Below are 111426 nucleotides of genomic sequence, written 5' to 3' on the forward strand. Positions count from 1 at the left end.
GCCGCCGGTACACGCCCGGGGTCCCCCCGTCTTTGCCGTCGTGGGGACCTCGGTTCCGGGTGGGCGATACTGGGTTCGAACCAGTGACCTCTTCGGTGTGAACGAAGCGCTCTCCCACTGAGCTAATCGCCCGGGCGCAGGGCATACGTTACCCCATGTCAGGGGCGTCCCCCGACGCGTCACCGGTCATTGGTCGATCGTCCAGGGCAGGGCGAGGCCGAACTTCCACAGGTAGATCCCCGCGAGCACCGCGATGATCACCAGGCCCACGGACGTGAGAATGATGTTGCGGCGCCTGACCTTGGGGTCGAGGGCCTTCTTCGCCGCTTCCGTGACCTTGCGCCGGGTCCAGCGCAGCACGAGCTGGGCCCAGACGAACTCGGTCGCCCAGATCGCCATGCCGCCGAAGATCACCACCCATCCGGGACCGGGCAGCACCAGCATGGCGACGCCCGCGGCGACCACCGCGAGGCCGACCAGGAAGACGCCGACCTGCCAGCTCAGATGGAGGGTCCTGGACGATTTGACGAAGCGCGGCGCGCGGGAGCCCAGCGCCCGCTCCGGCGCGGTCGTGACGTCCGCAGGCCCGTCCCCCGTGCCGTCCGCCGGCCTGTCCCCCGTGGCGGTCGCCGTGGCCGTCGAGGCGACATCGCGATCCCGCTCGTGACTCTCCGCGTGCATGGAGCCAACTTACCGGAACAGGCCGCATCACCGGAATGGCGGTATGACTCGAAGTAGCACACCGCCGTACGAGCTACCCGAAGAATCACAAAACAGACAGAGGGGTTTACAACGGCACCGTAGGTGGCATGTCGATTTCGCCGACGTGCGAATCCCCGAGCGCACACTGAGCGAAAGGCCCTGGCGCTTATGAACACCACGGTCAGCTGCGAGCTGCACCTGCGCCTCGTTGTATCGAGCGAGTCCTCACTGCCTGTACCCGCGGGCCTGCGGTATGACACGGCCGATCCCTATGCCGTGCACGCCACCTTCCACACCGGAGCCGAAGAGACGGTCGAGTGGGTCTTCGCCCGCGACCTTCTCGCCGAGGGGCTGCACCGGCCCACCGGCACCGGCGACGTCCGGGTCTGGCCGTCCCGCAGCCACGGTCAGGGCGTCGTCTGCATCGCTCTGAGCTCCCCGGAGGGCGAAGCCCTGCTGGAGGCCCCGGCGCGGGCCCTGGAGTCGTTCCTGAAGAGGACCGACGCCGCGGTGCCGCCGGGCACCGAGCATCGTCACTTCGACCTCGACACGGAGCTCTCCCACATCCTGGCCGAGAGCTGAGCCAGGCAGAGGGCTGCACGGCGCCGTCCGACTCGGGGAGACGGCGCCGCGCGGACAACCGCATACGGAGGACACCGGAGCCGTCGCCGCGGAACCCACCGTGGCGACGGCTCCGGCGCGTCCGCCCCGGCACCGGGGCGGACGCCCGGCTCCACCCGGGTCCCAAACGGTCTAAAGTCGTCCAGGTTCGGCGGGCACCGGCCCGCGGCAGGCCAGGGAGCGGACCGTGCTGATTCCACACGACACCCGGATGGCCCTCGACACGGTCGTCGGTCTCGTGAACACCGCGCCGGAGGCCGACGCGGGAGAGGGTGCGGCGGACCGGCTCGCGGACATCGGGGCGCTCTACGACTTCGTACGGAGCCACAACGTCAGCGGCGTGGGAGACCTGGGCGAGCGGGACCTGCGGGCCGTGCGGGAGGTACGGGCCCGTTTCACGGAGGTGTTCGCGACACCGGACGCGCGGGCCGCGGCCGATCTGATCAATCAGCTGGTGGCCGCCGCGGGGACGACCCCGCAGCTCACGAACCACGACGGCTACGACTGGCACGTGCACTACTTCGCGCCGGGCGCCTCGGTCGCCGACCATCTCGCGGCCGACTGCGGCATGGCGCTGGCCTTCATGGTCGTGGCGGGCGAGCAGGACAGGCTGCGCCGCTGCGAGGCGCCGGACTGCGGGCACGCGTTCGTCGACCTGTCGCGCAACCGCTCCCGGCGCTACTGCGACAGCCGCACCTGCGGCAACCGGCTGCATGTGGCCGCGTACCGGGCGCGCCGCAAGGAAGCGGCCGGCTGAGCCTCACAAGAGGAACAGATCGTGCACCGCCGCCATCAGCAGCAGCGCTCCGATCACCGTCAGAAAGATCATCAACGGCGGCTGGGAGAGCGCGAACAGACAGCCGCGCGGCTCCTCGGTCTGGGCGGGGTTCTCACCCCGTGAGCTATCGAGCATTTCGAGGTGATCATGGCGCACCGCGAACCCGGCCGATGACCAACACGCATGATCGGCCCGGGAGTTCATCATATTCCGTGGAAAAAGGCCCGGAACCCCCACAGGATGCGCGCGCACCTGGGATGCTGCCGGGCACCTCCCCGGGGCACGCGGCACCACCGGGTGGTGTTCCCGGCGTCACCAGGTGGGTCAGATGCCGTGCTTCTTCAGGATCGCCTCGATGTCGCTGAAGTCGTCACCGGAGCGCGCGGGCTCGGGCTTCGCCGCCGGACGGTCGGCGGGCCGGGCCCCGGCCCCCGCGCCCAGCGAGGGCGCCGAGGCGGCGGGCTCCACCGCCGCGCCCCTGGCGGCCGCCTTCGCCGCCGCTCTGCGCTCCTTGCGCGTACCGCCGGTGCGCCGCTCCACCGCGCGGGTCGTCATGAAGAGCACCCACGCCAGCGCCAGCACCCCGAAGCCCGCCCAGGCGACCGGGCTGAAGGCGGTGCTCGCCAGCCACTGCACGACACCCGTCATCACCAGACCGACCGGCACCAGCGCGTACGCGGCGATGCGGGTCGCGGCGAGGAACCGCTTGCGGTACGCCGTGATCGCGGCGATGCCCAGGCCCGCTGCTGACACCGCGGAGCAAATGGTCTCGGCAATCATCGGGTCCTCCAGGCATCGCACGTCAACGGCCGAATCCGGTCTCCCCTCCATCCTGCACCCGGCACCGGGCCCGGGGCCACGGTGCGGACCCCTCCCCGGCGGATCTGGGGGAGATCTCGGGGACGGCGTCCTCCCCAGGTCCCGGTCACGGGCTCCCCGGGAACGAGATCCCCCGGGGCACGGGCGGGATCCCCTGGGGCACGGGCGGGCCCGGCCGGCTGGAAGACTGGGCCCATGACCGACTCCACCACCCCGCGCCCCGTCGTCCTCGACGTCTGGTGCGAACTCCAGTGCCCCGACTGCGACCGCGCCCTGACGGACGTCCGCGCGCTGCGCGCCCGCTACGGCGACCGGCTGGAGGTACGGCTGCGGCACTTCCCGCTGGAGAAGCACCGGCACGCGTACGCCGCCGCGCAGGCCGCCGAGGAGGCCGCGGAACAGGGCAGCGGCTGGCCGTACGTGGAGGCCGTACTGGCGGGGACACGGGAGCTGGCCCAGCGGGGCGAGCCGTTCCTGCTGGAGGTCGCCCGTGAACTGGGTCTGGACGCCGAGGAGTTCGACACCGCGCTGATCGACGGCCGTCATCTGCTGGCCGTCGACGCCGACCAGGCCGAGGGCAAGGCGATCGGGGTGACCGGTACGCCCACCTACGTCATCGACGGGGAGCGGCTCGACGGCGGGAAGAGCCAGGAGGGGCTGCGGGAGCGGATCGAGGCGATCGCCGACCGGCTGCTCGCGGACTGAGCCCCCGCGCCGCACGAGCGCCGGCGGCCCTCCCGCCGGCGCCGGTCAGGCCGTGCGGCCGGCCGCCCGCCGGGTGGCGTCCAGAGTGCCGAGCAGGGCCAGCGCGTGGGCGGCGGGGCTGCCCGGCTCCGCGTGGTAGATCACGAGCTGCTGGCCGGGGGCGCCCCGTACGTCGAAGGTCTGGTAGGCCAGCGACAGGGGCCCCACCTGAGGATGGACGAGTTCCTTGCGGTCGCGGCTCTTGCCCTGGACGGTGTGGGAGGACCAGAGCGCGGCGAACTCGTCGCTGGCCGCGGTGAGCCCGCGCACGAGGTCCCGCAGCCGCGGGTAGTGCGGGGCGAGACCGGACGCCTCGCGCAGCGCGGCCACCGCCGACTCGGCCGCGCGGTGCCACCGGGCGTGGAAGGGCCGGCCCGCCGGGTCGAGGAAGATCATCCGGGCGAGGTTGTCGACCCGCTCGAACGGAGAGAAGAGCGCCTCGGCCAGGGAGTTGGCCGTCAAGAAGTCCAGGGCCGGGTTGAGAACGAACGCCGGGGTGTGCGCGTAGCCGTCCAGGAGCCGCCGCAGATCGGCATCGGTGTGCTCCGCCGGCGCGGGCCTGCGGTCCGGCGCCGTCTCCGCCAGCCGGTACAGGTGTTCGCGCGCCCCGTCGTCCAGGCGCAGCGCGCCGCTGATCGCGTCAAGGATCTGGGGTGAGGGGCCGCGCTCGCGCCCCTGTTCCAGACGGGCGTAGTAGTCGGAGTTCATTCCGGCGAGTACGGCGACCTCCTCCCGGCGCAGCCCCGGCACGCGGCGCCGGCCGTACGAGGCCAGCCCCACGTCGTCGGGGTGCAGCCGGGCGCGGTGCGCCCGGAGGAATTCACCGAGGTCGTTGTTGGTCACCCGGCCAGGTTACGGGCGTCCCGGGCGCGGAGCCTGGGTGTCCGATGCCCAGGCTCGGCCTGTCCTGGCCGACCCCGACCCCGACCACGGCCGCCCGCCCCGTCCGGTTCGGAGGAGCCGCCCGGTTCAGAGGAGCGGCCGGAAGAAGTTGTGCTGCGTCGTCCGGTATCCGAGGGAGTCGTAGAGCCGGAGCGCCGGGGTGTTGCCCGAGAAGACGTGCAGCCCCAGCAAAGGCGGGCCCGCCTCCGCGGCGACCCGCTCGGCGAGCCGCATCAGGGCGCGGCCGTACCCCTTGCCGCGCTGCCCCTCGGCCACCTCCACGTCGTACACGTACGAACCGGGGCGGCCGGGGCGCACCTCGCGCGGGGCGACCCAGACATGGCCCACGGCGTCTCCCCCGTGGACGAGGACGGTGAACGAGGTGCCCGGGGTCGCCAGCCCCTCGGGCAGGTTGTCCCGGTGGCTCGCCTCCGACTTGGCGCGGGCCTGCTCGGGGGATACGCCGCGGTCGATCCAGCTCCGCGCGTAGTCGTCCATGGAACGCGCGCGCCACGCCTCGTACTCGGCCTCCGTCATGGGGCGGGCCGCGAGGCCCTCGGGGAGCGCGGGCGGCTCCGCGGTGAGTTCCTTGTCCATGTTGCGGCTGCGCTCGGTGTATCCGAGGCTCTCCACCAGGCGCACCGCGGCTTCAGCGCCTGCCGGTACGAGTGCCTGCGCCTGGTCGCAGCCCCAGCCGCGCAGCACCTCCTCGGCGGCGAGCACGGCGACGGTGGCCCGGCCCCGGCGGCGGTCGGGCTCGTCGATCCGGAGGGACCGGACGAGGCCGGCCCGGTGGGCGAAGCCGGGGTCCGTGGCGATCTCGACCGCTCCGACGGCGCGGCCGTTCACGCAGACCTCGTAGGAGCGTGATTTCGTGCCGTCGCCGGCCTGCTGAAGCGGTCCGGTGGGCCGCAGGGTGGTGGTCATCAGGGGAGTTCTACCCCCGGGGACGTGTACCCGTCACGCGATTAAGGGATCGGCTCACGGGTCGAGGTCGGCGCCCGACCGCTCCTCGAAGACGCGCATCGCCTTGGCGGTCACGGGCCCGGGGGCGTCGGCGGCGTCGAAGGACCGGCCGTCGACGCGGTGAACGGCCTGGACGTCGCGGAGCGTCGAGGTCAGGAAGATCTCCTCGGCGTGCTCCAGCGCGTCCAGCGGCAGCTCCGTCTCGCGGGCCCCGCACCACTCGGCGGTCAGCTCGCGGGTGATTCCGGCGAGGCAGCCGGAGGCGAGGGGCGGGGTGTGCAGCACACCGTCGAGGACGACGAACACGTTGGAGCCGGTGCCCTCGCAGAGCGCGCCGGTGGTGTTGGCGAAGAGCGCCTCGCTCGCGCCCCGCTCGCGCGCGTGGGCGAGCGCGACGACGTTCTCCCCGTACGAGGTGGTCTTGAGGCCGGTCAGCGCGCCGCGTTCGTTGCGGGTCCAGGGGACGGTGACGACGGCGGTGGTGTCGGGGCGGCGCCGGCTCTCGCCGAGGGCGACGACCAGGGTGGCGCCCGCGTCGCCGCGGTCCGAGCCGAGCGGGGAGACTCCCCCCGTGTACGTGACGCGCAGCCGGCCCAGCTCCACCGGGTTGGCGTCGAGGACGGCCGTACAGGCGCGGCGCACCTCGTCCAGGTCGGGTTCCGGCAGGCCGAGGCCGTGCGCGGAGCGGGCCAGCCGGCGCAGATGGCGGGTGAGGGCGAAGGGGCGGCCCCGGACGGCCTTGACCGTCTCGAAGACGCCGTCGCCGACGGTCAGTCCGTGGTCGAGCACGGACACCTGGGCGGCGTCGGCCGGCCGCAGTTCCCCGTTGACCCAGATCCTCATGACACGGTCCTTCCGTTGGTCACCTTGTCACCGCCGGGCGCACACCGGCCGGCGCGCCGTGGCCGTCGCCCTGGCGCCGGTACTGGCCGGTGACGGTCCCGGTCGTTCCGGAGCCGTCGGCTCCGGGTTCGTACGTTCCCGACGCTATCGCGAGCAGCCGGGACGCCTTCAGTTCCGTCTCGGCCCACTCCCCCTCCGGGTCGGAGCCCCAGGTGATCCCGGCGCCCGCGCCGAAGCACAGGACGGGGCGGGCGTGGGTGGCGCGGTCGATCCAGAACGTACGGATGCCGACGGCCAGCGCGGCCGTGCCCCGGTCGGCGTCGACCCAGCCGATCCCGCCGCAGTAGGGGCCGCGCGGGGCGGTCTCCAGCTCCTCGATGATCGCCAGGGCGCTCGACTTGGGGGCGCCGGTGACCGATCCGGGCGGAAACGTGGCGGCCAGCAGCTCCGGCCAGCCGGCCCGCTCGGTGAGTTCCCCCCGTACGGTCGAGACGAGATGGACCAGACCGGGGTGGGGTTCGAGGGCGCACAGGTCGGGAACGGTGACCGATCCGGTGGCGCAGACGCGGCCCAGGTCGTTGCGGACCAGGTCCACGATCATCACGTTCTCGGCGTAGTCCTTCTCCAGCAGGTCCGCGGCGGTCCGCCCGGTGCCCTTGATCGGTCCGGACTCGACGGTACGGCCGTCGCGGCGCAGATACAGCTCGGGCGAGGCGGTGGCGATCTCCACGCCGTGCGCGGGCAGCCGGACCGTCCCCGCGTACGGCGCCGGGTTGTCGCGGGCGAGCAGGGCGGTGAGCGCGTCGACGTCCGCCGAGGCCGGGTCGGCCGTGGCGGACCCGGGCAGCGGGGCGGAGAGGACGCGGCAGAGGTTGGCCTGGTACACATCGCCCGCCGCGATGTACTCGCGGATCCGGCGGACGCCCTTCGTGTACGCGGCGCGGTCGAGGGACGACGTCCAGTTACCGGCCGCGGGGCCCCGCCACCGCCCGGGGACCGGCGCGGGCACGGGCTCGTGCCGTACGTCGTCGAAACGGGCGCAGGTGAGACGGCCTTCGAAGTCCGCGGCGACGGCCCAGAACCCGGCGGAGTCCAGCGCGCCCGGGTCGTGGGTGACGTCCCGCAGACCGGAGGCGACGAGGCCGCCGAAGCGGGCCAGAGGAGCGAGGTCGTGCACGGTTGCGAGTCTAGAACAGGCTCCCCGGGACGGCTCCGGGCCGAACGCGCGGCGAACGTACCGCGTCACGCTGCGGAAACGCGTTTTTGTGCTGGCCCCGGAATCCGCTAGAGTTCAACACGTCGCCGGGCCGCACCGATGGGTCCCGGGAAACGGCACGCGGACGTAGCTCAGTTGGTAGAGCGCAACCTTGCCAAGGTTGAGGTCGCCAGTTCGAACCTGGTCGTCCGCTCGATGGTGTGGGGGTTTCCCGACCCCCGCGCTCCTGGTGGAGTGGCCGAGAGGCGAGGCAACGGCCTGCAAAGCCGTCTACACGGGTTCAAATCCCGTCTCCACCTCCAAGGACGATTAGCTCAGCGGGAGAGCGCTTCCCTGACACGGAAGAGGTCACTGGTTCAATCCCAGTATCGTCCACTGAATCCTTCTGGATTCCCGCGCGATTAGCTCAGCGGGAGAGCGCTTCCCTGACACGGAAGAGGTCACTGGTTCAATCCCAGTATCGCGCACGCAGTATGCAGCACGCAGTGTGAACGGGGCCTGGCAGGCAGTACGAACAGGTCCAGCAGGTTCAGCCCGCGCGATTAGCTCAGCGGGAGAGCGCTTCCCTGACACGGAAGAGGTCACTGGTTCAATCCCAGTATCGCGCACCGTCCGGAACCCCCGGTCGTCGTATCGACGACCGGGGGTTCTGTCGTTGGGCTCACTCCTGACGCGTCAGGAGGAGAAGAGCATCCGCCCGAAGCTCTTGTGGCGGTGGTGCCCGCCGTGATGGCCTCCGTAGTGGCCGCTGTGCTGCGGGGCGCCCCAGGCGGGGCCCGGGGGCGGCGGGTACGCCTGCGGCGGCGGGGCCTGCTGCACGGGCGGCGCCTGGGGCGCCCACTGCGCCTCCAGACGGGTCAGGGACTCCAGCTCCCCGTAGTCGAGGAAGATCCCCCGGCAACCGCTGCACTGTTCTATCTGGACGCCGTTGCGGTTGTACGTCTGCATCGCTGCACGGCACTTGGGACACTGCATGGTCGGTACGCTCCTCGTCGTTCGTCCGGCGCCGCCGGAACACACTCCCGGCGACCGCCCGTTCACCCTACGGGGACGCCCCTGGCTCCAACTCGGTTGCGAGTCCGGCGATCCGGGCGCACGCGTCGATCATCAGCACCTCCACCTCGTCCGGTTCCCGGTCCTCCGCGACGGACTTGGCGACGGCGAGCGCGGCGGTCTGCACGGTGAGGGCGCGGGCCGCGACGTCCAGCCGGGGCCACGGGTCGGCGGTGGGGTCCGCGGGCACGGCGGGGCCGTGCGCGCGGCGGTAGGCGCCGAGGAAGCGCCGCCACGGCTCCGCGGGCAGCAGTCCGGCCGCGTACCAGGCGGCGGGGCGCGCCAAGTCCCAGGCGGGGTCGCCGAGTCCGAGGTCGTCCACGTCGATGAGGAGCCAGGGGCCGTCGGGGGCCGGGTGGCGTACCAGCTGGCCGAGATGGAGATCGCCGTGGCAGAGGGCGTACGGACCGGGCGGCGGCGCGTCGCCGCGGGCCCACGCGGGAAGCCGCTCCCAGGCGCGCCGTACGGGTGCCGCCGCGGGGTGCGGGCCGGCGGCGCGCAACCGGGCGAGGGCGCGGGCCGCCTTGGCGGGGCCGCGCGCGGCGGGCAGGCCGCCGGTCACCGGCCGGGCTCCGCCCGTCACGTCGGCCAGGGCAGCCGTCAGGGTGTCCGTCAGGGCGTCGGGCGGTACGGCATGCAGCCGGGCGATCAGCGTCCCCGCCTGCTCCCAGGGCGCCGAGTCCGGGTCGGCGGGGTCGACCGGCGCCCCGTAGGGCCAGGCGGTGACCGGGCGGCCGGCCACGTCCCCGGCGTTCGTCGGGAGGGGCGGCAGCAGGATCCCGGCGAGCCGGGGGTGCGCGGCGACGGCGAGCCTGGTGCGGTGCGCGGTGAGGTCCGTGCCGTCGGCGTGCGCCTTGGCGACCACGTCTCCGTACCGTACGACGGTCGCGTCGGCCCGGTCCGCGAGCACGGTGACGTCCTGGTCGCGGGCGCGGGACGGGGCGGGAACGTGGGTGGAGCGGGTGGGGTGGGCCGCGTGCGCCGCGTGGGCCGCTTCGCGGGCGACGCGGCCGAGCGCGCGGACGACGGACGCGGTCATGGTGGCCCCCGGGTGCGATGTGTTCCGGCGCGGAGCCTACCCGCGGCTCTCCGGTCGTGGTGGGCAGCCGTCGTGGTGGGCAGGCACCACTGGCCCGGCGGAACGCGGTGGAACACGGGGAACGCGACGGAACGCGGTCGAACGCGGCGGGAAAACGCGATGGCCGGTCAGCTCCCCAGCTAACCGGCCCACCGCTGCCGTCCGCCGCACCCCCGTCCCCACGGGGTTGTTTGGCCGGATGTCCCCGACCCGGGCCGCTCTCCCGGGTCCGGGGCGCCGCTCAGCGCCCCAGCATCACGCCCACGGACGACGCTTGTGTGACCACTGCTTCCCAGCCGCCGAAGACGACGACGAGCAGGGCCGCCAGAGGAAGAACCATGGCCGTCGCCACCAAGGGGTGGCGCGTACCGGACTGGCGCCCGCCGAACGCGGCGTACGCCTTGCGTCCTTGCGTGCGGATCATTGTCCGCGCTGCCGTGTCCGCCATGGTCCCTCTCCTGTCCTGATTCGACAGCGGCGAGTGTTCCGACCTCGGGGGACGAGTTCCGCACCCGCCGCTTGATCTCAAGATTAGGGACGCCTGGACGTCAGGGCGTCATGCCCGCGTACCGATTGACGGGCCTCCCGGAGGATGAGCCGTGGACCGGTGACGTACTCCCCTGGGTGGAGAACGGGCCCACCGAGTTGGGGTCTTCCCGGAGGGGATGATCCGGAATGCCTTACGGAGGACCGGCCTCTCGCCCGGAAGGATGACGCACTCACCCGGGAGAACCACTGCTCGGGCCGCCGGTCCGGCGCCCGTCGGGCTCTCGCCGATCCGCTTCTGGTGACTTCTCTCACGCACACCTCCGCCCACAGGACCACCGCGCCCTCCGTACGTCCCGTTCCCCCCAATCCCCCTTCCCCGCACGACCTTTGGGATCATCACCTGCCGGGCCTCCGGACCCGTCCCGCCGCTGACCTGTCCTCAAGTTTCCCGCTCCGCACCGACAATCGGTCGGCGTGCGAGGGCGCGGCCTATGAGCACACCCGGGCACAGGTACGTAAGCTGTGCCACGGCACACGGACGACCGGGCAGCGGGGATGGACATGGCGATGATGCGGCTCCGGCGCGAGGACCCGCGTGTCGTCGGCTCGTTCAGGCTCCACCGACGGCTCGGGGCGGGCGGGATGGGCGTCGTCTATCTCGGTTCCGACCGGCGCGGTCAGCGGGTCGCGCTGAAGGTGATCCGGCCCGATCTGGCGGAGGACCAGGAGTTCCGGTCGCGGTTCGCCCGCGAGGTCTCCGCCGCGCGGCGTATCCGCGGCGGCTGCACGGCCCGGCTGGTCGCCGCCGACCTGGACGCGGACCGCCCCTGGTTCGCCACCCAGTACGTCCCGGGCCCCTCGCTCCACGACAAGGTCAACGAGGAGGGCCCGCTGCTCGCGGCCGAGGTCGCCTCGGTGGGCGCCGCGCTCTCCGAGGGCCTGGTCGCCGTCCACGAGGCCGGGGTCGTGCACCGCGACCTGAAGCCCTCGAACATCCTGCTCTCCCCCAAGGGCCCGCGCATCATCGACTTCGGCATCGCCTGGGCGACCGGGGCCAGCACGCTGACCCATGTCGGAACGGCGGTCGGGTCGCCCGGCTTCCTCGCACCCGAGCAGGTACGGGGAGCCGCCGTCACCCCCGCGACGGACGTCTTCTCGCTGGGCGCCACACTGGCGTACGCGGCCACCGCCGACTCCCCGTTCGGGCACGGCAGCTCCGAGGTGATGCTCTACCGGGTGGTCCACGAGGAGGCACACCTCCACGGCGTGCCGGACGCCCTCGCCCCGCTCGTACGGGCCTGTCTGGCGAAGGACCCGGAGGAACGTCCCAGCACGCTCCAGCTCTCGATGCGGCTCAAGGAGATCGCCGCGCGGGAGGCGCAGGGGCTCATCGACAGCCGGCCGCCGGTGCAGCGGGTGCGCGGCGGGCAGGAGCCGGTGCCGGGCGGGCTGACGGAGCGGTACACCGAACGGGAGGCCGCGCGCGGCCCGCAGAGCCGCATGGGGGCGTCCGCCGCTCCTGGGGCGCCGGACGGCTCCGGGCCGCGTCAGGGCGGTGGCTCCCGTACCGGCGGCGCGGGCCCTTCCCGTACCGGCGGGGCCTTCGGCCGTACGGGATCCTCCGGCGGGCGCAGCGGGTCCGGCCGGCCGCCGCGGCCCCGGGACACGGCCCGGGGATCGGCCCGGACGAACGGCCGCCCGGCGTCGGGCACCCGGGCGAAGTCGTCCAAGCTGCGGCCCGCGAACCCGCGGCTGCTGCGGCAGCGGCTGATCGTCTTCGTCGTGGTGACGCTCATCGTCGCGCTGGGGATCGCGGCGGCGCAGCAGCTCTGAGGGTTACGCCGCGGGGTCAGTGCTCGGGGCGGCCCGCCGTGACCGCGTAGAAGGCGACGGCCGCGGCGGCCCCCACGTTCAGCGAGTCCACGCCGTGCGCCATCGGGATACGGACCCAGGCGTCGGCGGAGTCCAGCGCCCGCCGTGACAGACCGTCGCCCTCGGCGCCGAGCATCAGCGCGACCCGCTCCATCCGGTGCGGAGCCGCGGCGTCCATCGGGACCGCCCGCTCGTCCGGGGTGAGCGCCAGCAGCCGGAAGCCCGCGTCCCGTACGGTGTCCAGCGCCCTCGGCCAGCCCTCCAGGCGGGCGTACGGCACGGAGAACACGGCCCCCATCGACACCTTCACCGAGCGCCGGTAGAGCGGGTCCGCGCAGTCCGGCGAGAGCAGCACGGCGTCCATGCCGAGCGCGGCGGCGCTGCGGAAGATCGCGCCGATGTTGGTGTGGTCGTTGACCGCTTCCATGACGGCGACGCGGCGGGCCGTACGGAGCACATCGTCGACCGCCGGCAGCGGCTTGCGCGCCAGGGAGGCGAGGGCGCCGCGGTGCACGTGGTAGCCGGTGACCCGCTCGGCGAGCTCCGGGCTGACCACGTACACCGGCGCCCGCGCCGCGTCGATGACGTCGCGCATGGCGTCGACCCACTTGGCGGAGAGCAGCATCGACCGCATCGCGTAACCGGCCTGGCCGGCCCGGCGGATGACCTTCTCGCCCTCCGCGATGAAGAGCCCTTCGGCCGGCTCGCGCCGGCGCCGCAGTTCGACGTCGGTCAGCCCGGTGTAGTCGCTCAGGCGCGGGTCGTCGGGGTCCTCGACGGTGATGAGTTCAGCCACGGGGTGCTACTGACCTGTCCTGTCCGGGGTGGGGGTGAGTGGGTGGGTGGAGTGGGGGTGGGTTGTGCGTCAGTGGCCGGTTCCCAGCGCCACTACGTCACCGATGACGATGACGGCGGGGGGCCTTACCTCTTCGGCCCGGACGACCTCTCCCACCGTCGCGAGTGTGGCGTCCACGCGCCGCTGGGCGGCGGTCGTGCCCTCCTGGACCAGCGCGACGGGGGTTTCGGGGGCTTTGCCGTGCTCGACCAGTGCCTGGGCGATGGAACCGATCTTGTCGACGGCCATCAGCAGGACGAGCGTGCCGCGGAGGCGGGCGAGCGCGGACCAGTCGACCAGCGACCGTTCGTCGTCCGGGGCGACATGGCCGCTGACGACGGTGAACTCATGGGCGACACCGCGGTGCGTGACGGGGATCCCGGCGGCGCCCGGCACGCTGATCGAGCTGGAGATGCCGGGCACGACCGTGCACGGAATGCCCTCGGCGGCGAGCGCGTGCGCCTCCTCCATTCCCCTGCCGAAGACGAACGGGTCCCCGCCCTTGAGCCGCACGACGGCCTTGCCCGCCTTGGCATGCTCGATGAGCGCGCTGTTGATGGCCTCCTGGGCCATGAAGCGGCCGTACGGGATCTTCGCGGCGTCGATCACCTCGACGTGCGGCGGCAGCTCGTCCAGCAGATCGCGCGGGCCCAGCCGGTCGGCGATGACGACGTCCGCCTCGGCGAGCAGCCTGCGGCCCCGCACGGTGATCAGGTCGGGGTCGCCGGGGCCGCCGCCGACGAGGGCGACACCGGGGGTACGGGTGCGGTGGTGCGGCGCGGCGAGGGTGCCCTCGCGCAGCCCCTCGACGATGGCGTCGCGTACGGCGGCGGAACGGCGCGGGTCGCGCCCGGTGAGCACGGCCACGGTGACGCCCTCGCTGCGGCCGGTCGCCGGGGTCCAGGCGGTCGCGGCCTCCGCGTCGTCGCTGCGTACGCACCAGACCCGGTCGCGCTCTGCCTCGGCGGAGGCGGTCCGGTTGGCCTCCGGGTCGCTCGACGCGATGAGGGCGTACCAGGCACCGGCGAGGTCGCCCTCCTCGTACCTCCGGCGCTCCCAGTGGATCTCGCCGGCCGCCGCCATGGCCTCCACGGACGCCTTCGCCGAGGGCGAGACGAGCACGATGTCGGCGCCCGCGGCGATGAGCGACGGCAGCCTGCGCTGCGCGACCTGGCCTCCGCCGACGACAACGACGCGCCGGCCGGAGAGGCGGAGACCGACGGGGTACGCGGGGTGGTCGGCGTGCTGGGCCATGTGGGCGGGGGCTCCTCGGGCGGCGGGGATATGACGAACGTGCTGGTGGGATGGGCTCCAGCTTACGCGGGGGCGGGGTTCTCGGCGGGGGCCGGTGGGTTGCCGTCCGGGGGCCGTCCGCTTGGCCGGGGTGCGAAGCCGTCCCCTGGCCGGGGTACGTGGCTGGGGGCGGGGGCCGGGGCCTCCGGAGGCACATGTCCGGACGGCATGATTTACGCCGCGCGCGGGGTGAGGAGCAGGGGCGCGGGCCGCTTGTGCGGCACACATCACGCTTTAGTGTCCGGACACGCACCTCCTCCGACCCCGCCCCCCCTCCCGCCGGTGGGCCGTCTCCGTGTGCGCCGCGCCTATTTCTCCGTTACTCCTGCCGAGTCGAACGTCGCGACCTCGTGCATCGCTCGCGCCGCGCTCTGGATCACCGGGAGGGCCAGCAGCGCGCCCGTGCCTTCGCCCAGGCGGAGGTCCAGGTCGACCAGGGGGCGCAGGCCGAGCTTGTTCAGGGCTGCCACATGGCCCGGTTCCGCACTGCGGTGGCCCGCGATGCAGGCCGCGAGGGCCTCCGGGGCGATCGCGCGGGCGACCAGCGCCGCCGCGCCCGCGCTGACGCCGTCCAGGATCACCGGCGTACGCATCGACGCGCCGCCGAGGAGGAAGCCGACCAGCGCCGCGTGTTCCAGGCCGCCGACGGCCGCGAGGACGCCGATCGGGTCGGCCGGGTCGGGCTGGTGGAGGTCGAGGCCGCGGCGGACCACGTCGACCTTCCGGGCGTGCATCTCGTCGTTGATGCCGGTGCCGCGGCCGGTGACCTCCGCCGGGTCCTGTCCGGTGTAGACGCAGATCAGCGCGGCGGACACCGTCGTGTTGGCGATGCCCATCTCGCCCGTGAGCAGCGCCTTGTTGCCCGCCGCCACCAGATCGCGAGCCGTTTCGATGCCCACCTCGATCGCCGCGAGAACCTCCTCGCGGCTCAGCGCCGGGCCGGTCGTGAAGTCGCCCGTACCGGCGCGGACCTTGCGGGGCAGCAGGCCGGAGCTGGTCGGGAGGTCGCTCGCGACGCCCACGTCCACGACGCAGACCTCCGCGCCGACCTGGGTCGCGAACGCGTTGCAGACCGCTCCCCCGGCCAGGAAGTTCGCGACCATCTGGCCGGTGACCTCCTGGGGCCAGGGAGTGACCCCCTGCGCGTGCACCCCGTGGTCGCCCGCGAAGATCGCGACGGCGGCCGGCTCGGGGATCGGCGGCGGGCAGAGCCGGGAAAGTCCGCTGAGCTGCGCGGAGATGATCTCCAGCATGCCGAGCGCGCCGGCCGGCTTCGTCATCCGCTTCTGGCGCTCCCACGCCTCCCCCAGCGCCTTGGCGTCCAGCGGGCGGATCGCGGTGATGGTCTCCTGGAGCAGGTCGTGCGGCTCCTCGCCGGGCAGGGCACGGCGGCCGTACGTCTCCTCGTGGACGACCCAGGACAGGGGGCGGCGCTTGGACCAGCCCGCCTGCATCAGTTCGGGCTCCTCGGGGAATTCGTCGACGTACCCGACGCACAGGTACGCCACGACCTCAAGGTGCTCCGGCAGGCCCAGCGCGCGGACCATCTCGCGCTCGTCGAAGAAGCTGACCCAGCCGACGCCCAGGCCCTCGGCGCGGGCGGCGAGCCAGAGGTTCTCCACGGCGAGCGCGGAGGAGTACGGGGCCATCTGCGGCTGGGTGTGGCGGCCCAGGGTGTGGCGGCCGCCGCGGGTCGGGTCCGCGGTGACGACGATGTTCACCGGGGTGTCGAGGATGGCCTCGATCTTCAGTTCCTTGAACTGCTTGGCCCGGCCCTTGGGCAGCGACTTGGCGTAGGCGTCGCGCTGACGCTGCGCCAGTTCGAGCATGGAACGCCGGGTCTCGGCGGAGCGGATGACGACGAAGTCCCAGGGCTGGGAGTGGCCCACGCTGGGCGCGGTGTGCGCGGCTTCCAGGACGCGGAGCAGCACCTCGTGCGGGATGGGATCGGAGCGGAAGCCGTTGCGGATGTCGCGGCGCTCGCGCATCACACGGAGCACGGCGTCGCGCTCGGCGTCGTCGTAGCCGGACGCGGCCGGCGTGCCCTCCTGCGGCTCGGGCTCGGGCTCGGGCTCCGGGGCGGGGAGCGGAGCCTGCTGCTCCTGGGCTGTCGGCTCTTCCTGGGCTGTCGGTTGTTCCTGGGTTGCTGTCGGGACCTCGGCTGCCGTTTGGTCCTGGGCCGTCGGCTTGTCCTCGGCGGGTGACTGGACTTCGGCCGCCGGCTGGTCCTCGGCTGCTGTCTCGTCTTCGGCGGGGAGCGGGGCCTGGTCCTGGGCCTCGTCCGGCGCCGGGCGCGGTGTCCGGTCCGCGGCGGGTGCCTGGTCCGGGGTCGGGGCGGGCTCCGGGGTGGAGGTTGCCGGTGCCGCCGCTGCCGGGACGGGCTGCGGGTCGGGCTCGGCGACGGGTGCGGGCTCGGGCGCGGGCGCCGCCGCCGTGGCGGGCTCCGGGGCGGGTTCCGGTTGCGGCGCGGGCTCCGGCGCGGGTTCGGGGGCCTCCGCCGCGACCGGCTCGGGCTCCGGGGCGGGTTCCGGCTCCGCCGCCGGGGCCGGGGTGGGCTCGGGGGTCTGCTCGGCCACCGGCTCGGGGGTCGGCTGCGGTTCGGGGTGGGGCTCCGGTGTTTCGGCCACCGGTTCGGGCGCGGCCTGCGGTTCGGGTTCCGGCTCCGGGGCCGGTGCCGGGGGCGCGGGGGCCTCGGCCGCTACCGGCTCGGGGGCCGGGGGTTCCGCTGCCGCTGCCGCTACCGGCTCCGGCTCGGGTGCGGGGATCTCCTGGGCCGGCGGGGTCTGCGCCGCCGCGACCGGCGCGGGCTCGGGCTGCGGCTCCGGCTGGGGCTCCTGGGGTGCGGGCTCGGGGGCGGGGGTCTCCGCGGCCGGCTCGGGGCGGGGTTCCTGGGGCGCCGGCTCAGGGGCGACCGCCTCGGCGGCGGGCGTCTGCGGTTCGGGAGGTTCGGGGGCCACGGGCGGCGTCTGGGGGCGGGGACGCACCCGGACGGCCTGGGTCGGGGCGCCGGCCGGGCCGCGGTCGGCGAGGGAGCGGACCACGCCGCCCGTCGGGTCGGGGACCGGCGGGCCCATGTGCAGCGGGCGGCGCGGCGGGGCCGAAGCGGTCGCCGGGGCCGCAGCGGGCGGCGGGACCCGTACGCCGTTCAGGTCGACCGAGCCGGAATCCCGGCCACCGGTCTCGTGGGCGCCCGGCTGCTGCTCGGCCGCGGGCTCCTCCGGCTGTGCCGCGGCGGGCTCGGGGGCCGGCTGCTCCGGCGGCGCGGCGGCCTCCGGCGCGGGTGCTTCCGCCACGGCCGGGGGCTCGGGCGCCGGTTCGGGGTGTCCGGGGGCGGGCTCGGGCGCCGCGGGGACGGCCTGCTCCGCGGGGACTTCGTACGCCTCAGGTGCCTGCGGCGGGACCTGGGCCTGTGACACCGGCTCCGTCATCGGCGCCGGCTGTTCTATGAGGGGCGCCTGCTGCGGGACGGGCGCCTGCGCCGCGGCCGCGTACTCCTGCTGGGCGGCGTACGGGTCGGGTGCGTACGCCTCGGGGGGCGGGTACGCCTCGGGCGCGGGGGCGGCGTACGCCTCGGGGGCCGGGTAGCCCTCGGGGACCCCGTACGCCTGCTGGGGCGCCGTCGCGTAGCTGTCGGCGGCGTACCCCTCGGGCACGGCGTAGGCGGCGTGCGGGTCCGCCGGGACGACCTGGGGGTCGCTCCAGCCGCCCTGTGAACTCGGCATCAGCAGAAGGTCTTCGTCCTCGGTGGCGGGCCCGGAGGGGGTCAGGTAGGTGTACGTGCCGGGAGCCGGTACGCCCGGCTGCTTCACCATGCCTGCGTTCTCCGGCAGTCCCTCGCCCGGGACCTGGCCGGTGTCAGTCATGCGTACCCCTCGCCCATTTGTTTCCGCTCCTTCGGCCCTTCCACCGGGGCGCCCGATCCGCGGCGTGTGTCCGGCGCCCGTCAGGAACAACGAGCGTGGGCGCCGCGCGGCACGAATCGACCCTCGGTCCGCCCGTATTCGCACGGCTTCCCGCGGGCTTGCCCAGCCGTGGCGGGGATACGCCACGGCCCGCTGTGGACTGCGCCACGTCGCGCGTCCCCCCGGTTCTCCGCTGTATCACATCAGGGCTCAAAACGGGCCCCTTTTCCGGACATTGACGAACGAAGCGACGAACGCCCGGCAGCGGTACAACGATCGGCCAGCCTACCTCGCGAAGGGTCGCGGCAGGGTCATGAGGGGAGTCCCCGACGCCGTCCCGAGACCAGGAAGACGACGGAGCGCTCGCGCTCGGTCCACCCTCCCGTGTCGAGTTCGACGGACTGGAGAAGGGCGCACTCCACCTCATATCCCCCTCCGGCCAAGGCCGTTCCGACCGCTTCGGCCTCGTCCCTGGTGGCGGCGTGGGTGACGATCCGCTCGGGTCGCCGGTCGGCGCAGGCGATGACGACATCGACGCCGCCGCCCCCGATCCGTACGACATCGGGTTCGGGGAGCCGTTCCAGCACATGGGGCGCGCGGCCCTGGACGACCTGGAGCTGGACGCCCGCGCGGCGGGCGGCGGCGGCCGTGCTGGCGCAGGCGCCGGGTTCGTCGTCGACGGCGATCACGGCCGCGCCGAAGCGGGCCGCCTCGGCGGCGAGGGCTCCGCTGCCGGAGCCGATGTCCCAGATCAGGTCGCCGGTGCGGGCGCCGATCCGGGCGAGCTGGGCGGCGCGCAGCCAGGTGGACTCGCCCTCGTCGAGGTTGATGCCGTACTCCGCGCCGGGCAGCGCCCAGCCGCGGCGCTCCGGCGGGTAGCCGGGGTCGCGACCGGCGATCCAGCCGCCGGACGGGGCGGGTGCGGTGCCGACGCCCCCGATGACGATCACGACGTTGGGGTCGCGCCAAACGTGGTCGGCGGCCTTGTCGGAGGTGAGGACGGTGACCTGTTCGCGGTCGGTGCCCAGTTCCTCGCAGATGACGAAGGTGCGGTGGATGCCGTCGAGGAGCAGGGCGAGTTCGGCGGGTCCCGCGCCCGGGGAGGTGAGGACGGCGACCTTGGTGTGGGCGCGGACGACGTTGACGGCGCGGCGCAGGGTGCGGCGGTGGGCGACGACGATCTGGGCGTCGTCCCAGGCCATGCCGGCCCGGGAGAAGGCGGCGGCGACCGAGGAGACCGCGGGGACGACCTCGACCTCCAGGCCGTGCGCGGGCGCGCGCAGGGTGCGTACGACGCCGAAGAAGCCGGGGTCGCCGTCGGCGAGGACGACGGCGGTGCCGCGGTGGCCGACGATCCTGCGGGCCGCCAGGTCGATGGAGCCGAGCCGGATGCGTTCGGCTCGGGCGGGCACCTCGGGGAGCGCGAGATGGTGGGCGGCCCCGGCCACCAGGGTGGCGGCCGAGAGCGCGGACCTGGCGGCGGCGGTGAGGGGCGAGCCGTCCCAGCCGATCACCGTGACGCGGTCGGCCATCGTCGTCAGTCTCCCGAAGGTTGTCGCGGGTGGGGGCCCCTGGGGCCGGGCACGGTGAGAGTACCTGGCCCGGTCGGACGGCGGGGGTGCGGGTCGGGGTGGGGCGGTGCGGGGTCAGCGCCAGTCGGGGAAGGAGGCGTAACCGCGCGCGTCGGCCAGTTGTTCGTCGATGCCTTCGAGGTCCTCGGGGAGCAGGCTCCAGACGATGAGGTCGGTGCGGATCCGGGTCCAGCCGCCGTCCTCGGTCTGCGAGCGCGCTATCCAGGCGTTGCGCAGGACGCCCTCGCTGATGCAGCCGATCTTCTGCGCGACCTGCTGGGCGGCGGTGTTGTCGGCGGCGGTGCGTACTTCGATGCGTTCGAACTTCTGGTCGCGGAAGAGCCACTGGGCGACCGCCTGCATCGCCTCGGTGGCGTAGCCCTCGCCGCGGGCCCAGGGGGCGGTCACGTACGACGCCTCGGTGGCGAGGGCGTGCCAGTTGGTGTTCCGCAGGCGTACGACGCCGACGAGCCGCTGGGTCAGGAACTCGTGGACGGCGAAGGCGATCCCGCGTCCGGTGCGGCGTTCGTTGGGGGCGATTCTTCGGACCCACACCTCGGCGTCCTTGTGGGTGTAGGGATGGGGCACGGAGGTCCAGGCCGTGACCATCTCGTCGTTCATCATGTCGATGTGCGCCGGGATGTCCGCGAGTTCGTAGGGGCGCAGCACCAACCGCTCCGTGCTGATGGAGACGTCCGGAAAGGTGGTAGTCATGCGAGCTCCATGCCTCAGTCCGTCGTAAATGCACAGCATGCAGCATCCGGACGGGATGCGCATGGCCGGGTCCGTACGGATGCGTGTGCCCCGCACACGATCGGTGTGTGCGGGGCGCGCGCGGGCGGGAACGTGACCGGTGTGCCTACTTGGCCGCGCCGAAGGAGGGGATGACCGAGCCGTCGTAGGTGTCGTCGATGTACTTCTTGACCTCGTCGGAGTTGAGGAGCTGCGCGAGCTTCACGACGCGCGGGTCCTTCTCGTTGCCGCGCTTGACGGCGAGGAAGTTGGCGTACGGGTTGCCGTCGGCCTTCTCCAGGGCGAGCGCGTCCTGGGCGGGCTTGAGCTTGGCCTCGATGGCGTAGTTGCCGTTGATGACGGCGGCGTCCACGTCGTTCAGGGCGCGGGGCAGTGTGGCGGCCTCCAGTTCCTTGAACGTGAGGCCCTTCGCGTCCTTGACGGAGGAGAGGTTGGCGTCGGTGCCGACGCCGTCTTTCAGTGTGATCACACCGTTGTCGGCGAGCAGCTTGAGCGCGCGGCCCTCGTTGGTGGTGTCGTTGGGGATGGCGACGGTCTGGCCGGCCTTGAGGTCGGTCAGTGCCTTGACCTTCTTGGAGTAGAGGCCCAGGGGCTCCAGCTCGACGTTGACGACGGGCACGATGTCGGTGCCCTTCTTCTTGTTGAAGTCGTCGAGGTAGGGCTTGTGCTGGAAGAAGTTGGCGCCGACCTCGCCGCTCTGGGTGGCGGTGTTCGGCAGGACGTAGTCCGTGAACTCCTTGACCTCCAGCTTGAGGCCGGCCTTCTCCGCCAGGTTCTTCTTGACGAAGTTCAGGATGTCGGCGTGCGGGGTCGGGGACGCGGCGACGACGAGGGGCTTGGAGGTGTCGGCGGAGGCGGTGGAGCCGGCGCCCGGGTCGGAGGAGGTGCCGCAGGCGCCGAGGCCGAGGGCAAGGGCCGTGGTGACGGCCGCGGCCGCGGTGATCTTGAGGGTGGTACGCACGAAGAGTGCCTCTTTCCGGTGGTGCGGGTGACGTGGCCCGGACAAGGAGTGCGGGCGGTTGGGGAGAAGGTCGGGAGGGTCAGGAGGCGGTACGGCCGCGGCGGGCCAGCAGCCGTACGGCGCCGTCGCCGAGGAGCTGGATCACGGTGACGAGCGCGATCAGCACCACGACCGTGGCGATCATGAAGCCGTTCTCGAAGCGCTGGAAGCCGTAGGTGACGGCCTTGGAGCCGAGCCCCTCACCGCCCACCGCGCCCGCCATCGCCGAGTAGCCGATGAGCACGATGAGGGTGGTGGTGACGGCGGAGACGAGGGAGGGCAGGGCCTGCGGGAGCAGGACCTTGCGGACGATGGTGGGGATCGATCCGCCCATCGCCTGGACGGCCTCGACCAGCCCGTGGTCGACCTCGCGGACCGCCGTCTCGACGAGGCGCGCGAAGAAGGGGATGGCGCCGATCGCCAGCGGCACGATCATCGCGGTGGGGCCGATGAAGGTGCCGACGACCAGGGTGGTGAAGGGGATCAGCGCGATCAGCAGGATCATGAACGGCAGCGAGCGGCCGATGTTCACGATCACCCCGACCACCTTGTTGACCAGGGTGTTCTGGAGCAGTCCGCCCTGGTCGGTGAGGACCAGCAGGATGCCGAGGGGCAGTCCGCCCGCGACGGTGACGAGCGCGGACCACAGCACCATGTAGAGGGTGTCGATGGTTCCCTGGGCCAGCAGGGGCTGCATTTCCGACCAGGTCACATGGCATCTTCCTTCACGGGCGCGAGGGCCTGGGCCGGGACGGTCACGGGCGCGGCGGTCTCGTCGGCCTCGACGACCTCCGCCTGGAGGCCCTGTTCGCGCAGGAAGCCGATCGGGACGACGTTCTCCTCGTACGCGCCGGGGAGTTCGATACGCATCCGGCCGATCTGGCGTCCGCCGACGGTGTCCATCGCGGCGCCCAGGATCGATATGTCGATGTTGTAGGTGCGGGCGAGCTGGGAGATCACCGGCTGGGTGGCCGCCTCGCCGTGGAACGTGACGTCAATGACCGTACGGCCGGGGCCCGAGGGCGTCCCGCCGACCGGGAAGAGTTCCTGGGCGAGCTGGGAGCCGGGGGTGGCGAGGAGTTCGCCGACGGTGCCGGACTCGACGATCCGGCCCCGGCTCATCAGCGCCGCCGAGTCGCAGATCGTCTTCACGACCTCCATCTCGTGGGTGATGAGCAGGACGGTCAGGCCGAGCTGCCGGTTGAGGTCGCGCAGCAGTTGGAGGATGGAGCGGGTGGTCTCCGGGTCGAGGGCGCTGGTCGCCTCGTCGGAGAGGAGCACCTTCGGGCGGCCGGCGAGCGCGCGGGCGATGCCGACGCGCTGCTTCTGGCCGCCGGAGAGCTGGGCGGGGTACGCCTTGGCCTTGTCGGCGAGTCCGACGAGGTCGAGCAGTTCCAGCGCGCGGCGGGAGCGCTCCTCGCCGGTGACGCCGAGGATCTCCAGCGGGAGTTCGATGTTGTCCTTGACGGTGCGGGAGGACAGCAGGTTGAAGTGCTGGAAGACCATGCCGATCGAGCTGCGCGCGCGGCGCAGCTCCTTCCCGGCCCGGCGGCCCCGGCCGGCGAGCGCGGTGAGGTCCTGGCCGTCGACGGTGACCGTCCCGGCGGTGGGGCGTTCGAGGAGGTTGACGCAGCGGATCAGCGAGGATTTACCGGCGCCGCTGCGGCCCACGACGCCGAAGACCTCGCCCTCGCGGACATGCAGGTCGACGCCGTCGAGCGCGGTGACCTCACGGCCGCGCGACTGCGCGGACCGGTAGACCTTGGTCAGGCCCGTAGTAGTGATCACAGGGGGTTTCCGTCACTGTCGAGTGCGCGGCGGGATGGGCCGGGCACGGGGCATTCGTCGTGGCCGCGCGCACGCCGGCGCGGTGGATGACCGGGGCGCGGCGCGCGCGGGACAGGCCCGACCGGGCGCGGGCGTGTGTATTGGGGGCAGGCTCGCTTCGGGGGCGCGAGGCTCAGGCGGGGGCCCTCAGAAGGAGCACATTCGACACAGACAACGAGCACCGGGCGTCGTGATCGCCTCGGTCGCGGGGGCGCGGTAGCTCGTCGTGGTCATACGGCAAGTAAAACAGACATCAGACCGCCCACCGGGCGAGTGTCCGAATAGCGGAACAAAACGTCGCGCCATACGGACGGTACGGGAGGTGCGGCGACCGTGGTCCGGCCGCCTCGGCGGGCCCGGGCCGCGGCCGCTGCCACGGCTGTGACCTGCGCGGATACGGAGCGGACCGTGGCGGTGGCCGGATCCCCGCGCCCTTCGGGGGCGGTCGCGGACCGGCGTTCGCTGTGGTCAAGGCCACGGTCACCCGCCGCTTGCCGCGCGCGGGCGGAACACGGCCGGAACCCGGCCCGAGCACGGGCGGGCGGAGGCGGCCGGGGGCGCCCGCCGGGGGCCTTTTGCGCCGTAATACTCTCAGCTCCATGCTTGTCGCCCTGACGGTCGCGGTCTCCGTGGCCGCGCTCGTCCTCGCCGCCTGGTGCGGTCACGCCGCCTACCGCGACCAGCCCACCAAGGACTGGCACTTCATCGGCATGGCCGTGGTGACCCTGCTGGCGCTGGTCCAGGTCGTGGTCGGGGTCGTCCAGCTCGCGCGCGGCGAGCAGGCCGACGAGGGCTCGGTCATCTTCGTCTCGTACCTGCTGGGCGCCCTGTTGGCCGTGCCCGCGGCGGGCTTCCTGTCGTTGGGTGAGCGGACCCGCTGGGGTTCGGTGACGGTCGCCGCGGGGGCGGTCGTCCTGGCCGTGCTGGAAGTACGGCTCCACGACATCTGGGGAGGCTGACCCGATGAGCACCGAGGTACCGGAGACGTCCGGGGCGCCGGGCGGCGCGCCCGCCCGGCCGGCCCCCCTGGTCAAGGGGCCCGGGCTGCTGTTGGTCTGGCTGTACGGGGTGATGTCCGTGGGCGCCGTCTCGCGCTCGGCCTATCAGATCGCCACCGAGTTCGACCACGCGCCGCTGGCCTACTCGCTCTCCGCCGTCGCGGCCGCCGTCTACGCGTTCATCACGTACACCCTGGTGCGCGGCGGCGAGGCGGCGCGCCGGGCGGCCCTGGTGTGCTGCGCCGTGGAACTGGCCGGGGTCCTGACGGTGGGGACATGGGCGCTGGCGGACCCGTCCGCCTTCCCGGACTCCACCGTCTGGTCGGACTACGGCAGGGGCTATCTCTTCATCCCGGTGCTGCTGCCGGTCACGGGCATCCTGTGGCTGCGGAAGCGGGCCGCGGCGCGCGCGTGAGCCCGGGGCGGCCCGGACGCGTTCGAGAAGCGGAATCCCCGGTCGGCCTTCGCCGGTGCGCGGCGGACGGGGAGGATTCCGCCCTCACGTCAGGCGCTGGCCATGTACACGCGGTCGGCGGGCGTCTTCTCCAGCGTGACGAGCCGCAGCCGGGGACCGACCTGCTCCGTCGCCACCGGCGCGTACCCACGGCTGCGGTAGAGCCGCAGATTGCCCTCGCTGCGGTGGCCGGTGAAGAGCTGGAAGCGCCGCGCGGCCGGCTCCGCCGTGAAGTGGACCTCGATGGCGTCGAGCAGCCGTCCGCCGAGACCGTGCCTGCGCAGCCGCGGGTGGACGATGAGTTTCGCGATCCGCGCGGTGCCCGTCTCGTCGACGCTGCCGCGCACGGAGGCCACCACCTCGTCGCCGAGGCGGGCCACCAGGCCGTGTCCGCTGTCGAGTTCGGCCCGCAGGTCGTCGAGCGTCTGGGTCAGCGGCTCGATGGTGTAGTCGCCGTACAGCTCGGCCTCGTTCTGGTAGCACAGGTACTGGAGTTTCAGGATCTGTTCCGCGTCCTGCGCACGTGCCGCTGAGATGGTCACGCTCATGCCCATGTGTGCATGCCTCCCGCTCACTTGGTCCGCCGGTGTCTACCGCTCCTTTCCCCCGCGTTCAGGAGCCGCAACCTCCGCCGCCAGCATTCTGCGCAGGCATCCCAGGCATCTCGACCGCAAGGGCCCCAAACTGCCCTGTGACATACCCAACTCACCGGCCATCTCCCGGTAGGTGAGGTCCTTGGCGGACAGCATCGCCGTCAGCACACTCGGGCAGCGGCCCGGCGTGCGGCCGACCGCCGCGCGCACCGCCCTGTTCCGGTCGGTGCGCAGCACGATCCGCTCGGGGTCCGATTCGAGGTCGGCGGGGGGTTCGTGGCGGTACGTGCGTTCCCTGGCGGCGGTGCGCCGGGCGCGGCGCGCCTCCGCCCGTACGACGTCGCGCACCCAGCGCGCCGGGTCGCCGGGCGCCCCCGCCCGGGCCGGCCGCTCCAGCAGCCGCACCCAGGCGCCCTGTTCGAGGTCCCCGGCCTCGACGCCGGCCGCCGGCGCCTCCGCGGCGGCCTCGGCCCGGACCAGGGGCAGCAGCGCGCGGACGAGGCTTCCCGGCGCGGGCGCGGGCGCGATCGCCGGGGAGCCCGGCGCGCGCCCGGGTTCCGGCGGGCGGTGCGCCTCGGGCTGGGGCGGGCGGGGGGCGCGGAGGGGCCGGGTGGCACGGGCGGGCGTCATGTCCGGCGGGACGTCCGGGCGGTGGCGGAAGGTTGCCCCCCGGCCGGGCAGTCACCCGACCGGGGGAAACCGGCTCAGCGGCTGACGAAGTCCGCCCGCGCGAGCAGACCGGTGTCCGGGTTGTCGGTGAAGATCCCGTCGATGCCCTGCTCGAAGTAGGCCCGCAGTGCGCCGAAGGCGTCGCCGTACGCGTTCGGGTCCGTGCCGCGCCGGAAGTCGGCGGGCAGGAAGGCGTTCTCGTTGCGGAGCGTGTACGGGTGCAGGACCAGCCCCTCGGCGTGGGCGTCCCGGACGAGCGTGGTGGGCTTCCCGAGCCTGCCCGCGGCGTCCTTCGGGATGACGAGGTCGAGCGTCGGGCCGATGCCCTGCGCGAAGGACGCGATCCACTTCAGCCCCTCGGGCTTCACCAGATCGGCGACCGTCCGCGGGTCGCCCGCCACCGTGAAGTCCCAGGGGCGGCTGCCCGCCGCGTCGAGCAGGACGACGCGCGGCGAGTCGACCAGCTTCGCCATCCGCCGCATGCTGCTCGGCTCGAAGGACTGCAGGAAGATCGCGGAGTCGGCGCGGTCGCGGCGGTACTTACGGAGCAGCTTCGCGAAGGGCTCCTCCAGGCCGAGGCCGATGGAGCGGAAGTAGGTGGGGTGCTTGGTCTCGGTGTAGAGCCAGACGGTGCGGCCGAGGCGGCGGCCCTGCTCGTCGGCCCAGCGGAGCACCTCCTCGAAGGTGGGGACCGTCCAGCGGCCGTCGTAGAGCGTGTTGTGCTGCCGCACACCCGGGATGCGCTCCTTGGCGCGCAGGGTCTTCAGCTCGGCGAGGGTGAAGTCCTCGGTGAACCAGCCGGTGAGGCTGACCCCGTCGATGGACTTGGTGGCCTTGCGGTCGGCGAACTCCGGGTGGTCCGCGACATCGGTGGTGGCCGTGATGTCGTTCTCGTGACGGCACACCAGATGCCCGTCCTTGGTGGGCACCAGGTCCTGCTCGATCACGTGCGCGCCGAGGTCGAGGGCGTGCTGGTACGAGCCGAGGGTGTGCTCCGGGCGGTAGCCGCTGGCCCCCCGGTGGCCGATGACCGTGGGCACGGGGAGGGCCGGCCCCGACGGCCCGTGGCCGCCCCGTCCCCGCTCGGCGGCGACCGCCGCGGTAGGCAGCGCCGCGGCCGCCGAGCCGAGCACCGCCGCGCCCAGTACGGTCCGCCGTCCGGGCGTGTTCCGCGCACCCTGTGTCATGAACGCTCCTTCGATGTGGGTCCCGTGCCGGAGAATCGAGGTGAGCGTAGGCGGACGTCCCCTCCGTACGGGAGACCATCGCGCGAACGTGGTGGGAACACAGATCAACAGTGCGTATCCACTCCGTGAACCCGATGTGCGCCGCCCCCGGGCCGCGAGTACCGTACTCACCTGCACGGATTTACTCGGCCGTCCAACAACCGCACCACGACACCGGAGGACCCGTTGTCCCGCTTCGCCCTCATCAAGGCAGTGCTCGGGCCGGTCATGCGCCTGATGTTCCGTACGAGGGTGGAGGGCGCCGAGAACATCCCGCGGAGCGGCCCCGTAATCCTCGCCGGGAACCACCTCACCTTCATCGACTCGATGGTCCTGCCGCTGGTCTGCGACCGTCAGGTCTTCTTCATCGGCAAGGACGAGTACGTCACGGGCAAGGGGCTCAAGGGCCGGCTGATGGCCTGGTTCTTCACCGGTGTCGGCATGATCCCGGTGGACCGGGACGGCGGCCGGGGCGGTGTCGCGGCGCTGATGACGGGCCGCCGGGTGCTGGAGCAGGGCCAGCTCTTCGGCATCTACCCGGAGGGCACCCGCTCCCCCGACGGCCGCCTGTACCGGGGGCGTACGGGCATCGCGCGGCTGACGCTGATGACGGGCGCGCCGGTGGTCCCGTTCGCGATGATCGGCACGGACAAGCTCCAGCCGAGCGGTTCCGGCATGCCGCGCTTCGGCAAGGTGACGGTGCGCTTCGGCGAGCCGATGGAGTTCTCCCGGTACGAGGGCATGGACCGGGACCGCTATGTGCTGCGCGCGGTGACGGACTCGGTGATGACCGAGGTCATGGAGCTGTCCGGCCAGGAGTACGTGGACATGTACGCCACGAAGGCCAAGGCCGCGTAGGCGCTCCCCCGGGACAGCGGCCGGCCCTCAGTGTTCGACGCCGTCGTCCAGCTTCTGGCCCTTCAGCAGGAACCAGGCGGCCGCCGCCGTCGCCAGCAGGACCGCCGCGCCGAGGCCCGACGCCACGCGCAGGCCGTCGACGAAGGCGTCCTGGGCGGAGGCGAGCAGTTCCGCGCCCCCGGGGCCCGGCAGGGTGGCCGCGGCGTCCACCGCACCGCCCAGCGACTGGTGGGCCTGCGCGGCCGTCGCCGCGGGGATGCCGGGCGGGGTGGCGAAGTCCCGGTAGACGCCGGTGACGACGGAGCCGAGCAGCGCGATGCCGAGCGCCGCGCCCAGTTCGTACGCCGTCTCGGAGACCGCGGAGGCCGAGCCCGCCTGTTCCTTGGGGACGCTGGAGAGGATCACGTCCGCGGTGACGGTGAACGAGAAGCCCGCGCCGGCCCCGACGAGCAGCAGCACCGCGCCCAGCACCGGGTAGCCGGTGGACGCGCTCAGCCCGGTCATCACGGCGAGCGGGACACCGATCGCCGCGAGCCCGCCGGCCACCACCGCCCGTACGGAGAACCGGCGCGCGGCACGGCCCGCGAGCAGCCCGGTCACCACCGCGCCGATCGCCGCGGGCAGTTCGGCGACACCGGCCTCCAGCGGGCCGCGCCCCTGGACCAGTTGCAGGAACTGTGAGAGGAAGAAGACCAGCCCGGACAGGCCGAGGATCGTCAGCAGATCGGCCAGTACGGCACCGGAGAACCCCCGGTGGTGGAAGAGGCGCACGTCCAGCAGCGGGGCGGGCAGGGTGAGCTGGCGGCGTACGAACCAGTGGAGCGCGGCCACGCCGGCCACCCCGACCACCGCGACCTCCCAGGCCGCCCCGTGCGCGGCGGCCTCCTTGATCGCGTACACCACACCGACGATGCCGACGAGCGAGAGCGCCACGCTGAGCAGGTCCCAGGGGCCCGGGGCCGGGTTCTTCGACTCGGGGAGCGTACGGATGCCGACGAGGACGAGCACCGCCATCACGGGCAGGTTGATCAGGAAGACCGAGCCCCACCAGAAGTGCTCCAGCAGGAAGCCGCCGACGACCGGGCCGACCGCCGCGCCCGCCGACGCCATCGCGCCCCAGATGCCGATGGCGAGACTGCGCTCGCGGGGATCGTGGAAGAGATTCCGGATCAGGGCGAGCGTGGCCGGCATCAGGGTCGCGCCCGCGACCCCGAGCAGCGCCCGCGCCACGATCATCATCTCCGGGGTGGACGCGTAGGCGTTCAGCACGGAGACACCGCCGAACGCGACCGCGCCCGTCAGCAGCAGCTTCTTGCGGCCGATGCGGTCGCCGAGGCTGCCCATCGAGACCAGCAGGCCCGCGATGACGAAGGAGTAGATGTCGCCGATCCACAGGAGCTGTGTGCCGGAGGGTTTGAGGTCCTCACTGAGGAAGGGGGTGGCGAGGCCGAGCACGGTGGCGTCGACGGCCACCAGCAGCACCGCGAGGACCAGGACGGTGAGCGCGATCCAGCGCCCGGGACGGGGCCGGAACTCGGCGTCCGTCACCGCCGGGTGGGTGCTGGTCATGTGTCCACGCTCCGTCGCGCTCCGCCGAGCAGCAACTCGACGATCATGTACTGGAAGTCCTTGGCGGCGACCCTGCCGTCGTGGATCGCCCAGGCGCCGGCGCCGATGAGTCCGTACAGCGCCTCGGTCAGCCAGGCGGGGCTGAGGTCGATCCGGAAGTGGCCCTGTTCCTGGCCGCGCCGGAAGAGCGCGGAGAAGCGGGCGTCGATCCGGTCCCAGCCCTCGTTGACCTCGCCCTCGAAGAGCTGGTTCTCGGTGACGAGGAAGGCGAGGAGCCCGGCGACGGGTTCGACCCGGGCGACGAGCCGGCGCAGCGCCTCGTCCGCGGGGCCCTCGTCAAGACCGGCCCCGTCCAGGGCCGCCTCCAGCTCCTGGAGGCCGCGCGCCTCCAGCGCCTTGATCAGCGCGTCCCGCCCGGCGAAATGCCGGTGGAGAGTGGCCCGGCCGATGCCGGCGGCGCGCGCGACCTCGTCCATGGTCGCGGTCGGTCTGCGGGTGAGCAGGGCCGCGGCGGTGCGCAGCACCTGGTCCCGGTCGGTCGTCATGAGGCAACCATAACCCGAATGAGACATCAACGTCTCATTCAATGCGATGATCTACCAGAGAGCCGGAGAGGTGGAGTGGATGAAGCCACTGCTGCTGATCGATGTCGACGGTCCGCTCAATCCGTACGCCGCCCTGTCGGAGCCGCGGCCGCCGCACGGCTACACCGCGCACGTGATGCGCCCCTCGGCCTGGCCGTACCCGCAGCCGCTGACCGTGCTGCTCAACCCTGAGCACGGCACGGAGCTGCTGGCGCTCGCCGGCCGTTACGAGCTGGTCTGGGCCACGACCTGGGAGGGCGACGCCAACGAGTGGATCGGTCCGCACCTCGGGCTGCCGGAGCTGCCGTACATCAGCTGGCCCGAAACGCACGGGAGGACCCCGCGCGGGACCTTCTGGAAGACGCGGTACGTCCTGGAGTACGCGGCCGGGCGGCCGTTCGCCTGGGTCGACGACGAGATCACGCCGTACGACCGGGAGTGGGTGGAGCGGGAACACCTCACCCCCGCCCTGCTGCTGCGCGTCGACCCCGGCATCGGGCTGACCCGGCCGGACTTCGAGGCGCTCGCGCGGTGGGCGGCGGAGGAGTGACCCCGCGCCGCCGCCCACCGGCGGACCGTCACTTCCTGGCGGTCGCCCAGGCGTGCTGGATCACCAGGTCCGCCTTGACCTCGGCGAGCTGGGCGGCCACGGCGGAGGGGGCCGTGCCGCCCCGGCCGTTACGGGAGGCCAGCGATCCGGCCACGTTGAGCACCGACCGGACGTCCGGGGTGAGGTGCGCGGAGATCTTCGCGAACTGCTCGTCCGTCAGCTCGTCCAGCTCGATACCGAGCGACTCGCACTCCTTGACGCACTCCCCCGCGACCTCGTGGGCCACCCGGAACGGCACGCCCTGGCGGACCAGCCACTCCGCGATGTCCGTGGCGAGCGAGAAACCGGCGGGGGCCAGCTCCTCCATCCTGGTCCGGTTGACGGTCAGCGTGGCCATCATGCCGGTGAAGGCGGGCAGCAGGACCTCCAGCTGGTCGCAGGAGTCGAAGACCGGCTCCTTGTCCTCCTGGAGATCGCGGTTGTACGCGAGCGGCAGCGCCTTGAGCGTGGCCAGCAGCCCGGTCAGATTGCCGATGAGCCGCCCCGACTTGCCGCGCGCCAGCTCCGCGATGTCCGGGTTCTTCTTCTGCGGCATGATCGAGGAGCCGGTGGAGAACGCGTCGTGCAGGGTGACGAAGGAGAACTCCTTCGTGTTCCAGAGGATGATCTCCTCCGCGATGCGCGACAGGTTGACGCCGATCATCGCGGTGATGAAGGCGAACTCGGCCACGAAGTCGCGCGAGGCCGTCCCGTCGATCGAGTTGCCCACCGAGCCGCGCTCGAAGCCCAGGTCGGCGGCGACCGCCTCGGGGTCGAGGCCGAGCGAGGAGCCGGCCAGCGCGCCGGAGCCGTACGGGGAGACCGCCGTGCGCTTGTCCCACTGCCGCAGCCGCTCCGCGTCCCGGGAGAGCGACTGCACGTGCGCCAGTACGTGGTGCGCGAAGAGGACGGGCTGGGCGTGCTGGAGGTGCGTACGCCCCGGCATCGCGACGTCCGGGTTGGCCTCGGCGAGACCGACCAGCGCGTCCTGGAGGTCGGCGATCAGCCCGCCGACGATCCGCGCGTGGTCGCGCAGGTACATCCGGAAGAGCGTGGCGACCTGGTCGTTGCGGGAACGGCCGGCGCGCAGCTTGCCGCCGAGGTCGGCGCCGAGGCGCTCCAGGAGCCCGCGCTCCAGGGCGGTGTGGACGTCCTCGTCGGCGACGGTGCCGGTGAACGAGCCGTCGGCGACGTCCGCCTCCAGCCGGTCGAGACCGGCGATCATGCGGGTCAGTTCGTCGGCGGTGAGCAGTCCCGCCTTGTGGAGCACCCGGGCGTGGGCGCGGGACCCGGCGATGTCGTACGGCGCGAGCCGCCAGTCGAAGTGGACCGACGCCGACAGGGCCGCCAGCGCCTCCGAGGGACCGTCGGCGAAGCGTCCGCCCCAGAGCCGGACGTCACCGTTGTTGCTGCTCACTGCGGAACTCCTTGGAGGGTTCGTGAAGTCTCGAACATGGTGCCTGGAAGAAGCACGGCCGCCTCCCCGCCGTGGAGGAAGGGGGGAGGCGGCCGTCGTACGGGCGGGGTCGGCCGGGCTCGCTCAGGCGAGGTCGCGGCGGGCGGCGATCTTGGAGGAGAGGCCGAAGATCTCGATGAACCCCTGGGCCTTGGACTGGTCGAACGTGTCGCCCGAGTCGTAGGTGGCGAGGTTGAAGTCGTACAGCGACTCGTCCGACTTCCGGCCGGTGACGACGGCACGGCCGCCGTGCAGCGTCATCCGGATGTCGCCGGTGACGTGCTGGTTGGCCTCGTTGATGAAGCCGTCCAGGGCGCGCTTGAGCGGGGAGAACCACAGGCCGTCGTAGACGATCTCGCCCCAGCGCTGCTCGACCTGCCGCTTGTAGCGGGCCAGCTCACGCTCGACGGTGACGTTCTCCAGCTCCTGGTGCGCGGTGATCAGCGCGATGGCGCCGGGCGCCTCGTAGATCTCCCGGGACTTGATGCCCACGAGCCGGTCCTCGACCATGTCGATCCGGCCGATGCCCTGGGCGCCCGCCCGCTCGTTGAGCTGCTGGATGGCCTGGAGGACGGTGACGGGCTTGCCGTCGATCGCGACGGGGACGCCCTCCTTGAAGGAGATGATCACCTCGTCGGCCTCGCGCGGGGTGGCCGGGTTCGAGGTGTACTCGTACACGTCCTCGATCGGGCCGTTCCAGATGTCCTCCAGGAAGCCCGTCTCGACGGCGCGCCCGAAAACGTTCTGGTCGATGGAGTACGGGGACTTCTTGGTGGTCGCGATCGGGAGGTTCTTCTCCTCGCAGAAGGCGATCGCCTTGTCCCGGGTCATCGCGTAGTCACGGACCGGGGCGATGCACTTCAGGTCCGGGCCGAGAGCGGTGATCCCGGCCTCGAACCGCACCTGGTCGTTGCCCTTGCCGGTGCAGCCGTGGGCGACGGTGCCGGCGCCGTGCTTCTTGGCGGCGGCGACGAGGTGCTTGACGATCGTCGGCCGGGAGAGGGCGGAGACCAGCGGGTAGCGGTCCATGTAAAGGGCGTTGGCCTTGATCGCCGGGAGGCAGTACTCCTCGGCGAACTCGTCCTTGGCGTCCGCGACCTCGGCTTCCACCGCACCGCAGGCGAGCGCGCGCTTGCGGATGACGTCCAGGTCCTCGCCACCCTGGCCGACGTCCACGGCAACGGCGATGACCTCGGCGCCCGTCTCCTCGGCGATCCAGCCGATGGCGACGGAGGTGTCCAGGCCGCCCGAATAGGCGAGTACGACGCGCTCGGTCACGGGTTTCTCCTTACGATGCATTCACTGATGGGCATAAGTATGCATCCCTCCGTATGATTCGTCAATCTCGGAGAGTTTCTCGGAGAGATTGGAGTGACGTTTGAACGGGCGGCGTGATCACCTCGTACACCTCACCGAACGCAGGCGCCGCGTTGTACGACCCGCATGAACCGACGGAGCCGTCCGGCCACGCACCGGACGGCCCCCACCCCCGCCCTTATCCGAGTGAGGTTTCCGCATGTCCAGGGCTCTTCCGAAGTACAACAAGCGCCGTGTGCTCATCGCCGGTGGCGCCGCCGCGGTCGTCCTGTCCGGTGCCGTGATCGCCGGCAACGCCTTGGCCGGCGAGGGCGACAGCGGTGCGCAGGCCGGCTCGCCCGGCACGGTGAGCTGCCCGGCCGTCGCGGGCTCGCTCCCCGCGGTCCCGGCCTCCGCCCAGGCCGAGATCGACCGCAACCTCGCGCTCCTGGAGACCCAGATCTCCGAGGCGAACCAGCGGCTGATCGACACGGTCGGCCAGGGTGGCCCCAACTTCGTGCAGAACGCCATCCTCGGCCCGCTGGAGGACAAGCGCGTCGCCACCATCAACCGCATGGCCACCGCCATCGGCCGCACCGCCGAGAAGCCCGCGGGCCTCGACGCGCTCGCCCCCTGCACCCTGAACGCGGCGGGCGGCGGGGACGCGGGTGCCGGAGACGCCGGAGCCGGAGACGCGGGCGCCGGGGCCGGTGACGCGGGTGCCGGAGATGCCGGAGCTGGAGACGCGGGCGCCGGGGACGCCGGAGCCGGGGATGCGGGCGCTGGAGACGCAGGAGCCGGAGACGCGGGCGCCGGGGACGCCGGGGCCGGAGACGCGGGTGCCGGGGATGCGGGTGCCGGAGACGCGGGCGCCGGGAACGCCGGAGCCGCGGGCACGGTGAACTGCCCGGATGTCGCGGGTTCGCTCCCCGCGGTCCCGGCCTCCGCCCAGGCCGAGATCGACCGCAATCTCGCCCTGCTCAACACGCAGATCGCCGAGGCGAACCAGCGGATCACCGACACCGTCGGCCAGGGCGGCCCCAACTTCGTGCAGAACGCGATCCTCGGCCCGCTGGAGGACAAGCGCGTCGCCACCATCAACCGCATGGCCACCGCCATCGGCCGCACCGCCGAGAAGCCCGCGGGCCTCGACGCGCTCGCGCCCTGCACCCTGAACTGACCACTGGACCGGACCCATCGGACCGACCCCACCGACCGGGACGCCGTCGTTGCCTCTGAGCGACGGCGGCGTTCCGGTCGTGCGGCGCGATAATCACCCGTATGGGAAAACGCTATGAACGGATCGACGGCAGAATCCGCGCCTTCATCGAGGAACAGCCCGTTTTCTTCACCGCCACCGCCCCGCTCGCGGACGACGGCCACGTCAACCTCTCGCCCAAGGGGCGTGCCGGCACCCTCGTCGTGGTCGACGAGCTGACCCTGGCCTATCTCGACTTCGGCGGCAGCGGCGCCGAGACCATCGCGCACCTCCGGGAGAACGGCCGCATCACCCTGATGTGGTGCGCCTTCACCGGACCGCCCAAGGTGCTGCGGGTGCACGGCAGGGGTGAGCCGGTCTTCCGTGACGACCCGCGCTGGGCCACGTACATCCCGTACTTCGCGGAGGCCGACGGACCGGCCGCCCGCGCGATCGTCGTCGTCCACGCCCTGCGGATCTCCGACGCGTGCGGATTCGCCGTCCCCTTCATGGAGTACCGCGAGGAGCGCACCCAGCACGCCGAGCACTTCGGGCGGAAGTCCGACGAGGAGTTCGCCGCGTACTGCGCGAAGAAGGAACACGTCCCGGTGAGCCTCGACGGGCTCCCCGCGCTGCCGATGCCGCTGCCCGCGCGGACGGACCGGCCGGCTGAATCCGGGCTGCGTTCGGCCTAGCGCGCGGGCTCCCAGGGGGACGGCGGCGGACCCGCCGCGTACGGTCCGGGCCATGCGTACAGCTCGTACCGCCCGCAGCACCCGTATCGCGCGGGGCCTCCGTACCGCCCGTGGTCCCCGGACCGCGCGCGCCCTGGCCGTCCTCGCCGCCGCCACCCTGCTCGCCCTCGGCACCGGGACGCCCGCCGCCGGAACCGTCCACGGCGCCGGAACCGCCGACGCCCCGCTGCCCGAGCGGATGGCGGACACCGGCGGGGGCAGCCAGCTCCTCACCGCCGAGGCGCCCGGCACCGGGTCGACCACCGGCCGGCTCACCTGGTGGGACCGGCGGGACGGCCGGTGGGTGGCCGCCGGCTCCGCCGCCGCGCGCTTCGGGGCCGGCGGGCTCACCGAGGGCGCCGGCCGCCGGCAGGGCACCTCCACCACGCCGACGGGGGTGTACGCCCTGCCGTACGCGTTCGGGACCGCCCCCGCGCCCGCCGGGACCGCGTACTCCTACCGTCCCGTGACCGGGGCCTCCTGGTGGTGCCAGGACAACGCGTCGCGCGACTACAACCGCTGGGTGGAGGGGCTGCCCGCGGACTGCCGGGCCGCCGAGTCGGAGCGGCTCGCGGACTACGGGACGCAGTACTCCCACGCCATGGTCGTCGGCTTCAACTACGACCGCCCGGTGCGCGGCCGGGGCGCGGGGATCTTCCTCCACGTCGACGGCGCGGGCGCGACGGCGGGCTGTGTCTCCGTGCCGGCCGACGCGATGCGGGCCGTGCTGGCGTGGGCGGACCCGGCGCGCGCCCCGCACCTCGCGATCGGCACGGCGGACGGGCCGACCGCGCTGACCGCCGTCACCCGGTTCGGAGGAACCACCAAAGATTGAACTCGTCGCACCGCTGCCCCGCTTCTTTGAACCCGCCGTCACTCAAATCCGTATCGGCGGGCACGGAGGAGAGTTGAGGTGCAGTTCCCGTGGCGATGATGCACAACGGCCGGGCCGCCAGACGGCAGACCATGCGCGCGATCAGCCCCCAGCGGTCGGGCGCGCTGCCCCTGCTGCTGATGTGCTGGGCGGGCGCGGCCGCCGTCATGGCGCTGTGGTGGCAGAACACCGCGGTCGTCTACATGAACATGGCCGAGTGGCTGCTCGGCGGGGGCCGGCTCACCGGGCTGCTGGGCGGCTATCTGATCGCGATCGTGGTGCTGCTGATGGCGCGGGTGCCCGCGCTGGAGCGGCGGGTCGGTTCCGACCGGGTGGCGCGCTGGCACGCGGTGAGCGGCCGGTACGCGGTGAGCCTGGTGATCGCCCATGTCGTGCTGACGGTCTGGGGGTACGCGGTCCAGGCGAACAGCCCGGTCCTGGAGCAGACCGTCAACGTGGTCACCACGTTCCCGCGGATGATCGAGGCCACGATCGGGACGGTGCTCCTCCTCCTGGTCGGCTTCGTCTCGGCCGGTACGGTGCGCCGCAAGGTGCGCTACGAGACCTGGTACTACCTGCACCTCCTCACCTACGTCGCGGTCTACCTGACGTTCTGGCACCAGCTCGCCACGGGTGCCGAGTTCGTCGGCAACACGACGGCGACGACGGTCTGGTACGTGCTGTACGCGGCGGCCGGCGCCCTGCTGCTCTGGTACCGCGTGCTGACGCCGGTCCGGCTCAACATGCGCCACCGGATGCGGGTCGACTCGACGGTGTACGAGGCGCCGGGCGTGGTCTCCGTACTGATCACCGGACGGCGGCTGCACCGGATCGGCGCGCAGCCCGGCCAGTTCTTCCGCTGGCGGTTCCTCACCGACGGACTGCGCTGGAGCTCCAACCCGTACTCGCTCTCGGCGCCGCCGCGCCCGGATCTGCTGCGGATCACCGTCAAGGCGAACGGGGAGCACAGCGAGGCGCTGGCGCGGCTGGAGCCGGGCACGCGGATCTGGGCGGAGGGGCCCTACGGCGCGCTGACCGCGGGCCGGCGGAGCCAGGAGAAGGTGCTGATGATCGCGGGCGGGGCCGGTATCACCCCGATGCGGGCGCTGTTCGAGACGCTGCCCGGTGAGCCCGGCGATCTGACGCTGCTCTACCGGGCCAGCAAGACCGAGGACCTGGCGCTGTGGAGCGAGCTGCGCCAGATCGCGTCGGCGCGCGGGGCGCGGCTGCTGTACGCGGTCAACGGTCCCGACGGGGTCCGGCCCGAGATCACCCCCCAGCGGCTGCGCGAGCTGCTGCCGGACATCGACGACCACGACGTGTACGTGTGCGGACCCACCGGGCTCGCCCGTCAATCGTACGAAGCCCTGCGCGAGGCGGGCGTGCCCGCCCGGCGCATCCATCACGAGTCCTTCGAAATGTGAGGCAGCCGGTGAAGAGGAAGCATCCGCTCCGGCGGATCATGATCGGTGTCGCCGCGACCGCGTCGGGCATAGTCCTGCTGCTCGCGCTGAAGCAGCCCGGCGGTTCCTCGGTGGTCGGGGCGACGGCGCCCCCCGGCTCCGCGGCCGGCGCGGCGGCGGGGGGCGCCGGGGCCACGGGCGGGCAGCCGCTGCTCGGGGACGCCGTGAACACCCAGTACGGCCCGGTCCAGGTGCGGCTCACCATGGCCGGCGGCAGGATCACCCAGGCCGAGGCGGTGCAGGCGCCGGGCTCGGACGCCCGCTCCAAGTCGATCACGGCCGACGCCGTACCGAAGCTGAACCAGGCGGCGGTCACCGCGCAGAGCGCACAGATCGACGCCGTGACGGGCGCCAGCTACACCAGCAAGGGCTACCAGGAATCGCTCCAGAGCGCCCTGGACAAGGCGGGCACGGCCGGTACCGGCGGTACGGGCGCGGACGCGGGCGGCGGTTCGGTCGAGGCGGGCGGCGAGACGGGCGCGGGAGCGAGCGGAGGCGCCGGAGCGAGCGGGGGCGCGGGCGCCGGGTCCGGCGGCTCCGGGGCGGACGCGGGGACCGGCACCGGGGCGGGGTCGGGGCCGGACACCCCGCCCGCGGCGCCCGCCGCCCCGAAGACCGTCCTCGGGAGCGCGGTCGACACCCAGTACGGCCCGGTCCAGGTGCGGATCACCGTCGCGGACGGGAAGGTCACCGCGTCCGAGGCGGTCCGGGCCCCCTCCTCGGACGCGCGCAGCAAGTCGGTCACCGCCGACTCCGTACCGAAGCTGAACCAGGCGGCGGTCACCGCGCAGAGCGCACAGATCGACGCCGTGTCCGGTGCCAGCTACACCAGCAAGGGCTACCAGGAATCGCTCCAGAGCGCGCTCGACCAGGCCGGCCTCTGATGGCGCCCGAGGGGGCGCGGCTGCGCCATGTCGAGGAGTCGATGGGGACGGTCTTCTCGTTCGACATCCGGGGAGTGCGGGACCGGCCGCGGGTACGGGCGGGGCTCCAGGCGGCGGTGGCCTCGCTGCACCGCGCGGACGAGATCTTCTCGACGTACCGCCCCGACAGCCAGATCTCGCGGCTGAACCGGGGTGAGCTGACGCTCTCCGACTGTCTGACGGAGGTCGTGGAGGTGCTCGACCTGTGCGCGGAGGCCGAGCGGGAGAGCGACGGCTGGTTCACCCCCCGGTACGCGGGCGGGGTCGACCCGACGGGGCTGGTGAAGGGCTGGGCGGTGGAGCGGGCGGCCCGGATGATCGCCTCGTCCGGGGCGGCCTCGGTCTGCCTCAACGGCGGCGGCGACATCCAGCTGGTGGGCGGCCCGTGGCGGGTGGGCATCGCCGATCCGCTGCACCCCGGGGATCTCGCCACGGTGATCGAGACCGACCAGGGACTGGGCGTGGCCACCTCGGGCCCCGCGGAGCGCGGTTGCCATGTCCTGGACCCGCACACGGGCGAGGCGCCGGACGGGGGCCTGGCGTCGGTCACCGTGGTCTGCGAGGAGGGCGTGACGGCGGCGGACACCCGGGCGACGGCCGCGTACGCGATGGGCGAGCGGGCGCGGGAGTGGCTGGAGGCGCTGCCGGGCACCGAGGGTTTCGCCGTCACGCCGCACGGCGGGACCTGGGCGACGAGCGGCTTCCACCGCCATGTGGCGACGGTGGGGGTCTGAGCGGACGGCACACGGGCGGCGCCGTATCCGTATCCACCGCACGTGCGGGCGGGTCCGTACCGACGCGAGCCGGGCGGCCCGGGGACAACCCGGGCCGCCCGGACGGCGGTTGAGCACCGGGGACGCCGACCGCACACCCCCTGGGGCGGGTTCAGCGGTCGTTCTGGGCCAGTTTCAGCAGGTGGTCCGCGAGGGCCTGGCCGCCCGCCGGGTCGCGGCTGATCAGCATGAGGGTGTCGTCACCCGCGATCGTGCCGAGGATGTCGCTCAGTTCGGCCTGGTCGATGGCGGAGGCGAGGAACTGGGCCGCGCCCGGCGGGGTGCGCAGGACGACGAGGTTGGCGGACGCCTCGGCGGAGATGAGGAGTTCACCGGCGAGGCGGCGCATCCGCTCCTCCTTGGCGGACTCCCCCAGCGGGGCGTGCGGGGTGCGGAAGCCGCCCTCGCTGGGGACCGCATAGATCAACTCACCGTTGGTGTTACGGATCTTGACCGCGCCCAGTTCGTCCAGGTCGCGGGAGAGCGTCGCCTGGGTGACGCTCAGCCCGTCGTCCGCGAGCACTTTCGCCAGCTGGCTCTGGGAGCGCACCGGCTGCCGGTTGAGGATGTCGACGATCCGGCGGTGGCGGGCGGTTCTCGTCTGCGGCACGGACGGCCCGCCGTGCTCCGCTTCCTGGGCGTGGGCGTCGGTCATCGTCGTCGTCTCATTTCTCAGGATCGTCCGTCCCCGTGCGCGTCGTCGAGGATGCCGGGAAGAGCCTCCAGGAACGCGTCCACCTCGGAGTCGCCGATGATCAGGGGAGGCATCAGCCGTACGACGTCGGGGGCGGGGGCGTTCACCAGGAAACCGGCACCCTGGGCCGCCTGTTGCACCGTCGGCGCGTGCGGCCCGGTGAGCACGATACCCAGCAGCAGTCCCGAACCGCGGACGTGGGAGACGAGCGGGTGGCCGAGGCCCTCGACGCCGTCGCGCAGTTTCTCGCCGAGCCGCTTCACCTGGTCGAGGCAGCCGTCGGCGGCGAGCGTGTCGAGCACGGCGAGTCCGGCGGCGCAGGCGACCGGGTTGCCGCCGAACGTCGTGCCGTGCTGGCCCGGCTTGAGCAGGTCGGCGGCGTCCCCGAAGGCGAGGACCGCGCCGAGCGGCAGACCGCCGCCGAGGCCCTTGGCGAGGGTGACGACATCGGGCTCGACGCCCTGGTGCGCCTGGTACTCGAACCAGCTTCCCGTCCGGCCGACGCCCGTCTGCACCTCGTCGAGGACGAGCAGGGTGCCGGTGGCACGGGTGATCTCCCGGGCGGCCTCCAGATAGCCCTTGGGCGGGACGACCACACCGTTCTCGCCCTGGATCGGCTCGATGATCACCAGCGCGGTCTCCTCGGTGACCGCGGCGCGCAGTGCGTCGGCGTCCCCGTACGGGATGTGGGTGACGTCGCCGGGCAGCGGCAGGAAGGGCGTCCGCTTCGCGGGCTGGCCGGTGAGCGCCAGGGCGCCCATGGTCCGGCCGTGGAAGCCGCCCTCGGTGGCGACCATGTGGGTGCGGCCCGTCAGCCGGCCGATCTTGAAGGCGGCCTCGTTGGCCTCGGCGCCGGAGTTGCAGAAGAACACCCGTCCCGGGCGGCCGGAGAGCTGGATCAGCCGCTCGGCGAGGACGACGGGCGGCTGGGCCACGTACAGGTTGGAGACATGGCCGAGGGCGGCGATCTGCCGGGTGACGGCGGCCACGACCGCGGGGTGTCCGTGGCCGAGCGCGTTCACCGCGATGCCGCCGACGAAGTCGGTGTACCCGGTGCCGTCGGCGTCCCAGACGCGGGCGCCCTCGCCGCGTAGGAGGGAGAGTCCGGGCGTCCCGTAGTTGTCGGCCATGACGCCCTGCCAGCGCTGGATCAGCTCCTGGTTGCCGGTCACTTCGCTCCCTCTCCCTCGGTGTGCGTCCGTACGATGTCCCGCGCGTGGGCCCGCGCGCCGGGGGCCTGCCCGTCCGGCACGACCATGGTCCCTATGCCCTCGTCGGTGAAGATCTCCAGCAGGATCGAGTGCGGGACCCTGCCGTCGAGCACGCGTGCCGTGGTGACCCCGTTGCGCACGGCGAACAGGCACCCTTCCATCTTCGGCACCATGCCGCTGGACAGCTCGGGCAGCAGCGTCTCCAGCTGGGTGGCGGTGAGCCTGCTGATCACCTCGTCGCTGTGGGGCCAGTCCTCGTACAGGCCCTCCACGTCGGTGAGGACCATCAGCGTCTCGGCGCCGAGCGCGGCGGCGAGCGCGGCGGCGGCGGTGTCGGCGTTGACGTTGTAGATCCGGCCGTCGTCGGCGCCGCGTGCCACGGAGGAGATGACCGGGATCCGGCCGTCGGCGAGCAGGGCCTCGACGGCGCCGGTGTCGATCGCGGTGATCTCGCCGACCCGGCCGATGTCGACGAGTTCGCCGTCGATCCGTGGCCGGTGCTTGACGGCGGAGATGGTGTGCGCGTCCTCGCCGGTCATGCCGACGGCGAGCGGGCCGTGCTCGTTGAGCAGGCCGACCAGTTCGCGCTGGACCTGTCCGGCGAGGACCATCCGTACGACGTCCATCGCCTCGGGCGTGGTGACGCGCAGGCCGGCCTTGAACTCGCTGACCAGGCCGTGCCGGTCCAGCGCGGCGCTGATCTGGGGGCCGCCGCCGTGCACGACGACCGGCTTGAGGCCGGACTGCCGCAGGAAGACGACGTCCTGGGCGAAGGCGGCCTTGAGCTCCTCGTCCACCATGGCGTTGCCGCCGAACTTGATGACGACGATCTTCCCGTTGTGCCGGGTGAGCCAGGGCAGCGCCTCTATGAGGATGCGGGCCTTGGGCAGCGCGGTGTGCTTGCGGGTGCTCATGAGCTGTACGCGCTGTTCTCGTGGACGTACTCGGCCGTGAGGTCGTTGGACCAGATGACCGCCGTGTCCGTACCGGCGGACAGGTCGGCGGTGATGCGGACCTCGCGGTAGCGCATGTCGACCAGCTCGCGGTCCTCGCCGACGGAGCCGTTCTTGCAGACCCAGACGTCGTTGATGGCGACGTTCAGCCGGTCGGGCTCGAAGGCGGCGCCGGTCGTACCGATCGCGGAGAGCACCCGGCCCCAGTTGGGGTCCTCGCCGTGCAGGGCGCACTTGAGGAGGTTGTTCCGGGCGATGGAGCGGCCCACCTCGACGGCGTCGTCCTCGGTCGCCGCGTTGATCACCTCGATCCGGATGTCCTTCGAGGCGCCCTCGGCGTCCCCGATGAGCTGCCGGGCCAGATCGGCGCAGACCGTACGGACGGCCTCCGCGAAGGCGTCGTACCCGGGGGTCACCCCGGAGGCGCCGGAGGCGAGCAGCAGGACGGTGTCGTTGGTGGACATGCAGCCGTCGGAGTCGACCCGGTCGAAGGTGGTACGGGTGGCGGCGCGCAGCGCGGTGTCCAGCACGGCCGTCTCGACGTCGGCGTCGGTGGTGAGGACGACGAGCATGGTGGCGAGGCCGGGGGCGAGCATGCCCGCGCCCTTGGCCATGCCTCCGACGGTCCAGCCCGCGCCGCCCGCGACGGCGGTCTTGTGGACGGTGTCGGTGGTCTTGATGGCGATGGCGGCCTTCTCGCCGCCGTGCTCGGAGAGGGCCGCGGCGGCCGTGCCGATGCCGGGCAGCAGCTTGTCCATGGGCAGCGTGACGCCGATGAGGCCGGTGGAGGCGACGGCGATCTCCCCGGCGCTGTGGCCGGTCAGGACCTCGGCGGTGTGCTCGGCGGTGGCGTGGGTGTCCTGGAAGCCCTTCGGCCCCGTACAGGCGTTGGCGCCGCCGGAGTTGAGGACGACGGCGGAGACGGTGCCGCCCTTGAGGACCTGCTCGGACCAGAGGACGGGGGCGGCCTTGACACGGTTGGAGGTGAAGACGCCCGCGGCGGCGCGGCGCGGCCCCTCGTTGACCACGAGGGCCAGGTCGGGTCCGCCGTTCTCCTTGATCCCGGCGGCGATGCCCGCCGCCGTGAATCCCTTCGCTGCGGTGACGCTCAAGGTGCCACTCCGATCGTGGTCAGTCCGGTGGACTCGGGGAGTCCGAGGGCGATGTTCATGCTCTGCACCGCGCCGCCGGCGGTGCCCTTGGTGAGGTTGTCGATGGCGCTGACGGCGATGACGCGCTCGGCCGCCTCGTCGTACGCGACCTGGAGCTGGGTGGCGTTGGAGCCGTACACGGAGGCGGTGGCGGGCCACCGGCCTTCCGGGAGGAGGTGCACGAAGGGCTCGTCGGCGTACGCCTTCTCGTACGCGTCGCGTACGTCCTGGGCGGTGGTGCCGGACGTGGCCCGGGCGGAGCAGGTGGCGAGGATGCCGCGCGGCATGGGGGCGAGGGTGGGGGTGAAGGAGACGGTCACCCGCTCGCCCGCGGCGGCGCTGAGGTTCTGGATCATCTCGGGGGTGTGGCGGTGGCCGCCGCCGACGCCGTACGGGGTCATGGAGCCCATGACCTCGGAGCCGAGCAGGTGCGGCTTGGCGGCCTTGCCGGCGCCGGAGGTGCCGGAGGCGGCGGTGATCACGGCCTCGGGCTCCACGAGTCCGGCGGCGAACGCGGGGAAGAGGGCGAGCGAGACGGCGGTGGGGTAGCAGCCGGGCACCGCGACGCGCTTGGACCCCTCCAGCGCGGCGCGGGCGCCCGGCAGCTCCGGGAGGCCGTACGGCCAGGTCCCGGCGTGTGCGGAGCCGTAGAACCGCTCCCAGTCGGCGGCGTCCTTGAGCCGGAAGTCGGCGCCCATGTCGATGACGAGGACCTCGTCGCCGAGCTGCTCGGCGACGGCCGCGGACTGCCCGTGGGGCAGCGCGAGGAAGACGACGTCGTGGCCGGCCAGGACCTCGGCGGTGGTGGGCGCGAGGACGCGCCCGGCCAGGGGGAGCAGATGCGGCTGGAGCCCGCCGAGCGTCTGTCCCGCGTTGGAGTTGCCGGTGAGGGCTCCGATCTCGATCTCGGGATGGGTGAGCAGCAGACGGAGCAGTTCCCCGCCCGCGTATCCGCTCGCTCCTGCCACCGCTGCACGTACAGCCATCGAAAAATCCTCCTCGGTAATGGCATGACTATACGTAGCAATGCAGTTTTATGCAATGACTTCTCCGGCGGAAGGGGAGGCCGGGGCCCTGTCCCCCGGAGGGGGGTCACGAGATATCTTGATGTCGAGCAATGTTGCAGACGTATGTTGCAGACGTGGAGCGGAGCACCGGTGACTGACTCGACCATCATCTATACGCACACCGACGAGGCCCCGGCCCTGGCGACGTATTCGTTCCTGCCGGTGGTCGAGGCGTACGCCTCGACGGCCGGGGTCTCGGTGGAAACCCGCGACATCTCGCTGGCGGGACGGATCATCGCGGGCTTCCCCGAGTGGCTCCAGGACGGCCAGCGGATCGATGACGCGCTCGCCGAGCTGGGCGGGCTGGCCAGGACTCCTGAGGCCAACATCATCAAGCTGCCGAACATCTCGGCGTCCATCCCGCAGCTCAAGGCCGCCGTCGCCGAGCTCCAGGGACAGGGCTACGCGCTCCCGGACTACCCGGACGACCCGAAGTCCGACCAGGAGAAGGACATCCGCGCGCGGTACGACAAGGTGAAGGGCAGCGCCGTCAACCCGGTGCTGCGCGAGGGCAACTCCGACCGCCGCGCCCCCGCCTCCGTGAAGAACTACGCCAAGGCGCACCCGCACCGCATGGGCGCCTGGTCGGCCGAGTCGAAGACGAACGTGGCGACCATGGGCGCCGACGACTTCCGCTCCACCGAGAAGTCCGCGGTCGTCGCCGAGGCCGGTTCGCTCCGGATCGAGCTGGCGGGCGAGGACGGCTCCACCACCGTCCTCCGCGAGTCCGTGCCGGTCCTCGCGGGCGAGGTCGTGGACGCGTCGGTGCTGCGGGTGGCGGCGCTGCGCACGTTCGTCGCGGCGCAGATCGCCCGTGCCAAGGCCGAGGGCGTGCTCTTCTCCGTGCACCTGAAGGCCACGATGATGAAGGTCTCCGACCCGATCATCTTCGGTCATGTCGTACGGGCCTTCTTCCCGAAGACGTTCGCCGCGCACGGCGCGACGCTCGCCGCGGCCGGCCTGACCCCGAACGACGGTCTCGGCGGCATCCTCAAGGGCCTGGAGTCGCTGCCCGGCGGCGCGGAGATCGCGGCGTCCTTCACCGCCGAGCTGGCCGACGGCCCCGCCCTGGCGATGGTCGACTCCGACCGCGGCATCACCAACCTGCACGTGCCGAGCGATGTCATCGTCGACGCCTCCATGCCGGCCATGATCCGCACCTCCGGCCACATGTGGGGCCCGGACGGCGCCGAGGCCGACACGATCGCCGTCCTCCCGGACAGCAGCTACGCCGGGATCTACCAGGTCGTCATCGACGACTGCCGCGCCAACGGCGCCTTCGACCCGTCGACGATGGGCTCGGTGCCCAACGTCGGTCTGATGGCGCAGAAGGCCGAGGAGTACGGCAGCCACGACAAGACCTTCGAGATCGCCGCCGCGGGCACGGTCCGCGTGGTGAACGAGGCCGGCGAGGCCGTGCTGGAGCAGCCGGTGAACGCCGGTGACATCTTCCGCATGTGCCAGACCAAGGACCTGCCGATCCAGGACTGGGTCAAGCTCGCCGTGAGCCGCGCCCGCGCGACCGGCAACCCGGCCGTGTTCTGGCTGGACGAGGGGCGCGCGCACGACGCGAACCTGATCAAGAAGGTCGAGGCGTACCTGCCGGAGCACGACACCGACGGGCTCGACATCAGGGTCATGGCGCCGGTCGAGGCGATCGCGTTCTCGCTGGAGCGCATCCGGCGGGGCGAGGACACGATCTCCGTCACCGGCAACGTGCTGCGTGACTACCTGACCGACCTGTTCCCGATCCTGGAGCTGGGCACGAGCGCGAAGATGCTCTCCGTCGTCCCGCTGATGAACGGTGGCGGCCTCTTCGAGACCGGGGCCGGCGGCTCCGCACCCAAGCACGTGCAGCAGCTGGTCAGGGAGAACTACCTGCGCTGGGACAGCCTGGGCGAGTTCCTCGCGCTGGCGGTCAGCTTCGAGCACCTCGCGCAGACCACGGACAACCCGCGCGCCCAGGTCCTGGCCGACACCCTCGACCGCGCGACCGGCTCCTTCCTCAACGAGGACAAGTCGCCCAGCCGCAAGGTCGGTGGCATCGACAACCGCGGCAGCCACTTCTACCTGGCGCTGTACTGGGCGCAGGAGCTGGCGAAGCAGACGGACGACGCGCAGCTCGCCGAGGCGTTCGGCGCGCTCGCCAAGACGCTGACCGAGCAGGAGGGCACCATCGTCGACGAGCTGATCGCGGTGCAGGGCTCGCCCGCCGAGATCGGCGGCTACTACCGGCCCGACGCGGAGAAGGCGGCGGCGGTCATGCGTCCGTCGAAGACCTTCAACCAGGCGATCGCCACCCTCGGCTGACGCCCCACGGGACGTGTGGCCGCCTTCCCGGCGGACGGCACGTCATCGTCGCGGGGGCGGCACGCTCTCCTCACGGGGACGGCACCTCCCTCTCGCGCACGGCACCGCCCCGGTCCGGCTTCACGCCCGGCCGGGGCGGTTCAGTCCCCCGTCACCTCCAGGGAGAGGTCGTTGTCGAGCGTGTAGTACGGACGGACGGTCGCCCCGCCGAGCGTGGCGGCCGGGTAGACGAAGATCTTCTTGCGGTCCGCCACGTCGTCCAGCAGTCGGCCCATCCGGACCGGGCCCGCGACGGCCCGGTCCGGTGGCGGCTGCACATAGAGGTCCCACACCCCGTGGCCCCCGCCGCCCGCGTCGAGCAGGTCGCGGTAGTCGACGGTGAAGGAGAATTCCGCGCCGTCCGGGCCGCCCTCGGCGCGGGGTTCCGTCCGCAGCTCCGCGCCGTCCCCGCCCCGGCGGCGCAGCAGAACCGCCGTCCCGGCCGCGGGACCGGCGCCGTACAGCCGCGCGCGTACGGTCAGGGTGTGGCCCGCGACGCGGATGCCGGCCGCCTCGGCGTGGCCGGTCCGCAGCCAGGCCCGTACGGCGAGATAGCCGTCGGCCGTGGCGTACGGGACCCGGACGGCCAGCGGCGCGGCCCCGTCGGCCGGGCGGCCGGCGAGCAGCGCGCGCAGGTCCCGCAGCCCCGGGAGCAGCCGCTGCCGTACCGCCTCCCCGATATCTCCGGAGGCGGGCACCAGGTACGTGTCCCAGCGGCCCTCGGCGAGCACCGGCTCCGGTTCCAGGACGGCCCGCAGCAGGTCAGGACCGGCCGGTTCCAGGCTCAGGAGGTGCCGGACCGTCTCCGGCCGCCCCTTCTTCGGGCGCAGCCGCAGCAGCAACCGGGGGCGCGCCCCGGCGGGGACCGTCCGGTGGATGTTCCAGGTGATCCGGCCGGCGCCGTCCACCGTGCAGTCGGCGCGGGGCCGTCCGGCGGGCGGGGCGGGCCTGGCCGGGCCGGCCGGCTCGGCGGGCGGGGCGTGTTCCGTCGTACTCATCGGCCTGCCTTCCGTACGGTCCTGAGGGCCGCGCCGGCCGCGACCCGGGCGGTGTCCCTGGCCGCGTAGCCGCCGCTGATCAGCGCGCTCACCGGGCGCGCCGGCGGGGCCGCCGGTCTGCCCGCGCGGCGGGCCGCGGCGAGGTCGTCGAGGAGCCGCTCGGCCTGCGCGACGACGGGGCCGGGGGCGAAGCGCCGGGAGTTCTCCAGCGCGGCACGGCCCATCCGGCGGCGCCGTTCGTCGTCGCCGACGAGTGCCAGCAGCGCGGCGGCCAGGGCGTCCCGGTCACCGACCGGGACCAGCGTGCCGTCGACGCCGTCCCGGATGATCTCGGCGGGGCCGTAGGGGCAGTCGGTGGCGACGACGGGCAGCCCGCACCGCATCGCCTCGACGATCGTCATGCCGAACGGTTCGAAGTTGGAGGTCACGGCCCCGATGGAGCCCTTGACCCACTCGGCCTCCATAGGGGTGGCCGAGCCCATCAGGAAAACGTTGTCGTGCAGGCCCAGTCCGTCGATGAGCCCGCGCAGCCGGTCCTGTTCCTCACCCCCGCCGTAGATACGCAGCCGCCACTCCGGATGGCGCGCCGCCACCTGTGCGAACGCCTCGACGAGCAGGTCGTACCGCTTCACCGGGACCAGCCGGCCCGCGGCGACCACGACGCGGGCGTTCCCGTCGGCCGGGGGCAGGGCCGGATCGGGGACGCTGTTGGGCAGCGCCTCCACCCGGACGCCCGGCAGCCGCATCTTGCGCCGGTAGGCGGCGGCGTCGGCCTCGGTGACGGTGGTCAGCGCGTCGAGCCGGGTGTAGGCACGGCGCAGGGCCTTCCGCAACTGCGGCGAGTGGTTGTCCAGGGTCAGGTGCTCCTGCCCGATCCGCAGCGCCCGCTCGGGTGCCTGGAGCGCGAGATGGACGTTGAGCCCGGGGCGGGTGCCGATCACGGCGTCGGCGTCCAGCCCTGCCAGGCAGGCGCCTATCCGCTCGTCGGTCAGCTCGCTGTACTGGTCGTAGCGGTACTCCGAGGCCGGGTAGACCTTCGCCGGGCGCAGCTGGGCCGGGTGGTCCCGCTCGGTGCGGAGGTCGACCAAGGGGCGCAGAGTGATCCGCGGATCCGGCGTGAGGTTCGGCGCCTCGCGGTGCCGGAAGACGGAGATGATCTCCACCTCGTGCCGGTCGGCCAGCGAACGGGCCAGGTTGTACGTGGTGGTGATGGTCCCTCCGATTCCGTAGGCGTTGTGAATGAGTAAAGAGATCTTCATGCGCCGGAAGACCGTCCGGACGGTGGCCGGGTTGTCCGTGTTGCCGCTTTGTTGGCCGGCTGTTTGCTTTCCGTGACGCGGTGGGACGGCCCCCGTTCGGCTCCGGAGAACCGGACGGGGGCCGTCCCGGCCGGATTCACCAGCCGGGGCCCGCGATCTGCCGGGTCGTGACATTGATCCGGTTGAAGAGGTTGGTCGTGGCGATCATGAGGACGAGGGCGGCGAGTCCCCGCTCGTCGTAGTGGCGGGCGGCCTCGTCCCAGATCGCGTCCGGTACGGCGTCCGCGCGGTCGCTGAGCCGGGTGACGGCCTCGGCCAGGGCGAGCGCGGCGCGTTCGGCGTCGGTGAAGTACGGCGTGTCCCGCCAGGCCGCCACCGCGAAGAGCCGTTCGTCGGTCTCCCCCGCCTTGCGGGCCTGGCGCACCCCGCCGTCGACGCAGTAGCCGCACCCGTTGATCTGGCTCGCGCGGAGATGGACCAGCTCCATCGTCGCCTCCGGCACACCGCCCTGCCGCGCGGCCTTGGCCACGGCGAGAACGGCGGGCAGCGCGTCGGGGAGGACCAGCGCCGGGTTCTTCATACGTGTCTGCATCATCGGTCTCCTGGTGAAGGGCCGGCCACGGTGGCCGGTCACCGTTCCGACGGGTCGCGCCCCGGGAATGTGACACGGCCCGTGGCCGGGAAGCGCCCACCACGGGGCGGCCGGATACTGGAGGGGAGGAGGTGCGTCATGCGCAAGGTCGCCGACTGCCGGGATTTCCCGAGCGAGACGGAGTGCTCGCTCGCCATCACCGGCGAGGAGGACGAGGTGGTCCGCGCCGCCAGCGAGCACGCCGTCTCCGTGCACGGTCACGAGGACAGCCCCGAGCTGCGGCAGCAGATCCGGTCGGCGCTGAAGGACGAGGTCCCCCAGCACGCCTGAACCGGACCGGCCCGTCATCCCCGTCCTCGACACCACATCCCCGATCCGGGGCCCGCGGTCAGCTCGCCCGAGCGGCCGGGGGCCTCGCGCCCACCTGGAACACGGCGCCGAACGGGTCGGTGATCTCGGCCATCCGTACGTAGAGGGTGTCCTCGGGCTCCCCGGCGGTGCCGCCCGCCGCCACCGCGCGCCGTACCGTCGCGTCCGTGTCCGCCACCTCGAAGAGGGTCCCCCACGCGGCGGCCGGCGCCTCCGGAGCGCCCATGATGCCGCCGATCTCGTGGCCGTCGGGGCGGCGCAGGAAGGTGAAGTCCGTGCCGGGCATGTCCTGGTTGGCGTCCAGGGTGAAGTCGAAGACCTTCGCGTAGAACTCCCGCGCCGGGGCCGGATCCGGCGTGACCAGGTCGTTGCGTACGAGGCTGCCGGGCTCGTTGACGAGTTCGCAGCCGAGCAGGGTGCCGCCCTGCCAGAGGCCGAAGGCGGCGCCGCCCGGGTCGGTCACCAGGGCCGCCCTGCCCTGCTCGCCCTTGTCCAGCGGGCCCGCGGTGACCGTGCCGCCCGCTTCCGTGACGCGGCGGGCGGTGGCGTCGCAGTCGTCGGTGGCGAGGTGGACGTGCCAGCGGGGCGGCTGCGGCGACGCCGGCGCGGGGACCGGGCGCAGCCCCGCGACCCGGCTGCCGCGCAGCAGGGCGAAGGTGTATCCGCCGGCGCCGGGCGCGCTGAACTCCCAGCCGAACACCGCTCCGTAGAACTCCTTGGCCGTCTCGATGTCCGGGACGTCGAGATCGATCCACGTCGGGGTGCCCGCGGGCTGGTTGGCCGTGACCGTGCTCATGATCGGCTCCTTCTGCTGTTCTCTCCTGGCCTGCGTGTTCGACGCTAGATCGCCTCCAGGACAGGTCGTGTCCTACTTCGCGCCGCACGCGTCGGCGGGTCCGGCCCCGGTCCGGCGGATCCGCCGGATCGCACCGGCCGCTGTCACCGGGGCCTCGTAGAATCGCCGGATGAGCGCTCCCGATTCCGCCACCGTTCCCGAGCCGGGCACCGAGCCGCGCACCGAGCCGGGTACCGAGACCGATCCGGGGACGGATCTGTGGGCCGGTCCTGACACCGGTCCCGAACCCGGTCCGGAGTCCGACCCGTGGGCGGATCCGTGGGCCGGTCCCGAACCCGGTCCCGAGTCCGACCCGTGGGCCGGTTCCGCGAGCGGTCCCGAGCCCGATCCGTGGGCCGGTTCCGAGCCGGGTCCGGGGGCCCGTTCCGCGAGCGGTCCGGGGGCAGCGGCGGAGGCGGGCGACCCGCTGGAGGTGCTGCGCCGCGTCTTCGGTTACGACTCGTTCCGCGGGAGCCAGCAGGAGATCATCGAGCATGTGGTGTCCGGCGGCGACGCGCTGGTCCTCATGCCGACCGGCGGCGGCAAGTCCCTCTGCTACCAGATCCCGGCCCTCGTGCGGAAGGGCGTCGGGGTCGTCGTATCCCCGCTGATCGCGCTCATGCAGGACCAGGTCGACGCGTTGCGGGCGCTCGGCGTGCGGGCCGGATTCCTCAACTCCACCCAGGATTTCGAGGAACGGCGCCTGGTGGAGGCCGAGTTCCTCGCCGGTGAGCTGGATCTGCTCTATCTCGCGCCGGAGCGGCTGCGGGTCGAGGCGACCGTACGGCTGCTGGAGCGCGGCACGATCTCGCTCTTCGCCATCGACGAGGCGCACTGCGTCGCCCAGTGGGGCCACGACTTCCGCCCCGACTACCTCGCCCTGTCCTCCCTCCACGAGCGCTGGCCCGACGTGCCCCGGATCGCACTGACCGCGACGGCCACCGAGGCGACGCACGCGGAGATCGCCTCCCGGCTGAAGCTCCAGGACGCCCGCCACTTCGTCGCGAGCTTCGACCGGCCCAACATCCAGTACCGGATCGCGCCGAAGAACGACCCCAAGCGCCAGCTCCTCCAGTTGCTGCGCGCCGAGCACGAGGGCGACGCGGGGATCGTCTACTGCCTCTCGCGGGCGTCGGTGGAGAAGACCGCCGAGTTCCTGGTGAAGAACGGGGTGGCGGCGCTGCCGTACCACGCGGGGCTCGACACCCGTACGCGGGCGGAGAACCAGTCGCGCTTCCTGCGGGAGGAGGGGCTGGTGATGGTCGCGACGATCGCCTTCGGAATGGGCATCGACAAGCCGGACGTGCGCTTCGTCGCCCATCTCGACCTGCCGAAGTCGGTGGAGGGCTACTACCAGGAGACCGGGCGCGCCGGGCGGGACGGGCTGCCGTCCACGGCGTGGCTCGCGTACGGGCTCCAGGACGTGGTCCAGCAGCGGAAGATGATCGACACGTCGGAGGGCGACGAGGCGCACCGGCGGCGTCTCGGCGCGCATGTGGACGCGATGCTGGCGCTGTGCGAGACGGTCGAGTGCCGCCGGGTCCAACTGCTCGCGTACTTCGGGCAGAAGAGCACCGCGTGCGGCAACTGCGACACGTGTCTGACGCCCGCGGAGTCCTGGGACGGCACGGTCCCCGCGCAGAAGCTGCTGTCGACGGTCGTCCGGCTGAAGCGCGAGCGCAACCAGAAGTTCGGCGCCGGGCAGATCACCGACATCCTGCTGGGCAAGAAAACCGCCAAGGTCATCCAGTTCGACCATGACGCGCTGAGCGTCTTCGGGATCGGCGCGGATCTGCGCGAGGCCGAATGGCGCGGTGTGGCACGGCAGTTGCTGGCGCAGGGGCTGATCGCCGTGGAGGGGGACTACGGGACGCTGGTGCTGACGGAGGAGAGCGCCGAGGTGCTGGGCGGCCGGCGGCAGGTGATGCTGCGGCGCGAGCCCGAGAAGGCGGCGCGGCCCGCGCGCGCGGACAAGCCGGCCAGGCAGCGTTCGGCGCCGGTGGACCTGCCGGCCGAGGCCGTACCGGTCTTCGAGACGCTGCGCGCCTGGCGGGCCGCCTCGGCGAAGGAGCAGGGCGTACCCGCGTATGTCATCTTCCACGACGCGACGCTGCGCGAGATCGCGGTCCTGGCGCCGTCGACGCTGGCGGAGCTGTCCACCGTCACCGGAGTCGGCGAGAACAAGCTGGCGAAGTACGGGGAGCAGATCCTGGAGGCGCTGGGTACGGCGTGAGCCGCGGCGGCGCGAGGCCTGCCCCGGCGCGTCCCTGAGCGGGGCGGGTCGGGGCGGGGCAGGTCTGGGCGGGTCGCTCAGGCGCGGGGGTCGAGCCGCAGGTTCCAGCGGCCGGGCGTGCCGGTCAGGGTGACGGTCGACAGCGGCCGTACGTCCACGTACCAGTACGTACGGGGCGGCGCCTGCAACGCGTAGACCAGCGCCGCGCGGACGACGGCCGGTTCGGCGACCGCGACGATCGCCGCGATGTCCTCGGCCGGGCGGGTGTCCAGCCAGCCGCCTATCCGGGAGATGAAGGTGAGCAACGGCTCGCCGCCGTGCGGGGCGCCGCGCGGGTCGGCGAGCCAGGCGTCGACACCGGCCGGTTCACGGGCCATCACCTCGGCGAGGGTGTAGCCGCGCCAGCGCCCCATGTCGCAGTCGCGCAGGGCCGGCTGGACGAGCGGCGCGAAGCCGAGGGCGTCGCCGGTGGCGCGGCTGCGCGGGGTGGGTGAGCAGTAGCGGAGTTCGGCGGCGGCGAGCGGGATGAGGGTGTGGGCGACGCGCTGCATCTCGTGCCAGCCGGTCCGGTCGAGGGGGCGGTCGTCCCCGAAGCGCTCGTCGTACAGGTCCGCGCTGCGCGCCGCGGCGACCAAGGTGACCCGAACACTCATGGCCGTGATCGTGGAGGGGAAAGCGGTACCGGTCAAGGGGTCTCAGGAACGCGGGACGCCCTGTCACACGCCCGTCACGCGCCGGTCACCCGCGGGCGAGTGCGCCCCCTGGGACTCCGACCGGGCTCCCGGCCGGGCTCTCCGAGCGGGGGCGCACCGTCACCTGGGGCCGAGCACTTCGTCGCAGGCGGTACGGAGCCGGCGCACCCCCTCGGTGATCTCGGCGGGGCCGGCCGGCGCCGCGAAGCTCAGCCGCAGGTGCGGGGCGGGCGGCTCGGCGCCGAAGTACGGGCGGCCGGGCGCGACCGCGACACCCGCGCGCAGCGCCGCCGCGACGACGGCCGCCTCGTCGGTGCCGTCGGGCAGCCGGAGCCAGAGGTGGTATCCACCGGCCGGGATGTGCGCGAGGCCCGGCTCGGGCAGCGTGGTGCGCAGCGCGGCGGTCAGCGTGTCCCTGCGGGTCTTCAGCTCGGCGGCCACGGAACGCAGTTGGCGGTGCCAGGCGACGGAGCCCACCAGCTCCAGGGTGGCCTCCTGGAGCGGGCGCGGCACGAAGAAGGTGTCGACGACATGGATGGCGCGCAGCCGTTCCAGTACGGGGCCCCGGGCGGCCAGAGCGCCGACACGCAGGCTCGGCGAGGTCACCTTGGTCAGCGAGCAGACATGGACGACGACGCCGTCGGGGTCGTCGGCGGCGAGCGTGGGCGGCAGCGGGCCCGCGTCCGCGTGGACCATACGGCGCGCGAAGTCGTCCTCGACGACGAAGGCCCCCGCCTCCCGGGCGATCCGCAGCACCTCGGGCCTGCGGTCCGGGGCGAGCACGGCGCCGGTCGGGTTCTGGAAGAGCGGCTGGCAGACGAAGACCTTGGCGCCGCTGGCCCGGAAGGCGGCGGCGAGCAGGTCGGGCCGTACCCCGTCCGGATCGACCGGTACGGGGACGGGGCGCAGCCCGGCGGCGCGGGCGATCGCCAGCATGCCCGGGTAGGTGGGCGACTCGACGAGGACCGGCGCGCCGGGCGGGGCGAGGGCGCGCAGCGCGGTGGTGAGCGCGCTCTGGCCGCCCGCCGTGACCAGGATCTCCGCGGCGGTACTGGTGGGCGCGACGGCGCGGGCGAACCACTCGCGCAGTTCGGGCAGTCCGTCGACGGGCGGCCGGCCCCAGACGCCGGGGCGGCGGCCCGCGCGGGCGAGGGCGGCGGCCATCGCGGCCTCGGGCTGGAGCGTGGGGTGCAGATAGCCGCCGTTCAGCTCGATGACGCCGGGCGGCGGCGCGGCGAGGGTGATCAGGACACCGGAGGCGTCGACGGCGCGCGGCACGCCGTCGGCCGTGGTCTCCGCGCTGAGGGTGACCTCCTGCCAGGAGGTGTCGCCGGCCCTGGCCGGGGCGGGGCGCTCGGGGGCCCGGAAGGCTCCGGCGCCGGGACGCGTGACGACCAGCCCCTCGGCGGTGAGCCGGGCGAGCGCGCGGGAGACGGTCACGGGCGAGACCCGGTAGCGCTCGATCAGCTCTCTGCTGGACGGCAGCTTTCCACCGGGTGAGTAGTGGTTCAACTCACGCTTCAGAGAATCGGCCAGCTCGGCCACGCTGCTACGCTCGTTCATGACAGCAGAGAATAGCGCTACACCTCACACGACGATAGCGGTCGGCGAGGGCGACACCGACCGGGGCGACCGGTACGAAGGGGACGACCAGGACGGCCGGGGCAACCGGGGCACGCTCCTCGCCGCCCTGGGCATCGTCGCCTTCTCCCTCACCTTCCCGTCCACCGTGTGGGGCCTGGAGAGCTTCGGCCCCTGGTCCCTCGTCGCCGTCCGCAGCGTGCTGGCCGCGCTCCTCGCGGGCGGCTGTCTGCTGGCGCTGCGCGTCCCGGTCCCCGAGCGCCGGCACCGGGGCGGGCTGGTGGTCGTGGCCGCCGGGGTCGTGGCGGGGTTCCCGCTGCTCACCACGCTCGCGCTGGAGACCTCCACCACCTCGCACGCGGCCGTGGTGGTCGGGCTGCTGCCGCTGACCACGGCCGCCTTCGCGGCGGTCCGTACGGGCCGTCGGCCGTCCCGTACCTTCTGGGCGGCGGCCGTCGCCGGAGCCGCCGTGGTGATCGCCTTCACGGTGGGGCAGAGCGGCGGGGCGCTGTCCACGGGGGATCTGTATCTCTTCGGCGCGCTGCTGGTGTGCGCGGCGGGGTACACGGAGGGCGGCCGGCTGGCCCGGGAGATGCCGGGCTGGCAGGTGATCGGCTGGGCGCTGGTCGGCGCGCTCCCGCTCTCGCTGGCCGGCGGCGCCGTCGCGCTCTCCTTCGAGCCGGTGCGGCTGACGGCGCACGGGGTGATCGGCGTGGTCTGGGTGGCGCTGGTCTCCACCTTCTTCGGGCTGTACGTCTGGTACCGGGGCATGGCGGCGATCGGGATCGCGCGGGCCAGTCAGCTCCAGCTCGCGCAGCCGGTGCTGACCCTGGTCTGGTCGGTGCTGCTGCTCGGTGAACACCTCACCCCGGCGGCGCCCGTGGCCGCGGTGGCGGTGCTGGTCTGCATCGCGGTGACCCAGCGCGCCGCGACCCGCCGACGGGGCCCCCGCGAAGAGCCGCGACCCGCCGGTGCCCCGGGCTCAGCGCGGCAGCCGTGACCGCTTGCCGTAGTGGTCCGTGACCACGCGCGTCATCGCCCCGATCGGATCGGCGCCGACCTCCTTCGCCGAGAAGTAGCAGTGGCCCCGTACCCCCGCGAAGTCCTTCGCCAGCGTGAGATGGCGGGACAGCTCGGCAGGATCCTGCCAGGCGGCGGGCTGGGCCGGGTCGCCCGCCTTGTACAGGGCCTCGCCGATGTAGAGGTCGACGCCCGTCCCCCGTACGGTCGCGTCCCACCAGCGCACCAGCTTCGCGTAGTCGGCGGCGGCGTAGCCGATGTTCCAGTAGAGCTGAGGTGCGATGTAGTCGATCCAGCCCTTGCGGACCCAGCCGCGGGTGTCCGCGTGGAGGTCGTCGTAGGTCTGCACGCCCGCCCGGGTGTCGGAGCCGAGCGGGTCGGTGGCGGCGTTGCGCCACACCCCGAACGGGCTGATCCCGAAGCGCACGCCCTTCTTGGTCTTCCTGATCCGCTCCGCCGTCCCGCGCACCAGCCGGTCGGTGTTGTCGCGCCGCCAGGCCGCCTTGTCGGGGAAGTCCGCGCCGTACCGCGCGTACGCCGCGTCGTCGTCGAAGACCTCTCCGGCGACCGGGTACGGGTAGAAGTAGTCGTCCCAGTGCACGGCGTCGATGTCGTACCGCTCGACGGCGTCGAGCATGGCGTCCTGGACGAAGGTCCGTACCTCGGGCAGGCCAGGGTTGTAGTAGAGCTTCCCGCCGTACGGCAGGACCCAGCCGGGATGGATCCGGGCCGGGTGGTCCGGGGAGAGCCGGGTGGGGTCGGTGTGGGTGGCGACGCGGTACGGGTTGAACCAGGCGTGCAGTTCGAGGCCGCGCGCGTGGGCCTCCCGTACGGCCGTGCCCAGCGGGTCCCAGCCGGGGTCCCGGCCCTGCGTACCGGTCAGGTACTGCGACCAGGGTTCGTACGGCGACGGCCACAGCGCGTCGGCGGTGGGCCTGACCTGGAAGGCGACGGCGTTGAGCCGGCGGTCCACCGCCGTGTCGAGGTGTTTGATCAGCTCGGCCCGCTGGCGGTCGGCCGGGAGCCCGGGCTTCGAGGGCCAGTCCCGGTTGGCGACGGTCGCCACCCACATCCCGCGCAGCGCGGGGCGCGTCCCGTGGTGGACCGGCACGGGGCGCCCGCCGGGTCCCGGTCCCGGGGCGGCCCCGGCGGCGGCCGTGTCCCCCGCGGTCAGCAGGGTGGCCGCCACCCCGGCCGCCGCGGCGACGAACCCGCGCCGCCCGACGGGCGCCACACCCCGCGGCCACCCCCGCCCCACCGTGCCGTACCCGCTCACGCCCCGCCCCACCGCGCCGTCGCCGCTCGCGCCCTGTCCCGCCGCGCCGTACTCCGTCGCGCCCTGCCCCGACTCGTGCCCCATGCGCCGTCCCTCACCCTGTCGCGTGTCATGTCCCGGCCGTGGACCGCGCCGCCGTGGCTACGGGCGGAGCGGTCCCCCGCCGAGCATGCCTGCCCCGGGCCGTCACGCGCATCCGCAGCCGGAGTAACGTCCTGTTCCCGGGGCAGGCGCCGGAATCGTACGGGGGACCTGCACGGACACGGACCGGAGAAAGGCACGATGTGACCGACACCCTGACCGATATCGCCCGCGTCGGAGTGGTGGGCTGCGGCCAGATGGGCGCAGGCATCGCGGAGGTCGCCGCGCGCAGCGGCCTGGAGGTCATCGTCGCGGAGACCACCGGCGAGGCGCTGGAGATCGGCCGGACCCGGCTGCAGAACTCGCTGGCGAAGGCCGCGGAACGCGGCAAGATCAGCGAGGAGGAGCGCGACACGGCGCTCGGCAGGCTGAGCTTCACCACGGATCTCGGGGAGTTCGCCGACCGCGATCTGGTCATCGAGGCCGTCGTGGAGAACGAGCAGGTCAAGACGGAGATCTTCCAGGTGCTCGACCAGGTGGTGACGCGTCCCGACGCGATCCTGGCCTCCAACACCTCCTCCATCCCGCTGGTGAAACTGGCCGTCGCGACCTCGCGCCCCGACCAGGTGATCGGGATCCACTTCTTCAACCCGGCCCCCGTGCAGCAGCTCGTCGAGCTGATCCCCGCGCTGACGACGTCCGAGGAGACGATTCTCCGCTCGGAGGCCGTCGTCCAGGGCGTGTTCGGCAAGCACGCGATCCGCGCCCAGGACCGCTCGGGCTTCGTGGTGAACGCGCTGCTGATTCCGTATCTGCTCGCCGCGATCCGGATGTTCGAGTCGGGCATCGCGAGCCGCGAGGACATCGACAACGGGATGGAGCTGGGCTGCGCCCACCCGATGGGCCCGCTCAAGCTCGCCGACCTGATCGGTCTGGACACCGTGGCGTCGGTCGCGGACTCGATGTACGCCGAGTACAAGGAGCCGTTGTACGCGGCGTCGCCGCTGCTCCAGCGGATGGTGGACGCGGGCCGGCTGGGCCGTAAGACGGGTGCGGGCTTCTACCCGTACACCTGATTCACACGGTGTGTGCGAAGGGTGCGCGCATATGACATCCGTACACCCTGATGCCCGCCGTTCAGGGGGAGTTGACTCGATTCCGCTTGGCCGCCGAACCCGTCGCGGCCGGGCAGTCGCATCGTGGAACCCTTCTCCCCGAACAGGAGCGGAACATCGTGACCACCGACTCTGACCATTCCGTGGTCGGCCAGGAGCGCGCGGAGTTACGTCGCAGCCTCGACGTCGGTCTTGCCAGGACCGACGGCAGGATGGCGCTACTGGCCCACCGCAACGACCAGACCGACAAGGATGTGGCCGATCTGGCCGCGCGTGTGGCGGCCCTGGAGCACTCCAGGTGGCCGCTGCCCGCCGTGGCGGCGCTCTGCTCACTGGGCGCGCTCGCGGTGGCCGTCTGGCAGAGCCTGGGCCGTTAACGGCCTGTGCCGTTGACGACCTGTGCGGTTCAGGTCACCCGACGGGCTCTCAGCCCAGCCTCAAGTGGTGGAGCATCAGCAGCCCGGCCGTCATGTTGGCGGCCGGGATCTCACCCCTGGCGATCATGTCGGGCACCAGCTTGAGCGGCACCCACTCCCGGCGTGAGGACTCGAAGTCGTCCTGCGGATGACCGATGTACGTCGCGTCCTCCGCCCAGTAGAGATGGTGCCGCGCGTCGCTGAGCCCGTTGGATGGCTCGACCGTGAGGAGGTGCCTGAGGGGTCCCGGGCGCCAGCCGGTCTCCTCCTCCATCTCCCGCGCGGCCGCGGTCTTGATGTCCTCGCCGTCCTCGACGACCCCGGCGGCCAGCTCCCAGCCCCAGCTGTCGGTGATGAAGCGGTGCCGCCAGAGCATCAGCACCTCGTTGGCGGAGTTGACCGCGGTCGCCACGGCGACCGGGCGGAGCCGGATGAGGAAGTGGTCCAGATGCCGGCCGTCGGGGAGTTCGACGTCGGCGAGATTGACGCTGAACCATCGGTTCTCGTACACGGTCTGCTCGCTTAAGTTCGTCCACTGCACGTTTCTGCCACCTTCCGACAAGTTGATGGCAATATCGCAGCAGCGACGCCCACCCCGGCGAAAGCACGGGGGGCTCACCCGGGGGCTCACAGAGGAACGCGCAGCGCCCCCGCGATCAGTTCCGCCGTGTCCTCGGCATCCGAGGATCCGCTGGCCACGAGTTGTTCGCGTACCTCGCGCAAGCGGTCGCGCAGCCGCTGGGACTCCATCCCCCGGGCCCGCTCGGCCATCTCCGCCGCCGTTCTGGCAGCCCGGTCGGCCTCGCCCTGCCGCAACTCGATATGACTGAGCATCGCGAGCCGGTGGACCCGGCCGCGGTCGTGCGCCGGGGTGTCCACGGCCGCCGTCGCGTGCACCCGCGCGGCGGCCAGCTCGCCGAGGCTGAGGAGCGCCTCCGCCACCTGTACGTTGACCAGGCCCGGCTGGACGTAGCCCGTCTCGTCCGGTTCATGGCCCGGGCTGATGCGCTCCGCCTCGGTCTCCGCCCGGCGGATGCAGCCGAGCGCCGCGGCGGCGTCGCCGAGATGCGCGTACGACTTGGCCTGCATCGCGTAGAGATCGGCCGCGAGCGCCGGGGTGATCCGGCCGCCCGCCGTCCGCAGCGCCGCCTCCGCGAAGGCCACGGACTGGCGGTACTCCCCCATGAACAGCGACTGGTTGACGAGCAGCGCGATCACGTACGCGCCGAACCCGCGGTCGCCGCTGGCCTTCGCGAGCCGCAGCGCCTGGTGGAAGTAGCGCTGCGCCAGACCGTGGGCGTCGGAGTCGTACGCGCAGATGCCGGCCACGGCGACCAGGCCGCCGGTGGCGCGGTGGAGCTCGCGCCCCAGGGCGTCGCTGTACCCGCCGCGCAGCAGCGGCGCGGTCTCGGCGTTGAGGAAGCGGACGATCCGGGCGCGGGTCGCGACACCGCCCGCCCGGCGGTACATCAACTCGTAGTGCGCGCGCGCCGATCTCAGCAGGTTGATGTCGGAGGGGCCCACCTTCGTGCCGCCCGCGCGGGACACGTCGGAGTCCTCCGGCGGGTTCTCCCACTCCCAGACGGGCATCACGGCGGGCGTGCCGGTGACGGCGGGGGCGCCCACTATGTGCGGGCGCTGCTGCTCGTCACTGCGCCACAGCGCGGCGGCGCGCTCCACGAAGCCGGAGAGCGGGGTGGAGTGGGGCAGCGGCGTCTCCCCCGCCAGCCCGAACCCGATGTCGTCCAGGGTGAAGGGTCTGCGCAGGCGGTCGCTGAGCACCGCGCAGATCAGGTCGGGCACCTGCCCGCGCGGCCGCTGGCCCTTCAGCCAGCGGGACACGGCGGTGTGTTCGTACCGCAGCGCGAGGCCCCTGGCGCGGCCCGCCTGGTTGACTCGGGCGGCGAGACCGGCATGGGAGATGCCCGCCTCGTCGAGCAGGGAATCGAGCAGAGTGTTGGGCTGCATGTGCCCCTCCGGTGACTCGGCCGAATCCAGCCTAGCCGAGGAAGTCCGAACTCCCGCCCGCCGCAAGGGGACGGACGGTGTCACTTCGGACGTGCTCGTCGGGTGGAACGGGAAACGCACGGGGTGTGAACGGAGTGCCCGGACTCGCGCCGTGTGCGCACTGCCGCCGGGCGGGCGGGGCCTGTTGACTGGTTCTCCTCATCAAGGAGGCGGCCGGGTCGCCGGCTCCCCCTCGTAAGTGCGGCGGCCCGCAGCTGTGTCGTCCGTCCCGCACCTGCCCGACACTCCGCGGCGGGGCGGACGACGCGGCCACCGCGCCGATGGTTCCCTCAGGCCTCGGACGTGGTGCTCCTGGGTGGGAGACGAGTCCGGTGACGGACGACAGCGGTCACAGCGCCGGAAGCTAGGGACGGGAAGGAGCGGGACGGGTACGGCGCAGCGCCGGTTCGCCGGACTGCGCCGGCACCCGTGTGCGCTCGTCCCGTACGGGACGACAGCCCGGCGGCGCCTGGCCGTTGGCCGGTGGCGGCTCCGGCGGCCGAGGCGTCTCGTCCGGGCCGAGAAGCCGGTCCGGATCGGCGAGGCCGCCCGGATCCGCGAGACCGCCCCCGGACCGGCCGGCCGGTGGGTCGTCGGCCGGCCCCGACCGCCCTCCGGCCGCCGCGCACGCGGTGCCGTCCACCCGGTCGTTGCGCAGCACCAGCAGCGCCATGTCGTCGGTGATCCGTCCGCCGGTGTGCCGCAGCAGCGCCGTGTGCACCTGCCGTACCACCGCGGCGGGCGACAGCACGGGGGCCGAAGCCACCTCCGCCAGCGCCTCCTTGAGACCGAAGAAGCGCCCCCGCGCGTCCCGCGCGTCCTCCGCGCCGTCGGTGTGCAGGAACAGCGCCTCGCCCGGCAGCAGGCGTCCGCAGCGGTACGGGATGAGCTCCGCCGGCAGCGGGAAGGCGCCCAGCGGCGGCAGCGGCTCCCCGCAGGCGAGCGGTTCCGCGCCGGTCCCGAGCCGGTAGGGCCGGGGATGGCCGCAGTTGAGAGCGCGTACCTCCGCGTCGGGCCCGATCTCCAGCAGCAGGACGGTGACGAACTCCTCCGCGACGTCGGCCGCGTCCGCCTCCGCCATCCGCTGGGCGGCCCGGCACGCCTCGGCGACCTCGGCCGCGTCCGCGGCGTCCGCCGCCCCGTTCCGCGCGGCCGCGTCGGCGAGCACGGCGACCCGGAGCGCCGCGGCGCGGTCGGGTTCTCGAAGGGCCCGCTCCCGCTCCCGCAGATGCCGCTGGTGCGCCCGGTCGAGTCGGCGCAGGACGCCGTCGAGCCCGCTCTCGTCGTGGGCGGCCTCGCGGAAGCTGCCGAGCACCGCCGCCACCGTGCCGATGGCGGGCAGTCCGTGGCCGCGTACGTCCCCGATGACCACACGCACCCCGTGGGTGGTCGCCATCACCTCGTACAGATCGCCGCCCACGTCCGCGCCGCGCGACGCGGAGAGCTGGCGGGCGTGGAGCGCCAGTCCGTCGAGCCGGGACGGCAGCGGCCGCAGCAGGACCTCCTGCGCGGCGCGCGCCACGGCGCGTACCTGGAGGATCTCGCGCGCCGCGCGGCGCCGTACCCGCATGACGAGATACGCCATCAGCAGTGTGAAGGCCACACACGTCACGATGCGCGGCAGGAGCGTGTCGCGCTCCGAGGGCGGGCGCGTCAGCTCCCAGGTGATCACCAGCGCGAGCACGCCACCGGGAATCGCGCACTCCACGAATCCCCAGGAGGCTGTCTCCTCGGGTGTCTGCTCTTCTGCACTGGTCCGATTCATACGTCGGCCCCCCTCGGCCGTCCGGCCACTCAGCCGTTGGGCGTACGTCGACCGTCGCGGCCGGATCGATTGTGTCGATCACTCGCCGCCGATGGCGCGACCCGCCGAGGGTTCTCACTCAAATGAGTGAGGGGCGCGTCCGGGGCCCCGGACGCGCCCCTCAGGGCGTGGTCAGACGGTCACGCGCCGCGCAGGACCGCCCCGGTCCGCTCGGCGGCGAGCGCGACGGCCGCGTCACGGGCCGCCGTGGCCTCCTCGACCGTCAGCGTGCGGTCGGTGGCGCGGAAGCGCAGGGCGTACGCGAGGGACTTGTTCCCCGCGCCGACCTGTTCGCCGGAGAAGACGTCGAACAGCCGCAGGGACTCCAGGAGTTCGCCCGCGCCCTCGTGCAGCGCGCGCTCCACGTCCCCGGCCGGCACGTCGTCCGCGACGACGAGCGCCACGTCCTGGGTGGCCACCGGGTAGGTGGAGATGCGCGGCGCCTGGAGCGCGCCGGTGCCGGCCCGCTCCAGCAGGTCCAGGTCGATCTCCATGGCGCTGGTGCGCTCCGGCAGCCCGAGCGCCTTGACGACGCGCGGGTGCAGCTCACCGGCGTGCCCGACGAGCGTCTCCGTGCCGTCCACCGTCGCGAGGAGCGCGGCGCAGCGGCCGGGGTGCCACGGCTCGTGGCGGTCGGCCCGTACGGACAGTTCGACGCCGGCCTCGCGGGCGACGGTGCGGGCCGCCTCGACGGCGTCCGCCCAGTTCGCCCGGGTGCCCTTGCCCCACCAGCCGGCCTGCTCGCGCGCGCCGGACAGGACGACGGCGGCGTGGCGCGGCTGGCGCGGCAGCGTGGCGTCGAGGGCGGCGATCTCCTCGTCGGTGGGCCGCCGGTCGACGGGCAGCCGGACCGGTACGGTCTCCTCGCCGGTCGGCCGGAAGACCAGCCCGGTCTCGAAGAGCGCGAGGTCGTGCGAGCCCCGGCCGTCGTTGCGGCGCAGCGCGGTGAGGAGGCCGGGCAGCAGCGTGGTGCGCAGCGCGGGCTCCTCGTCGGAGAGGGGGTTGACGAGGGTGACCGTACGGCGCCGGTCGTCGTCGGCGGGGAGGCCGAACGCGTCGAGGACCGCCGGGCCGGTGAACGGGTAGTTCAGCGCCTCGACATAGCCCGCCCCGGCCAGGGCGCGGCCGACGCGGCGGTGCAGCCGCTGCCGGTCGGTGAGCCCGCGGCCGGACGGCGGGGTCGGCAGCGTGGAGGGCAGGTTCTCGTACCCCTCCAGCCGGATGACCTCCTCGGCGAGGTCGTTGGGCGCGCCGAGGTCGGGGCGCCAGGACGGGACGGTGACGATCAGCTCGTCCTGCCCGTACACGTCGCAGCCGATCTGCTGGAGGCGCCGTACGACGGTCTCCCGGCCGTAGCCGACGCCCGCGACGCGGTCGGGGTGGTCGGCGGGCATGGTGATGGTGTGCGGCGCGGAGGGCGCGACGACCTCGGTGACCCCGGCCTCGGCGGAACCGCCGGCGAGGAGCACCAGCAGGTCGACGGTGCGCTGGGCCGCGGCGGCGGTGGCCGCCGGGTCGACGCCGCGCTCGAAGCGCTTGGACGCCTCGGAGGGAAGCTTGTGGCGGCGCGCGGTACGGGCGATGGTGATCGCGTCGAAGTGCGCCGCCTCGATGACGACCTCGGTGGTGCCGTGCACGGCGCCGGTCTCGGCGTCGGTGACGACATCGGCGATCTCGGTGTGGGCGCCGCCCATCACGCCCGCGAGGCCGATCGGCCCGCGGTCGTCGGTGATGACCAGGTCCTGGGCGTCGAGGACGCGCTGGACGCCGTCGAGTGTGGTGATCTTCTCGCCGGCCTCGGCGCGGCGGACGCCGATCGCGCCGTCGAGCCGGGTCCGGTCGTAGGCGTGCAGTGGCTGGCCCAGCTCCAGCATCACGTAGTTGGTGATGTCGACGGCGAGCGAAATGGGGCGCATCCCGGCCTTCTGGAGGCGGCGGCGCAGCCAGATCGGCGAGCGGGCCTCGGGGTCGAGCCCGGTGACCGTACGCGCGGTGAAGCGGTCGCAGCCCATCGGGTCGGCGATCTTCACGGGGTGGCCGTACGCGTTCGGCGCGGGGACGTCGAGGAGCGCCGGGTCGCGCAGCGGCAGGCCGTACGCGATGGCGGTCTCGCGGGCGACGCCGCGCAGCGAGAGGCAGTAGCCGCGGTCGGGGGTGACGGCGATGTCCAGGACCTCGTCCACCAGCTCCAGGAGCGCGATGGCGTCGGTGCCGGGCTCGTACTCGGGCGGCAGCACGATGATGCCGCCGGAGCCGTCATCGCCCATGCCCAGCTCGTCGCCGGAGCAGATCATGCCGTGCGAGGTCTTGCCGTACGTCTTGCGCGCGGCGATGGCGAAGTCGCCCGGGAGGACGGCGCCGGGCAGCACGACGACGACCTTGTCGCCGACGGCGAAGTTGCGGGCGCCGCAGACGATCTCCTGCGGCTCCCCGGTGCCGTTGGCGGTGCCGACGTCGACGGTGCAGAAGCGGATGGGCTTCTTGAAGCCCTCCAGCTCCTCGATGGTGAGGACCTTGCCGACGACGAGGGGGCCCTTGAGGCCGGTGCCGAGCTGCTCGACGGTCTCGACCTCCAGACCGGCGGCGACGAGCCGGGCCTGTACGTCACGGCCGGTCTCCGTCGCCGGCAGGTCGACGTACTCCCGCAGCCAGGAAAGCGGGACGCGCATCAGATCTCCATCCCGAACGGCCGGGTGAACCGGACGTCACCCTCGACCATGTCTCGCATGTCTTCGACGTTGTGGCGGAACATCAGCATCCGTTCGATGCCGAACCCGAAGGCGAATCCGCTGTACTTCCCGGGGTCGACGCCGCAGGCGGTGAGCACCTTCGGGTTGACCATGCCGCAGCCGCCCAGCTCGATCCAGCCCTCGCTGCCGCAGGTGCGGCAGGGCCGGTCGGGGTTGCCGACGGAGGCGCCGCGGCAGACGTAGCAGACCATGTCCATCTCGGCGGACGGCTCGGTGAACGGGAAGAAGTTCGGGCGGAGCCGGGTCTTCATGTCCGGGCCGAAGAGCGCCTGGACCATGTGGTCCAGGGTGCCCTTGAGGTCGGCCATGGTCAGGCCCTCGTCGACGGCGAGCAGCTCGATCTGGTGGAAGACCGGGGTGTGCGTGGCGTCCAGCTCGTCGGTGCGGTAGACCCGCCCGGGGCAGACGACGTAGACGGGCGGCTCGCGGTCGATCAGGGTGCGGGCCTGGACCGGCGAGGTGTGGGTACGGAGCACCACACCGGACTCGTCGCCCGTGGTGCCCTCGGGTCCCTGCACGAAGAAGGTGTCCTGCATCTGGCGCGCCGGGTGGTCCGGCACGAAGTTGAGGGCGTCGAAGTTGAACCACTCGGCCTCGGCCTCGGGCCCCTCGGCGACCTCGTACCCCATGGCCACGAAGACGTCGGCGACCCGCTCCATGAAGGTGGTGAGCGGGTGGCGGGCGCCGGCCGGGGTGCGGTCGTACGGCAGTGTGACGTCCACCGCCTCCTCGACCAGCACCCGGGCGTCGCGCTCGGCCTCCAGCTCCGTCTGCCGGGCGGCGAGGGCCCGGCCGACGGCGGCGCGGGCCTGGCCCACGCGCTTGCCCGCCTCGGCCTTGGCCTGCGGGGGCAGCGCGCCGATCTCCCGGTTGGCGAGGGAGAGCGGCGAGGTGGACCCGGTGTGCGCGGTCTTCGCGTGGGCGAGCGCGTCGAGGTCACCGGCGGCGGCGAAGGCGGCGAGCGCCTCGTCCTTGATCCGCTCGATGCGCTTCGGTTTCAGTGCCTCGACCTCGACCGGGTCGTACGACTTGTTGGGTGCGGACATCTCTTCCCGTACTTCCGATTGGCTTGGCGAAACGACCCTGCTCGACGACTCTGCTCGATCACCGAGGGTGTGAAGGTGCCAAAAGCCGAGTCTAAGGGGTCGTACGAAGGTGGCTCCGCCCGCGGGCGGCCCGGGCCGGCTCCCCGGATCGGTCGGGAGACCGTCAGGAGAGGTAGGCCGGGGCGCCGACGGGCAGGACGAAGCGGAACTGCGCGCCGCCGCCGGGGCCGCGGCCGACGGTGATCGTGCCGCCGTGCGCCTCGACGATGCCCTTGACGATGTAGAGGCCCAGCCCCGTCCCGCCGCGCTTGCTGCCCCGCCAGAAGCGGGTGAAGACGCGCTGCATCGACTCCTCGGGGATGCCGGGTCCTTCGTCGCACACGGTGACGGCCGTTCCCTTCTCACTCTCCGCCGCGTGTTCGATACGCGCGGGCGCCACCACAATGGTGACGGTTCCCTCGCCGTGGCGCACCGCGTTTTCCAGCAGGTTGCCGAGGACCTGGTCGATCTTGTCGGGGTCCGCCCACAGATCGGGCAGCGGCTGCTCTATCCGTACGAGGAACCGGTCCGGCGACTCTCCCGACGCGGTGTGCGACTGGACGTGCCGGCCGACGGCCGCGCCGATGTCGACGGGCTGGCGGCGCACCTCCAGCCGTCCTGAGTCGATCCGCGAGATGTCGAGCAGTTCGGCGATGAGCCGGGTGACCCGGTTGGCGTCGGCGTCGACGGTTTCCAGCATCAGCCGCTTCTGGTCGTCCGTGAACCGCTCCCACTTGGCGAGCAGGGTCGCCGTGAACCCCTTGACGGAGGTCAGCGGCGAGCGCAGCTCGTGGGCGACGGTGGCGATCAGCTCGGCGTGGCTCAGCTCCGTGCGGCGGCGGGCCTCCGTGCCCCGTACGCAGATCACCAGCTTGCGGACGGGGCCGGTGGGGTACGCGCGGACGTAGCGGGCGGAGACCAGGACCTCGCGGCCGCCGGGGAGCAGCAGATTGCGCTCCGGCTGCCCGGTCCGGGTGGCGAGGCCGCCGTACGGGTCGGTCAGCGTCCACCAGCGGCGGCCCTTGAGGTCCTCCAGCGGCAGCGCGTGCTCCACCGGGCTGCCGAGGGCGGCGGCGCGGTCGACGGCGGTGATCCGGGCGGCGGCGGCGTTGAAGCAGACGACGCGGCCGGTCTCGTCCGCGATGATCAGCCCGTCGGGGAGATCGTCGGGGTCCAGCCCCGCTCCGACCGGGCCGTCGGCAGCGGCGGGTAAGGCTCCCTGGACCCCTGCGGGTCGGCTCGCCCCGACGGTCATCCCCGCACCCCACCTCTTCCGGCTAGCTCAGTGGGTCCCCGAGCACGCCACCCTACTAGCTGACGGTGACCGGACGGACCCCCTCAGCGCATACCGCGGACGCGCTGGGCGCGCGCTGAGGCATAGAGACATACGGCCGCGGCGGTCGCGAGGTTCAAGCTCTCGGCCTTTCCGTGGATCGGCACCCGCACCACGGCGTCCGCCAGGGCGCGGGTCTCCTCCGGCAGCCCCCACGCCTCGTTGCCGAAGATCCAGGCGGTGGGCCCGGCCATGGTGCCCGCGTCCAGTTCGTCGTCGAGGTCGTCCTCGCCCGCGCCGTCGGCGGCCAGGATGCGCACCCCGGCGCCCTGGAGGCCGCGTACGGCCTGCTCCACGGGGACGCCGACGGCGACGGGCAGATGGAAGAGCGAGCCGGCCGACGCGCGGACGGACTTCGGGTTGTACAGGTCGACGGAGGCGTCGGTGAGGACGACGGCGTCGGCCCCCGCGGCGTCCGCGCAGCGCAGCACCGTACCGGCGTTGCCGGGGTCGCGGACATGGGCGAGGACGGCGACGAGCCGGGGGCCCGCGGCGAGGACGTCCGCGAAGGGGGTGTCCAGGAAGCGGCAGACGCCCAGCAGGCCCTGCGGGGTGACGGTCTGCGAGACCTCGGCGAGGACGGTGTCCGGCGCGAGGTGCACCCGGGCGCCGGTGGCGCGGGCCGCGTCGATGATGTCGCCGTACCGCTCGGCGGCCTCGGCGGTGGTGAACAGTTCGAGGAGCGTGGGTGCGCCGTCGGCCCCGCGGTGCGCCACCGCCTCGCGCACGGCCTGCGGCCCCTCGGCGATGAACCGGCGCTCCTTGCCCCGGAAGGCGCGCTTGGCGAGCCTGCGCGCGGCCGTGACACGGGGGGAACGCGGGGAGATCAGCTCGGGGGTGCCCATGGGCGGCGGCTCGCTTCTCGTCTGGCGGTACGGGCGGTCTCGGTACGGGCGGTCTCGGTACGGGACGGCTTCAGTACGGGGCGGTCCCGGTGCGGGACGGCCACCGTACGGGCGGTCCCGTCCGGCGGCGGGCGCTCCGGTCCGGCGGCTCCGGTTCCGGGCGGTCCGCTTCCGCGCGGTCACGGGAGCACGGCGCCGGCCGGCGGGCGCGGAAACACGCGGGACCCGCAGGCGGTGTGCCTGCGGGTCCGGCGGGAAGGGGCGCGGGCTGGAGAGCCTCCAGGCTCTTAGGCCGCGGCCTTCGGGGCGTTGACGTCGCTGGGGAGCGCCTTCTGGGCGACCTCGACGAGCGCGGCGAACGCGCCCGCGTCGTTGACGGCCAGCTCCGCGAGGATCTTGCGGTCCACCTCGACGTTGGCGGCCTTCAGACCCTGGATGAAGCGGTTGTAGGTGATGCCGTTGGCACGGGCAGCGGCGTTGATCCGCTGGATCCAGAGCTGACGGAAGTCGCCCTTGCGCTTCTTGCGGTCGTTGTAGTTGTAGACGAGGGAGTGGGTGACCTGCTCCTTCGCCTTCCGGTACAGACGCGAACGCTGGCCGCGGTAACCGCTGGCCGCTTCGAGGATTGCCCGGCGCTTCTTGTGGGCGTTGACTGCCCGCTTGACGCGTGCCACGTGTTGACTCCTTGTAGCGGGGCCGTGGTTGGACTCACACGGCCCGAAAACGAATAGGTCCCGGTCCTGGTGCCGCGCCCCCGGTCACGGGGGGCTGCGGCCTCACTTGCCGAGAAGCTTCTTGATCTTCTTGGCGTCGCCCGGGGCCATCTCGGCGTTGCCGGTGAGGCGACGCGTCAGCCTTGACGACTTGTGCTCGAGCAGGTGGCGCTTGCCGGCCCGCTCGCGCAGCACCTTGCCGGAGCCGGTGATCTTGAAGCGCTTGCTGGCACCGCTGTGCGACTTGTTCTTCGGCATAGCGCCGTTCTCTCCTCGTCAGTGGCGCTCCCAGCCGGTCCGCTTTCTCGACCGGCGCGCGGGAGCGTCAGATCTCTGGTGTGTGGTTCCGAGCGGAGCCGGGGGCCGCCTGGGTGGCGCCCCCACGGATCACACGTCGGAAGATGCCTCGACGGGGGTCTCGGCCGGAGCCGCGACGTTCCCGCCGGCCGACTCCTCGGGCGTGTGGCCCTGGCGCTCCGCCTTGCGGGCCGCCTGCGCCTCACGGGCCTCGGCCATGGCCTCGGTCTTCTTCTTGTGCGGACCGAGAACCATGATCATGTTCCGGCCGTCCTGCTTCGGGTTCGACTCGATGAAGCCGAGTTCCTCGACGTCGGAGGCGAGCCGCTGGAGCAGTCGGAAGCCCAGTTCCGGGCGGGACTGCTCGCGACCACGGAACATGATCGTGATCTTGACCTTGTCGCCCTGCTTGAGGAACCGGACGACGTGACCCTTCTTGGTGTCATAGTCGTGCGGGTCGATCTTCGGCCGGAGCTTCATCTCCTTGATGACCGTGTGCGCCTGGTTCTTGCGCGCCTCACGGGCCTTCATGGCCGACTCGTACTTGAACTTCCCGTAGTCCATGAGCTTGCACACGGGCGGACGGGCGTTCGCCGCGACCTCGACCAGGTCCAGGTCGTACTCCTGTGCAAGCTCCAGGGCCTTGGCGAGCGGGACGATGCCCACCTGCTCGCCACTGGGACCGACAAGTCGCACTTCGGGAACGCGAATCCGGTCGTTGATGCGGGGCTCGGCGCTGATGGATCCTCCTCGGTAGCACCACACGACTGTCTGGCAGACAGCCGCGTAACGTCTGTATGTTTCAGACCAACCGCGGCGGCACAGTAAAAATGCCCCGGACGGCACACAGGCAGGAGCTCCTCGAATACCGGAGCACCGCCGCGCGACTGCCACGGGGCGCATCGGGCGGTTCCATCGTCCGTACGGAACGATGGGCACCGCCTGACCGGTGACCCGCCGCCCCTCAGGGGCAGCCAGGTGGGAGATCGGAGCCTCCACTTGTGGGCCGGGCACGCACGTGTCCGGCCGGTCGTTACACAAGGTTAGCATCCCCCGGAGCCATGTGCTAACCCTCGGGTCCGCGCCCGCTCCCCCGGACGGGCGCCCGCCGTGTGGGCCTATCGTGTGGGGCATGAGCGACGCGACCTCCCCCCAGTCCACCCCGGAAGCCCCGGAAACCCCCGCATCACCCGGCTACGACGCCATGGCCCGCGACATCGCGGAAGTTCCCGCCGTCGAGGTGATCGTCACGGTCGCGGTGAACCTGATGAGCGCGGCGGCCGTGAAGCTCGGTCTGACCGACGAGGGCGACGAGCACAAGGACCTGGACGAGGCGCGCAAGCTGGTCCACGCGCTGGCCGGACTGCTGGACGCGAGCACGACGGAGATCAGCTCGTTCCACGCGGCGCCGCTGCGTGACGGGCTGAAGTCGTTGCAGCTTGCCTTCCGCGAGGCCTCGGTCGTACCGGACGAGCCGGGCCAGGGCCCGGGCGAGAAGTACACGGGCCCGGTCTACGGCTGACCGGCGCCCCCGCCCCGCGCCGTCACGCGGGGCGCTCTCCGTCGCGGGGCGGCTGATCCCGTACGTACAGGGGCTCGCCCGGTGGGGTGGCCTCGGCCGGCAGCACCGCCAGGTCGAGCCCGCGCACCAGGCGAGCCCTCAGCACGTCGTCGTCCGCGAGGGCGCGCGCGACCCCGCGGGCCGCTTCCGCCGCGGGCGCGGCCGGGTCCAGCACCAGGGCGAGGGTGCCGTCCGCGCTGCCGGGGCCGAGATACGCCCGTACCACCGCGGGCTCGGCGGCGACCACCGAACGTACCGCCGCCAAGACGGCCGGGTCGTCGAGCGGACCGGTCCCCGTACGCCCCTCGGCGAGCGCGAGCAGGGCGGGCCCGGTGAGCTGGTACGGGACGGGGCCCGCGAGATCGAGGACCACGGTGTCCGCCCCCTCGTGCGCGGCGGCCTGGAGCGCCTGGTGCAGCGGTACGGCGACGGGCCTGGCCGCGGGGTCCCAGCGGGCCAGTGCCTCGACGGAGGTGAAGGCGGGCAGGGCGCGCCGGTCACCGGCCCGGAGCGTCGGCACGGCCATGTCGCTGGTCTTCTCCCGGCGCAGGCCCGCCCCTCGCCCACCACCCTTGTCCGACGCTGCGCGGCCCCCCTCATCGGCCTCACCGGCCTCCTCGATCTCCCCCAGGACGGCGACGACGGGCACCAGCAGCCGGGAGGTGCGCAGCGCCGCCAGCACCGGCCCATGGGCCGCGCGGTCCTCGGCCCAGGCGGCGAGGGCCGCCGTCAGCGCGGGATCGGCGGTGCCGTCGTCGTCGGAGAAACCGGGGTCCGGAATGTTCTTGAGCGCCACGGGACGAGCCTAGATGAGTGGGCCGGGCGTACGGTCCGGGGGTGGATCTCTCGGTCGCGGTGTACGACATGGTGGGCGGGCGCGAGGCGGCGTACGGCCCGGAGCGCAGGTATGTCACCGCCAGTGTGGTGAAGGTCGCGGTGCTGGCCGCCCTGCTGCTGCGGGCGCGGGACACCGGCCGGTGGCTGGACGCGGGCGAGGAGCGGCTCGCCGAGGCCATGATCGGGCGCAGCGACAACGAGGCGGCGACGGCGCTGCGGGCGGCCGCCGGGGGTGTGCCGGGGCTGGACGCGGCGCACGCGCGGCTCGGGATGGAGCGGACCACGGCGGCCCCGGCATGGGGGCTGACGCGGACCACGGCGGGCGACCAGCTCACCCTCCTGAAGGCGGTCTTCGCCCCGGAGACCCGGTCGGAGACCCCTCTGGACGCGCGGTCGCGCCGCTATGTGGCGGGGCTGATGGGGCGGGTGGTGGCGGGGCAGGACTGGGGCGTGTCGGCGGCGGCCGGCGCGGCGGCCCCGGCCGGTGTCGCTCTGAAGAACGGCTGGCTGCCGCGCACGGAGAGCGGGCTGTGGGTCGTCCACTCCGTGGGGCGGGTGAGCGGCTGCCTGGTGGCGGTCCTGTCCGACGGCCACGCCTCGAAGGAGGAGGGCGTCGCCCGGGTCGAGGCGGCCGCGGCCGGCGCGGTACGCCGGATCACGGCGCTCCGGCCCGGCTGAGGCGGAACGCCGTACGGCCTGACACGCCCTGGCCTGAGACGCCTTGGCCTGAGACGCCTTGGCGTGACGGCGTCCAGGAACCCTAGCGCCAGCGTCCGATGCCGATGCGGCGGCCCGAGCCGCGCCACAGCAGCACCGCGCCCGCCAGCAGCACCGCGCCGGTCACGCCCGCGGCGGGGGCCAGCCAGGCGGCGGGGTCCGGGTTCTCGCGCGCGGCGGCGGGGCCGCTGCCGAAGTACTGCTTGCCGAACCCGGCGGACCGGCTGCCGAGATCCGTACGGGCCAGCTTCGCGCCCGCGTCGAGGGCGGCGGCCGGGTCGATGAAGCCGTACCCCCGGGCGTCGTCACGGCCGCTCGTGGGGGCGTCGCGCGCGGTGTCCGCGACGAGCTTCTTGATCTGGGCGGGGGTGAGGTCGGGGTAGGCGGAGCGGATGAGCGCCACCGCGCCGGAGACGAACGCGGCGGCGGCGCTGGTGCCCCACCCCTCGTAGTAGCGGCGGTCCGGGTCGGCGATGACGACGTCCACGCCGGGGGCGCTGACCGTGGCGTACCAGCGGCGGGTGGAGAAGGAGGCGTGCGTGCCGTACTCGTCGACGGCGGTCACGGCGATCACCCCGGGGTAGGCCGCCGGGTACGAGACGTGGTCGCCCTTCTCGCCGCCGTTGCCGGCCGAGGCGACGACGACCGCGCCCCGGGACAGGGCGTACTGGACGGCCGCGTCCTCGGCGGGTTCGGGATGGGCGGACTCGCTGTCGTCGCCGAGGGAGAGGTTGATGACGTCGGCGCCCTGGTCGGCGGCCCAGCGGATGCCCTCGGCGAGCGCGCCGCCCTTGGAGGCGCGTGCCTTCGCGCGGGCCGGGTCGCTGCCTTCGAGGATGACCCGGACGGGAAGGATCTTCGACTCGGGCGCGATGCCGAGCACACCGTCCGCCCGGCCGGAGCCGTGGCCGCGTCCCGCGATGATCCCGGCCATGGCGGTACCGTGCCTGGCCCAGGAGCGGTCGCCGCTGCGCGCGCCGAAGCCGATCAGGTCCTTGCCGGGCAGCACCTGCCCCGCGAGGTCCGGATGGGTGCCGTCCACGCCGGTGTCCAGGACCGCGACGGTGACGCCCGTGCCCTGCGCGTGGCGCCAGGCCTCTGTGGTGTTCATCGCGTCCAGCGCCCACTGCTGCGCCCGGATCGCGTCGGCGTGCGCCGCGTTCGCGGGGAGGAGCAGCACGGACGCGGCGGTGAGGACGGCGGCGACGCGGTGACGGCGCCTCCGCGCTGCGGTCTTCCCTCTCGGCGCTGCGGTCTTCGACGTCATGGGGTCCGGGTCCTCCGCGTTCTCGTGGCCGGCGGCCGTCCCGGCCCCGTCGGGATGGGGGCGGGTCAACGGGGAGCCGCCGTACCAGCGCTGACTGCCTTGCGCAGCCCGCGTTCTATACGGTCCGCGACGCCTTTCGCCTCATGTCCGAGCCCGGCCTCCGCGGCCGGCGTCGTGCTGCCGCTGGCCATGGCCTGGCCGGCGGGCTGCGGGGAGGTGACCGGGCGCCCGTCGGCGAAGCCGGAGACGGCGTACACGACGACGGGCACCTCGGTGAGGACGTTCACCGTCCAGCTCGCGCGCTGCGCGTCGCCGAAGTCCGCGGCGGCGGTGTCCCGGACGGGGAACGTACGGGGCATCAGGTCGGCGCGGCCGGTGAGGTCGTCCACCCGGAACCGGTTGCGCAGCGCCGCCATCGCGGCCGGGTCGCCCTGGGTGAAGACCAGTCCGACGGTGGTGACGCTGCTGGAGGTGGCGTCGATGTACGTGGCACGCACGACCCGCGTACAGCCCAGGGGGCGCAGCAGGCCCGCCAGCAGGGGGTCGAGCGCCCCGGCGCAGCCGCTGTCGGGCGCGACGCCGATCCGGGTCCACCGCCGGTCCGCGCCGCCGGGCCCGGCGCCGTCCCCCTTGAGGGTGCGCGGGAAGAGCATGTCCACGGGGACGCTGTGCCAGAGGCCGCGCGCGACGGTGAAGTCGTCCCTGGCGACCGGTTCCGCGGCCGAGTCCCCGGTCAGCCAGCTCCCGGTGACGGCGCCGCCGATGAGGCCGACCCCGAGGACCACGCAGGCCACGGCGGCGGCCGCCCGGGCCGGACGCCGTACGGGAACGGGGCGCAGCCGCGCGGTGCTCTCCGAGCGCCGGCCGGCGGGCCCGGTGGCCCAGGGGAACGTCTTCGGTACGGCCGGGGCGGACGGCATCGCCGGAGGGCGCGGGGGCAGCGGCGGTACGGCCGGAGCGGAGCGGGGCGGGGCGTAGGAGGCGTACGAGGCGCCGGAGCCCGCGATCAGGAACGGGGTGGGGAACGGGCTGTTCGAGGCGCGGGGCCGCGGCAGGCCGGTCGGCGGTACGGGGATGCCGCCGGCCGGTGTGCCGGCCCGGCCCGTCGCGCCGCCGGGCCGGTGGACGCTCCCCCGGCGGGGCTCGTCGGCGGCCGGCTGGTAGGTCAGTGGAAGGGCCGTGCCGGGCGGCGGCCCCTGCGGGGGACGCGGCGCGGCGACGGGCCGCGGCGGCACCTGAACCGCGGCGGCGGGCGGGGGCTCGACGGGCGGCGGCTCGTCGGCGGACGAGAGGCCGGCGGGAGCGACCGGCGCGGGGCGCGGGGACGCGGGGGCAGCGACGGTCCAGGCGGCCGGAGGTTCCCCGGCCGTGACCGGCGCGGGGCGCGGGGGCTCGACGGGGGCGGTCGGCGCGGGGCGCGGCGGATCCACCGGGGCGACCGGCGCGGAAGGCGGGGGCTCGGCAATAGCGAAGTGCCCGGCGGACGCAGGCTCGGCAGGAGCGACCGGCGCGGGGCGCGAGGGGTCCGCGGGGGTGGTCGGCGCGGGGCGCGCGGGCTCGACGGGAGCTACGGACCCGGCGGACGGGGTTGCGGCAGGAGCGACCGGGGCGGGGCGCGGGGGTTCCACGGGGGCGACCGAGGCGGGGCGCGGGGCGGCGAAGGGTGCGTTCCCGTCCTGGCGGAGCCGGTCGGACGTACGCGGCTCCGGGCCGCTGCCCGTGTCTGTGCCCGGGCCGCTGCCCGTACCCGTGCCCGGAGTTGCGCTCGTGCCCGTGATGCGGGGTTCATCCGTCGTTCCCGGGGCGGCGGCCGGACCCGGCTCGGGAGGGGGCGCCGGTGCGGGGGCCGCGGCCGGCGGTAGCGGCTGCTGCTGCTCGGGGGGCGGGACGGGGGCCGCGGGCCGGCTCGGGACGGCGGCGGAGCCGCGCTCCCGGCTGAAGTACCCGCCGCCCGAGGGCCGGGGGCCGTACGGGACGAGCCCGGCGGCGGTGAACCGTACGTCCCCGTACGGCAGGACCGGGGACGGCGCCCCGGTCCGCGCCGCACCCGGGGCCGGGTTCCCGGCGGCCGGAGCCTGAGCGGGAACCGGAGGCTGGGCGGAAACCGAGGCCTGAGCGGGAACCGGGGGCTGAGCCGGAGACTGGGCGGGCGGTGGGGCGGCGGCGGTACCGTCGGCCGTCGGAGGCGGTTCCGTCTCCGTCCGCTCCGGGCCACGGGCGGCCGGCTGGGCGGGGACGCGCGGGGGCGCCGTGGGGCGGGGCGGGATCGGAGCCCGTGGCGTCTCGGTGCTCATCCGACCCCCTGTGACACTGTGACACCCATGCAGACCTGATCCACCCCACACCGCTGTCGGCCGTACGGCGCAGGCCCGTTCGACGCGGCGTGTGCGTCACTCTACGGGCTGGAGAGCACCCCGCGGGAACGTCCGCGGAGGCCCGTGGTGATCTGCCCAGATCATCCCCCTACCGCGCGGTAATCCGGTCTGGCAGGCTCGGCCCATGACTCCGTCCCCGCCCCCGCGCGCCACCGACCGTGCCCGGTACGACCGGGCGACCGCCCATCTCGACGCGCCGCTCGCGATGGTCGATCTCGACGCCTTCGACGCCAACGCGGACGATCTCGTCCGGCGGGCCGGCGGCAAGCCGATCCGGGTGGCGAGCAAGTCGGTGCGCTGCCGCGCCCTGCTGGAACGGGTGCTGGGCAGGGACGGCTTCGCGGGGATCATGTCGTTCACGCTGGCGGAGTCGCTGTGGCTGGCCCGGGCGGGCTTCGACGACGTCCTGCTCGCCTACCCGTCGGCCGATCGCGCCGGGTACGCGGAGCTGGCCGCGGACCCCAAACTGGCGGCGTCCGTCACGGTGGTGATCGACGACCCGGCGCATCTCGATCTGATCGACGCGGCGCGCGAAGGTGGCCGGGAGGAGCTGAGGATCTGTCTGGAACTGGACACGGCCCTGCGGCTGTTCGGCGGCCGGATCAGGGTCGGCGCCCTGCGTTCCCCGCTGAGCGAGCCGGCCCAACTGGCCGAGCTGGCCAGGTCGGTGGAGCGCCGCCCCGGCTTCCGGCTGGTCGGGATCATGGCGTACGAGGGACATGTGGCCGGGGTGGGGGACGCCCTGGCGGGGCGGCCGCTGCGCTCGCGCGCGATCCGGCTGATGCAGTCCGCCGCCCGCCGGGAGCTGGCGGAGCGGCGCGCCGCGGTGGTGCGGGCCGTCCGGGCCGTCGCGCCCGGCCTGGAGTTCGTCAACGGCGGGGGGACGGGCAGCGTCCAGCACACGGCCGCCGAGGACGCGGTGACGGAGATCGCGGCGGGCTCGGGCCTCTACGTACCGCGGCTCTTCGACAACTACACCTCGTTCACGGGCCGTCCGGCGGCGCTCTTCGCCCAGCCCGTGGTGCGCAGGCCGGGCGTCGGCGTGGTGACCGTACTCGGGGGCGGCTATCCGGCCTCCGGCCCGGCGGGCGCCGACCGGCTGCCCGTGCCGTACCTCCCGGAGGGGCTGCGTTACGACCCGCAGGAGGGGCCGGGCGAGGTGCAGACCCCGCTCGTGGGGGCGGCGGCCGACGATCTGCTGATCGGCGACAAGGTGTGGTTCCGGCACGCGAAGGCCGGGGAGCTGTGCGAGCGGTTCGACACCCTGCGGCTGGTCGAGGGCGACCGCGTGGTGGCGTCCGTGCCCACGTACCGGGGCGAGGGCCGCGCCTTCCTCTGAGCCCGGGTGTGCGGGGACGGGCCGGAACCGGCACTTCGGGGAACGGGCACTTCGGGGAACTGGCGCTTCAGGGGCCGATGGAGCTGCCCACCCCGCCCGAGACGTCGCCGATGGGGCGGATCCCCTCGGTGATCGTGTCCATCAGGGTGAGCGGCGGGCCGCCGGGGCCCGCGTCGAAGGCCGTGCGCACGATGACGGGTGACTCGGTGCCCACGGCCGAGGGAAAGGCGAGGGACTGGACGTAACCGCCGGGGCCGGCACCGGTGGTGACCTTCCAGCGCACCAGGTGTCCGGTGCGGCCCGCGACGACGGTGGACCGGGACAGGACCACCGTGTGGGACGTGATGTCGCGGTGGGTGCTGTAGTCGAGGTACTCGGCGTCGCCGAACGCCTCTTGGGCCGCCCTCTCGATGTCCTCCTCGGCGAGCGCCTCGGGGGAGGTCTTGTCGGTGCCGCTCGCGGTACGGGAGGAGAGCGTGCCGTGCCGGCACTCCTTGGCGGGGGCACCGGGGCAGGCGTAGGTGTCGGCGGTGTGCACCATGAGGTCGCCGCCGCTGACCGAGGTCGGGCGCTCCCAGCCGTCGGGGATCGGCAGGGTGATGCCGTTCAGCTGGTCGGTGAGGCGGGTCGGGTCCTCGCCGGGTTCCTCCTCGGGCTCCGTGTTCTCGTTCTCCTCGTCGTCTCCCGCGCTCCGTTCGGGTGGCGCGGTGGTGGGCGGCGCCGCGCTCTCCGGGGTGTGCGGTGCCGCGCCGCTGTCGTCGCCGCCGGGCCGCAGCGCCACGGCGGTGACCACGGCCGCGGCGGCCAGCCCCACGGCGAGGAGGGTGATCAGCCGCTTCCGGCCACCGCCCGACGCCATACCCGCGCCACCGCCCGGCGCGGGGGCGGCGCCGGGCGGGCGGGTGTGCGCGGTCCAGACGGTCCCGTCCCACCAGCGTTCGGTGGCCGGGACGTTCGGGTCGGGATACCAGCCGGGCGGGGGCGTCGTGGTCACCCGTCCAGCCTATGCGGTTACACAGGGGTGACGTACGCGCCCGAGATACCGCCGTCGACCAGGAAGTCGGTGGCGTTCACGAAGGACGAGTCGTCGCTGGCGAGGAAGGCGACGGCCGCCGCGATCTCCGTCGCCTCGGCGAACCGGCCCAGCGGGATGTGCACCAGCCGGCGCGCGGCGCGCTCCGGGTCCTTCGCGAACAGTTCCTGGAGCAGCGGGGTGTTGACGGGCCCGGGGCAGAGCGCGTTCACCCGGATCCCCTCCCGGGCGAACTGCACGCCCAGTTCACGGGACATGGCGAGGACGCCGCCCTTGGAGGCGGTGTACGAGATCTGGGAGGTGGCGGCGCCCATCCGGGCGACGAAGGAGGCGGTGTTGATGATGGAGCCGCGGCGCTGGCGGCGCATGTAGGGGAGGGCTGCCTTGCAGCAGAGGTAGACGGAGGTGAGGTTGACCTCCTGGACCCGCTTCCAGGCCTCCAGTCCCGTGGTGAGGATGGAGTCGTCGTCGGGCGGCGAGATGCCCGCGTTGTTGAAGGCGATGTCGACGCTGCCGTAGGTGTCGTGGGCGGCCTTGAACAGCGCCTCGACCTCCTCGGCGTCGGTGACGTCGACGCGTACGAAGGTGCCGCCGACCGCTTCGGCGACGGCCTTGCCCGCGGTCTCGTCGATGTCGCCGCAGACGATGTGCGCGCCCTCGGAGGCGAGGCGGCGCGCGGTGGCGAGTCCGATGCCGCTGCCGGCTCCGGTGATGACGGCGGTACGGCCGACCAGGCGGCGGCAGACGGGCTCGGCCGCCGCGTCGGACGTGGCGCCGGCCGTGGTACCCGCCGTGGTGTCGGCCGCCGGGGCCGCCGTCGGGTCGGTGATGGGGTCGGTCATGGTGCTCAGACCTCCGTGCTGAGGAAGACGTTCTTGGTTTCGGTGAAGGCGGCGAGCGCGTCAGGGCCCAGCTCGCGGCCGATTCCGGACTGTTTGTAGCCGCCGAAGGGGGTTCCGTAGCGGACGGCGCTGTGCGAGTTGACGGAGAGATTGCCCGCGGCGACGGCGCGCGAGACCCGCAGGGCGCGGCCGACGTCCCGGGTCCAGATCGACCCGGCGAGGCCGTACTCGGTGGCGTTGGCCAGCCGGACGGCGTCGTCCTCGTCCTCGAAGGGCAGGACGACGGCGACCGGGCCGAAGACCTCCTCGGTGGCGACGGCGGAGTCCGGGGCGGCGTCGGTGAGGACGGTCGGCGGGAACCAGAAACCGGGGCCGTCGGGCGCGCTGCCCCGGATGGCGCCGGCCGTGTCCGGGACGTACGCCCGTACGCGCTCCCGCTGCGGGGCCGAGATCAGCGGGCCCATCTGGGTCTTCTCGTCGGAGGGGTCACCGACGACGACGGACGCCACGGCGGAGGCGAGCAGTTCGAGGAAGCGGTCGTGGACGTCGCGCTGGACGAGGATCCGGCTGCGGGCGCAGCAGTCCTGTCCCGCGTTGTCGAGGAAGGCCATCGGGGCGGACGCCGCGGCCTGTTCGAGGTCGGAGTCGGCGAAGACGATGTTGGGGCTCTTGCCGCCGAGTTCGAGGGTCACGCGCTTCATCAGGGCGCCGCCCTTCGCCATGATCCGCCGGCCGACCCGGGTGGAGCCGGTGAAGACGATCTTGGCGACGCCGGGGTGTTCGACCAGGGCGTCGCCCGCGACGGCGCCCGCGCCGGGCAGGACCTGGAAGAGGAATTCGGGAAGTCCCGCCTCCAGGGCGAGTTCGGCCAGTCGCAGCGCGGTGAGCGGGGTGGTCTCGGCGGGTTTGAGGAGGACGGCGTTGCCCGCGGCGAGCGCAGGGGCGGTGCCCCAGGCGGCGATCGGCATGGGGAAGTTCCAGGGGGCGATCACCCCGACCACCCCGAGCGGTTCCAGCAGGGTGATGTCGAGGCCCCCGGCCACCGGGATCTGCCGGCCGGTCAGGCGCTCCACTCCCCCGGCGCTGTAGTCCAGGAGGTCGCGGACATTGCCCGCCTCCCAGCGGGCGTTGCCGATGGTGTGGCCCGCCTCGGTGACCTCCAGCCGGGCCAGCTCCTCGGTGTGCGCGTCGACGACGGCCGCGAAGCGGCGCAGCAGCCGGGCGCGGTCGGCGGGGGCCGCGGCGGCCCACCCGCGCTGGGCGGCGGCGGCGCGCCGTACCGCGGTGTCGACCTCGGCGACGGTGGTCGCGGCGATCTCCGCGACGGTCTCCCCGGTGGCGGGGTCGAGTACCTGGTGCACGGCGGGGTGGTGTTGCTGTTCCTGCACGTCGCTCCTCATCGGCGGTCGTTCCTCACAGGCGGTCGTTCCTCACAGGCGTTCGAAGGAGCGGCGGAGCTCCCAGTCGGTCACCGCGGCGTTGAAGGCGTCCACCTCGACGCGCGCCATGTTGGCGTAGTGCGCCACCACTTCCTCGCCGAACGCTTCGCGCGCGATGGGGCTGTTCTCCCAGAGGGCGGCGGCCTCCGCGAGGGTGGTCGGGACCTGGGGGTACCCGGCCGAGTAGGCGTTCCCGGCGCAGGCCTCGGGGAGTTCGAGTTCGTTCTCGATGCCGTGGATGCCCGCCGCGACGAGTCCGGCGACGGCGAGGTGCGGGTTGACGTCGCCGCCGGGCAGCCGGTTCTCGAAGCGCAGGGAGCGGCCGTGGCCGACCACCCGCAGCGAGCAGGTGCGGTTGTCGTACCCCCAGGCGACGGCGGTGGGCGCGAACGAGCCGGGCTGGAAGCGTTTGTACGCGTTGACCGTGGGCGCGTACAGGAGGGAGAAGTCGCGCAGCGCCGCGAGCTGCCCGGCCAGGAAGTGGCGCATCAGGGGTGACATGCCTCCGGGTCCGTCCCCGGCCATGGCGTTGGTGGCGTCCGCGTCCTGGAGCGAGAGGTGGATGTGGCAGGAGTTGCCCTCGCGCTCGTTGAACTTCGCCATGAAGGTGAGGGAGACGCCTTCCTGGGAGGCGATCTCCTTGGCGCCGGTCTTGTAGATGGCGTGCTGGTCGCAGGTGACGAGGGCCTCGTCGTACTTGAAGGCGATCTCGTGCTGGCCGGGGTTGCACTCGCCCTTGGCCGACTCCACGGTGAGTCCGGCGGCGGCCATCTCGTTGCGGATCCGGCGCAGCAGGGGCTCGACGCGGCCGGTGCCGAGGACGGAGTAGTCGACGTTGTACTGGTTGGCGGGGGTCAGGCCGCGGTAGCCGCTGTCCCATGCCTCTTCGAAGGTGTCCTTGAAGACGATGAACTCCAGCTCCGTACCGACGTGCGCGGTGTAGCCGTGCCCGGCGAGGCGCTCCAGCTGGCGGCGGAGGATCTGGCGGGGCGCGGCGACGACGGGTGAGCCGTCGTGCCAGGCGAGGTCGGCGACGAGCATCGCCGTGCCCTCGTTCCAGGGGACGCGGCGCAGCGTGGTGAGGTCGGGGCGCATGGCGAAGTCGCCGTAACCGTGCTCCCAGGAGGACATCGCGTATCCGTCGACGGTGTTCATGTCCGTGTCGACGGCGAGGAGGTAGTTGCAGCCCTCCGTGCCGTGCTCCAGGACGTCGTCGAGGAAGAAGGGCGCGGCGAACCGCTTGCCCTGGAGCCGGCCCTGCATGTCGGGGAAGGCCAGGACAACTGTGTCGATCTCTCCGCTCGCGACGAGTACGCGGAGTTCCTCGACGGAGAGCGGGGGTGTGCGGTCTGCCACGGGATTGCTCCTCCTTGGGTCAGCCGGAAGCCATAAGGTATTCCTGAAGACCTTTGGTTGGGAAGGGGCAACGGTGACGTGGCGAGGATGAATGAGCCGATGGACCCGCCGGACGCGGACCCGCTCGCTCCGGTGCTGCGGCCGGTGCGGGCCGGGAACGGTTTCGAGGAGGCGCTGGAGCAGATCCTCCAGGTCGTCAGGCTGGGGCTGGTCGCGGCCGGGGAGCGGCTGCCCGCCGAGCGGGAGCTGGCGGAGCGGCTGGGGATCAGCCGGGTGACGCTCCGCGAGGTGCTCAAGGTCCTCCAGGACCAGGGGCTGCTGGAGAGCCGGCGCGGCCGGTACGGCGGGACCTTCGTACGCCCCCGCCCCGACGCCCCGGTGGCGGGCGCCGAGGAGGAGCTGCGGCGGCGGGTGGCGGGGACGGACATCGAGGACGTGCTGCGCTTCCGCGAGGTGCTGGAGACCGGCGCGGCGGAGCTGTGCGCGGCGCACGGCCCGGCCTTCAGCACCTCGCAGGCGGAGCGGCTCCGTTCGGCGCTGGCCGCGACGCACGAGGCGCCGCTGGCGGAGTACCGCAGGCTGGACACGCTGCTCCATCTCACGCTCGCCGAGCTGGCCGGGTCCGCGACGCTGACCGCGCAGTACGCGGCGGTGCGGGCGGGGGTGAACGATCTGCTGGACTGCATCCCGCTGCTGGTACGGAACCTGGAGCACTCGCAGCGGCAGCACACGGCGCTGGTCGGGGCGGTGCTCGACGGCGACGTGGACGCGGCGCGCGAGATCGCGCGCGAGCACTGCGGCGGTACGGCGGCGCTGCTGCGGGGCTTCCTGACCTGAGCGCCGCCCGCCGCCGGCCGTACGCCCGCCGGCCCGCGCGCCGCCCGCCCCGCCCGCTCGCCTCGCGCGCGCGGGCCGGGTCCGCCCGCCGTGACGCCGATCCGTAACAGCCGTTTAACGCACGGGTCTTGCGCGCGGCCGTCCCGACGGCAATGGTATGGCCCCACACCAATACCCCGAGGCAGGAGCGGATCATGTCCGAAGGCACGGACTCGCGCACCCCACCGGCCGCCGTGGCGGACGGCACCGCTCCCCCGGAGGCCGACTACCTCCAACGGCGCGCCCTGCGCCGCGGCAGCGCGGGCTGGCTGCTGCTCACCGGTCTGGGCGTCGCGTACGTCGTCTCCGGGGACTTCTCGGGGTGGAACATCGGCCTCTCCGAGGGCGGTTTCGGCGGGCTGGCCATCGCCACCCTGCTCATGGGCGCGATGTACGCCTGTCTGGTCTTCTCGCTCGCGGAGCTGTCCGCCATCCTGCCCACGGCGGGCGGCGGTTACGGCTTCGCCCGGCGCGCGCTCGGCACCTGGGGCGGCTTTCTCACCGGGACTGCCATCCTCATCGAGTACATCCTGGCGCCGGCCGCGATCTCCATCTTCATCGGCGAGTATGTCGAGTCCCTCCACCTCTTCGGTCTGACGGCCGGCTGGCCGGTCTATCTGGCCTGCTTCGTGATCTTCATCGGGATCCATCTCTGGGGTGTCGGGGAGGCGCTGCGCTTCAGCCTCGTGGTGACCGCCGTCGCCGTGGCGGCGCTGCTGATCTTCGCGGTGGGCGCGTTCACCGAGTTCGACGCCGGTGGGCTCAACGACATCCCGGCCGACCCGGACGCGTTCGGCTCCAGCTCCTGGCTCCCGTACGGCGTGCTGGGCATCTGGGCGGCCTTCCCGTTCGGCATGTGGTTCTTCCTGGGCGTCGAGGGGGTGCCGCTCGCCGCCGAGGAGGCCAAGGACCCGGTGCGTTCGATGCCCAGGGCGCTGTCGATCTCCATGGGTGTGCTCGTGCTGCTCGCCCTGCTCACCTTCTTCGCCGCGACGGGTGCCCGCGGCTCGGCGGCCATCCAGGAGGCGGGCAATCCGCTGGTGGTCGCGCTCCAGGGGGACGGCGAGCCGACGCCGCTCAGCCGGTTCGTGAACTACGCGGGTCTCGCCGGGCTCGTGGCCTCCTTCTTCTCGCTGATCTACGCCGGGTCCCGGCAGCTCTTCGCGCTCTCCCGCGCCGGATACCTGCCGCGATTCCTCTCCCTCACGAGCCGCCGCAAAGCCCCCTATCTGGGTCTCGTCATCCCCGGCGCCATCGGCTTCGCGCTCGCCGCGGGCACCGGCGACGGCGGGCGGATGCTCAACGTGGCGGTGTTCGGCGCCACCATCTCGTACGCGCTGATGGCCCTCTCGCACCTGGTGCTGCGGCGCCGGGAGCCCGGTCTGCCCCGTCCGTACCGGACCCCCGGTGGCATGCTGACCTCGGGCGTCGCCTTCGTGCTCGCGCTGTCCGCGCTGGTCGCGACGTTCCTGGTGGACAGGGACGCCGCGTTCATCGCGCTCGGCGTCTATGCCGTCGCCCTCGCCTACTTCACCTTCTACAGTCGGCACCGGCTGGTCGCGGCCGCGCCCGAGGAGGAGTTCGCGGCCCTCGCCGCCGCCGAGGCCGAGCTCGAACGCGGCTGACGGCACACCGCGCGTACGCACACAGCTCGTACGCGCATAGCTCGTACGCGCACAGCCCGCGCCCGAACCACCCGTACGGAGGAACAGTGAAGCCGCTCATCGGCATCAGCAGCTATCTGGAGGAGTCCGCCGCGTGGGGCGTGTGGGAGCTGCCCGCGGCGCTGCTGCCGGCCGGCTACCACCGGCTCGTCCAGCGCGCCGGCGGCACGGCCGTGCTGCTCCCGCCGGACGACCCGGACACGGCGGCCGCCGTGGTGGCCCGGCTGGACGGGGTGGTGATCGCGGGCGGCCCCGATGTACGGCCCGCGCGGTACGGGGCAAAGACCGACCCCCGCACCGGGCCGCCCGCCCTGGAGCGGGACGCCTGGGAGCTCGCCCTGATCGAGGCGGCGCTGGCCTCCGGCACCCCGCTGCTGGGGATCTGCCGGGGCATGCAGCTCCTCAACGTGGCGCTGGGCGGGACGCTCGTCCAGCACGTGGACGGGCACACCTCCCCCACTGTCGGCTCCTTCGGCAGCCATCCGGTGAAACCGCTGCCCGGCACCCGCTACGCCGCTCTGGTGCCGGAGGAGTCCGCCGTACCGACGTACCACCACCAGACGGTGGACCGGCTCGGCGCGGGGCTGACCGCCTCGGCGTTCGCCGCCGACGGGACCGTCGAGGCCGTGGAACTGCCGGATCCCCGGCCGGTGCTCGGGGTGCAGTGGCATCCCGAGATGGGCGAGGACACCCGCGTGATGTCCTGGCTGGTCCGGGCCGCCTCGAAGCCTGCCGGCTGAGCTGGGCGGACGGCAGGTCCCCAGCAGGCTCTCAACCGGTGGACGGGTCCGGAGCGGCGCCGCGCGTCAGGGACAGCAGGTCCCGCGCGGGGCCGGCCGGGCGGGTACCGGCCGGCCAGACCGCCCTCAGGTCGCGGCGGAGCCGTACGCCCGCCACCGCCACCCGGACCAGCCTGCGCGCGGCCAGCTCCTCGCCGACCGCCAGCTCGCTCAGCACGCACGGGCCCTCCCCGCTGACCGCGGCGGCCTTCAGCGCGGTGGTGGAGGCCAGCTCCAGCAGCGGCCTGGCGGGGCCGCCGTAGGCGCTCAGCCCGGCGTCCAGCACCTGGCGGGTGCCGGAGCCCGGCTCCCGCAGGATCAGCGGCGTCCCGGCCAGCTCGGCCGGGGTGAGCGGGGCGCGGCGGCGGGCCCACGGGTGCCCCGGCGCCGTGACCACCAGCAGCCGGTCGTGGCCGATCACCGCGGAGTCCAACCCCTCGGGGGCGGCCAGGCCCTCCACGAAGCCGAGGTCCGCCTCATGGCTCAGCAGCCGCGCCGCGACCGCGACGGAGTTGCCCGCGTGCAGCGAGACGGCGGTGTCGGGACGCGCCCGGCGCAGCGCTATCAGCCAGCGCGGCAGCAGGTACTCGGCGATCGTCATGCTGGCGGCGACGCGCAGCCGGGAGTCCCGGCGGCCGCGCAGCGCCTGCGCGCCCGCGTCGAACGCCTCGGCCGCCTCCACCACCCGCCGGGCCCAGTCGGTGACCAGGGTGCCCGCGTCGGTCAGCCGGGAGCCGCGCGGCGAGCGGTCCACCAGCGCCACCCCGAGCTGCCGCTCCATCGCCCGGATCCGGCTGCTCGCGGCGGGCTGGCTGATCCCGGTCTCGCGCGCGGCCCGGCCGAGGCTGCCCAGCCGGGCGACGGCGAGGAGCAGCTCCAGCGCGCCGAGATCGGGCACCCGGTGCGAGAGCGGCGCCGCGAGCGGCTCCTCGGACATTGCCCCAGACATAAGCCCAGCTTATGACCTCATAGGGAGAGCGGGGCTGGTGGGGGCCGGGGCCCGGCGGGACGCTGAGCCCATGGCCGTCCTCGCACCCCCCGCCCGTCCCGACCGTTCCGCCGGCGGGCTCCCGTCCGGCGCCCGGCTCCCCGCGCTGCGCCATCTCGGGCCCAACTGGTACGCGGCGGTCATGGGCACGGCGATCGTCCCGGCCGCGGGCGCCGCCCTCCCGCTGGAGGTGCCGGGGCTCCGGGCGGTCTGGGTGGCGGTGTGGGCACTGTCGGTGGCCGCGCTCGCCGCCGTGCTGACGGCCCGTGCCGGGCACTGGCTGCACCACCGCGACCAGGCCCGCGCCCATCTCCTCGACCCGGCCGTGGCGCCGTTCCACGGCTGTCTCGCGATGGCGCTGCTGGCCGTCGGCGGCGGCACGCTCACCGTGGGCCGCGATGTGCTGGGCGAGCGGGCGGCGCTCGCCGTGGACGCGGTGCTGTTCGGCGCGGGGACGCTGCTGGGCCTCGTGATCGTGGTCGGGATCCCGTACCTGATGGTCGTACGCCACCGGCCGGCCGCCGCGGACGCGTCGCCGGTGTGGCTGCTGCCGGTGGTCACCCCGATGGTCTCGGCGGCGGTCGGCCCGGCGCTGGTGCCGTACCTCCCGGCGGGCCAGGGGCGCACGGCGCTGCTCCTCGGCTGTTACGCGCTGTTCGGGCTGAGCCTGCTGGCCACGCTGATGATGCTGCCGCTGGTCTTCGCGCGGCTGGTGACGCACGGCCCGCTGCCGCTCGCGCTGACCCCGGCGCTCTGCCTGGTGCTGGGCCCGCTGGGCCAGTCGACCACGGCCGTGGGCCGGCTCGCCGATGTGGCGCCCTCGGCGGTCGGCGGCCCGTACGCGGGCGCGCTCACCGCGTTCGCCGTGGTGTACGGGGTGCCGGTGATGGGGTTCGCGCTGCTGTGGCTGGCTCTCGCGGCGACGCTGGTGGTGCGGGGCGTCCGGCGCGGGATGCGGTTCTCGATGACGTGGTGGGCCTTCACGTTCCCGGTCGGCACGTGTGTCACGGGCGCGGCGGGGCTGGCGCGGCACACCGGGCTCGCGGCGTTCTCGTGGCTGGCGGTGGGGCTGTTCGCGCTGCTGGTGACGGCCTGGGCGGTCGCCGGGTGGGGCACGGTACGCGGGCTGCTGGCCGGCACGCTGCCGGGGGCGCCCCGGGGTGCCCGCCCGGGGGACCAGGCCTCCCGGCTGCCCGCCCCGGAGGCCGCGCACGCCGCGTGACGGGGCCGTGACGGACCCGTGGCGGGCCCTGTGAGGGCGGCCCTCGGGTCAGCGCCGGTCGAAGGTCGCGTCGACGTCCTCCGCGACGGCGACGACCAGGATGCGGGTGCCGGGCTCGGTGGCGCGCCAGCGGTGCCGTACGCCACCGGAGAGGTACAGCGTGTCACCGCGCTCCAGCCGGTAGGCCCGGCCCTCCGCCTCCACCTCGGCGGCTCCGTCGGCGATGTACATGACCTCGTCGTTGCGGTGCTGGTACTCCCGGCCCGTGTCCTGCTCGCCGGTGAACTCCTTGGCGTTGAGCTGGTGCCCGCCGCGGACCACGCGCCGTACGCCGGGTCCGGGAGCCGCCCGTACGACATCGACCGTACGGGCGGAGTCGGCGGCGGCGTGGAGCTGCGCGGGGGTGGTCTCCAGGGCGTCCGCGACCCGGTCGAGGGAGCGGGTGCTCGGCCTGGCCCGTTCGTTCTCGATCTGGCTGAGGAAGGGCACGGACAGCCCGCTGCGGGCCGCGACCGCCGCCAGGGTCAGGCCGAGGGACCTGCGCCGCCTGCGGACGGCCGCGCCCACCCTGAGCGCTTCCTTGTCGTCCATGACTGGCTCCCTCCGACCGGATCGTCATCCTCTCAGAGTTGACGGCCCTACAAGAGCTGTCCTCCATGATGCGCGCGGCAGAGACGGAACGGAAACGCCGGAAGGGCGGGTATCGCGCGGCGCGACACCCACCCTTCCGGGTCAACCTCGGTGATGACTTCCGGCTACACCGGGGCCATCTTGTCCGCGATGCCCGGATTCTGGTCCATCCAGGTCTTCACGGCTTCCTCCTCGTGGCCCGTGCCGGCCTTCTGGATCTCGTTCTCCAGGCCGGAGAGCTGCTCCTCGCTCAGCTTGAAGTCCTTGAACCACTTCGTGAGCTGCGGATAGTTCCCGGTGAAGCTCTTGTGCGCGACGGTGGTGAGCCGGTCGCCGTCACCGAACGCCTTCTTCGGGTCCTTGAGCTTGGTCAGCTCGTACTCCTTGTAGGCCCAGTGCGGGCTCCACAGCGAGACCGCGATCGGCTCCTTCTTGGCGTACGCGCGCTTCAGCTCGGCGAGCATGCCGGGCGTCGAGCTGTCGACGACCTTGTACTCGTCGCCGAGGGCGTACCCGGGCAGCACCTTCTCCTTGAGGACGTTCATCTGCTCGGTGCCGGGCTCGATGCCGACGATCCGGCCCTTGAACTGGTCGCCGCGGCCCTTGAGGTCGTCCAGGGACTCGACGTCCTTGACGTACGAGGGGACGGCGACCTCACGGGTGGTGGGGCCGTACCAGGACCCCAGCTCGGTGAGGTCGTTCTTGTACTTGTCCCAGTAGCGTTTCTGCGCGTTCGGCAGCCAGGCGTCGAACTGGACGTCGATCTGGCCGCGGGACATCGCCTCGTACATCGGGCCGAGTTCGAACTGCTTCAGGTTGATCTTGTAGCCGCGCTCCTCCAGGACCGCCTTCCACAGGTAGGTGGCGGCGATGTCCTCCTCCCAGGGGAACCACGCGATGTTGACGGGGCGCTCGGCCTCGCCCGTGCCGGCCGCCGCCTTGGCCGCCGAGCCGGACGTGCCCGCCTTGTCTACGGGGGTCCACTGGTCGGCGACGCCCGGGTTGGCGTCGAGCCAGGTCCGTACGGCGTCCTGCTCCTTGCCCTGGCCGGCCTGCTGGATCTCGGCCTCCAGGCTGGTGAGCTGCTCCTCGTCCATCTTGAAGTTCTTCAGCCAGGAGCCGACCTCCGGGTTCTCCTCGGAGAAGCCCTTGCGCGCCAGGGTGTGCACGCCGTCGCTCTCGGCGCCGAAGGCCTTCTTCGGGTCGGCCAGCTTGGTGAGGTCGTACGTGTTGTACGCCCAGTGCGGCGACCACAGCACCACGACGACGGGTTCCTTCTTGGCGTACGAGCGCTTCAGCTCGGCGAGCATGCCGGAGGTGGAGCCGTCGACCAGGGTGTACTCCTTGTCGAGGCCGTACGCCTTGAGGACCTTGTCCTTGAGGAGGCCCATCTCGCCCGCGCTGGGCTCGATGCCGATGATGCGGCCCTTGAAGGTGGAGCTCTTGCCCTTGAGGTCGGCCAGGGAGTTGACGCCCTTCACGTACGAGGGCACGGAGAGCTCCAGGGAGGTCTTCTCGTACCAGGCCCCCATGTCCTCCAGGTCGTCCTTGTACTTGGCCCAGTAGGAGGCGTGGGTGACCGGCAGCCAGGAGTCGGTCTGGATGTCGATCTGGCCGTTGGCCTGGCCGGTGTAGAGCGAACCCGCCTCGTACTGCCGGGCGTCGACCTCGAAGCCGCGCCGTTCCAGCAGCTCCTTCCAGAGGAAGGTGGAGGCGATGCCCTCGTCCCAGGGGATGTACCCCATGCTGATCTTCTTGCCCTGGCCCACGTTGCCCGCGTCGTTCGCGGTGGACGACGAGGAGGAACCGCCGAAGAGGCCGATGCCGCCCGCGGCGAGCGCGAGGGCGAGCACGCCGGCGATGGCGACGACGGGCTGCGGACGGTGCTGCCAGATCTTCAGGCCGCCGCTCGCCTCCTTGGCCTTGGCCAGGATGCGGCGGCCGACCGGGGAGACCTGGAGGCTGAGCGCGCCGGTGATCCGGTCCAGGTAGACGGCGAGGATCACGACGGAGAGACCGGCCTCGAAGCCGAGGCCCACGTCGATGTTGCCGAGTGCGCGGTAGACGGCGCCACCGAGCCCGCCGCCGCCGACCATGCCGGCGATGACCACCATGGACAGGCCCAGCATGATGACCTGGTTGATGCCCGCCATGATCGTCTGGAGGGCCAGCGGCAGCTGGACCCGCAGCAGGGTGTTCCGGGGAGTGGTGCCGAACGCCTCGGCGGCCTCGACCAGTTCCGCGTCGACCTGCCGGATGCCCAGCTCGGTCATCCGGACGCCGGGCGGCAGGGCGAAGATGATCGTGGCGATGATGCCGGGCACCGCGCCGATGCCGAAGAAGACCACACCGGGGATCAGGTAGACCATGGCGGGCATGGTCTGCATCAGGTCGAGCACCGGCCGGATCAGCGAGCTGACCGTCTTGGAGCGGGCCGCCCAGATGCCGAGCGGCATCGCGATGGCCAGCACCACGATGGTCGCGACCAGCACCAGCGAGAGCGTCTCCATCGCCTCGCTCCACAGCTCCATCGAGTCGATGAGCGCGAAGCCGACGAAGGCGAGGACACCCGCGCTGAGGCTCCGCATCCACCAGGCGAGCACGGCGAGGATGCCCGCGAGGAGCAGTGGCTGCGGCGCGGAGAGCACCGCGTTGATGGCGTCGTACAGGTGCGAGACGACCCAGCCGACCGCGTCGAACAACCAGGCGAAGTGGTTCTGGAGGAAGTCGACAGCGTTGTCGACCCAGTCACCGAGAGGCAGCCTAGGCACCGGCGACCGCCTTGTCCGTACCGGAGCCCTTGGCCACCGCTCCCGCGGTGTCCGCGGACGCGACCGCCTCGGTCCGGGCGACCGGGACGGCGGCGTCGGCGGGCGTCATCGGCTCGCCGAGGACGGCGAGCAGCCGCGCGCGCGGGACGACCCCGACCAGGGTGCCCTCGTCGTCGACGACGGCGACGGCGACCCCGCTGGTGGAGCAGGGCGTGAACAGTTCGATGATCGGGGTGGACTCGGTGACCGTGGCGGGCGCGGCGTCGAGGACGTCCTGCGCGGTACGGAGTTCCTTGCCGCCGTCCGTGACGGTGCCGAAGGCGGTCTCCGGGTCGGCCATGATGGCGCTCGCGGTGAGCACCCGGGAACGGTCGACGTCCTGGGTGAAGGAGGCGACGTAGTCGTTGGCCGGGGTGACGAGGATGTCCTCGGCGGTGCCGAGCTGGACGATCTCCCCGTCGCGCATGACCGCGATCCGGTCACCGAGGCGCATGGCCTCGTTGAGGTCGTGGGTGATGAACACGATGGTCTTCTTGAGCCGTTTCTGGAGTTCGAGGAGCTGGTCCTGCATGTCGCGGCGGATCAGCGGGTCGAGCGCGCTGAAGGACTCGTCCATCAGCAGCAGATCGGCGTCGGTGGCGAGCGCGCGGGCGAGCCCGACACGCTGCTGCATACCGCCCGACAGCTCGTCCGGCCAGGACTTCTCCCAGCCGCCCAGACCGGTCATCTCCAGGGCCTCCGCCGCGCGCTTCTCGCGCTCCGCGCGGGGCACGCCCTGCACTTCGAGTCCGTATCCGGCGTTCTCCAGCACGCTGCGGTGCGGGAAGAGCGCGAAGTGCTGGAAGACCATGCTGATCTTGGTGGAACGGACATGACGCAGCTCGGCGGGGGGCAGGGCGGTCAGGTCCTGGCCGTCGAAGAGGACCTGGCCCGAGGTGGGCTCCAGGAGTCCGTTGAGCATGCGCAGCAGCGTGGACTTGCCGGATCCCGAGAGGCCCATCACCACGAAGATCTGGCCGGGCTCGACCGAGAACGAGGCGTCGATCACCGCTGCGGTCGTGCCATCGGCGCGCAGCTCTTCACGGTCCGTACCGTTCTTGAGCTTCGTCACGGCTTCGTCCGGTCGTCTGCCGAATACCTTGTACAGGTGATCGGCTTGCAGCCTGGTCACATACACCTCACGGGTTGAACGGAAAAACGGCCCGTCACCCCCGCGGGCGGGCCGTGGAGCGGGCGGATTCGGTCCGCCCACCGGGGACGATGCGTGAAATCGCCGTCCAGCTGGCTCCGTGATCGCGCCTGCCCGTCCTTACACAAGGCAAACAATTAAGTGACCCAGGTCACATGCGATCGCGGCAAATCGGCGTGAAAACCCCTTCCCCGCACGGTTCCCCGACGGCGGCGACGGGCCATACCGGGTGGCGGGCCGCACCGGGCGGTCGGCCGTACCGGGTGGCGGGCCGCGTTGTCAGTGGGCTGGGGCATCATCGGGATGTGACCCGACGCCTGATGCTCCTCGACACCGCCTCCCTCTACTTCCGCGCCTACTTCGGGGTCCCCGACTCCGTGCGGGCCCCGGACGGTACGCCGGTCAACGCGGTGCGCGGTCTGCTCGACTTCATCGCCCGGCTGGTCCAGGACCACCACCCGGACTCCCTGGTCGCCTGCATGGACGCGGACTGGCGGCCCGCCTGGCGGGTGGAGCTGATCCCGTCGTACAAGGCGCACCGGGTGGCCCAGGAGCGGCCGGAGGGGCCCGACGAGGAGGAGACCCCGGACACGCTGGCCCCGCAGGTCCCGGTGATCGAGGCGGTCCTCGACGCGCTGGGCATCGCGCGGGTCGGCGTCGCGGGGTACGAGGCGGACGACGTGATCGGCACGCTCGCCGGGCACGCCACGGGCCCGGTCGACATCGTCACGGGCGACCGGGACCTCTTCCAGCTCATCGACGACGCCCGGGGCGTGCGGGTCCTGTACCCGGTCAAGGGCGTGGGGACGCTCCAGCTCATGGACGAGGCGGCGCTGCGCGCGCGGTACGGGGTGGACGGCGCCGGATATGTCGACCTGGCGCTGCTGCGCGGCGACCCGAGCGACGGGCTGCCCGGGGTGCCCGGGATCGGCGAGAAGACTGCCGCCAAGCTGCTGGACGCCTACGGCGACCTCGCCGGGATCATGGCGGCGGTCGACGACCCGGCCTCCCGGCTCACCCCGTCGCAGCGCAAGCGGCTGGACGGGGCCCGGGAGTACGTGGCGGTGGCACCCACGGTGGTCCGGGTCGCCGGGGACGTCCCGCTCCCCGAGTTCGACCCCGCGCTGCCCGCCGGGCCCCGCGATCCGGCCATGGTCGACGCGCTGGGCGCGCGCTGGGGTCTCGGCGGCGCGCTCCAGCGTCTGCTCGCCACACTTCCCCGGTGAGTGTTAGCTTACTTAGGTAAGCCTAAGCGTCGTGGAGTCGAGGGAGACCGCCGTGGCAGAACAGCCGGCCCGCCAAGCACCGAAGGTCCACGAGGGACAGGTCCTGCGCACCGAATGGATCACCCCGCACATGGTGCGGGTCGTCCTCGGCGGCGAGGGGCTGGCCGCGGTGCGGGCCGGGGAGTTCACGGACCACTACGTCAAGGTGCTCTTCACCCCGGAGGGCGTGACGTACCCGGAGCCGTTCGACATGGACCGGATCCGGGCGGAGTTCCCGCGTGACCAGTGGCCCGCGAACCGTACGTACACCGTGCGCGCCTGGGACCCGGCGGCCCTCGAACTGACCATCGACTTCGTGGTCCACGGCGACGAGGGCCTGGCCGGCCCGTGGGCGGCGCGGGCAAAGCCCGGCGAGACCGTACGACTGCTGGGCCCCGGTGGCCTCTACGCGCCGGACCCGGCCGCCGACTGGCATCTGCTGGTCGGGGACGAGAGCGCGCTGCCGGCGATCGCCGCGTCGCTGGAGCGGGTGCCGGCCGGGGCGGTCGTGCACGCGTTCGTGGAGATCTCGGGCCCCGAGGAGGAGCAGAAGATCACGACGCCGGACGGGGTCGGGATCACCTGGCTGCACCGCGGCTCCCGCCCGGTGGGCGAGGCGCTGACCGCCGCCGTGCGCGCGCTCGACTTCCCGCCCGGCGACGTCCTGGCCTTCGTCCACGGCGAGGCCGGTTTCGTGAAGGAGCTGCGCCGCCACCTGCGGCTGGAGCGCGGCATACCGCGCGAGCGGCTCTCGATCTCCGGGTACTGGCGGATCGGCCAGACCGACGAGGCGTGGCGCGCCGTCAAGCGCGAGTGGAACGAGCAGGTGGAGAAGGAGCAGGAGCAGGCCCCGGGGCAGCGCCCCGCGGCCTGACCCGCGCCCGCCGCCTCGACGGGCCGGGCTTCCGGTACGGACGGACCGCCCGTACCGGAAGCCCGGTGCGTCTCAGAGGAGGCCCTGGCTCTCAGACGGACTTCTGGTACGCGCGGAAGGTGCGGGTCGAGAGCCAGACCGCCCCGGCGGCCAGCGCCAGCAGCGCGCCTCCCCGGCTGAGCACATCGCCCCAGTCGGGGTCGGCCGACAGCGCGGAACGTCCCGCGACCATCGCCCAGTTGACCGGGTTGAAGTCCGCGATCGTCGCCATCCAGGACGGCATCTGCGCCGGGGCCATGAACGCCGAGGAGAGGAATGTCAGCGGCAGCAGCAGGAAGGTGTTGATGCCGATGATCGACTCGCGCTCCCGCACCAGCATGCCCAGGGCGTTGGAGAGCGCCCCGAAGACCGTGCCCAGCAGGATCGACGCGGCGATCAGGATGAGCAGTCCGGTGGCGCCGCCCGGGTAGGCGGCCCCGGCGAGCAGCCCGAGCAGCACGATGATCGCCGACTGGATGGCCGTACTGATGCCGTTCTGCACGACGTTGGCGTTCATCAGGGCGCTGCGGCTGACCGGGGTGGTCAGGAAGCGGTTGAGCGTGCCGCGCTCGATCTCCTCCAGGGTGCCCATCCCGGCCCACATGCTGGAGCCGAGCGCGCTCATCACCACGATGCCGGGGATGAGGTAGTCGAGGTACGACGTGGTGCCGAAGCCGCCCAGTTCGACGACCTTCTTGAAGAGGTTGCCGAAGAGGAACAGCCAGATCACCGGCTGGATCAGGGAGATCAGCAGAAAGACCGGCTGGCGCAGGATCGCGACGAGCTGGCGCTGCGTCATGTACCAGGTGTGGCTGAGGACTTCGGTACTCATCGGGCACCTCCGGCGGCCTGGGCGGCGGCGAGGACGGGTAGGTTCGCGGCGGCGTCGGCCTCCGCGAAGCGGCGTCCCGCGTACCGCAGGTAGACGTCGTCCAGGGAGGGCCGGGCCACCGTCGCGGAGGCCACCGCCGCCCCGGCGCGCTCCAGCGCGGCGAGCAGCACGGGGACCGCGGCGGCGCCGTCGTCGGCGCGGACGCTGACGCGGCGTCCTTCCACCGCCGTGTCGTGCACCCCGGGCAGCGCGGCGAGAGCGGCGGTGAGCACCACCCGGTCGCCGTCGTCGCGCAGTTCGAGATGGACGGCGTCGCCGCGCAGTTCGCCCTTGAGCTGGTCGGGGGTTCCCTCGACGACGACCCGGCCGCGGTCGACGATCGCGATGCGCTCGGCGAGCCGGTCGGCCTCCTCCAGGTAGTGCGTGGTGAGCAGGATGGTCAGCCCCTCGTCGCCGGCGAGCCGGCCGATCTCCTCCCACATGGCCGTACGGGCCTCCGGGTCGAGCCCGGTCGTCGGCTCGTCCAGGAAGAGCACCTCGGGCCGGTGGACCAGCCCGAGCGCCACGTCGAGGCGCCGCAGCATGCCGCCCGAGTACCCTCTGACCGGCCGCTTCGCGGCGTCGGACAGGGCGAACCGCTCCAGCAGACCGTCGACGCGGCGCGCCAGCTCCGTCCCCCGCAGGCCGTACAGCCGGCCCTGGAGTACGAGGTTCTCCCGGCCGGTGGCGACGGGGTCGGCGCCGGACTTCTGGGCGACGACCCCGATCGCGCGGCGCACCCGGTCGGGATGGCGCAGCACATCGTGTCCGGCGACGGTGGCGGTGCCGCTGTCGGGGCGGGCGAGGGTGGTGAGGATCTTGACGGTGGTGGACTTGCCGGCGCCGTTGGGGCCGAGCAGGCCGAGGACCGTGCCCGCCTCGACGGTGATGCCCATTCCGTTCAGGGCGGTGACCCCGCCGGGATAGGTCTTGATCAGATCGTGCGCCCGGACGGCGGGCGCGCCGGTACGGGTGACACCGGGGCTACCGGTACTCATGGCAGAGCTCTCCTGTGGTGTTCGGGCCTCTCGGGGCTCCCGAGGGGTTCGGGGACGCCGAGGGGTCTCGGGTCTCCCGAGCCGGATCCACGCGTGAGCGCCGGGCTATCCTGGGTGTGCCGCACCTCGATCGCCCGGGCGCCTGCACGGCGGTCCGGTCCGGGGTTGGGGACCCTGGCGGGAGCTGCTGCAACAGCGACCGCCGGGGTCGTTCCGTTTCCTGGGTCCTGCGGTCCGGCTTCCGGGAGAGTGGAGCGGACGTGGCTCCACGGATTCCCGGATCCGGTCTCAACGGTTCCAGGGACGCTCCTCCTCCGTGGCGCCCGACGATGTCTTCTCCTCGCCGGCCGCGGTGTCGATGTCGATCCGCAGGCCCTCCAGCCTCTTCCACTCCGCCGGCACCTCGCCGGTCGCGCGCAGGGCGCGCCACGCGTCGACGCCGGTCAGCGTCCCGTCGGCGATCTCCCGCAGCAGCCCGCGGACCCACCGGGCCTGGGCCTCCACCATGTGCAGCTGATACTCGGTCTCCACGACGAAGAGCCGCGGCAGTTGCTCGTACAGCTTCGTCAGCGCGCCCCGCAGCGCGGCGGCGTGCACGTCGAGCGCCGCCACCCGCTCGTCGAGGAGCGAGACCACCTCGTCGGGGGTGAGCACGCCGATCAGGGAGAGGGCGGTTTCGAAGAGCGGGAACTCACGGGCGGGGACGGCCACGAGGTCGGCCAGCCACTCCAGCATCTCCTCGTGCCCGGCGGGGGTCAGTCCGTACAGCGTGCGCTCGGGGCGGTTGCCCTGCCGCTGGACGTCGGCCACCTCCACGAATCCGTGCTTCTCCAGGTTCTGGACGACGGTGTAGAGCGAGCCGAAATTGATCTTGACGCTGTGTTCCTTGCCGCGCTGCCGCAGGGTCTGCGCGATCTCGTACGGATGCATGGGGCGCTCCGAGAGCAGCGCCATCACGGCGAGCGCCAGCGGATTGCCGAGCTTGCGCCGCTTGGTCGCCATGGTCACCGTCCCCGCCTCACGCATACATACGTTCACGAATACTCGGCGACGAACATATCGCGACCTCACACTCCGGTCAACCGAACACGCGACATATCTCGAATATTGGTGGGCGGGACAACCAATCCGAGTCCACCCGGACTCCGAATCCATGCTGGAGTCTGTTCGGAACACACGCACATGTGCGCACCTGGAGGAAAAGCCGCGTGAAAGAAGCCGTACACATCGGCGGCCCCGCTTCGGCGGGGCCCGATCTTCAGGAATTGCTGGGCCACGTGGCCCGGGGCGACCAGGAGGCGTTCTCCCGGGTGTACGACCAGGTCTGCGGCCCCGTACTCGGCCTGGTGCGCAGCGTCCTGCGCGATCCGGCCCAGTCGGAGGAGGTGGCGCAGGAGGTCCTGCTGGAGGTCTGGCGGACGGCCACCCGGTATCAGCCGTCCCGTGGCAGCGCCATGACCTGGGTGCTGACCCTCGCGCACCGGCGCGCCGTGGACCGGGTGCGCTCGGCGCAGGCGTCGAGCGACCGGGAGCACCGGGCCGCGCTGCTCGACCGTACGCCCGCCTTCGACGAGGTCACCGAGCAGGTGGAGGCCAGTCTCGAACGCGAACAGGTGCGCCGCTGTCTGCGGACTCTCACCGAACTCCAGCGCCAGTCCGTCACACTGGCGTACTACCAGGGCCTGGCCTACCGGGAAGTCGCCGAACTGCTCTCGGTCCCGCTGGGCACGGTCAAGACCCGATTGCGCGACGGACTCATCCGGCTGCGCGACTGCTTGGGGGTGAACGCATGACCACCGCGGATCTCCACACGCTGACCGGCGCGTACGCGCTGCACGCCCTGGCCCCGGCGGAGCGCGCCGAGTTCGAGCGTCATCTGGTGGCATGTCACGCCTGCTCCCAGGAGGTACGGGAGCTCACGGCGACCGCCGCCCGGCTGGGCCGGGCCGTGGCCGTGGCCCCGCCGCCCGCGCTCAAGGAGCAGGTGCTCCGCCGGATCGCGACCGAGCGCCAGGAACCGCCGAGGGTGACCCACCATCAGGCCCGCTCCGGCGGCGGCGCCGGCCGCGGCCGGGCCCTCTCCCGCTTCGCCCTGGCCGCCTGCCTGGCCGCCGTGGCGGGGCTCGGCGGGGTCGCGGTCTGGCAGAACCAGGAGGCGCGGGACGCGCGCCAGGAGGCGCGCGCGGCGCAGCTGCACTCCGAGGAGCTGGCCGCCGTGCTCGCGGCCCCGGACGCGAAGGTCGCCACGGGCGGCCTGACGAACGGCGCGACCGGGAGCGTCGTCGTCTCCCGCGGCGGCAACCGGGCGGCGTTCGTCGCCGTCGGGATGCCGAAGGCGCCCAGCGGCAAGGTCTACGAGCTCTGGTACAACGACGGCGGCACGATGCGTGCCGCCGGGCTGCTGGATCCCACGACCGGCTCCGCCTCCGTACTGATGGAGGGTCCGGTGGACGGGGCGTCCGGCATGGGCATCACGCTGGAACCGGCGGGCGGCTCCGAGCAGCCCACCTCCACCCCGCTCGCGCTGATGGACTTCCCGGCACTCTGAGACCCGGAGGCCGGGCCCCGTCACCCGGCCTTCGTCCTCTTCGGCGGCAGCGGGAAGAAACCACTCGTACGAGCGGTGTACTCGGCGAAGCCGGGCCGGTTCGCCATATGCCGTTCCAGCAGCCTCTTCCCGCTGCCCTTGACGAGCAGCAGGCTCATCACCACCGGGCCGACCACGGTGGCCGCGGCCGCCACCGGTTCGTCGCAGACGATCAGGAAGAGCCCCCACCAGACGCAGAAGTCCCCGAAGTAGTTGGGGTGCCGGGTCCAGCTCCACAGCCCCTGGTCCATGACGCGGCCCCGGTTCGCGGGGTCCGCCTTGAACCGGGCGAGCTGCCGGTCCCCGACCGCCTCGAAGACCAGCCCGACCAGCCACACCACGCAGCCGGCGTACGCGACCGGGCCCGGCGGACCCGCGATGTACTGCGCGGCCTGCACCGGCAGCGAGACCAGCACCACCAGCGCGGCCTGGAGCAGGTACACCGTGCGCAGGGCGTAGAGGTTCCGGTTGCCGGGCGCCCGGTCGAGCATCGCCACGTACCGCGCGTCCTCTCCGTGCCCCCGGCCGCGGGCGGCGATATGGCCGGCCAGGCGCAGCCCCCACACGGCGGTCAGGACGGTGACCAGCAGCCGCCGCGCCCCGTCGCCGCCGTCGCCGGCCGACACGGCGTACGAGACGACGGCGACGGCCGTGAAGGCGAGGCCCCAGGCGATGTCGACGATCCGGTGCACCCCCTTGACGAGGGCGACGGCGAAGGTGCCGAGCATGACGGCGAGGGCCGCCACCGCCGCGGCGCCGACCCCCGCTCCGAACTCCGCCCACGGGTAGCCGTTCACCGGGCAGCGCCGTCCCGGTACCGCTCCCCCGTGGCCGTCGGCCGTACGGCGAGAATCTGGTCGACGCCCATCCGGCGCTCCTCGAAGGCGAGCGCGGAGCCGACCAGGTAGAGCCGCCAGACCCGGGCGGTCTGCAGACCGACCAGCGCGGCGAACTCGTCCCAGCGCTCCTCCAGCGTGCGGTGCCAGGCCCGGATCGTCCGGACGTAGTGCTCCCGCATCGCCTCCACGCTCCGTACCTCCAGCCCCGCCCCCTCCAGCAGCGACACGGTGTCGCCGAGCGGGCGCATGTGCATGTCGGGGGCGATGAACGACTCGATGAAGGCGCCGCCGCCGGGGGCCGTGGCGGGCCGCGCCATCTGCTGGACGAGGACCCGGCCGCCCGGCCTGGCCGCCCGGTGCAGCAGGGCGGTGAAGGCGGGGTATTCGGCGTCGCCGACGTGCTCGCCCATCTCGACCGTGGACACCGCGTCGTAGTCGCCGCCCTCGATGTCGCGGTAGTCGCACAGCCGTACCTCGACCAGCTCCTCCAGTCCCCGTTCCGCGACCCGCGCCCCGACGTACTCGGCCTGTTCGGCGGCGAGCGTGACGGCGGTGACCCGGGCCTTGAACTCCTCGGCCGCGTACAGGGTGAGCGATCCCCAGCCGCAGCCGATGTCCAGCAGCCGCGCGCCGGGGGTCAGCGCGAGCTTGCGGCAGATCAGTTCCAGCTTGTCCCGCTGGGCGTCGGCGGACCCGTAACCGGGCTCCTCGCTGGTCCAGTAGGCGCAGGAGTACGCCATGGTCTCGTCGAGCAGCAGGGCGTAGAACTCGTTGGAGAGGTCGTAGTGGTGGCTGATCGCGGCCCGGTCCCTGGCCCTGCTGTGCACGGATCCGGTGAGCCGGGCCTGCGCGGCGGGCGTGGGCGGGCGCGCCCCTACGGCGCCGAGCCGCACCGCCGTACGGACGGCCCTGGCCCGTTCGGCGACGGTGAGCCGCGGCGGGCGCGGGCCGCGGGCGCGCAGGGCGTTCCCGAGGGTGCGCAGTCCCTCGGCGAGGTCGCCCTCGACGTCCAGCTCGCCGGTGATGTACGCCTGGGCCAGGCCGAGTTCGCCGGGCTGCCAGACCAGCCGGCGCAGGGCGCGGCGGTTGCGGATCACCACGACCGGCGCGCCCTCGGGCCCGGCGGCGGAGCCGTCCCAGGCACGCAGCCGCAGCGGGAGCCGGCCGCCGAGAAGCTCTCCGGCGAGGGCGTGGAGCCGCGGGGCGGCGCCGGTGGGACGGGCGGGCACCGGCAGGGGGGTCCTCCGGGTGGCGGTCATCGGGGGGTCTCCTTGGTCAGCAGCATCTGCTGCACGTCGAGGTAGCCGGAGCGGAAGCCGGCCTCCGAGTAGGCGAGGTAGAAGGTCCACAGCCGGCGGAAGACCGCGTCGAACCCGAGCGCGTCGACCTGCGGGGCCTGTTCGGTGAATCGTTCGCGCCACAGGCGCAGCGTCTCGGCGTAGTGCGGGCCGAAGCCGTCGCGCTCGGTGACGCGCAGGGCGGTGCGGTCGGCGGTGATCTGTTCGATCGCCTCGGCGGAGGGGCAGAAGCCGCCGGGGAAGATGTACTTCTGGATCCACGTGTAGGTGTCGCGGCTGGCGAGCATGCGGTCGTGCGGCAGGGTGATGGCCTGGAGCGCGACCCGGCCGCCGGGCGCGAGGAGCCGGTCCAGGGTGGCGAAGTACTCGGGCCAGAACTCGGCGCCGACCGCCTCGATCATCTCGACGCTGATGATCGCGTCGAACGTCCCCTCCACCCGGCGGTAGTCGCACAGTTCGACGGAGACCCGGTCCGCGTGACCGGCCGCGCGGATCCGGTCGCGCGCCAGTTCGCACTGTTCCCGCGAGAGGGTGACGGTACGGACCCGGGCGCCGCGGGCGGCGGCGCGCAGGGCCAGTTCGCCCCAGCCGGTGCCGATCTCCAGCAGCGAGGTGCCGGGGCCGACCCCCGCCGTGTCCAGCAGCCGGTCGATCTTGCGGTGCTGGGCGGCGGCCAGCAGCGACCGGTCGGCGGGGAAGCCGCGGAAGAGGGCGGAGGAGTACGAGAGGGTGTCGTCGAGGAAGAGCGCGAAGAGGTCGTTCGAGAGGTCGTAGTGGCGGCTGATGTTGTCGCGCGAGCCCTCGGGGGTGTTGCGCTGCGCGGCGGGCTTCCGGGGCGCCCAGACGGCGCGGAACCGCTGGAGCGGCCGGGGGACGAGCTCGGCGAGGCGTTCGGCCATGACGGTCAGTACGCCGACCAGGTCGTCGGCGTCCCATTCGCCCGCCATGTAGGACTCGCCGAAGCCGATCAGCCCGTCCGCGCCGATCCGGCGGTGGAACGCCCCGGCGTCGTGGATCTCCATCAGCGGGCCGCCGAGGCCGATCGTCGCGCCGCCCTCGAACCGTACGCGCAGCGGAAGGCGCCCGAAGGCGTGCCGGACGAGCCGTTCCGCCACGGCCGTACGGAGCCACGAGCCTCGCGGCGGACGCGCGACGTCGAGCCGGCGCCGCTGATCGGGCGGCACGGCGGAGGTTCCGGGCTCGGCGGGGCGGGGAGACCCGGGAGCGCCGGGGGACGGCGCGGAAGCCGGGGAGACGGACACGCTCACTGGAGACCCTCCTGGGGGTGGTGACGGGGACGGGGCTGGACGGGCAGTCCGCGCAGGAGGAGGCGGATGCCGTGCAGCCGGATGCCGGCGGAGACGACGGCGGTGGACCAGGGGTGGCGCAGCGCGGCGCGCACCAGGGTCCGCGGGGTGGCGGGGCGGCGCTCGCCCCGTACGGTCGCGAGGAACGGGCTGCCTCCGGCCCGCTCCAGACGCACCGCCAGGCGGAGCCGGTCGCCGGGTTCGGGCAGCCGCATGGTGTAGCCGCCGTCGACCGGGAAGAACGGTGAGACGTAGAACTCCTTGTCCACGGTGGCCCGGCCGGTCCCGTCCGGGCGCAGCAGATAGCAGTGCCGCTCGCCGTAGGTGTTGTGGACCTCGGCGACGACACACAGCGGTGTGCCGTCGGGCCGGTGGCACCAGTAGAGGGTGAGCGGGTTGAAGACATGTCCGAAGACCCGGGCGTGCGCGAGCATCGTCACCCGGCCGTCGCCGAGGTCGATCCCCTGGGCGGTGAGGAACGCCGCCAGCCCGGCGCGGATGGTGGGCCGGGTCCCGCCGAAGTGGTCGCGGGCGTCGAAGCGGGCGAGGGGACGCAGCGGGCGGGGCAGGCGCGGCGGACGGTCGGGGTCGATCAGCCACAGGTAGGTGCGCAGACGCAGGGTGTGGCGGCGCGGCGCGGTCCTGACGTGGCGCACGTCGCAGGTGTAGAGGGCGGGTACGACGGGGGCGGTCTCCGCGGTGGTCACCACGTCACCCCCAGGGCCTCGGCCGCCGCCACACCCGAGCGGCAGCCGTCCTCGTGGAACCCCCAGCCGTGGTACGCGCCGGCGAACGCGGTGACCGGGCCGCTGAGCGCGGGCAGTTCGCGCTGGGCGGCGACCGACTCCGGGGTGTAGAGGGGGTGTTCGTAGACCATGCGGGCGAGGACCCGGTCCTGGTCGACGCGGTCGGCGCCGTTCAGCGTGACCACGAAGGTCTCGGGTGCGTCGAGCCGCTGGAGCCGGTTCATGTCGTAGCTGACCCGTACGGCGTCGGCGCCCGCGTCGCAGGCGGGCATCAGGTAGTTCCAGGAGGCGCGGGCGCCCGCGCGGCGCGGCAGCACCCCGGTGTCGGTGTGCAGCTGGGTGGCGTTGCGGGAGTACGGGAACGCGCCGAGCACCCGGCGCTCCTCCTCGGTGGCGTCGGCGAGCAGCCGCAGCGCCTGGTCCGGATGGACGGCGACGACCACGGAGTCGTACCGCCGGGCGGTGCCGTCCCCGGCGGTGATCTCGACGCCGTCCGGGCGGCGGCGCACGGACCGTACCGGGGTGGCGGTGTGGACGGCGGCCAGCTGTTTGCCGATGAGGTCGACATAGGCGCGCGAGCCGCCGGTGACCGTCCGCCAGACCGGCGAACCCTGAATCGTCAGCAGGCCGTGGTGCGCCATGAAGCGGAACAGGTAGCGGGCCGGGTAGCGCAGCGCGGTCCGCGCGTCGCAGGACCAGACGCAGGAGACCAGCGGTGTCATGAAGTGGGAGAGGAAGTACGGCGGGAAGCGGCCCTCGGCGAGGAACTCCCCCAGGGTCGGGTCGCCGCGCGAGCCGTCGTCCGGGGCGAGGAGCCGGCGGGCCGCCCGGTGGAAGCGGGGGACTTCGGCGAGCAGCCGCAGATAGCGCGGGCTGAGCGCGTTGCGCGGCCGGGCGAGGAGACCGGCGGCGCCGCGGGCCCCCGCGTACTCCAGTCCGCAGCCGTCGCACCGGACGGACATGCTCATCTCGGATTCCTGCGTGGCGACGCCGAGTTCCCGGAAGAGCCTGAGCAGATACGGGTAGGTGCGGTCGTTGTGGACGATGAAGCCGGAGTCCACGCGGTGCACCCGGCCGTCGGCCGACGGAACGTCGTGGGTGTGCGCGTGCCCCCCGAGCCGGTCGTCCGCCTCGTACAGCGACACCTCGTGCGCGTCCCGCAGAACGTACGCGGCGGTCAGCCCCGCCACTCCGCCGCCCACGACGGCGGTACGCGGACGTTCTCCACCACTCATGCCGCTCCCTCTCCTCCTGGGCCCGTGCGCCAGTGCCGCGCGCCCTCCTCTGCCGCTGATTCGGGGCGGCGCGCGCCGGGGATTGGTGTCCGGCGCGATCTTTCCGGCGGCCCGCTCGCACCCGGCGCCCGCTCCGGGTTCAGCGGTACTTTTTTTCATTCCTTCGGGTGCGGGACCCATCCGCCTTGCTTCCGGTCCCGAATGACCGGTGTGAGCGAAGATCGGAAAGTGCCGGAACCAGAGACCCGTCAGCGGGGCGGTCCGTCGGCGCGCCTGCTGCACCGCGGCCTGGGCGCGCTCAGCGGGCTGATCGCGGGTTTCGCCGCGCTCGCCGTGGCGGAGCTCGCCGCGGCGGCGGTGCGCCCCGAGGCCGGACCCCTGACGGCGGTGGGCAGCGCGTTCATCGACCGCACTCCCCCGTGGCTGAAGGACTTCGCCGTACGGAACTTCGGCACCGACGACAAGCTGGTGCTCCAGCTCGGGATCCTGGTCGTACTGGCGCTCTTCGCCATGGCGGTCGGCGTGTTCGCGCTGCGGCACCGGCGGGCGGGGTCCGCGGCGGTCCTGGTCTTCGGCGCGATCGGCGCGGTGGCGGCGGTCGGCCGTCCCGGCGGCGGCCCCGTCGACGCCGTGCCCTCGGTGGTGGGCGCGCTGGTGGCCTGCGGGGTGCTGTACCTGCTGGCCGGCAGGCTCGCGCTCCGTCCGTCCCGCGCGGCCGGCGGGACGGACGGCACCTTCGACCGGCGCGGTTTCGTGATCACCGCGACGGCGGCGGCGGTGGCCTCGGCCGGGGCGGGCGCCCTCGGACTCCGGCTGGGCGCGTCCGGGTCGGCCGGCGCCGTGGCCTCACGCAAGGGCGTCGTCCTGCCGCCCCCGGCCTCCCCGGCCCGTCCCGTACCGGCGGGGGCCGACCTCAGGATCCGCGGCCTCGGCCCGTTCACGACGCCCAACAAGGACTTCTACCGGGTGGACACCGCGCTGGTGGTGCCGCAGGTGGATGCCAGGAGCTGGCGGCTGAGGATCCACGGCGAGGGGGTCGCCCGGCCCCTCACCGTCGGTTTCGACGACCTGCTCCGGCGCGAACTGATCGAGCGGGACATCACGCTGACCTGCGTGTCCAACGAGGTGGGCGGCCCGTACGTGGGCAACGCCCGCTGGATCGGCGTACGCCTGGCGGACCTGCTGCGCGAGGCCGGGGTGCGGCCGCCCTCGAAGGGCGGGCCCGCCGACCAGCTCGTGGCCCGCTCGGTGGACGGCATGACCATCGGCTCCCCGGTCGAGACGGTCATGGACGGCCGGGACGCGTTGCTGGCCGTCGGGATGAACGGCGAGCCGCTCCCCTTCGACCACGGCTTCCCGGTCCGGATGGTGGTGCCGGGGCTGTACGGCTACGTATCGGCCTGCAAGTGGCTCCAGGACCTGGAGCTGACCACGTTCGACGCCTACGACGCCTACTGGGTGAAGCGGAGCTGGTCACAGCGGGCGCCGATCAAGACCGAGTCGCGCATCGACACCCCCCGCCCCTTCGCGAGCCCGAAGCCCGGCAAGGTGCCGGTCGCCGGGGTCGCCTGGGCCCAGCACCGGGGCATCGCCCGGGTGGAGGTACGGGTCGACGGCGGCCCCTGGCACCCGGCGCGGCTGGCGGCCCAGGACACCCGGGACACCTGGCGCCAGTGGGTGTGGGAGTGGCCCGCGACCACCGGCAGCCACACCCTTGAGGTCCGCGCCACCGACCAGGACGGCTACACCCAGACGGGCAAGCGCGTCGGCACCGTCCCCGACGGGGCGACGGGCTGGCACTCGGTGGTCGTCTCGGTCACCTGACCGTCCCGGATCCTTCCGGTCCCGGATCCCGCCGCCGGGCGATCACAGAACCATACAAACCGACCAACTCCCCCGTATCCCTACCCACCCCTGCCCATCTGTCCGTGCCCGCATCCGGCGAGCACGTCCTTCCCTAGGAGACACTCATGAACGCCACCCGCTTCCAGCGCGCCGCCCTCGCCCTCGTCGGCGCCGCCGTACTGCCGCTCGCCCTCACCGCCTGCTCCGGCGACGACAGCAAGGACACCAAGGGCTCGTCCTCGGCGTCCGAAGCCGCCCCGGAGACGGCGGACACCCCGGCGGACAACGCGGCGGGCTCGGGCGACCAGCCCTTCGGCTCGGCGTGTGCCTCGGTGCCGAAGAGCGGCGCGGGCTCCTTCGACGGCATGGCGAAGGACCCGGTGGCGACCGCCGCGTCGAACAACCCCGACCTCTCCACCCTGGTCAGCGCGGTGAAGGAGGCCGGTCTGGTCGACACCCTGAACAATGCCGAGGACATCACCGTCTTCGCGCCGACCAACGAGGCCTTCGCCAAGATCCCGAAGGCCGACCTGGACAAGGTCCTCGCCGACAAGGCCACGCTGACCAAGATCCTCACGTACCACGTCGTGGGCGAGAAGCTCCCCCCGAAGTCGCTGGAGAGCGGCACCTTCCCGACGCTGGAGAAGTCCACGCTGACCACGGCCGGTTCGGACACGTCCTACCAGGTCAACGACTCGGCGGAGGTCGTCTGCGGCAACGTCCCGACCGCCAACGCCACCGTCTACCTCATCGACACGGTCCTGATGCCGAAGATGTGACCCGGTCTCCGTCACCCGGCGGACAGGCCGCGGGCCCGCGCTCCCAGGGGAGTGCGGGCCCGCGGTGGTCCGCTGTCAGCCGACCGAGCTGTACGCCACCACACCGCGCCGTACCGCGTCGATCGCCTTGCGGGCGTTCTTCGCGACCGTGCTGTTCTCGCGGGGGGCCGCCGCCGCGATCTGGCCGAGGACATCGATGACCTGCTTGCACCAGCGTACGAAGTCACCGGCCGGCATCTCCGCCTCGCGCAGCACCTCGTCAAGTCCCTTGCCGGAGGCCCACAGGTGGACCGGCCAGGCGAAGCCCAGGTCCGGCTCGCGCTGGCCCACGCCTTCCGTCTGGCTGATCTTCAGGTCCTCCTCCAGGGCGTCGAGCCGGCCCCAGATCCGGACCATCTCGCCCAGCGCGGTCTTCGCGGCGCCCCCCGGGAGCTTCGGCGCCACCGCGTCGTCGGCCTGCCGGGCCTCGAAGACCAGCGCCGAGACACAGGCGGCCAGTTCGGCCGGGGAGAGCCCCTCCCACACCCGGTCCCGCAGGCATTCGCTGGCGAGGAGGTCCAGCTCGCCGTAGAGCCTGGCCAGCCGCTTGCCGTGCTCGGTGACCTCGTCGCCGCGGAGATAGTCCAGCTCGGTCAGGAGCGCGACGATCCGGTCGAAGGTGCGGGCGATGGTGTTCGTCCGCCCCTCGATCCTGCGCTCCAGTTGGCGGGTGTCCCGCTGCAGCCGGTGGTAGCGCTCGGCCCAGCGGGCGTGGTCCTCACGCTCGTCGCAGCCATGACAGGGGTGGGCGCGCAGCGCCGTACGGAGCCGGGAGATCTCCCGGTCGTCGGCGGCCGCCGCCCGCTGCTTGCGGTGCCGCTCGGGAACGATGTGCCCGGCCTTCGTGCGCAGCGCGGACGCCAGATCGCGGCGCGACTGCGGTGAGCGCGCATTGAACGACTTGGGGATCCGCATCCGCTCCAGCGCCTCCACGGCCACCGGGAAGTCCATCGCGCCCAGCCGCTTGACCTGCCGCTCGGCGGTCAGGACGAGCGGACGGGGGCCCTCCTGGTAGTCGTAGCCGCGGTGGCCGTTGGCCCGTCCCGCGGGCAGCCCCGGCTCCAGCACGAGCGCGAGGCCGGCGAACTTGCCCGTCGGCACATGGATCACGTCGCCCGGCTTGAGCCGCTCCAGGGAGGAGGCCGCGGCGGCCCTGCGCTGTGCCGCGCCCTGCTTGGCCAGCTCCGTCTCGCGGTCCTTGAGGTCGCGGCGCATCCGCGCGTACTCCTCGAAGTCCCCGAGATGGCAGGTCATGCCCGCCCGGTACCCGTCGAGGCCCTCCTCGTTGCGCTGGACCTGCCGGGAGATGCCGACGACCGACCGGTCGGCCTGGAACTGGGCGAAGGAGGTCTCCAGCAGCTCGCGCGAGCGGTGCCGGCCGAACTGCTGCACGAGGTTGACGGCCATGTTGTACGAGGGGCGGAAGCTGGAGCGCAGCGGATACGTACGGGTCCCGGCGAGCCCGGCGAGCGCGCCCGGGTCCATGCCGCGCTGCCAGAGCACCACGGCGTGGCCCTCGACGTCGATGCCCCGGCGCCCGGCCCGCCCGGTGAGCTGGGTGTACTCGCCGGGGGTGATGTCGGCGTGCTGCTCGCCGTTCCACTTGACGAGCTTCTCCAGGACCACGGACCTGGCCGGCATGTTGATGCCGAGGGCCAGGGTCTCCGTCGCGAAGACCGCCTTGACCAGACCACGGACGAACAGCTCCTCCACGATCTCCTTGAAGGTGGGCAGCATGCCCGCGTGGTGCGCGGCGATGCCTCGCTCCAGGCCCTCCAGGAACTCGTAGTAGCCGAGGACGTGCAGGTCCTCGCCGGGGATGGCGGCCGTACGCTCCTCGACGATCTCCCTGACCCGGCGGCGCGCCTCGTCGGTGTTGAGCCGCAGGCCGGCGTAGAGGCACTGCTGGACGGCGGCCTCGCAGCCGGCCCGGCTGAAGATGAAGGTGATCGCGGGGAGCAGCCCCTCGGCGTCCAGCCGCTCGATGACCTCGGGCCGGCCCGGTGTCCAGATGCGGCTGCGCTGGCGGCGCTCGCGCTCCCGGTCCGCCTCGCGGACCATCTTGCCGCGCCGGCGGTCACGGGGGTTGTACGTGCGCTGGTTCTCCATCCGGGCCAGCCGGACGAGGTCCGGGCTGACCTCGCGCTTGGCGACGCCCCGGCCGCCGTGGTCGGTCTCCTCCTCGAAGAGGTCGTACATCCGGCGGCCGGCCATCACGTGCTGCCACAGCGGCACGGGCCGCTGCTCGGAGACGATCACTTCGGTGTCGCCCCGGACGGTGTCCAGCCAGTCGCCGAACTCCTCGGCGTTGGAGACGGTCGCGGAGAGCGAGACCAGGGTGACGGAGGCGGGGAGGTGGATGATCACCTCTTCCCAGACGGCGCCGCGGAACCGGTCGGAGAGGTAGTGGACCTCGTCCATCACCACATAGCCGAGCCCGAGCAGCGCCTGGGAGCTCGCGTAGAGCATGTTGCGCAGGACCTCGGTGGTCATGACGACCACCGGCGCGTCCGCGTTCACACTGTTGTCACCGGTGAGCAGGCCGACCTTGTCGGCGCCGTACCGCTTCGCGAGGTCGGCGTACTTCTGGTTGGAGAGCGCCTTGATCGGGGTCGTGTAGAAGCACTTGCGGCCCTCGGCCAGGGCGAGGTGCACGGCGAACTCGCCGACGATCGTCTTGCCGGAGCCGGTGGGGGCCGCGACGAGCACGCCCTTCCCGGCCTCCAGGGCCTGGCAGGCTTCGGTCTGGAAGGGGTCCAGGCCGAATTCGTACATCTCGCGGAAGGGCGCGAGCGCCGTGGCCCGGTCGGCGGCGCGGATCCGGGCAGCGGCGTAGCGCTCGGCAGGTGAGAGGTCCTCTGTCATCTTGCGGTCGAGCCTACCCGCCCCCTCTGACAGTCAGCCCGATCTTTAATCGTCCTTGGGCGGTACCGCTCCGTCGCGGGGGCGGCACCGCTCCGCCGGCACCGGTCAGGTGACGTCGTCGAACCCGTTCACCCGGTTGTTCCGGTTGCCGTCCGACTGCTCCGGGAGCGCGCGCCGCGTCGACACGGATTCGATCTCACCGATGTCGGACGGCGTCAGGTCCAGGTCCGACGCCTCGTCGTCGCCGGGGCCGTCTTCCTCGCGCAGCTGCTTACGGCGGTCGTTGATCAGCGAGATCCCCGTGGCGAAGAAGTACAGCACCCAGATCGGTACGGCCAGGGCGAGCATGCTGAGCGGGTCGGTGCTGGGGGTGGCGACCGCCGCGAAGATCGTGATGCCGAGGATCATGCCGCGCCACCAGCCGAGCATCCGCTTGCCGCTGATCACTCCGCCGAGGTTGAGCATCACGAGGAGGAGCGGCAGTTCGAAGGCGAGGCCGAAGACGACCACCATGCGGGTGATCAGGTCGAGCAGATCGTCGAGCGGGAGCTGGTTGTCCAGGTCGGCGGGCGAGAACTCCAGGAGGACCCTCGCCATGGTGGGCAGCGTCTTGTACGCGAAGAAGCCACCCATCAGGAAGAGCGGGAAGCCCGCGGCGACGAAGCCGAGGGAGTACTTCTTCTCGTTCCTGTGGAGCCCCGGCGCGATGAACGCCCAGAGCTGGTAG

General features: G+C 73.0%; 100 protein-coding genes, 6 tRNA genes and 1 pseudogene (1 of these 107 running past the window's edge). 38 read left to right on the top strand and 69 right to left on the bottom strand.

What is annotated here, in order from left to right; genetic code table 11:
- Positions 1-60 precede the first annotated feature (60 nt).
- Both ACFTZC_RS04555 and ACFTZC_RS04560 read right to left on the bottom strand, forming a co-directional pair.
- Positions 61-132 (bottom strand) — tRNA-Val (locus tag ACFTZC_RS04555).
- Between the two features lie 54 nt (positions 133-186).
- Complete coding sequence (locus tag ACFTZC_RS04560) at positions 187-681, bottom strand: TIGR02611 family protein (protein WP_382886797.1); 495 nt, start codon at positions 679-681, stop codon at positions 187-189.
- 189 nt (positions 682-870) lie between these two features.
- On the opposite strand from ACFTZC_RS04560, the gene ACFTZC_RS04565 reads away from it, so the two are divergent.
- Positions 871-1284, top strand: a complete 414-nt coding sequence (locus ACFTZC_RS04565) for an SsgA family sporulation/cell division regulator (protein WP_003959770.1) — start codon at positions 871-873, stop codon at positions 1282-1284.
- 226 nt (positions 1285-1510) lie between these two features.
- Positions 1511-2080 (top strand): CGNR zinc finger domain-containing protein, encoded by a 570-nt coding sequence (locus tag ACFTZC_RS04570; protein ID WP_382886799.1) that lies wholly within the window; start codon positions 1511-1513, stop codon positions 2078-2080.
- A gap of 3 nt (positions 2081-2083) precedes the next feature.
- On the opposite strand, the gene ACFTZC_RS04575 is transcribed toward ACFTZC_RS04570, so the two are convergent.
- A complete protein-coding gene (locus tag ACFTZC_RS04575; RefSeq protein WP_382887288.1) occupies positions 2084-2308 on the bottom strand; it encodes a hypothetical protein in 225 nt (74 codons plus the stop codon).
- Between the two features lie 117 nt (positions 2309-2425).
- Positions 2426-2881 carry a hypothetical protein gene (locus ACFTZC_RS04580; RefSeq protein ID WP_382886801.1) on the bottom strand — a complete coding sequence of 152 codons (456 nt, stop codon included), beginning with the start codon at positions 2879-2881 and terminating at the stop codon, positions 2426-2428.
- A gap of 234 nt (positions 2882-3115) precedes the next feature.
- Here ACFTZC_RS04580 and ACFTZC_RS04585 point away from each other — a divergent pair, with 234 nt between their 5' ends.
- Positions 3116-3625 (top strand): DsbA family protein, encoded by a 510-nt coding sequence (locus ACFTZC_RS04585; protein WP_382886803.1) that lies wholly within the window; start codon positions 3116-3118, stop codon positions 3623-3625.
- Positions 3626-3670: 45 nt separating this feature from the next.
- Here ACFTZC_RS04585 and ACFTZC_RS04590 read toward each other — a convergent pair whose 3' ends face one another.
- The 4 genes from ACFTZC_RS04590 to ACFTZC_RS04605 form a co-directional block, all read right to left on the bottom strand.
- Positions 3671-4507: a helix-turn-helix domain-containing protein gene (locus tag ACFTZC_RS04590; protein ID WP_382886804.1), complete on the bottom strand. Its 837-nt coding sequence runs from the start codon at positions 4505-4507 to the stop codon at positions 3671-3673.
- Positions 4508-4633: 126 nt separating this feature from the next.
- Positions 4634-5473 carry a GNAT family N-acetyltransferase gene (locus tag ACFTZC_RS04595; RefSeq protein ID WP_382886806.1) on the bottom strand — a complete coding sequence of 280 codons (840 nt, stop codon included), beginning with the start codon at positions 5471-5473 and terminating at the stop codon, positions 4634-4636.
- A 54-nt stretch (positions 5474-5527) separates the two neighbouring features.
- Positions 5528-6355, bottom strand: coding sequence for an aminotransferase class IV (locus ACFTZC_RS04600; RefSeq protein WP_382886807.1), 828 nt, complete (start codon positions 6353-6355; stop codon positions 5528-5530).
- Between the two features lie 19 nt (positions 6356-6374).
- Complete coding sequence (locus ACFTZC_RS04605) at positions 6375-7532, bottom strand: chorismate-binding protein (protein WP_382886809.1); 1158 nt, start codon at positions 7530-7532, stop codon at positions 6375-6377.
- Between the two features lie 159 nt (positions 7533-7691).
- Between ACFTZC_RS04605 and ACFTZC_RS04610 the strand changes: the two genes are divergently transcribed.
- The 5 genes from ACFTZC_RS04610 (at position 7692) to ACFTZC_RS04630 (ending at position 8179) form a co-directional block, all read left to right on the top strand.
- A tRNA-Gly gene (locus ACFTZC_RS04610) sits at positions 7692-7764 on the top strand.
- 35 nt (positions 7765-7799) lie between these two features.
- Positions 7800-7873: transfer RNA gene (locus ACFTZC_RS04615), tRNA-Cys, on the top strand.
- Position 7874: 1 nt separating this feature from the next.
- A tRNA-Val gene (locus ACFTZC_RS04620) sits at positions 7875-7946 on the top strand.
- Positions 7947-7966: 20 nt separating this feature from the next.
- Positions 7967-8038 (top strand) — tRNA-Val (locus ACFTZC_RS04625).
- A gap of 69 nt (positions 8039-8107) precedes the next feature.
- Positions 8108-8179, top strand: a tRNA-Val gene (locus tag ACFTZC_RS04630).
- A gap of 67 nt (positions 8180-8246) precedes the next feature.
- Here the strand turns inward: ACFTZC_RS04630 and ACFTZC_RS04635 are convergent.
- The 3 genes from ACFTZC_RS04635 to ACFTZC_RS04645 form a co-directional block, all read right to left on the bottom strand.
- Positions 8247-8546 carry a zf-TFIIB domain-containing protein gene (locus tag ACFTZC_RS04635; RefSeq protein ID WP_382886811.1) on the bottom strand — a complete coding sequence of 100 codons (300 nt, stop codon included), beginning with the start codon at positions 8544-8546 and terminating at the stop codon, positions 8247-8249.
- Positions 8547-8613: 67 nt separating this feature from the next.
- On the bottom strand, positions 8614-9663 hold the full coding sequence (locus ACFTZC_RS04640) for a phosphotransferase family protein (protein WP_382886813.1): 1050 nt from the start codon (positions 9661-9663) through the stop codon (positions 8614-8616).
- 280 nt (positions 9664-9943) lie between these two features.
- Positions 9944-10150 (bottom strand): hypothetical protein, encoded by a 207-nt coding sequence (locus ACFTZC_RS04645; protein WP_382886815.1) that lies wholly within the window; start codon positions 10148-10150, stop codon positions 9944-9946.
- A gap of 596 nt (positions 10151-10746) precedes the next feature.
- Here ACFTZC_RS04645 and ACFTZC_RS04650 point away from each other — a divergent pair.
- Positions 10747-12024 (top strand): serine/threonine-protein kinase, encoded by a 1278-nt coding sequence (locus ACFTZC_RS04650; protein WP_382887236.1) that lies wholly within the window; start codon positions 10747-10749, stop codon positions 12022-12024.
- 16 nt (positions 12025-12040) lie between these two features.
- Here ACFTZC_RS04650 and ACFTZC_RS04655 read toward each other — a convergent pair whose 3' ends face one another.
- From ACFTZC_RS04655 to ACFTZC_RS04690, 8 genes are all read right to left on the bottom strand, one after another.
- Positions 12041-12859 (bottom strand): TrmH family RNA methyltransferase, encoded by an 819-nt coding sequence (locus ACFTZC_RS04655; protein ID WP_382886816.1) that lies wholly within the window; start codon positions 12857-12859, stop codon positions 12041-12043.
- Positions 12860-12928: 69 nt separating this feature from the next.
- Positions 12929-14152, bottom strand: coding sequence for a uroporphyrinogen-III C-methyltransferase (cobA, locus tag ACFTZC_RS04660; protein ID WP_382886818.1), 1224 nt, complete (start codon positions 14150-14152; stop codon positions 12929-12931).
- Between the two features lie 347 nt (positions 14153-14499).
- Entirely contained in the window at positions 14500-18054 is a 3555-nt protein-coding gene (gene cobT, locus ACFTZC_RS04665; protein ID WP_382886820.1) for a nicotinate-nucleotide--dimethylbenzimidazole phosphoribosyltransferase, read from the bottom strand.
- 350 nt (positions 18055-18404) lie between these two features.
- A complete protein-coding gene (cbiE, locus tag ACFTZC_RS04670; RefSeq protein WP_382886822.1) occupies positions 18405-19625 on the bottom strand; it encodes a precorrin-6y C5,15-methyltransferase (decarboxylating) subunit CbiE in 1221 nt (406 codons plus the stop codon).
- A gap of 114 nt (positions 19626-19739) precedes the next feature.
- A complete protein-coding gene (locus ACFTZC_RS04675) occupies positions 19740-20417 on the bottom strand; it encodes a GNAT family N-acetyltransferase (protein WP_382887238.1) in 678 nt (225 codons plus the stop codon).
- 106 nt (positions 20418-20523) lie between these two features.
- Positions 20524-21378: a MetQ/NlpA family ABC transporter substrate-binding protein gene (locus ACFTZC_RS04680; RefSeq protein WP_382886823.1), complete on the bottom strand. Its 855-nt coding sequence runs from the start codon at positions 21376-21378 to the stop codon at positions 20524-20526.
- Positions 21379-21457: 79 nt separating this feature from the next.
- Positions 21458-22129, bottom strand: a complete 672-nt coding sequence (locus ACFTZC_RS04685) for a methionine ABC transporter permease (protein ID WP_382886825.1) — start codon at positions 22127-22129, stop codon at positions 21458-21460.
- Entirely contained in the window at positions 22126-23205 is a 1080-nt protein-coding gene (locus ACFTZC_RS04690) for a methionine ABC transporter ATP-binding protein (protein WP_382886827.1), read from the bottom strand. Before ACFTZC_RS04690 ends, ACFTZC_RS04685 begins: the two co-directional genes overlap by 4 nt.
- A 638-nt stretch (positions 23206-23843) precedes the next feature.
- On the opposite strand from ACFTZC_RS04690, the gene ACFTZC_RS04695 reads away from it, so the two are divergent.
- Entirely contained in the window at positions 23844-24203 is a 360-nt protein-coding gene (locus tag ACFTZC_RS04695) for a hypothetical protein (RefSeq protein ID WP_382886829.1), read from the top strand.
- Between the two features lie 4 nt (positions 24204-24207).
- Positions 24208-24657, top strand: coding sequence for a hypothetical protein (locus tag ACFTZC_RS04700; protein ID WP_382886830.1), 450 nt, complete (start codon positions 24208-24210; stop codon positions 24655-24657).
- A gap of 89 nt (positions 24658-24746) precedes the next feature.
- Here the strand turns inward: ACFTZC_RS04700 and ACFTZC_RS04705 are convergent, their stop codons facing one another.
- The 3 genes from ACFTZC_RS04705 to ACFTZC_RS04715 form a co-directional block, all read right to left on the bottom strand.
- Complete coding sequence (locus ACFTZC_RS04705; protein WP_382886832.1) at positions 24747-25250, bottom strand: GNAT family N-acetyltransferase; 504 nt, start codon at positions 25248-25250, stop codon at positions 24747-24749.
- 36 nt (positions 25251-25286) lie between these two features.
- Positions 25287-25919, bottom strand: coding sequence for a sigma-70 family RNA polymerase sigma factor (locus ACFTZC_RS04710; protein ID WP_382886834.1), 633 nt, complete (start codon positions 25917-25919; stop codon positions 25287-25289).
- 74 nt (positions 25920-25993) lie between these two features.
- Entirely contained in the window at positions 25994-27145 is a 1152-nt protein-coding gene (locus tag ACFTZC_RS04715) for a glycerophosphodiester phosphodiesterase (RefSeq protein ID WP_382886836.1), read from the bottom strand.
- Positions 27146-27279: 134 nt separating this feature from the next.
- Here ACFTZC_RS04715 and ACFTZC_RS04720 point away from each other — a divergent pair.
- A pseudogene (locus ACFTZC_RS04720) lies at positions 27280-28042 on the top strand (lysophospholipid acyltransferase family protein).
- Positions 28043-28069: 27 nt separating this feature from the next.
- On the opposite strand, the gene ACFTZC_RS04725 reads toward ACFTZC_RS04720, so the two are convergent.
- Positions 28070-29611 carry an MFS transporter gene (locus tag ACFTZC_RS04725; RefSeq protein ID WP_382886838.1) on the bottom strand — a complete coding sequence of 514 codons (1542 nt, stop codon included), beginning with the start codon at positions 29609-29611 and terminating at the stop codon, positions 28070-28072.
- Positions 29608-30156 carry a TetR/AcrR family transcriptional regulator gene (locus ACFTZC_RS04730; protein ID WP_382886840.1) on the bottom strand — a complete coding sequence of 183 codons (549 nt, stop codon included), beginning with the start codon at positions 30154-30156 and terminating at the stop codon, positions 29608-29610. Before ACFTZC_RS04730 ends, ACFTZC_RS04725 begins: the two co-directional genes overlap by 4 nt.
- 79 nt (positions 30157-30235) lie before the next feature.
- Between ACFTZC_RS04730 and ACFTZC_RS04735 the strand changes: the two genes are divergently transcribed.
- A complete protein-coding gene (locus tag ACFTZC_RS04735) occupies positions 30236-30745 on the top strand; it encodes an HAD domain-containing protein (protein WP_382887239.1) in 510 nt (169 codons plus the stop codon).
- Between the two features lie 28 nt (positions 30746-30773).
- Here ACFTZC_RS04735 and argH read toward each other — a convergent pair whose 3' ends face one another.
- Positions 30774-32201 (bottom strand): argininosuccinate lyase, encoded by a 1428-nt coding sequence (gene argH / locus ACFTZC_RS04740; RefSeq protein ID WP_382886842.1) that lies wholly within the window; start codon positions 32199-32201, stop codon positions 30774-30776.
- Positions 32202-32324: 123 nt separating this feature from the next.
- The gene (locus tag ACFTZC_RS04745) at positions 32325-33518 is read right to left on the bottom strand and encodes an argininosuccinate synthase (RefSeq protein WP_382886844.1); all 1194 of its coding nucleotides are present in this window, start codon (positions 33516-33518) and stop codon (positions 32325-32327) included.
- A gap of 238 nt (positions 33519-33756) precedes the next feature.
- On the opposite strand from ACFTZC_RS04745, the gene ACFTZC_RS04750 reads away from it, so the two are divergent.
- From ACFTZC_RS04750 to ACFTZC_RS04775, 6 genes are all read left to right on the top strand, one after another.
- Complete coding sequence (locus ACFTZC_RS04750) at positions 33757-34716, top strand: hypothetical protein (RefSeq protein WP_382886846.1); 960 nt, start codon at positions 33757-33759, stop codon at positions 34714-34716.
- Between the two features lie 101 nt (positions 34717-34817).
- The gene (locus ACFTZC_RS04755) at positions 34818-35429 is read left to right on the top strand and encodes a pyridoxamine 5'-phosphate oxidase family protein (protein WP_382886848.1); all 612 of its coding nucleotides are present in this window, start codon (positions 34818-34820) and stop codon (positions 35427-35429) included.
- A gap of 52 nt (positions 35430-35481) precedes the next feature.
- The gene (locus ACFTZC_RS04760) at positions 35482-36303 is read left to right on the top strand and encodes a L,D-transpeptidase (RefSeq protein WP_382886850.1); all 822 of its coding nucleotides are present in this window, start codon (positions 35482-35484) and stop codon (positions 36301-36303) included.
- A 95-nt stretch (positions 36304-36398) separates the two neighbouring features.
- Positions 36399-37766, top strand: coding sequence for a ferric reductase-like transmembrane domain-containing protein (locus tag ACFTZC_RS04765; RefSeq protein ID WP_382887241.1), 1368 nt, complete (start codon positions 36399-36401; stop codon positions 37764-37766).
- 8 nt (positions 37767-37774) lie between these two features.
- Positions 37775-38689: an FMN-binding protein gene (locus tag ACFTZC_RS04770; RefSeq protein WP_382886852.1), complete on the top strand. Its 915-nt coding sequence runs from the start codon at positions 37775-37777 to the stop codon at positions 38687-38689.
- Entirely contained in the window at positions 38689-39462 is a 774-nt protein-coding gene (locus tag ACFTZC_RS04775; protein WP_382886854.1) for an FAD:protein FMN transferase, read from the top strand. Before ACFTZC_RS04770 ends, ACFTZC_RS04775 begins: the two co-directional genes overlap by 1 nt.
- A 151-nt stretch (positions 39463-39613) precedes the next feature.
- Here the strand turns inward: ACFTZC_RS04775 and ACFTZC_RS04780 are convergent, their stop codons facing one another.
- From ACFTZC_RS04780 to argC, 5 genes are read right to left on the bottom strand one after another with little or no spacing between them, the layout of a single operon-like run.
- Positions 39614-40156, bottom strand: a complete 543-nt coding sequence (locus ACFTZC_RS04780; protein WP_382886855.1) for an arginine repressor — start codon at positions 40154-40156, stop codon at positions 39614-39616.
- A gap of 17 nt (positions 40157-40173) precedes the next feature.
- Entirely contained in the window at positions 40174-41367 is a 1194-nt protein-coding gene (locus ACFTZC_RS04785) for an acetylornithine transaminase (protein ID WP_382886857.1), read from the bottom strand.
- Complete coding sequence (argB, locus tag ACFTZC_RS04790) at positions 41364-42320, bottom strand: acetylglutamate kinase (RefSeq protein ID WP_382886859.1); 957 nt, start codon at positions 42318-42320, stop codon at positions 41364-41366. Before argB ends, ACFTZC_RS04785 begins: the two co-directional genes overlap by 4 nt.
- Positions 42317-43471 carry a bifunctional glutamate N-acetyltransferase/amino-acid acetyltransferase ArgJ gene (gene argJ / locus ACFTZC_RS04795; RefSeq protein ID WP_382886861.1) on the bottom strand — a complete coding sequence of 385 codons (1155 nt, stop codon included), beginning with the start codon at positions 43469-43471 and terminating at the stop codon, positions 42317-42319. Before argJ ends, argB begins: the two co-directional genes overlap by 4 nt.
- Positions 43468-44496: an N-acetyl-gamma-glutamyl-phosphate reductase gene (gene argC, locus ACFTZC_RS04800; protein ID WP_382886863.1), complete on the bottom strand. Its 1029-nt coding sequence runs from the start codon at positions 44494-44496 to the stop codon at positions 43468-43470. The genes argJ and argC overlap by 4 nt, the downstream gene beginning before the upstream one ends.
- A 171-nt stretch (positions 44497-44667) precedes the next feature.
- Here argC and ACFTZC_RS04805 point away from each other — a divergent pair, with 171 nt between their 5' ends.
- Positions 44668-46887 (top strand): NADP-dependent isocitrate dehydrogenase, encoded by a 2220-nt coding sequence (locus ACFTZC_RS04805; RefSeq protein WP_382886865.1) that lies wholly within the window; start codon positions 44668-44670, stop codon positions 46885-46887.
- Between the two features lie 140 nt (positions 46888-47027).
- Here the strand turns inward: ACFTZC_RS04805 and ACFTZC_RS04810 are convergent, their stop codons facing one another.
- The 3 genes from ACFTZC_RS04810 to ACFTZC_RS04820 all read right to left on the bottom strand — a co-directional run bounded on the left by ACFTZC_RS04810 (position 47028) and on the right by ACFTZC_RS04820 (position 49775).
- The gene (locus tag ACFTZC_RS04810; RefSeq protein ID WP_382886867.1) at positions 47028-47924 is read right to left on the bottom strand and encodes a transferase; all 897 of its coding nucleotides are present in this window, start codon (positions 47922-47924) and stop codon (positions 47028-47030) included.
- Complete coding sequence (locus ACFTZC_RS04815) at positions 47921-49183, bottom strand: glycosyltransferase family 4 protein (protein WP_382886869.1); 1263 nt, start codon at positions 49181-49183, stop codon at positions 47921-47923. Before ACFTZC_RS04815 ends, ACFTZC_RS04810 begins: the two co-directional genes overlap by 4 nt.
- Before the next feature lie 136 nt (positions 49184-49319).
- Complete coding sequence (locus ACFTZC_RS04820; protein WP_382887243.1) at positions 49320-49775, bottom strand: carboxymuconolactone decarboxylase family protein; 456 nt, start codon at positions 49773-49775, stop codon at positions 49320-49322.
- A gap of 138 nt (positions 49776-49913) precedes the next feature.
- Here ACFTZC_RS04820 and ACFTZC_RS04825 point away from each other — a divergent pair, with 138 nt between their 5' ends.
- The gene (locus tag ACFTZC_RS04825; protein ID WP_382886871.1) at positions 49914-50105 is read left to right on the top strand and encodes a DUF1059 domain-containing protein; all 192 of its coding nucleotides are present in this window, start codon (positions 49914-49916) and stop codon (positions 50103-50105) included.
- Between the two features lie 58 nt (positions 50106-50163).
- Here ACFTZC_RS04825 and ACFTZC_RS04830 read toward each other — a convergent pair whose 3' ends face one another.
- Positions 50164-50940, bottom strand: coding sequence for a VOC family protein (locus ACFTZC_RS04830; protein ID WP_382886872.1), 777 nt, complete (start codon positions 50938-50940; stop codon positions 50164-50166).
- 169 nt (positions 50941-51109) lie between these two features.
- On the opposite strand from ACFTZC_RS04830, the gene recQ reads away from it, so the two are divergent.
- Complete coding sequence (gene recQ, locus ACFTZC_RS04835; protein WP_382886874.1) at positions 51110-53212, top strand: DNA helicase RecQ; 2103 nt, start codon at positions 51110-51112, stop codon at positions 53210-53212.
- Between the two features lie 77 nt (positions 53213-53289).
- Here the strand turns inward: recQ and ACFTZC_RS04840 are convergent, their stop codons facing one another.
- A complete protein-coding gene (locus ACFTZC_RS04840; RefSeq protein ID WP_382886875.1) occupies positions 53290-53865 on the bottom strand; it encodes a histidine phosphatase family protein in 576 nt (191 codons plus the stop codon).
- A 159-nt stretch (positions 53866-54024) separates the two neighbouring features.
- Positions 54025-55467, bottom strand: coding sequence for a PLP-dependent aminotransferase family protein (locus ACFTZC_RS04845; protein WP_382886877.1), 1443 nt, complete (start codon positions 55465-55467; stop codon positions 54025-54027).
- Between ACFTZC_RS04845 and ACFTZC_RS04850 the strand changes: the two genes are divergently transcribed.
- Positions 55466-56485, top strand: a complete 1020-nt coding sequence (locus ACFTZC_RS04850; protein WP_382886879.1) for a DMT family transporter — start codon at positions 55466-55468, stop codon at positions 56483-56485. The genes ACFTZC_RS04845 and ACFTZC_RS04850 overlap by 2 nt on opposite strands.
- On the opposite strand, the gene ACFTZC_RS04855 is transcribed toward ACFTZC_RS04850, so the two are convergent.
- Complete coding sequence (locus tag ACFTZC_RS04855) at positions 56468-57739, bottom strand: glycoside hydrolase family 10 protein (protein ID WP_382887245.1); 1272 nt, start codon at positions 57737-57739, stop codon at positions 56468-56470. The two genes, ACFTZC_RS04850 and ACFTZC_RS04855, sit on opposite strands and share 18 nt — an antisense overlap.
- 338 nt (positions 57740-58077) lie before the next feature.
- On the opposite strand from ACFTZC_RS04855, the gene ACFTZC_RS04860 reads away from it, so the two are divergent.
- Positions 58078-58938 carry a 3-hydroxybutyryl-CoA dehydrogenase gene (locus ACFTZC_RS04860; RefSeq protein ID WP_382887246.1) on the top strand — a complete coding sequence of 287 codons (861 nt, stop codon included), beginning with the start codon at positions 58078-58080 and terminating at the stop codon, positions 58936-58938.
- A gap of 158 nt (positions 58939-59096) precedes the next feature.
- Positions 59097-59354: a hypothetical protein gene (locus ACFTZC_RS04865; RefSeq protein WP_365813361.1), complete on the top strand. Its 258-nt coding sequence runs from the start codon at positions 59097-59099 to the stop codon at positions 59352-59354.
- 49 nt (positions 59355-59403) lie between these two features.
- On the opposite strand, the gene ACFTZC_RS04870 is transcribed toward ACFTZC_RS04865, so the two are convergent.
- The 10 genes from ACFTZC_RS04870 to infC form a co-directional block, all read right to left on the bottom strand.
- Positions 59404-59934, bottom strand: a complete 531-nt coding sequence (locus ACFTZC_RS04870) for an NUDIX hydrolase (RefSeq protein ID WP_382886881.1) — start codon at positions 59932-59934, stop codon at positions 59404-59406.
- Between the two features lie 86 nt (positions 59935-60020).
- Positions 60021-61361 (bottom strand): transcriptional regulator, encoded by a 1341-nt coding sequence (locus ACFTZC_RS04875; RefSeq protein WP_382886882.1) that lies wholly within the window; start codon positions 61359-61361, stop codon positions 60021-60023.
- Between the two features lie 403 nt (positions 61362-61764).
- Positions 61765-63165 (bottom strand): PP2C family protein-serine/threonine phosphatase, encoded by a 1401-nt coding sequence (locus ACFTZC_RS04880; RefSeq protein WP_382886884.1) that lies wholly within the window; start codon positions 63163-63165, stop codon positions 61765-61767.
- A 179-nt stretch (positions 63166-63344) separates the two neighbouring features.
- Entirely contained in the window at positions 63345-65873 is a 2529-nt protein-coding gene (gene pheT / locus ACFTZC_RS04885; RefSeq protein ID WP_382886885.1) for a phenylalanine--tRNA ligase subunit beta, read from the bottom strand.
- Complete coding sequence (pheS, locus tag ACFTZC_RS04890; protein WP_382886887.1) at positions 65873-67000, bottom strand: phenylalanine--tRNA ligase subunit alpha; 1128 nt, start codon at positions 66998-67000, stop codon at positions 65873-65875. The genes pheT and pheS overlap by 1 nt, the downstream gene beginning before the upstream one ends.
- A gap of 163 nt (positions 67001-67163) precedes the next feature.
- Positions 67164-68294 (bottom strand): ATP-binding protein, encoded by a 1131-nt coding sequence (locus ACFTZC_RS04895; protein WP_382886889.1) that lies wholly within the window; start codon positions 68292-68294, stop codon positions 67164-67166.
- 83 nt (positions 68295-68377) lie between these two features.
- The gene (locus tag ACFTZC_RS04900) at positions 68378-69217 is read right to left on the bottom strand and encodes a TrmH family RNA methyltransferase (RefSeq protein ID WP_382886891.1); all 840 of its coding nucleotides are present in this window, start codon (positions 69215-69217) and stop codon (positions 68378-68380) included.
- A gap of 287 nt (positions 69218-69504) precedes the next feature.
- Positions 69505-69891 carry a 50S ribosomal protein L20 gene (gene rplT, locus ACFTZC_RS04905; RefSeq protein ID WP_249951119.1) on the bottom strand — a complete coding sequence of 129 codons (387 nt, stop codon included), beginning with the start codon at positions 69889-69891 and terminating at the stop codon, positions 69505-69507.
- A gap of 102 nt (positions 69892-69993) precedes the next feature.
- A complete protein-coding gene (gene rpmI / locus ACFTZC_RS04910) occupies positions 69994-70188 on the bottom strand; it encodes a 50S ribosomal protein L35 (RefSeq protein ID WP_003947156.1) in 195 nt (64 codons plus the stop codon).
- A gap of 129 nt (positions 70189-70317) precedes the next feature.
- Positions 70318-70992 carry a translation initiation factor IF-3 gene (gene infC, locus ACFTZC_RS04915; protein ID WP_382886894.1) on the bottom strand — a complete coding sequence of 225 codons (675 nt, stop codon included), beginning with the start codon at positions 70990-70992 and terminating at the stop codon, positions 70318-70320.
- Positions 70993-71359: 367 nt separating this feature from the next.
- Here infC and ACFTZC_RS04920 point away from each other — a divergent pair, with 367 nt between their 5' ends.
- Complete coding sequence (locus ACFTZC_RS04920) at positions 71360-71749, top strand: DUF1844 domain-containing protein (protein ID WP_382886896.1); 390 nt, start codon at positions 71360-71362, stop codon at positions 71747-71749.
- Positions 71750-71771: 22 nt separating this feature from the next.
- Here ACFTZC_RS04920 and ACFTZC_RS04925 read toward each other — a convergent pair whose 3' ends face one another.
- Complete coding sequence (locus tag ACFTZC_RS04925) at positions 71772-72584, bottom strand: SseB family protein (RefSeq protein WP_382886898.1); 813 nt, start codon at positions 72582-72584, stop codon at positions 71772-71774.
- A 41-nt stretch (positions 72585-72625) separates the two neighbouring features.
- Between ACFTZC_RS04925 and ACFTZC_RS04930 the strand changes: the two genes are divergently transcribed.
- A complete protein-coding gene (locus tag ACFTZC_RS04930) occupies positions 72626-73303 on the top strand; it encodes a serine hydrolase (protein ID WP_382886899.1) in 678 nt (225 codons plus the stop codon).
- 82 nt (positions 73304-73385) lie between these two features.
- Here ACFTZC_RS04930 and mycP read toward each other — a convergent pair whose 3' ends face one another.
- Positions 73386-74609: a type VII secretion-associated serine protease mycosin gene (mycP, locus tag ACFTZC_RS04935; RefSeq protein ID WP_382886901.1), complete on the bottom strand. Its 1224-nt coding sequence runs from the start codon at positions 74607-74609 to the stop codon at positions 73386-73388.
- A 65-nt stretch (positions 74610-74674) separates the two neighbouring features.
- Positions 74675-76039 (bottom strand): hypothetical protein, encoded by a 1365-nt coding sequence (locus ACFTZC_RS04940; protein WP_382886902.1) that lies wholly within the window; start codon positions 76037-76039, stop codon positions 74675-74677.
- A gap of 1069 nt (positions 76040-77108) precedes the next feature.
- Between ACFTZC_RS04940 and ACFTZC_RS04945 the strand changes: the two genes are divergently transcribed.
- On the top strand, positions 77109-78323 hold the full coding sequence (locus ACFTZC_RS04945; protein ID WP_382886904.1) for an amino acid deaminase/aldolase: 1215 nt from the start codon (positions 77109-77111) through the stop codon (positions 78321-78323).
- Between the two features lie 67 nt (positions 78324-78390).
- Here ACFTZC_RS04945 and ACFTZC_RS04950 read toward each other — a convergent pair whose 3' ends face one another.
- Genes ACFTZC_RS04950 through ACFTZC_RS04965 form a run of 4 tightly spaced genes read right to left on the bottom strand, consistent with a single transcriptional unit; the run spans position 78391 to position 82993 of the window.
- Positions 78391-79317 (bottom strand): DUF2510 domain-containing protein, encoded by a 927-nt coding sequence (locus tag ACFTZC_RS04950; RefSeq protein ID WP_382886905.1) that lies wholly within the window; start codon positions 79315-79317, stop codon positions 78391-78393.
- A 17-nt stretch (positions 79318-79334) separates the two neighbouring features.
- Entirely contained in the window at positions 79335-80198 is an 864-nt protein-coding gene (locus tag ACFTZC_RS04955; protein ID WP_382886907.1) for a 3-oxoacyl-ACP reductase, read from the bottom strand.
- A 5-nt stretch (positions 80199-80203) separates the two neighbouring features.
- A complete protein-coding gene (locus ACFTZC_RS04960; RefSeq protein WP_382886909.1) occupies positions 80204-81598 on the bottom strand; it encodes an aldehyde dehydrogenase family protein in 1395 nt (464 codons plus the stop codon).
- A 30-nt stretch (positions 81599-81628) separates the two neighbouring features.
- Positions 81629-82993, bottom strand: coding sequence for a glutamine synthetase family protein (locus ACFTZC_RS04965; protein ID WP_382886911.1), 1365 nt, complete (start codon positions 82991-82993; stop codon positions 81629-81631).
- 87 nt (positions 82994-83080) lie between these two features.
- Between ACFTZC_RS04965 and ACFTZC_RS04970 the strand changes: the two genes are divergently transcribed.
- From ACFTZC_RS04970 to ACFTZC_RS04980, 3 genes are all read left to right on the top strand, one after another.
- Entirely contained in the window at positions 83081-83830 is a 750-nt protein-coding gene (locus ACFTZC_RS04970; protein WP_382887248.1) for a FadR/GntR family transcriptional regulator, read from the top strand.
- 194 nt (positions 83831-84024) lie between these two features.
- On the top strand, positions 84025-85494 hold the full coding sequence (gene eat / locus ACFTZC_RS04975; RefSeq protein WP_382886912.1) for an ethanolamine permease: 1470 nt from the start codon (positions 84025-84027) through the stop codon (positions 85492-85494).
- A gap of 86 nt (positions 85495-85580) precedes the next feature.
- Positions 85581-86273: a gamma-glutamyl-gamma-aminobutyrate hydrolase family protein gene (locus ACFTZC_RS04980; RefSeq protein WP_382886914.1), complete on the top strand. Its 693-nt coding sequence runs from the start codon at positions 85581-85583 to the stop codon at positions 86271-86273.
- 31 nt (positions 86274-86304) lie between these two features.
- On the opposite strand, the gene ACFTZC_RS04985 is transcribed toward ACFTZC_RS04980, so the two are convergent.
- Positions 86305-87249, bottom strand: coding sequence for a LysR family transcriptional regulator (locus ACFTZC_RS04985; RefSeq protein ID WP_382887250.1), 945 nt, complete (start codon positions 87247-87249; stop codon positions 86305-86307).
- An 82-nt stretch (positions 87250-87331) separates the two neighbouring features.
- On the opposite strand from ACFTZC_RS04985, the gene ACFTZC_RS04990 reads away from it, so the two are divergent.
- On the top strand, positions 87332-88522 hold the full coding sequence (locus ACFTZC_RS04990; protein WP_382886916.1) for a TDT family transporter: 1191 nt from the start codon (positions 87332-87334) through the stop codon (positions 88520-88522).
- A gap of 48 nt (positions 88523-88570) precedes the next feature.
- Here ACFTZC_RS04990 and ACFTZC_RS04995 read toward each other — a convergent pair whose 3' ends face one another.
- The 3 genes from ACFTZC_RS04995 to ACFTZC_RS05005 all read right to left on the bottom strand — a co-directional run bounded on the left by ACFTZC_RS04995 (position 88571) and on the right by ACFTZC_RS05005 (position 93085).
- Positions 88571-89113: a helix-turn-helix domain-containing protein gene (locus ACFTZC_RS04995; RefSeq protein ID WP_365819015.1), complete on the bottom strand. Its 543-nt coding sequence runs from the start codon at positions 89111-89113 to the stop codon at positions 88571-88573.
- 164 nt (positions 89114-89277) lie between these two features.
- Positions 89278-91923, bottom strand: coding sequence for an ABC transporter permease/substrate binding protein (locus ACFTZC_RS05000; RefSeq protein ID WP_382886919.1), 2646 nt, complete (start codon positions 91921-91923; stop codon positions 89278-89280).
- On the bottom strand, positions 91916-93085 hold the full coding sequence (locus tag ACFTZC_RS05005; protein WP_382887251.1) for a glycine betaine/L-proline ABC transporter ATP-binding protein: 1170 nt from the start codon (positions 93083-93085) through the stop codon (positions 91916-91918). Before ACFTZC_RS05005 ends, ACFTZC_RS05000 begins: the two co-directional genes overlap by 8 nt.
- 347 nt (positions 93086-93432) lie before the next feature.
- Here ACFTZC_RS05005 and ACFTZC_RS05010 point away from each other — a divergent pair, with 347 nt between their 5' ends.
- The gene (locus ACFTZC_RS05010) at positions 93433-94338 is read left to right on the top strand and encodes a 5'-3' exonuclease H3TH domain-containing protein (RefSeq protein ID WP_382887253.1); all 906 of its coding nucleotides are present in this window, start codon (positions 93433-93435) and stop codon (positions 94336-94338) included.
- A 52-nt stretch (positions 94339-94390) separates the two neighbouring features.
- Complete coding sequence (locus ACFTZC_RS05015) at positions 94391-95251, top strand: siderophore-interacting protein (RefSeq protein WP_382886921.1); 861 nt, start codon at positions 94391-94393, stop codon at positions 95249-95251.
- A 91-nt stretch (positions 95252-95342) separates the two neighbouring features.
- On the opposite strand, the gene ACFTZC_RS05020 is transcribed toward ACFTZC_RS05015, so the two are convergent.
- The 3 genes from ACFTZC_RS05020 to ACFTZC_RS05030 all read right to left on the bottom strand — a co-directional run bounded on the left by ACFTZC_RS05020 (position 95343) and on the right by ACFTZC_RS05030 (position 98161).
- Positions 95343-96122: an ABC transporter permease gene (locus ACFTZC_RS05020; protein WP_382886923.1), complete on the bottom strand. Its 780-nt coding sequence runs from the start codon at positions 96120-96122 to the stop codon at positions 95343-95345.
- Positions 96119-97159: an ATP-binding cassette domain-containing protein gene (locus ACFTZC_RS05025; RefSeq protein ID WP_382886924.1), complete on the bottom strand. Its 1041-nt coding sequence runs from the start codon at positions 97157-97159 to the stop codon at positions 96119-96121. The genes ACFTZC_RS05020 and ACFTZC_RS05025 overlap by 4 nt, the downstream gene beginning before the upstream one ends.
- 288 nt (positions 97160-97447) lie before the next feature.
- Positions 97448-98161, bottom strand: a complete 714-nt coding sequence (locus tag ACFTZC_RS05030; protein WP_382886926.1) for a PadR family transcriptional regulator — start codon at positions 98159-98161, stop codon at positions 97448-97450.
- 206 nt (positions 98162-98367) lie between these two features.
- On the opposite strand from ACFTZC_RS05030, the gene ACFTZC_RS05035 reads away from it, so the two are divergent.
- Both ACFTZC_RS05035 and ACFTZC_RS05040 read left to right on the top strand, forming a co-directional pair.
- Positions 98368-98952 (top strand): sigma-70 family RNA polymerase sigma factor, encoded by a 585-nt coding sequence (locus tag ACFTZC_RS05035; protein ID WP_382886927.1) that lies wholly within the window; start codon positions 98368-98370, stop codon positions 98950-98952.
- The gene (locus tag ACFTZC_RS05040) at positions 98949-99707 is read left to right on the top strand and encodes an anti-sigma factor domain-containing protein (protein WP_382886929.1); all 759 of its coding nucleotides are present in this window, start codon (positions 98949-98951) and stop codon (positions 99705-99707) included. The genes ACFTZC_RS05035 and ACFTZC_RS05040 overlap by 4 nt, the downstream gene beginning before the upstream one ends.
- Positions 99708-99727: 20 nt before the next feature.
- Here ACFTZC_RS05040 and ACFTZC_RS05045 read toward each other — a convergent pair whose 3' ends face one another.
- Genes ACFTZC_RS05045 through ACFTZC_RS05065 form a run of 5 tightly spaced genes read right to left on the bottom strand, consistent with a single transcriptional unit; the run spans position 99728 to position 105171 of the window.
- Positions 99728-100543 (bottom strand): DUF1295 domain-containing protein, encoded by an 816-nt coding sequence (locus tag ACFTZC_RS05045; RefSeq protein WP_382886930.1) that lies wholly within the window; start codon positions 100541-100543, stop codon positions 99728-99730.
- Positions 100540-101844: a class I SAM-dependent methyltransferase gene (locus tag ACFTZC_RS05050; RefSeq protein WP_382886931.1), complete on the bottom strand. Its 1305-nt coding sequence runs from the start codon at positions 101842-101844 to the stop codon at positions 100540-100542. The genes ACFTZC_RS05045 and ACFTZC_RS05050 overlap by 4 nt, the downstream gene beginning before the upstream one ends.
- Positions 101841-103145, bottom strand: a complete 1305-nt coding sequence (locus tag ACFTZC_RS05055) for a class I SAM-dependent methyltransferase (RefSeq protein WP_382887255.1) — start codon at positions 103143-103145, stop codon at positions 101841-101843. Before ACFTZC_RS05055 ends, ACFTZC_RS05050 begins: the two co-directional genes overlap by 4 nt.
- Before the next feature lie 2 nt (positions 103146-103147).
- Entirely contained in the window at positions 103148-103897 is a 750-nt protein-coding gene (locus tag ACFTZC_RS05060) for a DUF1365 domain-containing protein (protein ID WP_382886933.1), read from the bottom strand.
- Complete coding sequence (locus tag ACFTZC_RS05065; RefSeq protein WP_382886934.1) at positions 103894-105171, bottom strand: NAD(P)/FAD-dependent oxidoreductase; 1278 nt, start codon at positions 105169-105171, stop codon at positions 103894-103896. The genes ACFTZC_RS05060 and ACFTZC_RS05065 overlap by 4 nt, the downstream gene beginning before the upstream one ends.
- A 201-nt stretch (positions 105172-105372) precedes the next feature.
- Between ACFTZC_RS05065 and ACFTZC_RS05070 the strand changes: the two genes are divergently transcribed.
- Positions 105373-106995 carry a molybdopterin-dependent oxidoreductase gene (locus ACFTZC_RS05070; protein WP_382886936.1) on the top strand — a complete coding sequence of 541 codons (1623 nt, stop codon included), beginning with the start codon at positions 105373-105375 and terminating at the stop codon, positions 106993-106995.
- 146 nt (positions 106996-107141) lie between these two features.
- Positions 107142-107795, top strand: a complete 654-nt coding sequence (locus ACFTZC_RS05075; protein ID WP_382886938.1) for a fasciclin domain-containing protein — start codon at positions 107142-107144, stop codon at positions 107793-107795.
- A gap of 75 nt (positions 107796-107870) precedes the next feature.
- On the opposite strand, the gene ACFTZC_RS05080 is transcribed toward ACFTZC_RS05075, so the two are convergent.
- Both ACFTZC_RS05080 and tatC read right to left on the bottom strand, forming a co-directional pair.
- Positions 107871-110699, bottom strand: coding sequence for a DEAD/DEAH box helicase (locus ACFTZC_RS05080; protein ID WP_382886940.1), 2829 nt, complete (start codon positions 110697-110699; stop codon positions 107871-107873).
- Between the two features lie 105 nt (positions 110700-110804).
- Positions 110805-111426, bottom strand: partial view of a twin-arginine translocase subunit TatC gene (gene tatC, locus ACFTZC_RS05085; protein ID WP_382886942.1) — the 3' portion only. It continues 332 nt past the right edge of the window; the window shows 622 of its 954 coding nt (coding positions 333-954); its start codon lies off the right edge, out of view — the gene reads right to left on this strand; its stop codon occupies positions 110805-110807.

This window comes from Streptomyces sp. NPDC056987 (assembly GCF_042673865.1).
GTDB lineage: Bacteria > Actinomycetota > Actinomycetes > Streptomycetales > Streptomycetaceae > Streptomyces.

Bases quoted from the DNA above. Each gene is read 5' to 3' on its own strand.
- ACFTZC_RS04560 (WP_382886797.1), bottom strand. From the start codon at position 681: ATGCACGCGGAGAGTCACGAGCGGGATCGCGATGTCGCCTCGACGGCC.
- ACFTZC_RS04565 (WP_003959770.1), top strand. From the start codon at position 871: ATGAACACCACGGTCAGCTGCGAGCTGCACCTGCGCCTCGTTGTATCG.
- ACFTZC_RS04575 (WP_382887288.1), bottom strand. From the start codon at position 2,308: ATGATGAACTCCCGGGCCGATCATGCGTGTTGGTCATCGGCCGGGTTC.
- ACFTZC_RS04580 (WP_382886801.1), bottom strand. From the start codon at position 2,881: ATGATTGCCGAGACCATTTGCTCCGCGGTGTCAGCAGCGGGCCTGGGC.
- ACFTZC_RS04585 (WP_382886803.1), top strand. From the start codon at position 3,116: ATGACCGACTCCACCACCCCGCGCCCCGTCGTCCTCGACGTCTGGTGC.
- ACFTZC_RS04595 (WP_382886806.1), bottom strand. From the start codon at position 5,473: ATGACCACCACCCTGCGGCCCACCGGACCGCTTCAGCAGGCCGGCGAC.
- ACFTZC_RS04600 (WP_382886807.1), bottom strand. From the start codon at position 6,355: ATGAGGATCTGGGTCAACGGGGAACTGCGGCCGGCCGACGCCGCCCAG.
- ACFTZC_RS04635 (WP_382886811.1), bottom strand. From the start codon at position 8,546: ATGCAGTGTCCCAAGTGCCGTGCAGCGATGCAGACGTACAACCGCAAC.
- ACFTZC_RS04640 (WP_382886813.1), bottom strand. From the start codon at position 9,663: ATGACCGCGTCCGTCGTCCGCGCGCTCGGCCGCGTCGCCCGCGAAGCG.
- ACFTZC_RS04645 (WP_382886815.1), bottom strand. From the start codon at position 10,150: ATGGCGGACACGGCAGCGCGGACAATGATCCGCACGCAAGGACGCAAG.
- ACFTZC_RS04650 (WP_382887236.1), top strand. From the start codon at position 10,747: ATGGACATGGCGATGATGCGGCTCCGGCGCGAGGACCCGCGTGTCGTC.
- cobA (WP_382886818.1), bottom strand. From the start codon at position 14,152: ATGGCCCAGCACGCCGACCACCCCGCGTACCCCGTCGGTCTCCGCCTC.
- cobT (WP_382886820.1), bottom strand. From the start codon at position 18,054: ATGACTGACACCGGCCAGGTCCCGGGCGAGGGACTGCCGGAGAACGCA.
- cbiE (WP_382886822.1), bottom strand. From the start codon at position 19,625: ATGGCCGACCGCGTCACGGTGATCGGCTGGGACGGCTCGCCCCTCACC.
- ACFTZC_RS04675 (WP_382887238.1), bottom strand. From the start codon at position 20,417: ATGCTGTGCATTTACGACGGACTGAGGCATGGAGCTCGCATGACTACC.
- ACFTZC_RS04695 (WP_382886829.1), top strand. From the start codon at position 23,844: ATGCTTGTCGCCCTGACGGTCGCGGTCTCCGTGGCCGCGCTCGTCCTC.
- ACFTZC_RS04700 (WP_382886830.1), top strand. From the start codon at position 24,208: ATGAGCACCGAGGTACCGGAGACGTCCGGGGCGCCGGGCGGCGCGCCC.
- ACFTZC_RS04705 (WP_382886832.1), bottom strand. From the start codon at position 25,250: ATGGGCATGAGCGTGACCATCTCAGCGGCACGTGCGCAGGACGCGGAA.
- ACFTZC_RS04710 (WP_382886834.1), bottom strand. From the start codon at position 25,919: ATGACGCCCGCCCGTGCCACCCGGCCCCTCCGCGCCCCCCGCCCGCCC.
- ACFTZC_RS04715 (WP_382886836.1), bottom strand. From the start codon at position 27,145: ATGACACAGGGTGCGCGGAACACGCCCGGACGGCGGACCGTACTGGGC.
- ACFTZC_RS04725 (WP_382886838.1), bottom strand. From the start codon at position 29,611: ATGACCAGCACCCACCCGGCGGTGACGGACGCCGAGTTCCGGCCCCGT.
- ACFTZC_RS04730 (WP_382886840.1), bottom strand. From the start codon at position 30,156: ATGACGACCGACCGGGACCAGGTGCTGCGCACCGCCGCGGCCCTGCTC.
- ACFTZC_RS04735 (WP_382887239.1), top strand. From the start codon at position 30,236: ATGAAGCCACTGCTGCTGATCGATGTCGACGGTCCGCTCAATCCGTAC.
- ACFTZC_RS04750 (WP_382886846.1), top strand. From the start codon at position 33,757: ATGTCCAGGGCTCTTCCGAAGTACAACAAGCGCCGTGTGCTCATCGCC.
- ACFTZC_RS04755 (WP_382886848.1), top strand. From the start codon at position 34,818: ATGGGAAAACGCTATGAACGGATCGACGGCAGAATCCGCGCCTTCATC.
- ACFTZC_RS04760 (WP_382886850.1), top strand. From the start codon at position 35,482: ATGCGTACAGCTCGTACCGCCCGCAGCACCCGTATCGCGCGGGGCCTC.
- ACFTZC_RS04765 (WP_382887241.1), top strand. From the start codon at position 36,399: ATGATGCACAACGGCCGGGCCGCCAGACGGCAGACCATGCGCGCGATC.
- ACFTZC_RS04775 (WP_382886854.1), top strand. From the start codon at position 38,689: ATGGCGCCCGAGGGGGCGCGGCTGCGCCATGTCGAGGAGTCGATGGGG.
- ACFTZC_RS04780 (WP_382886855.1), bottom strand. From the start codon at position 40,156: ATGACCGACGCCCACGCCCAGGAAGCGGAGCACGGCGGGCCGTCCGTG.
- argB (WP_382886859.1), bottom strand. From the start codon at position 42,320: ATGAGCACCCGCAAGCACACCGCGCTGCCCAAGGCCCGCATCCTCATA.
- argC (WP_382886863.1), bottom strand. From the start codon at position 44,496: ATGGCTGTACGTGCAGCGGTGGCAGGAGCGAGCGGATACGCGGGCGGG.
- ACFTZC_RS04810 (WP_382886867.1), bottom strand. From the start codon at position 47,924: ATGAGTACGACGGAACACGCCCCGCCCGCCGAGCCGGCCGGCCCGGCC.
- ACFTZC_RS04815 (WP_382886869.1), bottom strand. From the start codon at position 49,183: ATGAAGATCTCTTTACTCATTCACAACGCCTACGGAATCGGAGGGACC.
- ACFTZC_RS04820 (WP_382887243.1), bottom strand. From the start codon at position 49,775: ATGCAGACACGTATGAAGAACCCGGCGCTGGTCCTCCCCGACGCGCTG.
- ACFTZC_RS04825 (WP_382886871.1), top strand. From the start codon at position 49,914: ATGCGCAAGGTCGCCGACTGCCGGGATTTCCCGAGCGAGACGGAGTGC.
- ACFTZC_RS04830 (WP_382886872.1), bottom strand. From the start codon at position 50,940: ATGAGCACGGTCACGGCCAACCAGCCCGCGGGCACCCCGACGTGGATC.
- recQ (WP_382886874.1), top strand. From the start codon at position 51,110: ATGAGCGCTCCCGATTCCGCCACCGTTCCCGAGCCGGGCACCGAGCCG.
- ACFTZC_RS04840 (WP_382886875.1), bottom strand. From the start codon at position 53,865: ATGAGTGTTCGGGTCACCTTGGTCGCCGCGGCGCGCAGCGCGGACCTG.
- ACFTZC_RS04850 (WP_382886879.1), top strand. From the start codon at position 55,466: ATGACAGCAGAGAATAGCGCTACACCTCACACGACGATAGCGGTCGGC.
- ACFTZC_RS04845 (WP_382886877.1), bottom strand. From the start codon at position 55,467: ATGAACGAGCGTAGCAGCGTGGCCGAGCTGGCCGATTCTCTGAAGCGT.
- ACFTZC_RS04875 (WP_382886882.1), bottom strand. From the start codon at position 61,361: ATGCAGCCCAACACTCTGCTCGATTCCCTGCTCGACGAGGCGGGCATC.
- ACFTZC_RS04880 (WP_382886884.1), bottom strand. From the start codon at position 63,165: ATGAATCGGACCAGTGCAGAAGAGCAGACACCCGAGGAGACAGCCTCC.
- pheT (WP_382886885.1), bottom strand. From the start codon at position 65,873: ATGCGCGTCCCGCTTTCCTGGCTGCGGGAGTACGTCGACCTGCCGGCG.
- pheS (WP_382886887.1), bottom strand. From the start codon at position 67,000: ATGTCCGCACCCAACAAGTCGTACGACCCGGTCGAGGTCGAGGCACTG.
- ACFTZC_RS04895 (WP_382886889.1), bottom strand. From the start codon at position 68,294: ATGACCGTCGGGGCGAGCCGACCCGCAGGGGTCCAGGGAGCCTTACCC.
- ACFTZC_RS04900 (WP_382886891.1), bottom strand. From the start codon at position 69,217: ATGGGCACCCCCGAGCTGATCTCCCCGCGTTCCCCCCGTGTCACGGCC.
- rpmI (WP_003947156.1), bottom strand. From the start codon at position 70,188: ATGCCGAAGAACAAGTCGCACAGCGGTGCCAGCAAGCGCTTCAAGATC.
- ACFTZC_RS04920 (WP_382886896.1), top strand. From the start codon at position 71,360: ATGAGCGACGCGACCTCCCCCCAGTCCACCCCGGAAGCCCCGGAAACC.
- mycP (WP_382886901.1), bottom strand. From the start codon at position 74,609: ATGACGTCGAAGACCGCAGCGCCGAGAGGGAAGACCGCAGCGCGGAGG.
- ACFTZC_RS04945 (WP_382886904.1), top strand. From the start codon at position 77,109: ATGACTCCGTCCCCGCCCCCGCGCGCCACCGACCGTGCCCGGTACGAC.
- ACFTZC_RS04955 (WP_382886907.1), bottom strand. From the start codon at position 80,198: ATGACCGACCCCATCACCGACCCGACGGCGGCCCCGGCGGCCGACACC.
- ACFTZC_RS04960 (WP_382886909.1), bottom strand. From the start codon at position 81,598: ATGAGGAGCGACGTGCAGGAACAGCAACACCACCCCGCCGTGCACCAG.
- ACFTZC_RS04970 (WP_382887248.1), top strand. From the start codon at position 83,081: ATGAATGAGCCGATGGACCCGCCGGACGCGGACCCGCTCGCTCCGGTG.
- eat (WP_382886912.1), top strand. From the start codon at position 84,025: ATGTCCGAAGGCACGGACTCGCGCACCCCACCGGCCGCCGTGGCGGAC.
- ACFTZC_RS04985 (WP_382887250.1), bottom strand. From the start codon at position 87,249: ATGTCCGAGGAGCCGCTCGCGGCGCCGCTCTCGCACCGGGTGCCCGAT.
- ACFTZC_RS04990 (WP_382886916.1), top strand. From the start codon at position 87,332: ATGGCCGTCCTCGCACCCCCCGCCCGTCCCGACCGTTCCGCCGGCGGG.
- ACFTZC_RS04995 (WP_365819015.1), bottom strand. From the start codon at position 89,113: ATGGACGACAAGGAAGCGCTCAGGGTGGGCGCGGCCGTCCGCAGGCGG.
- ACFTZC_RS05010 (WP_382887253.1), top strand. From the start codon at position 93,433: ATGCTCCTCGACACCGCCTCCCTCTACTTCCGCGCCTACTTCGGGGTC.
- ACFTZC_RS05020 (WP_382886923.1), bottom strand. From the start codon at position 96,122: ATGAGTACCGAAGTCCTCAGCCACACCTGGTACATGACGCAGCGCCAG.
- ACFTZC_RS05025 (WP_382886924.1), bottom strand. From the start codon at position 97,159: ATGAGTACCGGTAGCCCCGGTGTCACCCGTACCGGCGCGCCCGCCGTC.
- ACFTZC_RS05030 (WP_382886926.1), bottom strand. From the start codon at position 98,161: ATGGCGACCAAGCGGCGCAAGCTCGGCAATCCGCTGGCGCTCGCCGTG.
- ACFTZC_RS05040 (WP_382886929.1), top strand. From the start codon at position 98,949: ATGACCACCGCGGATCTCCACACGCTGACCGGCGCGTACGCGCTGCAC.
- ACFTZC_RS05050 (WP_382886931.1), bottom strand. From the start codon at position 101,844: ATGACCGCCACCCGGAGGACCCCCCTGCCGGTGCCCGCCCGTCCCACC.
- ACFTZC_RS05065 (WP_382886934.1), bottom strand. From the start codon at position 105,171: ATGAGTGGTGGAGAACGTCCGCGTACCGCCGTCGTGGGCGGCGGAGTG.
- ACFTZC_RS05070 (WP_382886936.1), top strand. From the start codon at position 105,373: ATGACCGGTGTGAGCGAAGATCGGAAAGTGCCGGAACCAGAGACCCGT.
- ACFTZC_RS05075 (WP_382886938.1), top strand. From the start codon at position 107,142: ATGAACGCCACCCGCTTCCAGCGCGCCGCCCTCGCCCTCGTCGGCGCC.
- ACFTZC_RS05080 (WP_382886940.1), bottom strand. From the start codon at position 110,699: ATGACAGAGGACCTCTCACCTGCCGAGCGCTACGCCGCTGCCCGGATC.